Origin of the sequence: Vibrio cincinnatiensis DSM 19608, assembly GCF_900167345.1 — a bacterium.
GTDB lineage: Bacteria > Pseudomonadota > Gammaproteobacteria > Enterobacterales > Vibrionaceae > Vibrio > Vibrio cincinnatiensis.
The window spans coordinates 1-115343 of record NZ_FUXB01000012.1 but is presented as its reverse complement, the minus strand read 5'-3'; the positions used below and the strand labels follow the sequence as shown (position 1 = coordinate 115343).

At 44.7% G+C, this 115343-nt stretch carries 106 protein-coding genes, 1 rRNA gene and 3 riboswitches (1 of these 110 running past the window's edge); of the genes, 70 read left to right on the top strand and 37 right to left on the bottom strand.

Features of this window, described 5'->3' with window-relative positions:
- The 7 genes from mnmG to rpmH all read right to left on the bottom strand — a co-directional run.
- Window positions 1–1753 carry the 5' portion of a tRNA uridine-5-carboxymethylaminomethyl(34) synthesis enzyme MnmG gene (gene mnmG, locus B5D54_RS12310; protein WP_078926839.1) on the bottom strand. Its footprint begins 143 nt before the window's first position, so only the first 1753 of its 1896 coding nucleotides appear in the window; it begins with the start codon at window positions 1751–1753; its stop codon lies beyond the left edge, outside the window.
- Window positions 1754–2182: 429 nt separating this feature from the next.
- The gene (gene mioC / locus B5D54_RS12305; protein WP_078926838.1) at window positions 2183–2620 is read right to left on the bottom strand and encodes an FMN-binding protein MioC; all 438 of its coding nucleotides are present in this window, start codon (window positions 2618–2620) and stop codon (window positions 2183–2185) included.
- A gap of 10 nt (window positions 2621–2630) precedes the next feature.
- Entirely contained in the window at window positions 2631–3992 is a 1362-nt protein-coding gene (gene mnmE, locus B5D54_RS12300) for a tRNA uridine-5-carboxymethylaminomethyl(34) synthesis GTPase MnmE (RefSeq protein WP_199251526.1), read from the bottom strand.
- Between the two features lie 94 nt (window positions 3993–4086).
- Window positions 4087–5709 carry a membrane protein insertase YidC gene (gene yidC / locus B5D54_RS12295; protein WP_078926836.1) on the bottom strand — a complete coding sequence of 541 codons (1623 nt, stop codon included), beginning with the start codon at window positions 5707–5709 and terminating at the stop codon, window positions 4087–4089.
- A 2-nt stretch (window positions 5710–5711) separates the two neighbouring features.
- The gene (yidD, locus tag B5D54_RS12290) at window positions 5712–5969 is read right to left on the bottom strand and encodes a membrane protein insertion efficiency factor YidD (RefSeq protein WP_078926835.1); all 258 of its coding nucleotides are present in this window, start codon (window positions 5967–5969) and stop codon (window positions 5712–5714) included.
- Complete coding sequence (gene rnpA / locus B5D54_RS12285; RefSeq protein WP_229601126.1) at window positions 5936–6259, bottom strand: ribonuclease P protein component; 324 nt, start codon at window positions 6257–6259, stop codon at window positions 5936–5938. The genes yidD and rnpA overlap by 34 nt, the downstream gene beginning before the upstream one ends.
- 46 nt (window positions 6260–6305) lie before the next feature.
- Window positions 6306–6443, bottom strand: coding sequence for a 50S ribosomal protein L34 (gene rpmH, locus B5D54_RS12280; protein ID WP_072670256.1), 138 nt, complete (start codon window positions 6441–6443; stop codon window positions 6306–6308).
- Between the two features lie 583 nt (window positions 6444–7026).
- Here rpmH and dnaA point away from each other — a divergent pair.
- From dnaA to B5D54_RS12250, 6 genes are all read left to right on the top strand, one after another.
- The gene (gene dnaA / locus B5D54_RS12275) at window positions 7027–8430 is read left to right on the top strand and encodes a chromosomal replication initiator protein DnaA (RefSeq protein ID WP_078926833.1); all 1404 of its coding nucleotides are present in this window, start codon (window positions 7027–7029) and stop codon (window positions 8428–8430) included.
- Between the two features lie 76 nt (window positions 8431–8506).
- Window positions 8507–9607, top strand: a complete 1101-nt coding sequence (gene dnaN, locus B5D54_RS12270; protein ID WP_078926832.1) for a DNA polymerase III subunit beta — start codon at window positions 8507–8509, stop codon at window positions 9605–9607.
- Window positions 9608–9626: 19 nt separating this feature from the next.
- Window positions 9627–10706: a DNA replication/repair protein RecF gene (gene recF, locus B5D54_RS12265; RefSeq protein ID WP_078926831.1), complete on the top strand. Its 1080-nt coding sequence runs from the start codon at window positions 9627–9629 to the stop codon at window positions 10704–10706.
- Window positions 10707–10724: 18 nt separating this feature from the next.
- Window positions 10725–13142 carry a DNA topoisomerase (ATP-hydrolyzing) subunit B gene (gene gyrB / locus B5D54_RS12260; protein ID WP_078926830.1) on the top strand — a complete coding sequence of 806 codons (2418 nt, stop codon included), beginning with the start codon at window positions 10725–10727 and terminating at the stop codon, window positions 13140–13142.
- Window positions 13143–13479: 337 nt separating this feature from the next.
- The gene (locus B5D54_RS12255; protein ID WP_078926829.1) at window positions 13480–13905 is read left to right on the top strand and encodes a GreA/GreB family elongation factor; all 426 of its coding nucleotides are present in this window, start codon (window positions 13480–13482) and stop codon (window positions 13903–13905) included.
- Window positions 13906–14318: 413 nt separating this feature from the next.
- Complete coding sequence (locus B5D54_RS12250; RefSeq protein WP_078926828.1) at window positions 14319–14756, top strand: Hsp20 family protein; 438 nt, start codon at window positions 14319–14321, stop codon at window positions 14754–14756.
- Window positions 14757–14819: 63 nt separating this feature from the next.
- On the opposite strand, the gene B5D54_RS12245 is transcribed toward B5D54_RS12250, so the two are convergent.
- Both B5D54_RS12245 and B5D54_RS12240 read right to left on the bottom strand, forming a co-directional pair.
- Window positions 14820–16070, bottom strand: a complete 1251-nt coding sequence (locus B5D54_RS12245; RefSeq protein WP_078926827.1) for a valine--pyruvate transaminase — start codon at window positions 16068–16070, stop codon at window positions 14820–14822.
- Between the two features lie 221 nt (window positions 16071–16291).
- A complete protein-coding gene (locus B5D54_RS12240) occupies window positions 16292–18382 on the bottom strand; it encodes an alpha-amylase (protein WP_078926826.1) in 2091 nt (696 codons plus the stop codon).
- Window positions 18383–18615: 233 nt separating this feature from the next.
- A riboswitch (Fluoride riboswitch) is annotated at window positions 18616–18689 on the top strand.
- Window positions 18690–18795: 106 nt separating this feature from the next.
- On the opposite strand from B5D54_RS12240, the gene B5D54_RS12235 reads away from it, so the two are divergent.
- The 9 genes from B5D54_RS12235 to thiH all read left to right on the top strand — a co-directional run bounded on the left by B5D54_RS12235 (window position 18796) and on the right by thiH (window position 28524).
- A complete protein-coding gene (locus B5D54_RS12235) occupies window positions 18796–19488 on the top strand; it encodes an iron-sulfur cluster assembly scaffold protein (RefSeq protein ID WP_078926825.1) in 693 nt (230 codons plus the stop codon).
- A 45-nt stretch (window positions 19489–19533) separates the two neighbouring features.
- Window positions 19534–20529: a GGGtGRT protein gene (locus B5D54_RS12230; RefSeq protein WP_078926824.1), complete on the top strand. Its 996-nt coding sequence runs from the start codon at window positions 19534–19536 to the stop codon at window positions 20527–20529.
- 296 nt (window positions 20530–20825) lie between these two features.
- Window positions 20826–22175 (top strand): voltage-gated chloride channel family protein, encoded by a 1350-nt coding sequence (locus B5D54_RS12225; protein ID WP_115173945.1) that lies wholly within the window; start codon window positions 20826–20828, stop codon window positions 22173–22175.
- Between the two features lie 53 nt (window positions 22176–22228).
- A riboswitch (TPP riboswitch) is annotated at window positions 22229–22327 on the top strand.
- Window positions 22328–22432: 105 nt separating this feature from the next.
- Window positions 22433–24367 (top strand): phosphomethylpyrimidine synthase ThiC, encoded by a 1935-nt coding sequence (gene thiC / locus B5D54_RS12220; RefSeq protein WP_078926823.1) that lies wholly within the window; start codon window positions 22433–22435, stop codon window positions 24365–24367.
- A 4-nt stretch (window positions 24368–24371) separates the two neighbouring features.
- Entirely contained in the window at window positions 24372–25607 is a 1236-nt protein-coding gene (locus B5D54_RS12215; RefSeq protein ID WP_078926822.1) for a thiamine phosphate synthase, read from the top strand.
- The gene (locus tag B5D54_RS12210) at window positions 25594–26388 is read left to right on the top strand and encodes a HesA/MoeB/ThiF family protein (RefSeq protein ID WP_078926821.1); all 795 of its coding nucleotides are present in this window, start codon (window positions 25594–25596) and stop codon (window positions 26386–26388) included. The genes B5D54_RS12215 and B5D54_RS12210 overlap by 14 nt, the downstream gene beginning before the upstream one ends.
- Window positions 26385–26591, top strand: coding sequence for a sulfur carrier protein ThiS (gene thiS, locus B5D54_RS12205; RefSeq protein WP_078926820.1), 207 nt, complete (start codon window positions 26385–26387; stop codon window positions 26589–26591). Before B5D54_RS12210 ends, thiS begins: the two co-directional genes overlap by 4 nt.
- A gap of 2 nt (window positions 26592–26593) precedes the next feature.
- Window positions 26594–27361 carry a thiazole synthase gene (locus B5D54_RS12200; RefSeq protein WP_078926819.1) on the top strand — a complete coding sequence of 256 codons (768 nt, stop codon included), beginning with the start codon at window positions 26594–26596 and terminating at the stop codon, window positions 27359–27361.
- Entirely contained in the window at window positions 27361–28524 is a 1164-nt protein-coding gene (gene thiH, locus B5D54_RS12195; protein ID WP_078926872.1) for a 2-iminoacetate synthase ThiH, read from the top strand. The genes B5D54_RS12200 and thiH overlap by 1 nt, the downstream gene beginning before the upstream one ends.
- A 187-nt stretch (window positions 28525–28711) precedes the next feature.
- On the opposite strand, the gene B5D54_RS12190 is transcribed toward thiH, so the two are convergent.
- Together B5D54_RS12190 and B5D54_RS12180 are read right to left on the bottom strand one after the other, a co-directional pair.
- Entirely contained in the window at window positions 28712–30502 is a 1791-nt protein-coding gene (locus B5D54_RS12190) for an aminopeptidase P family protein (protein ID WP_078926818.1), read from the bottom strand.
- A gap of 290 nt (window positions 30503–30792) precedes the next feature.
- Entirely contained in the window at window positions 30793–31734 is a 942-nt protein-coding gene (locus tag B5D54_RS12180; protein WP_078926870.1) for a LysR family transcriptional regulator, read from the bottom strand.
- 150 nt (window positions 31735–31884) lie between these two features.
- On the opposite strand from B5D54_RS12180, the gene B5D54_RS12175 reads away from it, so the two are divergent.
- Together B5D54_RS12175 and tsrA are read left to right on the top strand one after the other, a co-directional pair.
- Complete coding sequence (locus tag B5D54_RS12175) at window positions 31885–33045, top strand: multidrug effflux MFS transporter (RefSeq protein ID WP_115174043.1); 1161 nt, start codon at window positions 31885–31887, stop codon at window positions 33043–33045.
- Window positions 33046–33148: 103 nt separating this feature from the next.
- On the top strand, window positions 33149–33442 hold the full coding sequence (tsrA, locus tag B5D54_RS12170; protein WP_078926815.1) for an H-NS-like global regulator TsrA: 294 nt from the start codon (window positions 33149–33151) through the stop codon (window positions 33440–33442).
- Between the two features lie 44 nt (window positions 33443–33486).
- Here the strand turns inward: tsrA and asnC are convergent, their stop codons facing one another.
- Window positions 33487–33951, bottom strand: a complete 465-nt coding sequence (gene asnC, locus B5D54_RS12165; protein WP_078926814.1) for a transcriptional regulator AsnC — start codon at window positions 33949–33951, stop codon at window positions 33487–33489.
- Window positions 33952–34172: 221 nt separating this feature from the next.
- Between asnC and B5D54_RS12160 the strand changes: the two genes are divergently transcribed.
- Together B5D54_RS12160 and B5D54_RS12155 are read left to right on the top strand one after the other, a co-directional pair.
- Window positions 34173–34949 carry a class I SAM-dependent methyltransferase gene (locus tag B5D54_RS12160; RefSeq protein WP_078926813.1) on the top strand — a complete coding sequence of 259 codons (777 nt, stop codon included), beginning with the start codon at window positions 34173–34175 and terminating at the stop codon, window positions 34947–34949.
- A 106-nt stretch (window positions 34950–35055) separates the two neighbouring features.
- Complete coding sequence (locus B5D54_RS12155) at window positions 35056–35448, top strand: hypothetical protein (RefSeq protein ID WP_078926812.1); 393 nt, start codon at window positions 35056–35058, stop codon at window positions 35446–35448.
- Between the two features lie 11 nt (window positions 35449–35459).
- Here the strand turns inward: B5D54_RS12155 and B5D54_RS12150 are convergent, their stop codons facing one another.
- Entirely contained in the window at window positions 35460–36353 is an 894-nt protein-coding gene (locus B5D54_RS12150; RefSeq protein WP_078926811.1) for a carboxylate/amino acid/amine transporter, read from the bottom strand.
- A 55-nt stretch (window positions 36354–36408) separates the two neighbouring features.
- A complete protein-coding gene (locus B5D54_RS12145; RefSeq protein ID WP_078926810.1) occupies window positions 36409–36834 on the bottom strand; it encodes a universal stress protein in 426 nt (141 codons plus the stop codon).
- A gap of 163 nt (window positions 36835–36997) precedes the next feature.
- On the opposite strand from B5D54_RS12145, the gene ftnA reads away from it, so the two are divergent.
- The 3 genes from ftnA (at window position 36998) to B5D54_RS12130 (ending at window position 39213) form a co-directional block, all read left to right on the top strand.
- The gene (gene ftnA, locus B5D54_RS12140) at window positions 36998–37525 is read left to right on the top strand and encodes a non-heme ferritin (RefSeq protein WP_078926809.1); all 528 of its coding nucleotides are present in this window, start codon (window positions 36998–37000) and stop codon (window positions 37523–37525) included.
- 74 nt (window positions 37526–37599) lie between these two features.
- Complete coding sequence (gene uspB, locus B5D54_RS12135) at window positions 37600–37923, top strand: universal stress protein UspB (RefSeq protein WP_078926808.1); 324 nt, start codon at window positions 37600–37602, stop codon at window positions 37921–37923.
- 102 nt (window positions 37924–38025) lie between these two features.
- A complete protein-coding gene (locus tag B5D54_RS12130) occupies window positions 38026–39213 on the top strand; it encodes a BaiN/RdsA family NAD(P)/FAD-dependent oxidoreductase (protein WP_078926807.1) in 1188 nt (395 codons plus the stop codon).
- 56 nt (window positions 39214–39269) lie between these two features.
- Here B5D54_RS12130 and B5D54_RS12125 read toward each other — a convergent pair whose 3' ends face one another.
- From B5D54_RS12125 to B5D54_RS12110, 4 genes are all read right to left on the bottom strand, one after another.
- On the bottom strand, window positions 39270–40868 hold the full coding sequence (locus B5D54_RS12125; RefSeq protein ID WP_078926806.1) for a methyl-accepting chemotaxis protein: 1599 nt from the start codon (window positions 40866–40868) through the stop codon (window positions 39270–39272).
- A gap of 418 nt (window positions 40869–41286) precedes the next feature.
- Window positions 41287–42273: an L-arabinose ABC transporter permease AraH gene (gene araH / locus B5D54_RS12120; RefSeq protein ID WP_078926805.1), complete on the bottom strand. Its 987-nt coding sequence runs from the start codon at window positions 42271–42273 to the stop codon at window positions 41287–41289.
- Between the two features lie 20 nt (window positions 42274–42293).
- Window positions 42294–43808, bottom strand: a complete 1515-nt coding sequence (gene araG, locus B5D54_RS12115; protein ID WP_078926804.1) for an L-arabinose ABC transporter ATP-binding protein AraG — start codon at window positions 43806–43808, stop codon at window positions 42294–42296.
- A 58-nt stretch (window positions 43809–43866) separates the two neighbouring features.
- A complete protein-coding gene (locus tag B5D54_RS12110) occupies window positions 43867–44865 on the bottom strand; it encodes an arabinose ABC transporter substrate-binding protein (protein WP_078926803.1) in 999 nt (332 codons plus the stop codon).
- A 357-nt stretch (window positions 44866–45222) separates the two neighbouring features.
- Here B5D54_RS12110 and B5D54_RS12105 point away from each other — a divergent pair, with 357 nt between their 5' ends.
- The 12 genes from B5D54_RS12105 to tatC all read left to right on the top strand — a co-directional run bounded on the left by B5D54_RS12105 (window position 45223) and on the right by tatC (window position 56988).
- Entirely contained in the window at window positions 45223–46917 is a 1695-nt protein-coding gene (locus B5D54_RS12105) for a ribulokinase (RefSeq protein ID WP_078926802.1), read from the top strand.
- 1 nt (window position 46918) lies between these two features.
- Window positions 46919–47698, top strand: a complete 780-nt coding sequence (locus tag B5D54_RS12100; RefSeq protein ID WP_078926801.1) for an L-ribulose-5-phosphate 4-epimerase — start codon at window positions 46919–46921, stop codon at window positions 47696–47698.
- Complete coding sequence (gene araA / locus B5D54_RS12095) at window positions 47682–49184, top strand: L-arabinose isomerase (protein WP_078926800.1); 1503 nt, start codon at window positions 47682–47684, stop codon at window positions 49182–49184. Before B5D54_RS12100 ends, araA begins: the two co-directional genes overlap by 17 nt.
- A gap of 54 nt (window positions 49185–49238) precedes the next feature.
- Complete coding sequence (locus B5D54_RS12090; RefSeq protein ID WP_078926799.1) at window positions 49239–49769, top strand: hypothetical protein; 531 nt, start codon at window positions 49239–49241, stop codon at window positions 49767–49769.
- Window positions 49766–50680 carry an arabinose operon transcriptional regulator AraC gene (gene araC / locus B5D54_RS12085; protein ID WP_238095891.1) on the top strand — a complete coding sequence of 305 codons (915 nt, stop codon included), beginning with the start codon at window positions 49766–49768 and terminating at the stop codon, window positions 50678–50680. The genes B5D54_RS12090 and araC overlap by 4 nt, the downstream gene beginning before the upstream one ends.
- 153 nt (window positions 50681–50833) lie before the next feature.
- The gene (rmuC, locus tag B5D54_RS12080; protein ID WP_078926868.1) at window positions 50834–52366 is read left to right on the top strand and encodes a DNA recombination protein RmuC; all 1533 of its coding nucleotides are present in this window, start codon (window positions 50834–50836) and stop codon (window positions 52364–52366) included.
- Between the two features lie 49 nt (window positions 52367–52415).
- Entirely contained in the window at window positions 52416–53198 is a 783-nt protein-coding gene (gene ubiE, locus B5D54_RS12075; protein ID WP_078926798.1) for a bifunctional demethylmenaquinone methyltransferase/2-methoxy-6-polyprenyl-1,4-benzoquinol methylase UbiE, read from the top strand.
- Window positions 53199–53207: 9 nt separating this feature from the next.
- Complete coding sequence (locus tag B5D54_RS12070; RefSeq protein WP_078926797.1) at window positions 53208–53813, top strand: ubiquinone biosynthesis accessory factor UbiJ; 606 nt, start codon at window positions 53208–53210, stop codon at window positions 53811–53813.
- Window positions 53810–55441 carry a ubiquinone biosynthesis regulatory protein kinase UbiB gene (gene ubiB / locus B5D54_RS12065; RefSeq protein WP_078926796.1) on the top strand — a complete coding sequence of 544 codons (1632 nt, stop codon included), beginning with the start codon at window positions 53810–53812 and terminating at the stop codon, window positions 55439–55441. Before B5D54_RS12070 ends, ubiB begins: the two co-directional genes overlap by 4 nt.
- A 56-nt stretch (window positions 55442–55497) precedes the next feature.
- Window positions 55498–55740 carry a Sec-independent protein translocase subunit TatA gene (gene tatA, locus B5D54_RS12060; RefSeq protein ID WP_078926795.1) on the top strand — a complete coding sequence of 81 codons (243 nt, stop codon included), beginning with the start codon at window positions 55498–55500 and terminating at the stop codon, window positions 55738–55740.
- A gap of 3 nt (window positions 55741–55743) precedes the next feature.
- The gene (gene tatB / locus B5D54_RS12055; protein ID WP_078926794.1) at window positions 55744–56166 is read left to right on the top strand and encodes a Sec-independent protein translocase protein TatB; all 423 of its coding nucleotides are present in this window, start codon (window positions 55744–55746) and stop codon (window positions 56164–56166) included.
- A gap of 72 nt (window positions 56167–56238) precedes the next feature.
- Window positions 56239–56988 (top strand): twin-arginine translocase subunit TatC, encoded by a 750-nt coding sequence (tatC, locus tag B5D54_RS12050; RefSeq protein ID WP_078926793.1) that lies wholly within the window; start codon window positions 56239–56241, stop codon window positions 56986–56988.
- Between the two features lie 27 nt (window positions 56989–57015).
- On the opposite strand, the gene B5D54_RS12045 is transcribed toward tatC, so the two are convergent.
- Window positions 57016–57777: a TatD family hydrolase gene (locus tag B5D54_RS12045; protein ID WP_078926792.1), complete on the bottom strand. Its 762-nt coding sequence runs from the start codon at window positions 57775–57777 to the stop codon at window positions 57016–57018.
- 196 nt (window positions 57778–57973) lie between these two features.
- On the opposite strand from B5D54_RS12045, the gene hemB reads away from it, so the two are divergent.
- The 3 genes from hemB to spfP all read left to right on the top strand — a co-directional run bounded on the left by hemB (window position 57974) and on the right by spfP (window position 62881).
- Entirely contained in the window at window positions 57974–59017 is a 1044-nt protein-coding gene (hemB, locus tag B5D54_RS12040) for a porphobilinogen synthase (protein WP_078926791.1), read from the top strand.
- An 826-nt stretch (window positions 59018–59843) separates the two neighbouring features.
- Window positions 59844–62639 carry a DNA polymerase I gene (gene polA, locus B5D54_RS12035; protein ID WP_078926790.1) on the top strand — a complete coding sequence of 932 codons (2796 nt, stop codon included), beginning with the start codon at window positions 59844–59846 and terminating at the stop codon, window positions 62637–62639.
- 194 nt (window positions 62640–62833) lie between these two features.
- Window positions 62834–62881: a small protein SpfP gene (spfP, locus tag B5D54_RS17555; protein WP_438356636.1), complete on the top strand. Its 48-nt coding sequence runs from the start codon at window positions 62834–62836 to the stop codon at window positions 62879–62881.
- 417 nt (window positions 62882–63298) lie between these two features.
- On the opposite strand, the gene yihA is transcribed toward spfP, so the two are convergent.
- Entirely contained in the window at window positions 63299–63955 is a 657-nt protein-coding gene (yihA, locus tag B5D54_RS12030; RefSeq protein WP_078926789.1) for a ribosome biogenesis GTP-binding protein YihA/YsxC, read from the bottom strand.
- A gap of 142 nt (window positions 63956–64097) precedes the next feature.
- Between yihA and B5D54_RS12025 the strand changes: the two genes are divergently transcribed.
- From B5D54_RS12025 to hemN, 5 genes are all read left to right on the top strand, one after another.
- The gene (locus B5D54_RS12025; protein ID WP_078926788.1) at window positions 64098–64715 is read left to right on the top strand and encodes a c-type cytochrome; all 618 of its coding nucleotides are present in this window, start codon (window positions 64098–64100) and stop codon (window positions 64713–64715) included.
- A 212-nt stretch (window positions 64716–64927) separates the two neighbouring features.
- On the top strand, window positions 64928–65566 hold the full coding sequence (locus B5D54_RS12020) for a class I SAM-dependent methyltransferase (protein WP_078926787.1): 639 nt from the start codon (window positions 64928–64930) through the stop codon (window positions 65564–65566).
- Complete coding sequence (yihI, locus tag B5D54_RS12015; RefSeq protein ID WP_078926786.1) at window positions 65566–66129, top strand: Der GTPase-activating protein YihI; 564 nt, start codon at window positions 65566–65568, stop codon at window positions 66127–66129. The genes B5D54_RS12020 and yihI overlap by 1 nt, the downstream gene beginning before the upstream one ends.
- Before the next feature lie 9 nt (window positions 66130–66138).
- The gene (locus B5D54_RS12010; RefSeq protein WP_078926785.1) at window positions 66139–66627 is read left to right on the top strand and encodes a DUF2489 domain-containing protein; all 489 of its coding nucleotides are present in this window, start codon (window positions 66139–66141) and stop codon (window positions 66625–66627) included.
- Between the two features lie 138 nt (window positions 66628–66765).
- Window positions 66766–68154, top strand: coding sequence for an oxygen-independent coproporphyrinogen III oxidase (gene hemN / locus B5D54_RS12005; RefSeq protein ID WP_078926784.1), 1389 nt, complete (start codon window positions 66766–66768; stop codon window positions 68152–68154).
- Window positions 68155–68234: 80 nt separating this feature from the next.
- On the opposite strand, the gene B5D54_RS12000 is transcribed toward hemN, so the two are convergent.
- Genes B5D54_RS12000 through hemC form a run of 4 tightly spaced genes read right to left on the bottom strand, consistent with a single transcriptional unit; the run spans window position 68235 to window position 72343 of the window.
- Complete coding sequence (locus B5D54_RS12000) at window positions 68235–69425, bottom strand: heme biosynthesis protein HemY (protein ID WP_078926783.1); 1191 nt, start codon at window positions 69423–69425, stop codon at window positions 68235–68237.
- Window positions 69422–70657, bottom strand: coding sequence for a uroporphyrinogen-III C-methyltransferase (locus tag B5D54_RS11995; protein ID WP_078926782.1), 1236 nt, complete (start codon window positions 70655–70657; stop codon window positions 69422–69424). The genes B5D54_RS12000 and B5D54_RS11995 overlap by 4 nt, the downstream gene beginning before the upstream one ends.
- Window positions 70658–70672: 15 nt before the next feature.
- Window positions 70673–71401, bottom strand: a complete 729-nt coding sequence (locus tag B5D54_RS11990; protein WP_078926781.1) for a uroporphyrinogen-III synthase — start codon at window positions 71399–71401, stop codon at window positions 70673–70675.
- Window positions 71402–71404: 3 nt separating this feature from the next.
- Window positions 71405–72343 (bottom strand): hydroxymethylbilane synthase, encoded by a 939-nt coding sequence (gene hemC, locus B5D54_RS11985; protein WP_078926780.1) that lies wholly within the window; start codon window positions 72341–72343, stop codon window positions 71405–71407.
- Window positions 72344–72774: 431 nt separating this feature from the next.
- Between hemC and B5D54_RS11980 the strand changes: the two genes are divergently transcribed.
- The gene (locus B5D54_RS11980; protein WP_078926779.1) at window positions 72775–75306 is read left to right on the top strand and encodes a class I adenylate cyclase; all 2532 of its coding nucleotides are present in this window, start codon (window positions 72775–72777) and stop codon (window positions 75304–75306) included.
- 65 nt (window positions 75307–75371) lie between these two features.
- On the opposite strand, the gene cyaY is transcribed toward B5D54_RS11980, so the two are convergent.
- Complete coding sequence (cyaY, locus tag B5D54_RS11975) at window positions 75372–75686, bottom strand: iron donor protein CyaY (protein WP_078926778.1); 315 nt, start codon at window positions 75684–75686, stop codon at window positions 75372–75374.
- Between the two features lie 75 nt (window positions 75687–75761).
- Here cyaY and lptM point away from each other — a divergent pair, with 75 nt between their 5' ends.
- The 7 genes from lptM (at window position 75762) to B5D54_RS11940 (ending at window position 82961) form a co-directional block, all read left to right on the top strand.
- Window positions 75762–75878 (top strand): LPS translocon maturation chaperone LptM, encoded by a 117-nt coding sequence (lptM, locus tag B5D54_RS17510; RefSeq protein ID WP_407834605.1) that lies wholly within the window; start codon window positions 75762–75764, stop codon window positions 75876–75878.
- 29 nt (window positions 75879–75907) lie between these two features.
- Entirely contained in the window at window positions 75908–77161 is a 1254-nt protein-coding gene (gene lysA, locus B5D54_RS11965; RefSeq protein WP_078926776.1) for a diaminopimelate decarboxylase, read from the top strand.
- 11 nt (window positions 77162–77172) lie between these two features.
- Window positions 77173–78003: a diaminopimelate epimerase gene (dapF, locus tag B5D54_RS11960; protein ID WP_078926775.1), complete on the top strand. Its 831-nt coding sequence runs from the start codon at window positions 77173–77175 to the stop codon at window positions 78001–78003.
- 14 nt (window positions 78004–78017) lie between these two features.
- Window positions 78018–78722 (top strand): DUF484 family protein, encoded by a 705-nt coding sequence (locus B5D54_RS11955; RefSeq protein WP_078926774.1) that lies wholly within the window; start codon window positions 78018–78020, stop codon window positions 78720–78722.
- Window positions 78694–79623, top strand: coding sequence for a tyrosine recombinase XerC (gene xerC, locus B5D54_RS11950; protein WP_078926773.1), 930 nt, complete (start codon window positions 78694–78696; stop codon window positions 79621–79623). The genes B5D54_RS11955 and xerC overlap by 29 nt, the downstream gene beginning before the upstream one ends.
- A gap of 2 nt (window positions 79624–79625) precedes the next feature.
- Window positions 79626–80345 (top strand): 5-amino-6-(5-phospho-D-ribitylamino)uracil phosphatase YigB, encoded by a 720-nt coding sequence (gene yigB / locus B5D54_RS11945; RefSeq protein WP_078926772.1) that lies wholly within the window; start codon window positions 79626–79628, stop codon window positions 80343–80345.
- A 102-nt stretch (window positions 80346–80447) separates the two neighbouring features.
- A complete protein-coding gene (locus tag B5D54_RS11940) occupies window positions 80448–82961 on the top strand; it encodes a bifunctional diguanylate cyclase/phosphodiesterase (protein ID WP_078926771.1) in 2514 nt (837 codons plus the stop codon).
- On the opposite strand, the gene B5D54_RS11935 is transcribed toward B5D54_RS11940, so the two are convergent.
- The 4 genes from B5D54_RS11935 to B5D54_RS11920 all read right to left on the bottom strand — a co-directional run bounded on the left by B5D54_RS11935 (window position 82949) and on the right by B5D54_RS11920 (window position 87259).
- Complete coding sequence (locus B5D54_RS11935; RefSeq protein WP_078926770.1) at window positions 82949–83548, bottom strand: tRNA-uridine aminocarboxypropyltransferase; 600 nt, start codon at window positions 83546–83548, stop codon at window positions 82949–82951. The two genes, B5D54_RS11940 and B5D54_RS11935, sit on opposite strands and share 13 nt — an antisense overlap.
- The gene (locus B5D54_RS11930) at window positions 83548–85077 is read right to left on the bottom strand and encodes a COG3650 family protein (protein ID WP_078926769.1); all 1530 of its coding nucleotides are present in this window, start codon (window positions 85075–85077) and stop codon (window positions 83548–83550) included. The genes B5D54_RS11935 and B5D54_RS11930 overlap by 1 nt, the downstream gene beginning before the upstream one ends.
- Before the next feature lie 246 nt (window positions 85078–85323).
- Entirely contained in the window at window positions 85324–86169 is an 846-nt protein-coding gene (locus tag B5D54_RS11925; RefSeq protein ID WP_078926768.1) for a Cof-type HAD-IIB family hydrolase, read from the bottom strand.
- Window positions 86170–86278: 109 nt separating this feature from the next.
- Window positions 86279–87259, bottom strand: a complete 981-nt coding sequence (locus B5D54_RS11920) for an alpha/beta fold hydrolase (RefSeq protein ID WP_078926767.1) — start codon at window positions 87257–87259, stop codon at window positions 86279–86281.
- A 255-nt stretch (window positions 87260–87514) separates the two neighbouring features.
- Here B5D54_RS11920 and B5D54_RS11915 point away from each other — a divergent pair, with 255 nt between their 5' ends.
- On the top strand, window positions 87515–88738 hold the full coding sequence (locus B5D54_RS11915; RefSeq protein ID WP_078926766.1) for an EAL and HDOD domain-containing protein: 1224 nt from the start codon (window positions 87515–87517) through the stop codon (window positions 88736–88738).
- Window positions 88739–88827: 89 nt separating this feature from the next.
- Here B5D54_RS11915 and B5D54_RS11910 read toward each other — a convergent pair whose 3' ends face one another.
- Window positions 88828–89298, bottom strand: a complete 471-nt coding sequence (locus B5D54_RS11910) for a Dps family protein (RefSeq protein WP_078926765.1) — start codon at window positions 89296–89298, stop codon at window positions 88828–88830.
- 227 nt (window positions 89299–89525) lie between these two features.
- Between B5D54_RS11910 and B5D54_RS11905 the strand changes: the two genes are divergently transcribed.
- Window positions 89526–90539, top strand: coding sequence for an acyltransferase (locus tag B5D54_RS11905; protein ID WP_078926764.1), 1014 nt, complete (start codon window positions 89526–89528; stop codon window positions 90537–90539).
- Here the strand turns inward: B5D54_RS11905 and B5D54_RS11900 are convergent.
- Window positions 90536–90871, bottom strand: a complete 336-nt coding sequence (locus B5D54_RS11900) for a DUF2500 domain-containing protein (protein ID WP_078926763.1) — start codon at window positions 90869–90871, stop codon at window positions 90536–90538. The two genes, B5D54_RS11905 and B5D54_RS11900, sit on opposite strands and share 4 nt — an antisense overlap.
- 219 nt (window positions 90872–91090) lie before the next feature.
- Between B5D54_RS11900 and B5D54_RS11895 the strand changes: the two genes are divergently transcribed.
- Window positions 91091–91468 carry a DUF4145 domain-containing protein gene (locus B5D54_RS11895; RefSeq protein WP_078926762.1) on the top strand — a complete coding sequence of 126 codons (378 nt, stop codon included), beginning with the start codon at window positions 91091–91093 and terminating at the stop codon, window positions 91466–91468.
- A gap of 913 nt (window positions 91469–92381) precedes the next feature.
- The gene (locus tag B5D54_RS11890) at window positions 92382–93002 is read left to right on the top strand and encodes a lysoplasmalogenase (RefSeq protein WP_078926761.1); all 621 of its coding nucleotides are present in this window, start codon (window positions 92382–92384) and stop codon (window positions 93000–93002) included.
- Between the two features lie 59 nt (window positions 93003–93061).
- On the opposite strand, the gene rsmD is transcribed toward B5D54_RS11890, so the two are convergent.
- Window positions 93062–93661: a 16S rRNA (guanine(966)-N(2))-methyltransferase RsmD gene (gene rsmD, locus B5D54_RS11885; protein WP_078926866.1), complete on the bottom strand. Its 600-nt coding sequence runs from the start codon at window positions 93659–93661 to the stop codon at window positions 93062–93064.
- Window positions 93662–93863: 202 nt separating this feature from the next.
- On the opposite strand from rsmD, the gene ftsY reads away from it, so the two are divergent.
- The 6 genes from ftsY to glpG all read left to right on the top strand — a co-directional run bounded on the left by ftsY (window position 93864) and on the right by glpG (window position 99436).
- The gene (gene ftsY, locus B5D54_RS11880) at window positions 93864–95069 is read left to right on the top strand and encodes a signal recognition particle-docking protein FtsY (RefSeq protein ID WP_115173947.1); all 1206 of its coding nucleotides are present in this window, start codon (window positions 93864–93866) and stop codon (window positions 95067–95069) included.
- Window positions 95070–95157: 88 nt separating this feature from the next.
- Complete coding sequence (gene ftsE / locus B5D54_RS11875; protein ID WP_078926759.1) at window positions 95158–95832, top strand: cell division ATP-binding protein FtsE; 675 nt, start codon at window positions 95158–95160, stop codon at window positions 95830–95832.
- Entirely contained in the window at window positions 95822–96787 is a 966-nt protein-coding gene (gene ftsX, locus B5D54_RS11870) for a permease-like cell division protein FtsX (protein WP_078926758.1), read from the top strand. The genes ftsE and ftsX overlap by 11 nt, the downstream gene beginning before the upstream one ends.
- Window positions 96788–97005: 218 nt before the next feature.
- Window positions 97006–97863 (top strand): RNA polymerase sigma factor RpoH, encoded by an 858-nt coding sequence (gene rpoH, locus B5D54_RS11865; protein ID WP_078926757.1) that lies wholly within the window; start codon window positions 97006–97008, stop codon window positions 97861–97863.
- Window positions 97864–98260: 397 nt separating this feature from the next.
- Window positions 98261–98581, top strand: a complete 321-nt coding sequence (gene glpE / locus B5D54_RS11860; protein ID WP_078926756.1) for a thiosulfate sulfurtransferase GlpE — start codon at window positions 98261–98263, stop codon at window positions 98579–98581.
- A 6-nt stretch (window positions 98582–98587) separates the two neighbouring features.
- A complete protein-coding gene (glpG, locus tag B5D54_RS11855; protein WP_078926755.1) occupies window positions 98588–99436 on the top strand; it encodes a rhomboid family intramembrane serine protease GlpG in 849 nt (282 codons plus the stop codon).
- Between the two features lie 30 nt (window positions 99437–99466).
- Here glpG and B5D54_RS11850 read toward each other — a convergent pair whose 3' ends face one another.
- A complete protein-coding gene (locus B5D54_RS11850) occupies window positions 99467–99874 on the bottom strand; it encodes a flagellar basal body-associated protein FliL (protein WP_078926754.1) in 408 nt (135 codons plus the stop codon).
- A 166-nt stretch (window positions 99875–100040) separates the two neighbouring features.
- Here B5D54_RS11850 and B5D54_RS11845 point away from each other — a divergent pair, with 166 nt between their 5' ends.
- Window positions 100041–100580 (top strand): chorismate lyase, encoded by a 540-nt coding sequence (locus B5D54_RS11845; RefSeq protein ID WP_078926753.1) that lies wholly within the window; start codon window positions 100041–100043, stop codon window positions 100578–100580.
- Window positions 100581–101435: a 4-hydroxybenzoate octaprenyltransferase gene (gene ubiA / locus B5D54_RS11840; RefSeq protein WP_078926752.1), complete on the top strand. Its 855-nt coding sequence runs from the start codon at window positions 100581–100583 to the stop codon at window positions 101433–101435.
- A 69-nt stretch (window positions 101436–101504) separates the two neighbouring features.
- On the opposite strand, the gene plsB is transcribed toward ubiA, so the two are convergent.
- The gene (gene plsB, locus B5D54_RS11835) at window positions 101505–103931 is read right to left on the bottom strand and encodes a glycerol-3-phosphate 1-O-acyltransferase PlsB (RefSeq protein ID WP_078926751.1); all 2427 of its coding nucleotides are present in this window, start codon (window positions 103929–103931) and stop codon (window positions 101505–101507) included.
- Between the two features lie 330 nt (window positions 103932–104261).
- Here plsB and lexA point away from each other — a divergent pair, with 330 nt between their 5' ends.
- From lexA to dinF, 3 genes are all read left to right on the top strand, one after another.
- Window positions 104262–104885, top strand: coding sequence for a transcriptional repressor LexA (lexA, locus tag B5D54_RS11830; protein WP_078926750.1), 624 nt, complete (start codon window positions 104262–104264; stop codon window positions 104883–104885).
- Between the two features lie 76 nt (window positions 104886–104961).
- A complete protein-coding gene (locus B5D54_RS11825; protein WP_167514878.1) occupies window positions 104962–105777 on the top strand; it encodes a class I SAM-dependent methyltransferase in 816 nt (271 codons plus the stop codon).
- Between the two features lie 65 nt (window positions 105778–105842).
- Window positions 105843–107189, top strand: a complete 1347-nt coding sequence (dinF, locus tag B5D54_RS11820; protein WP_078926748.1) for an MATE family efflux transporter DinF — start codon at window positions 105843–105845, stop codon at window positions 107187–107189.
- Between the two features lie 43 nt (window positions 107190–107232).
- Here the strand turns inward: dinF and sthA are convergent, their stop codons facing one another.
- Complete coding sequence (gene sthA, locus B5D54_RS11815) at window positions 107233–108633, bottom strand: Si-specific NAD(P)(+) transhydrogenase (RefSeq protein WP_078926747.1); 1401 nt, start codon at window positions 108631–108633, stop codon at window positions 107233–107235.
- 245 nt (window positions 108634–108878) lie between these two features.
- Here sthA and fabR point away from each other — a divergent pair, with 245 nt between their 5' ends.
- Both fabR and B5D54_RS11805 read left to right on the top strand, forming a co-directional pair.
- On the top strand, window positions 108879–109520 hold the full coding sequence (gene fabR, locus B5D54_RS11810; RefSeq protein WP_078926746.1) for an HTH-type transcriptional repressor FabR: 642 nt from the start codon (window positions 108879–108881) through the stop codon (window positions 109518–109520).
- Window positions 109520–109882 carry a YijD family membrane protein gene (locus tag B5D54_RS11805; protein WP_072670146.1) on the top strand — a complete coding sequence of 121 codons (363 nt, stop codon included), beginning with the start codon at window positions 109520–109522 and terminating at the stop codon, window positions 109880–109882. Before fabR ends, B5D54_RS11805 begins: the two co-directional genes overlap by 1 nt.
- 24 nt (window positions 109883–109906) lie before the next feature.
- Here B5D54_RS11805 and trmA read toward each other — a convergent pair whose 3' ends face one another.
- Window positions 109907–111016, bottom strand: coding sequence for a tRNA (uridine(54)-C5)-methyltransferase TrmA (trmA, locus tag B5D54_RS11800; protein ID WP_078926745.1), 1110 nt, complete (start codon window positions 111014–111016; stop codon window positions 109907–109909).
- Window positions 111017–111165: 149 nt separating this feature from the next.
- Window positions 111166–111364: riboswitch (cobalamin riboswitch) on the top strand.
- 45 nt (window positions 111365–111409) lie between these two features.
- Between trmA and B5D54_RS11795 the strand changes: the two genes are divergently transcribed.
- Both B5D54_RS11795 and murI read left to right on the top strand, forming a co-directional pair.
- Complete coding sequence (locus B5D54_RS11795; protein WP_078926744.1) at window positions 111410–113281, top strand: TonB-dependent receptor domain-containing protein; 1872 nt, start codon at window positions 111410–111412, stop codon at window positions 113279–113281.
- Between the two features lie 151 nt (window positions 113282–113432).
- Window positions 113433–114233: a glutamate racemase gene (gene murI / locus B5D54_RS11790; RefSeq protein WP_078926864.1), complete on the top strand. Its 801-nt coding sequence runs from the start codon at window positions 113433–113435 to the stop codon at window positions 114231–114233.
- Here murI and B5D54_RS11785 read toward each other — a convergent pair.
- On the bottom strand, window positions 114202–114666 hold the full coding sequence (locus B5D54_RS11785) for an RNA recognition motif domain-containing protein (RefSeq protein ID WP_078926743.1): 465 nt from the start codon (window positions 114664–114666) through the stop codon (window positions 114202–114204). The two genes, murI and B5D54_RS11785, sit on opposite strands and share 32 nt — an antisense overlap.
- A gap of 592 nt (window positions 114667–115258) precedes the next feature.
- Between B5D54_RS11785 and B5D54_RS11780 the strand changes: the two genes are divergently transcribed.
- Window positions 115259–115343, top strand: a 16S ribosomal RNA gene (locus B5D54_RS11780); the annotation flags it as partial.

The window sequence follows — 115343 nt, the reverse complement described above, 5'->3', positions numbered from 1 at the left end:
CATTGGATAAACCTTTAACGGTTTTATAATCCAGTTCCACCGGCAATTTAGTATGTTCATGACGTAAGGATTTTTCAATTTCATCTTGCTGACGTTGAATATACCCTTCGTATTTAACCTGTATTTCCACTTGCTCAGCCGCTTGAGGATCTTCTAACGCAGGAGCAAAGGCAGAAAGAGACGTTAACCGCTCATAAGTCATTTCTGGGCGACGCAGTAGATCTTCACCACTGGCTTCACGAGATATCGGTGTTTTCAATAACGCATTCAGCGCATCCACCTCTTTCGACTGAGGGTTCATCCATGTTTCGGTTAAACGCTGACGCTCTTTGTGCATATTGTCCACTTTCTGATTAAAGCGAACCCAACGCTCTTCGCTGATAAGCCCCAGTTCATGAGCTTTTTCGGTTAGACGTAAATCAGCGTTATCTTCGCGGAGCAGTAAGCGATATTCTGCACGAGAGGTGAACATACGGTAAGGTTCTTTTGTTCCCATAGTAGAAAGATCGTCGATTAACACGCCCATATAAGCTTGATCTCGGCGAGGGCTCCAACCTTCTTTCTCTTGACTGTACAGGCTGGCATTCAAGCCTGCCATTAAGCCTTGTGCTGCCGCTTCTTCATAACCAGTGGTACCGTTGATCTGCCCAGCAAAGAACAGACCATGCACAAATTTGGTTTCATAGGTCTGTTTTAAATCTCGAGGATCGAAGAAATCGTATTCAATCGCATACCCAGGGCGAACAATATGGGCATTTTCAAACCCTTTCATCGAACGAACAATTTGCACTTGAACATCAAAAGGCAAACTGGTTGAGATACCGTTTGGATACAATTCAGTGGTGGTTAACCCTTCAGGTTCGATAAAAATTTGATGGCTACTTTTATCAGCGAAACGCATTACTTTATCTTCGATTGAAGGGCAATAACGAGGGCCTATACCTTCAATGATCCCCGCATACATTGGGCTACGATCCAAGTTATTACGGATCACTTCGTGCGTTTTCTCGTTCGTGTGCGTGATAAAACAAGGGATCTGACGTGGGTGGTGTTCACGTTTGCCCATGAATGAAAATACAGGGGTAGGATTGTCACCGTGCTGTGTTTCCAACACTGAGAAATCAACACTATTGGCATCGATGCGTGGTGGCGTACCGGTTTTCAGACGATCCACTCGAAATGGCAGTTCTCGCAAACGCTGTGCTAATGCGATCGATGGAGGATCCCCAGCGCGTCCTCCGGAAAAGTTTTCTAATCCAATATGGATCTTGCCACCAAGGAAGGTACCAACCGTCAACACTACCGCTTTAGCGTGGAATTTGAGGCCCATTTGAGTGACCACACCACGTACATGATCGTTCTCGACGATAAGATCATCGGCGGCTTGCTGAAATAGCGTGAGGTTCGGGGTATTTTCCAATGTATGGCGAACATAAGCCTTGTAAAGCGCACGATCCGCCTGAGCTCGTGTGGCTCGAACCGCTGGACCTTTGGAAGCATTAAGTGTTCTAAATTGAATACCTGCATGGTCAATAGCTTCAGCCATTAATCCACCCATTGCATCCACTTCTTTCACTAAATGTCCTTTGCCAATTCCCCCAATTGCAGGGTTACAGGACATCTGCCCTAATGTATCAATATTATGGGTAAGAAGTAACGTACGCTGGCCTGTACGAGCGGCTGCGAGAGCGGCTTCCGTTCCTGCATGACCGCCACCAACCACAATGACGTCAAATGTTTCGTGATAAAGCATGAACGACCTCAGGTATTCATTGAGATAAACAAAAGAGCCGTATTCTACCTTCTTTCCAACAGCGAGAAAATCGCTTTTATGCTTTTTTCCAGAAAGCGGTAAATCAATTATATAAAGAAAGATCTTATATAGAGATCTTCTGTTAGATCTACTATTAGAGGGAAGGATCTCTGTGGATAAGTGATAAATGATCAATAAGATCATGTAACTGAATAGGATCAGAACATGTGATCATCAACTGATCAACCGGAGGATTAGCTGGGATCAAAAAGGGTACTTATACACAAATGAAATTATGATCAAAGTTATTCTATGAATAACTATAGGTTAATCACCGGATAAAAGAGTAGTTATATACAAGAGTTTAGGAGTCAAAAAAGAAAAAGCGGCCTAAGCCGCTTAAAAGAAAGGAGAGAAAAAGGCAAAGCGTTACTGAATACGCTCAATAAATGTATTAAGCCAGTTCTCTAAGGCTTCTTCAGGTACAGGATGTTGCTGAACATCAATGGTAAAACAATCAGTCAGTGGCATTGCACCAATATCAGCCAATAAATCGTGTGCGTGTTTACCTGCGGCACAAAAAGTATCATAGCTTGAGTCACCCAGAGCAATGACAGCATAACGAAGCTGTTGAGTATTTGGTGGTGTTTGTTGCAAAGCCGCAATAAAAGGCTGGATGTTATCTGGGTAATCACCGGCACCATGCGTGGAAGTGACAATAATCCAAATGCCTTGAGCTGGAATGTCCGACAACGTGGGGTGGTTATGGATATGGTTTTCAAGCTCAGCTTGCTGTAAAACATCACTGATGTGATCCCCTACATATTCAGCTCCGCCTAAGGTACTACCTGTAATTATATGGATCATATTGTTCACTTTACTTCCCAATACAAAATGAAGAAAAAATCCGCCCGAGTAGATCATCGGAACTGAATTCACCCGTAATTTCATTTAAGTGTTGCTGGGCAATGCGTAGCTCTTCCGCCAGAATTTCTCCGGCCATATAACCTTCCAGTTGCTGTTGCCCAATGGTAAGGTGCTTTGCGGCGCGCTCGAGTGCATCCAGATGGCGTCGACGAGCCATAAAGCCCCCTTCTTGATTTCCGGTAAAGCCCATGCATTCTTTTAGATGAGTTCGCAGAGCCTCGATACCTTGACCTGTTTTGGCTGAAAGACGAATCAAGGTGGGCTGATTTACGTGGCAAATCCCCAGTGGTTCACCCGTTTGATCCACTTTATTACGGATCACCGTCATGCCCATATGATCGGGAAGCTGATCAACAAAATCAGGCCAAATATCTTTGGGATCGGTGGCTGCTGTGGTGGTACCATCGACCATAAAGAGTACTCGATCGGCTTGTTTTATCTCTTCCCAAGCTCGCTCTATACCAATTCTTTCGACTTCATCCGAGGCTTCACGTAGACCAGCGGTATCGATAATATGCAGTGGCATCCCATCGATATGGATATGTTCACGCAGTACATCACGTGTCGTGCCTGCGATATCCGTCACTATGGCAGACTCTTTTCCCGATAACGCATTCAGTAGGCTAGATTTACCGGCATTGGGACGTCCTGCAATGACGACCTTCATTCCTTCTCGCATAATCGCGCCTTGATTGGCTTCTTTACGTACGGCATCTAGGTTATCAATAATGGCTTGTAAATCGGCAGAGACTTTTCCATCGGCAAGGAAATCGATTTCTTCTTCAGGAAAATCAATGGCGGCTTCGACATAAATGCGCAAATGAATCAGCGATTCGACGAGGGTATTAATTCGTTTTGAAAATTGCCCTTGCAGCGATTGAAGGGCTGACTTTGCTGCTTGTTCTGAGCTAGCATCTATCAAATCAGCAATGGCTTCAGCTTGGGTTAAATCCAACTTATCATTTAAGAATGCACGTTCAGAAAATTCACCTGGACGGGCAGGGCGAAGACCTGGGATGGAAAGAATACGTTTGATGAGCATATCCATGACAACTGGGCCTCCGTGGCCTTGTAGTTCAAGGACATCTTCACCAGTAAAGGAATGCGGATTCGGAAAATAGAGGGCAATGCCTTGGTCGAGCTCCACACCATTACTCTCTTTAAAGGACAAATATTCCGCGTAGCGAGGTTTGAGTTTTCTTCCTGTGACTTCTAAAGCGACTTGAGCGGCTTGGGGGCCAGAAACGCGAATAATGCCGACGCCGCCACGCCCTAAAGCGGTAGCTTGCGCGACAATCGTATCGGTAGCCATAACATTACCTATTTGATCGTTCATTGGCGATTATTGTAATCAGCCGATAATAAAAAGGCGACCTTTTGGTCGCCTTAAAGAATGAGATTTATGCTTACTTAGAGTGTAAGCCTCTCTTCTCCAATGACTTGTAAATCAGTGTTTGCTGAATTAGGGTCACAATATTCGACACCAACCAGTATAAAACTAGCCCAGAAGGGAAGAATAGGAAGAAGAACGTAAACATCACCGGCATGAAAGTCATGATCTTCTGTTGCATTGGATCTGTGACCGTATTCGGGCTCATCTTCTGAATTAAGAACATACTGGCACCCATCAACAGCGGTAAGATATAGTACGGATCTTGCGCTGATAAATCGTGGATCCAGCCGAAGAATGGCGAATGACGTAATTCAACCGACTCCATCAATGCCCAATACAAGGCAATAAAGATAGGCATTTGTAGAATAATGGGTAAACATCCACCTAGAGGGTTGACCTTCTCTTTCTTATACAGCTCCATCATCTCTTGGCTCATACGCTGACGGTCATCACCGATACGTTCACGCATGGCTTGCAATTTGGGTTGCAACATACGCATTTTAGCCATTGAGGTATATTGAGCTTTTGTGAGTGGATACATAGCTCCACGAACAATGAAAGTTAGGCAGATAATCGCTACCCCCCAGTTACTGACAAATCCTTGGATAAAGGAAAGTAGCATATGTAGAGGTTTTGCGATGAACCATAGCCAGCCGTAATCAACCACCAGATCAAGATTTGGTGCCGTAGCCGCCATTTCATTTTGCAGTTTTGGGCCGACCCACAAGCTGGTTTTAAATTGTGCGGCATTACCGTCAGCAATGGTTTTATTTGGAATACGAATACCAATATCGCCAAGGTTACCAATGACACGAGTGTAAAGATTGGTTCCTGGTTCATTACGGGGAATCCATGCGCTTGCAAAGTAGTGCTGAATCATCGCCGCCCATCCTTCTCCATTGGGAAGAGGAAGGGATAGGTTGCGTTCTTGCATATCTTTAAAGCTGTATTTCTTATATCGCGTATCTTCTGTAGAGTAAGCGCCGCCACGATAAGTTGGCATGGCAAGGCTACCCCCAGAATCAAGAAGGCTTTGACGAAGATGCGCATAGACACCCAGCGTGGCATTGCTACCTGAGTGGTTAATCACATCAAAGATGACATCAACAGCGTAGTTATTGCGTGTAACGACAAATGTTTTTTTGTATTCGATGCCATTGCTTTGGTAAGTCATCGGAATACGCAGCTCATCTTCACCATCGGCTAACTCAAAGCGATCACCATTCACGTGATAAGTTGGGCGGCTATTGCTGCTTAAATCAATTCCCTGAGGACCGATTAAACCACTTTGTGCAATAAACTGATGATTGGGTTCATTTTTTAATAGCACGAAAGGATTATCAGAATCCAACTCATCAGAATACTGGTTGAGTTTGGCACTGATGATATCCCCACCGACCGTATCGATAGACAGAGTCAGTACATCCGTGGTGACAGTAATCGTTTTAGCAGAAGCACTAGATTGCGAAGGTGCAGGATCGAACTCATCAGCAAAAGAGGGTGCAATTTGGTTACTGTTAGCTTGAGACTGTTCAATCGCTGGCTGAGCTGGGTTCTTTGCTGTTTGCCATTGCTGGAAAAGTAAGAAAGAAACGAGTGCTAAAGCGATTAACAGGATATTACGTTGAGAATCCATCGTTATTTATCTCTGTCTGGTTTTTTGACTGGTGGAACGGGGTCATATCCCCCTTCGTTCAAAGGGTGGCATTTTAATAGACGTTTGCCGGATAACCAACACCCTTTTACAAAACCGTGAGCTCGCAATGCTTCTAATGCATAAGTTGAGCAAGTCGGCGTAAATCGACAGCGAGGGCCGATGAGCGGACTGATAATCCATTGGTAGAGTTTAACTAACCCAATGGCTAACCACGTGAAGGGCGAGATAGGCGTTGCCATAATTTGTCGAACAAAGTAAACAATTCTTCATTGCTTAAATCTTGCGCGCTCTTTTTAGCGATCACAACAAAATCTTTGTTAGCAAGGCGATGTTGTGTGAGGCGAAAACTTTCACGAGCAAGACGTTTGAAGCGATTACGACCCACCGCCGTTTTAATTTGCTTTTTAGGGACAGCTAATCCTAAACGAGGATGTGAGAGGCAATTGTCGCGGGCAATGATAGTAAAATGAGGGGAGCCAGCACGATGCGCTTGCTGGAAGACGTTTTTATAATGCTCGGGAGTTAACAGACGTAACTCCCGATTGAACGCGTACGTATTCAAAATAATTCAGTCATTATTTTGATAGGCGCTTACGGCCTTTTGCACGACGTGCATTGATTACTTTACGACCGTTCGCTGTCGCCATGCGTGCACGGAAACCGTGAGTACGCTTGCGCTTTAGAACTGAAGGTTGAAAAGTGCGTTTAGACATTGTTATTACCTTTACTGATCAGTAGTTTTAGGTTCTTAAGTTAACCCGGCGTGGGTGTTTGTCTTCGAAAAGACGCCGACGCCTCTCAACAAAGAGGCGGAATTGTAATCACACTCACAAAAAGTGTCAATGACTAGGGTAGGGTAACGGATAGTTAATATCGTTATTAACTGGTCAGCACTACCTATTCTTTTTTCGGTCGGGCGATTATACGGAGTCTTGACTAAATCTCAAGGATCGTTCGTTGATCTCTTTATTAAACTTTTATTGGCGCGAGTTTTATCCCGAGCGATCCTGATTTAAGAACACAGCTTATACTGTGATATTCATAGTTTATAAACCGAGTAAAAGGATAAAAAAGAGCATGCCTTTTTTGGGGATAACTGACAATGATCATAGAATATGTGGATCATTATGTGGGTAAATAGGGAACTGAAGCGGTAGATCTTGGTAAGAACAGCAATTTAGTTGTGAATAACTTAGATCTTATTCAATGGTTTGTGGATCAATTACTGGCGATCTTACTTATCAACAGGTAGAATTGCCGGTCTTTATTAGCCATTAATTTTAGAGTGAGGGAACCGTGTCATCTTCGCTTTGGTTGCAGTGCTTGCAACAGCTTCAAGAAGAGCTACCAGCCGCAGAATTCAGCATGTGGGTTCGTCCGTTACAAGCGGAGCTCAATGACAATACTCTCACTTTATTTGCACCGAATCGGTTTGTGCTCGATTGGGTGCGAGATAAATACATCAACAATATCAACCGTTCGTTGACAGAATATTGTGGCCATAATGCACCGAGTTTGCGTTTTGAAATCGGCAGTCGTCGAATGGCTGCTCCAAAATCGGCACCGATTAGAACCGCGGCGGATGTTGCGGCGGAGTCTTCAGCGCCCGCTCAGCTTGCACAACGTAAGCCCGTGCATAAAACATGGGACGATGACGCTGTTACTGCGAATATTAACCACCGTTCAAACGTCAACCCTAAGCATAAATTTAATAATTTTGTAGAAGGTAAATCGAACCAGTTGGGATTAGCCGCTGCACGTCAAGTGGCCGATAATCCGGGGGCGGCGTATAACCCGCTCTTTTTATACGGCGGAACGGGGTTAGGTAAAACACACTTATTGCATGCGGTTGGGAATGCGATCGTTGATAACAAACCGAACGCTAAAGTGGTGTACATGCATTCAGAGCGTTTCGTGCAAGATATGGTGAAAGCCTTGCAAAATAACGCGATTGAAGAATTTAAACGTTACTATCGTAGCGTCGATGCGCTATTAATTGATGATATCCAATTCTTTGCCAATAAAGAGCGTTCCCAAGAAGAGTTTTTCCACACCTTTAATGCTTTGCTGGAAGGCAACCAACAGATCATTCTCACTTCAGATCGCTACCCGAAAGAGATCAACGGGGTTGAAGATCGTCTTAAATCTCGTTTTGGTTGGGGCCTAACGGTTGCCATTGAGCCGCCTGAATTAGAAACCCGTGTGGCAATCTTGATGAAAAAAGCGGAAGATCATCAAATTCACCTGCCCGATGAAGTGGCTTTTTTCATCGCAAAACGATTACGTTCCAATGTTCGTGAATTGGAAGGGGCGCTCAACCGCGTTATTGCGAATGCCAACTTTACTGGTCGCCCAATTACCATTGATTTTGTCCGTGAAGCGCTGCGCGATCTGCTTGCTTTGCAAGAAAAATTGGTCACCATTGATAATATTCAAAAAACGGTTGCTGAGTACTACAAAATCAAAGTGGCGGATCTCCTTTCTAAACGTCGTTCTCGTTCGGTAGCTCGTCCTCGGCAATTAGCGATGGCGTTATCCAAAGAGTTGACCAACCACAGCTTACCGGAAATTGGTGATGCTTTTGGGGGACGAGACCATACTACTGTACTGCACGCATGTCGGAAAATTGAACAGCTACGAGAAGAGAGCCATGATATTAAAGAAGATTACTCGAATTTGATTCGAACACTGTCTTCTTAATTTCTTCATCTGCTCGTATGATGTGATGTATGATTTTTACCCTGTTTACTCCCTATCGTTAGGTTAAGAGCACACTATGAAATTTACCATTGAACGCAGTCACTTTATTAAATCGTTACAACAGGTGTCTGGTACGCTGGGTGGGCGGGCTACCTTGCCGATTTTGGGAAATTTATTACTCAGTGTCGATAATAATCAGTTATCGATGACGGCGACGGATCTTGAGGTTGAGCTGATTAGTCGAGTTTCTCTGGAAGGGGATTTTGAAGCTGGGAGCATCACTGTTCCTGCCCGTAAATTCCTAGATATCTGTCGTGGTCTACCTGATGATGCCGTGATTACGGTATTACTGGAAGGGGATAGAGTTCAAGTCCGCTCAGGTCGTAGTCGCTTTTCTCTGGCAACCTTACCGGCCAGTGATTTTCCGAATATTGAAGATTGGCAGAGTGAAGTGGAAATTTCACTCACTCAAGCAGAATTGCGTGGCTTAGTGGAGAAAACCCAGTTTTCTATGGCGAATCAAGATGTTCGTTACTATTTAAATGGGATGTTGCTAGAAATTGATGGTCAGACTCTCCGTTCTGTTGCCACCGATGGTCACCGGATGGCTGTGTCACAAACCACGCTTGAGCAAGAATTTGCTAACAAACAGATTATTGTGCCTCGTAAAGGCATTTTAGAGTTAGTCAAGCTACTGGATGCACCAGAGCAGCCGGTGGTGTTGCAAATAGGCGCTTCCAACTTACGAGCTGAAGTGAATAACTTTGTCTTTACCTCTAAGTTAGTGGATGGCCGCTTCCCTGATTATCGCCGAGTCTTACCACAAAGCACCAATAAAACATTATTGGCGGGTTGTGATGAACTTCGTCAGGCTTTTTCTCGTGCGGCGATATTATCGAATGAAAAATTCCGAGGCGTTCGGGTGAATTTAGCGGATCAGCAAATGCGTATTACCGCCAATAACCCAGAGCAAGAAGAAGCGGAAGAAATGCTGGATGTTGATTTTACTGGTGAAGCCATTGAAATTGGCTTTAACGTCAGCTATGTGTTGGATGTTCTCAATACCTTGCGTTGTCATCAGGTGCGAATGTCAATGTCTGATGCTAATGCCAGTGCTTTAATCGAAAATGTCGATGATGACAGCGCCATGTATGTGGTGATGCCGATTCGTCTATAGAGAGCTTTTTGCCTTTATTATGCCTCTGACTCGCTTGGTTATTCAGCAATTTCGTAATATTAAAGCCTGTGATATCACCTTATCATCAGGCTTTAACTTTCTTATTGGCCCGAACGGCAGTGGCAAAACCAGCGTTCTTGAAGCAATTTATCTATTGGGACATGGGCGCTCATTTAAGAGTGCATTAACCGGACGAGTGATTCAGCACGACACCCCTGAACTGTTTGTGCATGGCCGTTTTTTGAACCCGGATCAATTTGAGCTACCCATTGGCATTAATAAGCAGCGTGATGGCTCAACAGAGGTTAAAATAGGCGGTCAGTCTGGACAAAAATTAGCACAACTGGCTCAGGTATTACCTTTGCAGTTGATACATCCAGAAGGGTTTGAATTATTAACCGATGGCCCTAAACAGCGGCGGGCCTTTATTGATTGGGGGGTTTTTCACTCCCAGCCGGCTTTTTTTGAGGCATGGGGGCGTTTTAAACGTCTGAATAAACAGCGTAATGCTTTATTGAAAACCGCCCGTAGCTATAAAGAGATCAGTTATTGGGATCAAGAGCTGGCTCAATTGGCTGAACATATTGATGCATGGCGTCAAACCTATGTCGACCAAATGAAAGTTGTGGCTGAAACCTTGTGCCAACATTTTTTGCCAGAGTTTGAGATAAGCCTGACTTATTATCGAGGCTGGGAAAAACAGACCGCCTATAAAGAGATTTTGCAAAATCACTTTGAACGCGATCAACTGCTTGGTTATACCTTCAGTGGTCCGAATAAAGCGGATTTAAAAATGAAAGTGAACGGAACGCCAGTAGAGGATGTTCTTTCACGTGGCCAGCTTAAGTTGATGGTTTGTGCACTGCGTGTCGCACAAGGTCAACATTTAACCGAGCTGACCGGGAAGCAATGCATCTACCTGATTGATGATTTTGCTTCCGAACTCGATAGCCAGCGTCGTAAGCGTCTTGCAGATTGCTTAAAAGCGACGGGGGCTCAAGTGTTTGTAAGTTCTATTACTGAAAGCCAAGTTGCTGACATGATCATGCCGAATAGCAAGATGTTTCATGTGGAACATGGCACAATAGGGCAAGGATAATTACTGAGAGAGTAACTCATGTCGAATAATTACGATTCATCGAGTATTAAGGTACTGAAGGGTCTAGACGCCGTGCGTAAGCGTCCAGGTATGTACATCGGCGACACAGATGATGGCACCGGTTTGCATCACATGGTTTTTGAGGTGGTGGATAACTCAATAGATGAAGCGTTAGCGGGTTACTGTAAAGATATCGTCGTTACCATACATGAAGATAACTCAGTATCGGTCAGTGATGATGGTCGTGGTATTCCTACCGAAATCCACACGGAAGAAAACGTTTCTGCAGCAGAAGTTATCATGACGGTTCTGCATGCTGGTGGTAAATTTGATGACAACTCTTATAAAGTCTCTGGTGGTTTACACGGCGTGGGGGTTTCGGTCGTCAACGCCCTTTCTGAAAAAGTACTTTTAACTATTCATCGTGGTGGAAAAACGCACACTCAAACGTACCGTCACGGGGTTCCTCAAGCTCCGTTAGCGGTGGTCGGAGAGACGGATCGCACCGGAACAACCTTACGTTTTTGGCCGAGTGCAGAAACTTTCACCAATATCGAATTCCACTATGAAATTCTGGCTAAGCGCTTACGCGAACTCTCTTTCTTAAACTCAGGGGTTTCGATTCGTCTGCAAGATGAGCGAGAAGCGGACAAACAAGATCACTTCATGTATGAAGGTGGTATTCAAGCATTTGTGACTCACCTTAACCGCAATAAAACGCCCATTCATGACAAAGTGTTCCACTTTAATCATGAGCGTGAAGATGGCATCTGTGTTGAAGTCGCCATGCAGTGGAACGATGGCTTCCAAGAAAACATCTACTGTTTTACCAACAATATCCCTCAACGCGATGGGGGAACACACTTAGCGGGGTTCCGTGCCGCGTTAACGCGTACTCTCAATACCTATATGGAAAAAGAAGGGTATAGCAAAAAAGCGAAAACCTCGACATCGGGTGATGATGCTCGTGAAGGCTTAACGGCGGTTGTCTCGGTCAAAGTGCCTGATCCTAAATTCTCTAGCCAAACCAAAGATAAATTGGTCTCTTCTGAAGTGAAAGCGGCGGTGGAATCGGCAATGGGTGAAAAACTTAACGATTTCCTAGCCGAGCATCCCTCTGAAGCTAAAACCGTGTGTAGTAAAATTATTGATGCAGCACGAGCCCGTGAAGCCGCCCGTAAAGCCCGTGAAATGACCCGTCGTAAAGGGGCGTTAGATCTGGCTGGTTTACCGGGTAAGCTGGCGGATTGCCAAGAAAAAGACCCTGCGCTCTCTGAACTGTATATTGTGGAAGGAGACTCAGCGGGCGGTTCAGCTAAACAAGGCCGTAACCGTAAGAATCAAGCGATTCTACCGCTGAAAGGTAAAATTCTGAACGTAGAGAAAGCGCGTTTCGATAAAATGCTCTCTTCTCAAGAGGTCGCCACGCTGATCACAGCATTAGGCTGTGGGATTGGTCGTGATGAATATAACCCAGACAAATTGCGTTATCACAACATCATCATCATGACCGATGCGGACGTCGATGGTTCTCACATCCGTACTTTGTTGTTGACTTTCTTCTATCGTCAAATGCCAGAGTTGATTGAACGGGGTTACATCTATATTGCTCAGCCTCCACTGTATAAAGTGAAAAAAGGTAAGCAAGAGCAGTATATTAAAGATGAAGATGCCATGACCCAGTATCAAATTGCTCTGGCGCTAGATAATGCTTCACTGCATGTTAATGATCATGCACCGGCCTTGGCGGGTGAGCCACTAGAGAAATTGGTTCAACAATACAATGCTGCAATCAAGCTCGTTGAGCGTATGAGTCGCCGCTATCCTTATGCCATGATTAACGAGTTTACCTATATGCCTCGTTTGATTGAGGAACAATGCCAAGATAAAGCTTTGGTTGAGGAATGGACTGAGCGTTTAGTGAATCAGCTTAATGCGAAAGAAGTTGGAGCGAGCCAATATCAGTTTGAAATTGAGCACAATGCTGAGCTTGGCGTTTACTCGCCTAAAATTATCGTGCGTACTCATGGCGTGACTTACGATTACTTAATTAGCATCGATCTGCTTAACTCAAGAGAATATAGCCGCTTGGCGGACCTCTTTGAAGCCTTAGATGGTTTATTGGAAGAAGGGGCCTATATTCAACGTGGTGAACGGACTCAATTGGTGTCTAGTTTCTCTTCTGCGCTAGAGTGGCTCATTAAAGAATCTCGCCGTGGCCTTGCAGTACAGCGCTACAAAGGGTTAGGTGAGATGAACCCTGATCAATTGTGGGAAACCACGATGGATCCTGACTCTCGTCGTATGATGCAAGTGACGATTGACGATGCTGTGGGAGCCGATGAGCTATTCACCACCCTGATGGGCGATCAAGTCGAACCTCGTCGTGCCTTTATTGAAAGTAATGCACTCAGAGTGGCAAACCTTGATATCTAGTTTTAGGTGATTAGCCGATGATTTAAGCAGCGCTTTAGCGCTGCTTTTTTTGTCATTAAAAACATTAAAATAAAGATTTTTATCTGATTTATCGACAAGATTGGCTTTAATGGCCAATATTATGTGGGATCTTGCGATTAACTGAGGTTTATCCATAAAAGACACCATTTCCTGTTGATCTGCCCTTTTGCTTTCTTTTTTTTAATCGCTATAGTCAACTGAGTTCATTTTTTAGAGGTGATGGTGGTGGTTACTTTCCTGGTTTAAACCGAGGGCTAGTGCTCTCGGGAAACGCTCAATATGAGTCCTTAATTTAGGGGAGGGAGTAGGAATCACTATGCTTTATCGTCTTTATCTATCATGGCTTCATGCGTTACGAATGTGGTGGCTCACCAGTGAGTTTGTTACTTATCAATCACCCATGATTTTACAGCAATTATTGGATCGGCAGGAGAAGTATAACCACGCTATTTGTTGCAATAGTGCACGTATTGGTTTGGGAGATACCGTTCATCTTATTGATTCAAAATATTATTATCCCTTTCAAGTCACCTTAGTTCCGGATCATCGCTGTGACCGTTCTGTGGGGTACATTGCGGTGGATTCGTATTTAGGTTCGGCGTTATTTGGCCGAGCCGAACAGGATTCGCTTGAGTTGATCATTTTAGGGCAACGACGCCGTTTTACTATCACTCAAGTGACCCGTAAATCTAATCTGTCAGCACGTGCCGATTTCACGTGTGGCTGTTTACTTTGTCAGTAGATAAGGAGAAACATTACATGAGTAAGAAAGACATGAAAAAACCGCAATTGAGCTTAAAGGAAAAGCGTAAATTGAAGCAGGAGAAAGTGGCCGATAATAGTGTAGAAAAAGCCCGTAAAAGCCGTAAATAAGCGTTCATGATCGAATTATAAAGTGCCTAAGCCTAATCGCAAGATTAGGCTTTTTGCGCTAAGGAAGCGAAAAAAAATATTTTTTCTCTTGAAAGTCATTTTATTGGCCTTATATCTGTTAATGAAGAGGATGCCGCTAGGGCCTCTGTTTTGAAATGACATACGCTTGATAAGAGGTTTGTCTTTCAGCCATTAACCATTTTGATGAGCTTAGTTCATAGGAATAAGTATCATCACTTAACGACCATCGTTAAGACTATTGCTTAAAATGAGGATAGGATCATGAGAACTGTAGACTTCACTCCTTTATACCGTAACGCGATTGGCTTTGACCGTTTATTGAATATGATGGAAGCGGGTAACGCGAAAAATGCTCAAGGGGGATACCCTCCTTATAACATTGAGCAACAAGAAGAAAATAAATACCGTATTACCATGGCGGTCGCTGGCTTTGCCGAACAAGAGCTTGAAATTACTCAGCAAGAAAACACCTTAATTGTCCGAGGTGAGCGTGCAGAGGAAGAGAATAAGAACTACATCTATCAAGGTATTGCTGAGCGCAATTTTGAACGCAAGTTCCAATTGGCCGATTATGTCAAAGTGATGGGCGCAGTATTAGAAAACGGTTTATTGCATGTTGATTTAGAACGAGAAATTCCGCAAGCCATGCAGCCTCGTAAAATCGAGATTAACAGAAATCACTTAATTGAAAATAATTAAGAAGGTTGGTTTACTCAGCCAATAATAGAGTGAAGAGAGCGCCATTGCGGCGCTCTTTTTTATTTATCCCTGCTGATAAGCACGTTCAATCTCTTCTGCAATGATCGCTATCCCTTTTTGCATCGCTTGATCTTCTTGTACATAATTCATGCGTAGGCATTGATGGGCATGTTGCCACTCTTGTTGCTGACCAATAAAGAAATATTCTCCCGGAACGATTAAAACGCCACGAGCTTTCAAACGTTGATACAACTCGAGCGTAGGAATTGGCAGTTCATCAAACCATAGCCACAAAAAGATAGCGCCTTCTGGTTTATGAATACGAAAACGAGGGTCGGTAATAGCTTGCCGCAGCAGTTCAACCGCTCTTTGAGATTTTTGCTGGTAGAAAGGTTGAATGACCTCTTGGCTTAGGCGCAGTAAATCCCCGTGTTCAATCATATGATGTGCTATTGCGGGGCCAAGGCTTCCCGGAGCTAAGCTAATAATACCATTCATATTGGTCAGAGCCTGAGTTATCGCTTCACTGGCAATAATGATTCCACAACGTACGCCCGGTAGGCCAAGTTTCGATAAGCTCATGCATAAAATCGTGTTTTCATTCCAAAATGGTTCAACATCGGTAAAGATGATGTTGGGAAAGGGGACGCCATAAGCATTATCAATGATCAGTGGAATTCCATTTTCTTGTGCCAATTGATCTAATTGACGAATTTCATCATCGGTCAGGACATTTCCGGTTGGGTTGGTTGGACGAGAGGCACAGATTGCAGCAATTGAATCATCCACCTTGAGCTGTTCAAAATCGATGTGGTACTTGAACATACCCTCTGCCAATGTCGTTATTTCTGGTCGATAAGAGATGAAAATATCTTCATCAATCCCCGCATCGCCATAACCAATGTATTCAGGAGCCAGTGGGAGCAGAATTTTCTTATGGGTACCATCCGGTTGTTGGCCAGCAAATAAGTTAAAAAGATAGAAAAAACCACTTTGGCTGCCGTTAGTCAGGCTGATGTTTTTTTCACTGATTGCCCATCCGTAGGTTTTTTTTAATAGTTTTGCTAGTGAGCGGATAAATTTATCTTTTCCCTGTGGACCATCATAGTTGGTTAGGGCGGAGAGTAACTCACCATTAGTGAGCATGGTGGCACTGGTTTGATGAAAGTAATCAAGCATGGCTGGAATCGCGGCCGGATTGCCGCCGCCTAGCATGATAGCCCCAGGAGTACGCAGGCCATCATTTAAATCATCCATGAGTTGGGTAATGCCTGAGTATTGATTAAATTTTTCACCAAATTTAGAGAATTCCATGTGCTGTAATACCTGATTGTGATTGCTATGATTATTTTTCTATCATTGACGAGCATGGCTACGTGAATGGGTGATATTGACCATACCGCAATGTACTGGTGAGGCAAAGAGTGAAATGTGAGGAATGAACAAAACGGGAATAAAAACAGGGTGGGAGCATGAGTTATAAATAAAAAAGGGAAGCATTTGGCTTCCCTTACGGTTTTTACGATGCAACGAAGTTATTCACCCGTATACACAATCAATACTTTGTCATCTTGGTATTGACGTTCAAAGGCATAATATCCCTCTTGTTGACGAGTGATATGCTTACCCTTTGCAACGGCTGGGTGGCGTTGGCGAAATTCACCCAGTTTTTGCCAGTGGTTGAGTAATTCTAGCCGTTCTCCTTCAATTGCCTCCCATGGCATCGATGAGCGAGTACCTTGGTGGGAGTCTGATCCTGTTGGTCCAAAATCACGAGCAATTTCATCACCGTAGTAGATCTGTACCGCGCCGGGTGCCAGCATTAATGCATTAGCGGCTCGTTTTTGATCATCAATGCTACGGCTCCGAGCGGCCCAGAATAGCGCGGTATCATGCGAAGAGAGGTAGCTGAGGACATTGAACTCAGGATCGTTGTTAATGCTCTCGGCATAGCGTTTATAGTCTCTATCAAGGTGAGCAAAGCATGTGAGTGCTTTAGGGGCCACTTCGGATTGGAACTCGAAGTTGATAATAGAATCGAACCCATGATCAAAATAAGGCGTTTTTACTACCCCATGAGCCCATACTTCTCCGGTCATCCAAAAAGGTAGATCATCTAAGGCTTTATCAGGATGGTTCTGTTTCCATTCAGCCAAAGCTTGGCTCGCACTTGTTTTGAGCTGATCCCATGCTTCCATTTCAACGTGTTTTGCGGTGTCGACTCTAAAGCCATCAATACCATACTCTCTTACCCAATCTGAGAGCCAAGTGATTAAATGTTCACGAGGCGTCTTTAATTCATCTTGTGCGCCAGTGTCTTTATTATGGAAAAAGTTGGGTAGCCCTGTTTTTTGGGTTGATTCCGTTTTGAGATCAGGCAGATAGTTTAATGACATGGTGATGTCGTTATACCCAGGGGTATCATAGTTACCGATATCGGTACGAATCCACGCTTTCCCCCACCATTTTTCCCAAGCTTGGCTATCTCGGTAGTTGATGTAATCATTAAAGCTGTGCCAGCTTTGCCCAGATTTAGGCTGCCAATCGGTCCATTTTTCACCCAAGATTTTCTTTGCTTCCTGATCATCTAGGTAAAGTTTACCAAACCCGAATGTTTGCATATCCGCCAGAGTGGCATAGCCAGTATGGTTCATCACCACATCCCAAATGATGCGAATACCTTTTTGGTGCGCAGTATCAACAAAGGTACGTAGCTCTTCTTCGGTGCCCATATTGGCATCAAGTTTGGTCCAGTCTTGATGATAATAACCGTGATAACCGTAATGTTTGAAATCGCCTTTATCACCACCGCCAACCCAACCGTGGATCTGCTCTAATGGTGAAGTAATCCAAATCGCGTTAACACCGAGTGATTCAATATAATCGAGTTTTTTTGTTAAACCGGCTAAATCACCGCCGTGGAAGGTTGCTATCTCTTGCTGATTATCTTTGCTACGTCCATAACTGTGGTCATTTTCTGGGTTGCCATTATAAAAACGGTCCGTCATGACAAAATAGACAATCGCATTATCCCAGCTAAAAGGCGCGAGTGGTGCCGCTTCTACCTCTTCCAGCAATAAGAGGCCTTGGCTCGTCGTTCCGGGTTGCAGCGTGATATGACCATCATTGACCGTAGTAGTTTGCCCTGTTAGTGCATCTCGTATTACGCTGCCATTGGCAAAGGTTTGACTCACATTGATCGTTTTTGGGGTGTCACTCGCCACTGGGCAAGTTGACATAAAGTTGGATGTTGCACTCGTTTGTGGCTTGATTTTAACCATCAGCTGATTGGTTTTCGGGTTCAGCTCAAATTGGTATGTGTTGGCTCTAAAAATTCTAAGAGGGATGGCGGATTCTTGTGCGCAATTGTCCATATTGAGCGGTTGGTTAAATTTAATTCGTTCCTCGTCACTTAATGCAAAGTGCGTTCCGCAGGTTTGTGCCGCATCCGAAATGGAAAGGGTATAGCTCCCTTTATCTATCTTTTGTTCGGCAATGAGTAAGCCTTGCGCGTTAGGCTTAAACGCGGTTTTTTGGTTATCGATGGTCAGCAACAGAGCCTCTTCTGGAAGCTGGCTACAAGCGCTGAGTACCCCGATAGAGAGTGCAAGAATGGTTTTTTTCATGATGTCCTTCTCCCGAATGAAATAGCTTATTTATAACAAAATAGGCCCTATACAATCCGAGCGGTTGACCACTTAGCAAGTGATTCTTGCCTCTACAAAAAGTAATCGTGTTCACAAAATTGCAATAAGAAAGAACTCGTATCGGAAAGAGCAATCCATCGAGGGCCTTTTCATTTTCAAAGATGATATACGCTCCCTATTTGGGGTTGATTTTTGGGCTCATCGAGCGTAGCCTCAATTATGGTGATGATGTTCCACCAAGCACGTTGTGCTAAACCGCTTTAAAGCTGATGACGTCTGTATATATGCAATAGTAATAAGAGTTTAACTCTTGTTGTGTGTATTTATGCAGCGCATCAACCGCTAAATTCTTTTACTCATTGCAGTCCTATACCTCAATTAGGAGTTAAGCAATGATCTACACCTCTGAAGTTCAGTCTATGTGCCCTATTGCTCAGGGACATGTTCACCCCTCTGCCCCTATTCCCGTTGAAGGTCAATGGGTATCACCGAAAGAGGTGATTATGCTTTCTGGTGTGAGCCATGGGGTTGGAACGTGTGCTCCGCAGCAAGGGGCAGCAAAACTTACCCTAAATGTTAAATCTGGCATTATTGAAGAAGCATTGATCGAAACGATTGGTTGCTCAGGCATGACACACTCAGCCGCGATGGCTTCTGAAATATTGGTGGGTAAAACGCTGTTAGAAGCGATGAATACCGATTTAGTGTGTGATGCCATTAATGTCGCAATGCGTGAAATTTTTTTGCAGTTTGCTTATGGGCGTACTCAAACCGCTTTTTCTGAAGGGGGATTACCCATTGGTGCTGGTTTAGAAGATCTGGGTAAAGGCTTGCGTAGTGCGGTAGGAACGCACTATGGCACAAAGCAAAAAGGGCCGAGATATTTGGAAATGGCCGAAGGGTATATTCAATCTTTAGCTCTTGACGAACAGGATGAAATTATCGGTTATCAATACGTTAACTTAGGAAAAATGATGCTTTTAATTCAAGAGGGAGAGGCTGCCGATAAGGCATTACAAGCCGCTTCAGGAACTTATGGTCGATTTGATGAAGCTCGGAAAATCATTAACCCACGTCAGCAATAGTGGTTGATCCTATTGATAAAGCGATAAATTATTGAGGAGGCGAAGATGCCTAAATTTGAAAATTATGATCGTCGTGAGAAGAAAATACAGCAAACGCTTAACCAGTATGGGTGGCATTCTCTTGAGGAAGCGGAGCAATTTTGTCTAGCACATCATGTTGACCCTAGGGCGATGGTTAGAGAAACCCAAACGATAGCTTTTGATAATGCTCAGTGGGCTTATGCACTGGGTGCGGCGATTGCTTTAAAAAAAGGGGCAAAAACAGCGAGTCTCGCTGCGGATGATATTGGTGAAGGTTTACAGGCGTTTTGTATTCCCGGCTCTGTTGCTGAGCAGCGACAAGTAGGTTTAGGGCATGGGCACCTTGCTGCTCGCTTGCTTAATGAGCAGACCCAGTGTTTCTGTTTTCTAGCGGGTCATGAATCCTTTGCGGCGGCAGAAGGGGCAATAAAAATTGCGTTGAATGCTAATAAAGTGCGAAAGCAGCCATTAAAAGTCATTTTAAATGGGTTAGGAAAAGATGCGGCGTATTTAATCTCTCGGGTGAATGGCTTTACCTATATTCAAACTCAGTTTGATTATACTTCAGGTGAATTACAAGAAGTGCTTCGTAAGCGGTTTTCTTCCTCTGCACGAGGGGAGATTCTTTGCTATGGCGCAGATGATGTTCGTGAAGGTGTCGCTATTATGCATCGAGAAAACGTGGATGTTTCTATTACTGGAAATTCGACCAACCCAACGCGTTTTCAGCATCCGGTCGCGGGGATTTATAAAAAAGAACGGATGGAGTGCAATCAACCGTATTTTTCTGTGGCTTCCGGGGGAGGAACCGGTCGAACCTTACACCCTGATAACGTCGGGGCTGGGCCTGCCTCTTATGGCATGACGGATACCATGGGAAGAATGCACAGTGATGCCCAGTTTGCTGGTTCTTCTTCAGTTCCTGCGCATGTGGAAATGATGGGGTTAATTGGCATGGGCAATAATCCTATGGTCGGAGCAACCGTAGCGATAGCCGTTGCGATTGAGCAATCTTACTGAGTGATGGTCACTGCACACATTGCGTTAACCAATGTGTGCAGCTTTATTTATGTTGAGTTGAGGCATTGAACGTAAGATTGCCGTTCATCACGATTGATGTGGATGGTTTTATAAAGGAAAGTGACTCCTGTAACCTTTTATTTTTATGGATAAAAGTAAGGGAAGTACCTGCTCAATTTTATCTGTCATCGTTATTTATCTTGACCGATGTAGATAAAAGAGCTTTCTTTCTCTTTAAGCATTCAGTGCTAAACTGAACCCACTTTTTGTATGCATAACTATTGAGAGTGTATCTTTTGTATTCGAGATCTTTAGAGCATTTACCGCACGTTTTATTCCAAACGTTGCGTTGGACATTACTTGTGACCCCAGTTGCCATTCTGGTTGGTCTGATGAATGCTTTTTTCTTATGGGCCTTAGAGGCTGCCACTCAGGCGAGAATTGAACATTCCTTTTTACTCTACCTCTTACCTTTTGCTGGGCTAGTACTGGTCTTTATCTATCGTCAGTGGGGAAGCGTCTCTGAACGTGGTAATAATTTGATTATTGAACAGGTACATAATTCAGATCAAAAAATTCCATTTCGTATGAGTGTTTTTGTCTTGCTGGCAACGGTCGTGACCCATCTATTTGGGGGCTCGGCAGGGAGGGAGGGAACCGCAGTACAAATCGGCGGGGCGGTTTCTGCTTGGTTTAGTCGCGTTTTTCATCTTGATGACTCAGATCATCGATCGATTCTTGTTGCTGGGATTGCGGCCGGATTTGGATCGGTTTTTGGTACCCCTTTTGCTGGTGCTATTTTTGCGGTAGAAGTGTTAGCGGTTGGCCGCATTAAATACCAAGCTTTATTACCCGCGCTGATCGCCGCCATTTTAGCGGATGTGGTTTGTAGTGCCGTTGGTGCCCATCATACGCATTACAATATTGGCTTCGCAGAATTTAATACCTTATTTCAAAATCCGATTTCTATTGATTTTATCCTCACAGGGAAAATTCTTGTGGCGGGAGTTCTCTTTGGGTTGGCTGGCTTATTGTTTAGTGAATTGACGGCTGGGCTAAAAATTTTCTTCACTCGATGGTTACGCAACCCTTATACGATAGTGTTTGTGGGGGGAGTCTTGATCATCCTCTTGGCGACGCTGATCGGTAATCATGATTACCTTGGATTGGGGGTTTACCCTAGCCGAGAAGGTGGTGTCAGTATTACTTCTGCATTTGAAGTGGGGGGGGCTGAGTGGAACAGTTGGATTATCAAACTTCTTTTAACGGCCATAACATTAGCGGCTGGATTTAAAGGGGGAGAGGTCACGCCATTATTTTTTATTGGGGCCACATTAGGTAATTTTCTTGCTTGGTTATTTGGTGCGCCGGTTGAATTATTTGCCGCTTTAGGATTTTTGGCGGTTTTTGCGGCGGCCGCCAACACCCCGTTAGCTTGTATTATTATGGGGGTTGAACTCTTTGGTGCCGATCATTTGATCTATTTTGCATTAGTTTGTTTTATTGCTTATTACGCGAGTGGCCATTCTGGTATTTATGGGTCACAGAAAATTGCGGTAGCAAAGCGGTTATACCCTTATCAACCAGAACGTATTGCTGAAACGCTTGGGCAAGTGATGAGCAGCAAAAAAAAGGATAAAGATTAACCATTTTAACGTTGAGTTCACATTGCTTAATTTGATGAATATTGTATCCTAAGCCTCACTTGTCGGAGTGCCATAAGGCTGAGACCGTTAATTCGGGATCCGTTGAACCTGATCAGGCTAGAACCTGCGAAGGGAACAAGAGAAGACAATCTGGATGTCTATCTATCCTTCTATTCATCCATCTCCTATTTGTCATCCCCTCTTGTCGCATCTTTCCGCCAAGCATTTATCCCTAATTGTTAACCAAGGAAAATGCTATGTCGATTCGTAAACAAGCGAGACTGGAAGCTAAACAGTTTATTGAAACCCTCTCTGTACAACCGTATCCCAATTCGAAAAAAGTGTATGTCACCGGTTCTCGGCAGGATATTCGTGTTCCCATACGTGAGATTTCACTGGCCGATAGCCTGATTGGTGGCACAAAACAAGCGCCGATTTTTTCCAGCAATGCCCCGATTCCTGTCTATGATACTTCTGGTGTATATACCGATCCCGATTATGTGATTGATTTACAAAAAGGTTTACCTAAGCTACGCGAAACATGGATTGAAGAACGGCAAGATACGGAAATCTTGCCTGAAATGAGTTCACACTTTGCTCGTGAACGTTTAGCCGATGAAACCCTTGATGAACTGCGTTATGGGAATTTACCCGAAATTCGCCGTGCGAAAACAGGGCAACGAGTGACTCAGCTTCACTATGCGCGGCAAGGGATCATTACGCCAGAGATGGAGTTTATCGCTTTACGTGAGAATATGGGGCGTCGTCACTATCAGGATGAGCAATTGAACCGCCAGCATCCTGGACAAAACTTTGGCGCCTATTTACCCAAAGAGATCACCCCTGAGTTTGTTCGTCAGGAAGTGGCTGAAGGGCGAGCCATCATTCCATGTAATATTAACCACCCAGAATCGGAGCCGATGATTATTGGCCGCAACTTTCTGGTGAAAGTGAACGCCAATATTGGTAACTCTTCCGTTAGCTCTTCGATTGAAGAAGAGGTAGAAAAGCTGGTGTGGTCGACTCGCTGGGGAGGCGATACGGTGATGGACCTCTCCACAGGGCGAAATATTCATGAAACTCGGGAGTGGATTTTACGCAATAGTCCGGTTCCAATTGGTACAGTGCCTATGTATCAAGCCTTAGAAAAAGTGAATGGGATTGCTGAAAATCTGACTTGGCAAGTCATGCGCGATACCTTGCTTGAGCAAGCCGAACAAGGAGTCGATTACTTTACCATTCATGCTGGGGTGTTATTACGCTATGTTCCCATGACCGCCAAACGAGTAACAGGAATTGTCTCTCGTGGTGGTTCTATCATCGCTAAATGGTGCTTAGCACACCATCAAGAAAACTTCCTCTATACCCATTTTCGAGAAATCTGTGAAATCTGTGCGCAATACGATGTGGCGTTATCGCTGGGAGATGGGCTGCGTCCCGGGTCGATTGCCGATGCCAATGATGAAGCACAATTTGCCGAGTTACATACCCTAGGTGAACTGACAAAAATTGCTTGGGAATATGATGTTCAGGTGATGATCGAAGGGCCGGGACATGTGCCGATGCATATGATTAAAGCCAATATGGATGAGCAGCTTGAGTATTGCCATGAAGCGCCATTTTATACCCTTGGTCCTTTAACCACGGATATTGCACCGGGCTATGACCACATTACTTCTGGTATTGGGGCGGCGATGATCGGTTGGTTTGGGTGTGCCATGCTCTGTTATGTAACCCCGAAAGAACACTTAGGCTTACCCAATAAAGAAGATGTTAAAACGGGTTTAATTACCTACAAACTTGCCGCCCATGCCGCTGATTTAGCAAAAGGTCACCCGGGTGCGCAGCTCCGTGATAATGCGTTATCGAAAGCTCGTTTTGAGTTCCGTTGGGAAGACCAGTTTAACTTGTCACTTGATCCCGTAACGGCCAAAGCTTTCCATGATGAAACTTTACCGCAAGAATCGGGCAAAGTGGCTCACTTTTGTTCTATGTGTGGCCCTAAATTTTGTTCAATGAAAATCTCTCAAGAGGTACGGGAATACGCCAATAATCCGCAGCAGGTTGCGGCTGATCAAGCCATTTCCGTCACCCTGTTGGATGATCCATTACAAGGCATGGCGAAAAAATCACAGGAATTTCGTGCGGCGGGATCAGAGTTATACCATCCTGCTGTTAGTACTGAGGAGTAAGCTTGTGAAGTTACTGATCCCCTCGCATTGTATTGCGCTGACGGGAGAGGTGCAGCAAGTTTTACGGCTTGCTCAGCAACAAGGATTTGCGATTGAATCGGTGGTGTTGGGTGTAAGCCCAACGCCATCGTTGCAGCTTGTTGCTGATACCACTTCCTCTTTCTCTTGCGATCTCTTTGCTCATATTGATCAACCCCAAGGTGCGAATGAGCGTGTGATACGTTATTTTTCATCCACTTCAAACCCAGAAGTGGACGAGAATAGCATTACTATTGGTGGCCATGTCCAAGGTAAAGTCGCTGATTTTTGGCAACAACAAGGGGTTCACTATGGGCTCACCTCTGTTTCGGTTTTGGAGCCGCCACAAGCGTGGCGACACCTTGCTTGGTTAATGGCGGCATTGAGTTTGGATTTCCCTCTGCATGATGCCTTGACACTTGCGCGAGCTGCATTAAAGGTTTCACGTGAAACATGGCCGACCGAGTATCAAGATTTTCCGGTTCCTTATTTATTTTCTGCCAATGCCTTTCGAACACTCGCATTTCCACCATTACAGAAGGAGAGTTTAGGGCTATACCCTGTGGTGGATGATGTTGGTTGGGTTGATAGATTACTGCAACTTGGGGTTAAAACCGTTCAGTTGAGAATTAAACATCCGCAGCAACTGAACTTAGAACCGCAAATTATCCAAGCCATTGCATTAGGGCGGCAGTATCAGGCGCAAGTGTTTATTAATGACTATTGGCAATTGGCGATAAAACATGGCGCATTTGGCGTCCATCTTGGGCAAGAGGATTTACAAACGGCCGATATTCAAGCGCTTGCCAAGGCTGATATTCGCTTAGGGTTATCCAGCCATGGCTACTTTGAATTGCTTTATGCTCAGCAGTTTCAGCCCAGCTATATTGCCCTTGGGCATATCTTTCCCACCACCACGAAACAAATGCCTTCTAAGCCGCAAGGCTTAGTTCGCTTGGCTTTGTATCAACAGTTACTCAACACCATGCCTTATGGAGAAAAGCAAGGCATGCCAAGTGTTGCTATTGGGGGAATTGATTTGAGTAATATCCAGTCCGTTGTGAATTGTGGTGTTACCAGTGTCGCTGTGGTGCGCGCGGTGACTCAAGCCGCTGATACCCAGTTAGCGGTTCAACAGTTACAAGCGAGTTTCTCCCAAAACTTAAATTTGACGCTTGGATCAGTGAGTCATCCATCGGAGGTCACGGATGTTATCGGATAAACAATTTTTGCGTTATCAGCGACAAATTTGCTTAAACGAAGTGGGTGAGCAAGGACAAGCATATTTGCTTAACCGCAGCGTATTACTGATTGGGTGTGGTGGATTAGGAAATGCCGCGGCACTGTATTTGGCTGCTGCGGGTGTGGGTAAATTAGTTCTTGCGGATGATGATCTTGTTGAAGAGTCAAATCTGGCTCGGCAAATCGGTTTTAGAACGCCGCAGATCGGAATGGCGAAAGTCTCAGCATTGGCAGAGTCTTTGGCACAATTAAATCCTGAATGCAAAATTCGCCCAGTGAATCGGCGGATGGATAAATCGTTATTAACCTTAGAGGCGGCGTTGGCTGATGTGGTGTTGGATTGCAGTGATAATTTTTTGACTCGTCATAGCATCAACCAAGTGTGCTATGAGCAAGGTGTCCCATTGATTTCAGGCTCTGCCATTGGTTGGCAAGGGCAGCTCATTGGCTTTGATTTTACTCAGCCAAATTCAGGCTGTTATGCCTGTTTTGCTCCACAAGAGCAGCAAATGAGTCAACGCTGTTCTGATAGCGGAGTGATGGGGCCTGTGGTGGGAACGATAGGTAACTTACAAGCGTTATTGGCATTACAGGCGTTAATGAAGATGGATAACGTTCCTTTTTCTCAGTTCCACCAGTTTGATGGACGGCATTTGAGTTGGCAGCAGTGGCTGCTCACGCCTGACCCCGATTGTTCCATTTGTTCATCACACCTAAATCATCGAGCATCCGCTCATGTTCAGCAAAAGGAGGGCTTATGACGGTGGTGATTACCATTAACCAGCAGCCACAGCAGGTGGCTCAAGGGCGAACGTTGCAGCAAATACAAGAGGAGTTGCAACTTCCCACCCTAGGCTGTGTTTTTGCCATTAATGACAACATTATTCCTAAAGGATTATGGGCAAAAACCTATTTGAATGACGGCGACCAAATCTCTCTTTTTCAAGCCATCGCAGGAGGCTAAACATGTTGAGTATAGCAGGAAAAACCTTTCAATCTCGCTTACTGACTGGTACGGGTAAGTTTGCAAATAGCCATGTTATGGCTCAAGCGATCCAAGCGAGTGAATCACAACTGGTGACGATGGCATTAAAAAGGGTCGATTTAAAAAGCCGTGAAGATGACATTCTTGCGCCGCTGATTCAGGCGGGGGTCAATTTACTGCCCAATACTTCAGGAGCGAAAACTGCACGTGAGGCGATTTATGCTGCGCAACTGGCTCGTGAAGCTTTGGAAACGAACTGGTTGAAATTAGAAATTCATCCCGATCCTAAATATCTGATGCCCGATCCCATCGAAACACTGCAAGCGGCAGAGCAACTGGTTAAGCAGGGGTTTACCGTGCTGCCGTATTGTCATGCTGACCCCGTGCTCTGTAAACGGTTAGAAGAAGTGGGGTGCGCAGCAGTAATGCCGCTTGCTGCTCCTATTGGCAGTAACCAAGGGTTAATCAGCAGACGATTTTTGGAAATCATCATCGAGCAAGCGCAAGTACCGGTCATTATTGATGCGGGAATTGGTGCGCCTTCGGACGCGCTATTAGCGATGGAAATGGGTGCGGATGCGGTGCTGGTCAATACGGCCATTGCTACTGCGGCAAATCCCGTCTTGATGGCAAAAGCGTTTAAACAAGCGGTTGAGACTGGGCGGTTAGCCTATCAAGCTGGGGTAGCTGGGCAAAAGTTACAGGCCGTGGCTTCCAGTCCGTTCACCGCTTTTTTGGATGAAGAATGATGAGCTTTATTGAACGATTTAACCAACTGGATTGGGATGACATCAAGCTCTCTGTACAGAGTAAAACCCGTGTAGATGTTGAACGTGCACTGTCAAAATCGGTCAGAAACTTAGCCGATTTTCAGGCATTAATTTCTCCTGCGGCAGAGCCTTATCTAGAGCAGATGGCACAGCTTTCTTACGCGGCTACACGTCAGCGTTTTGGTCATACCATGTCGTTGTATGTGCCGCTTTATCTCTCGAATTTGTGTTCTAACGCGTGTACCTATTGTGGATTTTCGATGGAAAATCGCATTAAACGTAAAACGTTGAACGAACAAGAAGTAACACAGGAGATAGCAGCGATTAAGTCCATGCGGTTTGATAGTGTTTTGCTGGTTACGGGGGAGCATGAAACCAAAGTTGGCATGCACTATTTCCGGCAAATGCTTCCGCTCATTAAGCCTCATTTTCATTATTTGGCCATGGAAGTGCAGCCGTTAGAGCAGCAAGACTATGCTGAACTCAAAACACTCGGTTTAGATGCGGTCATGGTGTATCAAGAGACCTACCATCCTTCGACTTACGCCGAGCATCATTTGCGTGGCAAGAAGATGGATTTTGAGTTTCGCTTAACCACACCGGATCGACTGGCCAAGGCGGGGATGGATAAAATTGGGTTAGGGGCATTGATTGGGTTAGAAGATTGGCGAACCGATGCATTTTATGTCGCGGCCCATCTCGACTACTTGGAGAAAACTTACTGGAAAAGTCGTTATTCGATTTCATTCCCTCGCTTACGCCCCTGTACGGGAGGTTTGCAGCCTAAATCGATTATGTCCGATAAGCAGTTAATCCAATTAATTTGTGCTTTCCGCTTATTCAGTCCGCAAGTGGAACTCTCTCTTTCCACCCGTGAATCGGCTAAGTTTCGTGATCATGCGGCATTATTGGGTATTACCAGTATGTCGGCGGCATCAAAAACTCAGCCCGGAGGGTATGCTGACCCTAAGGTTGAGCTAGAACAATTTGCGATCAGTGATGAGCGTAGCGCAGTAGAGGTCGAATCGGCGATTAAAGCGAATGGATTAGCTGCGGTGTGGCATGATTGGCATGAGGTCTATTCCGGTGTTTCACGTGAAACAAACGGCTCTGCATCATCTATTTCATCTTCATCGTCGTAGAGTCATTCCGCCATAGAGAGTAAAACGTTATCATCATCGACGAGAGACGATAGATAATAGATAAATGTGAGAAGAAAAAAACAGAGGGACGACAATGGCGTCGACCTCTGTTTTTATTTATATCGGTTTCACTTCGAGTCATTCCATTACCGATTCTCGCTCGATGACTTGTTGGCGGATTCGGAGACTAACGATGTGAAATGGGTTGTGTCGCTTTTTCTAACCAGGCTTTCACTTCTCCGGTAACCAGTGGGCCAACCTCTTGCCAAACTTGTTGATGATACTGATTTAACCAAGTGAGTTCTGGTTTAGTTAAGCGATTGACATCAATGGCTCGGGTATCAATTGGGCAGCGAGTGAGAGATTCAAATCCGAGCATAGGGTGGTCACCTTGCGTTGTTATCTCAACCACCAATTCAAGGTTTTCAATACGAATACCAAATTGCTCGGCGCGATAATATCCAGGCTCATTTGAGAGCACCATACCCGGACGCAGCGCAACAGGGTTATACACTTTACTGATCCGCTGTGGACCTTCATGAACGCTGAGGAAGTGACCAACACCGTGTCCGGTACCATGGTCGTAATCGTATCCTTCAGCCCATAAATATTGACGAGCCAGCACATCCAGTTGGTGGCCACAAGTCCCATGTGGAAAGCGAGCGCGAGCTAGGGCGATGTGTCCTTTGAGAACCAAGGTAAATTGACGCTTCATTTCTTCGCTTGGTTCGCCGATGGCGATCGTGCGAGTGATATCGGTGGTGCCATCTAAATACTGACCGCCAGAATCGACCAAGTATAAGCTGTTATTATTGAGCTGCCCCGGCTCGGGTTGATTTTGATGGTTATAGTGACACATGGCTGCATTACTACCCGCCGCTGAGATAGTGTCAAAACTGAGATCGACGAGAGTGGAGTCTTCTGCCCGAAACGCATGTAATTTCTCTGCCAGCTGTGCTTCGTTATGGAATTTTCCGGCCGAGACTTCGCTGTCTAACCAGCAAAGAAATTTTGCCATCGCAACACCATCTCTAATATGGCACGCTTTCATGCCCGCGATTTCGGTTGCATTTTTGGCCGCTTTACTCAGTAAGCAAGGGTCCGCTTCATTAATCAGCTCGGCGCCCGCATTTTGTAGTACAAGCGTAAACCAAGCATTACTGGTGCTAGGATCGAGCATCACTCGCTGTCCTACCAATGTTTCTAGTTTGGCTTGGAGCTGTTCTGGTGGTAAAACTCGAACACCGGTGCCGACATGTTCGGCAAATCCGCTGACGATTCGATTGCTTTCTAAGAAGAAATCGACACTGGCATCATCATAAATGATGGCATGTGAAAGCAGAACGGGCAGGCGTGCGACATCGAGCCCACGGATATTGAGTAACCAGCAGATAGAATCGAGCTCAGTCAGGATGGCACAGTTTGCTTTCTTTTCTCGCAAAATTTCAGCAATCGTCTGTCGTTTGGTTTGGCTATTGATTCCAACATATTCTTCATCCATTAAACGCATGTCCGAAACCATGGGAACGGGGCGATCTTGCCATAATTGATCAATGGGGTTTTCGGTCAGAGCGACTAGTTGTAACTCACCCGCTAAGGTTTGCTGGGCGCTTTGTAGCCAACTCGCTCGGTGCATGCGCGGGTCATAGCCGACTTTGCTGCCTGCAGGAAGGTGGCTAACGAGCCAGTGCAAATAAGGGGATTCAATGAAATGTTGATAGCTAAAGAGTTCGTTTGATACCTGTTTAGTGACTTGAACCGTATAGCGCCCATCAACAAAGATTGCGGCTTTATCGGCTGTCACGACAGCGGCACCAGCAGAGCCTGTAAAACCTGTTAGCCACTGTAATCGCTCATTATGAGCTGGGATGTACTCTCCCAAATATTCATCTTCGTGGGGGATAATGAGGGCATCTAAGTGTTGTTGCGCTAACCAATCACGAAGTTTGGCCATGCGTTGAGTGTAGGGGTGTGACATGGAGGTTTCCTTGTTAACGGTCCTTGATGATATTGCGATTTTATAAGCTACTCCTTTTCACTAAGGCGTGCAAATGTCCTCCTTTTTTATACCCTTCCTACTTAAAGCTGCAGGGGTGTTGGCTACGTTCGTTCACCCCAATCACATAGCCTGTCTATGCTCATGGGGATTCACTCACTTGCCGCCTACCTGCAACTCCAAGTTGTTTGGGTATAGGTGCTGCTGGCTGTTAACTTTCTGCGCAACGATAATGGCTGTTTTTCTTATTAAGATTAAGATCGGTGTTTAAATCAACGTAAATGCAGTGTTTTACGCTGAATGATCTGCCGTAGCCAAGTTAAGGCGGGATCATTTTCTCGGTCTCGATGCCAAAAAAGTGTGTAAGCCATCGGTGGAAATTGTAGTGGTAAGGGCAAGACCACCAAGTCCATTTGACGAGCGACTAAGTGGGTAAAGTGACTCGGCGCAGTAAACACAAAATCCGTATAAGTACAAAGGCTGGCTGCACTATTAAAATCAGGCACGGTAATAGCGATATCTCTCTCGTGGCCTAAATCGGCCAATCGGTAATCCAATAACCAGCGATCGTTACCATCACAACGAACTTGGACATGACGCAAAGCTAGGTAGCTCTCTAAGTTCCAAGTTTGGTTAAGGACGGGATGATTTTTTCGGACCACACACATCTGAGTATCTCGGTACACCTCCTGCTCACATATGTCACTCGGAGGCTGCATCGTCAGTTTTGCATCATGAATATCAATATCTTTTCCGGTGATGCCTAAATCAAGTTCTCCAAGCTGCAATTGTTTGAACGTTTGTTCACTCCATGTGTGAGTGCTGATATTGAGATTAGGCCCTTGACTAAAAATCGCGGGTAAGAAGTGCGGCAAAATCAGCGGATAGACACTTTCTACGGCTGCGATATGAAATCGGTATTCACTCGTTTGAGGGGAGAATTGTTCTGGTTGAGTAATCAGTTCTAATTGATTGACTAAGATATCGAGTTTAGGTTTGAGGAACAGCATTTTAGGCGTCGCTCTTAGGCCATGAGAGCTACGGATGAATAGGGGATCTGAAAATTGTTCGCGCAGTTTCGCTAGCGATTTGCTCACCGCCGACTGGCTTAAAAAAAGTCGTTGAGCGGTGCGGGTGACACTTAACTCCTCACTCAGGACTTTTAGGCACACCAATAAATTGAGATCAATACGTGCCAGTTTTTCTATATTCATGCTGTTTTTCCAATTAGGAATAATGAGCATGATTATATGCCATTTTTATTCATATCAAGATAGCCCTATGATTCAGGTATTCAACGTTGAAATAAAAAATGGGTAAAGAGAGTGAAGGTGAATACACAGGTGAGTGAGCGGCAGCAGCAAATGGGATTACTGATCTTATTAGTCTTATTTAGTCCGCTGGCGATTGATATTTATCTGCCTGCATTACCACAAATCGCTCAATCGTTTCACGTGGAACATGCGTTTGCCCAAGATACGATAACTTGGTTTTTGTTTGCGATGGGTATAGGGCAACTCTTTGCTGGCCCATTAGCTGACAAACTTGGACGTCGAACGGTTGCATTAGGAGGGATAGGTATCTATGCATTGAGCGCTTTATTGGCGTGGAGCGCTCAAAATATTGAATGGATGCTGATGGCTCGTCTGCTACAAGGCTTAGGTGCATGTGCAACATCGGTAGCAGCCTTTGCAACCGTTCGAGATCTTTTTGGCCCAGAACGTAGCGGCAAAATGATCAGCTATTTAAATGGTGCTATCTGTTTTATTCCTGCCTTAGCACCGATTCTGGGAAGTTGGCTAACACAGCAATTTGGTTGGCGAGCAAACTTTAGCTTTATGGCTGGCTTTGCCGCTATCGTCGGTTTGTTGATCTGGTTACGAATGAAAGAAACCAACCCGAGTACAGAAAAACAGGCGGTGTTTAAGCTCGCTCGTTACTGGTCGGTGCTGAAAACACCGTCTTTCTTATTTCATGCTGCTTTATGCTTGTTTGCTATGGCAGTGATTTTGGCTTATGTCACTTCAGCGCCTCTCGTCTTGATGGAACGCTTAGGGCTTACCATGAATCAGTTTACCTTCTGGTTTGGGTTGAATGCATTGGTAAATATTGTGGCTTGCCTCTCGGCTCCTCGTGTTATGGAAAGGGTTGGTACTCATCGTACATTAGTATTGGGCATTAGTTCTTTATTATTAGCCGGCTGTTTAATGATAGCGATTGCTCACATACAAACTGCTTGGGCCTTTATGTTACCGATTTTTGTTTCATCGATAGGGTTTGCTTGGATATTAGGGGCGGCGGCGGGTAAAGCGTTAGCACCATTTGGAGACAAAGCGGGCACGGCGGCGGCACTATTGGGATTGTTCCAAATGAGTGGTTCTGGTGCATTGGTGGGTACACTGCAACGATTGAGTTTTGAACCACAAATGTTGATTGCTTTACATATGTGGCTGGTGGCTCCCGGTCTACTTATTCTCTTTTCTAAAGCTGGTCGTCGTTGGCATCAGTGGGCACTCAACACCTAATAAACCGAATAAAATAGACGATGTTAGCTATTTTCTAATCGGTTTAAGGCGTGTATATTGTCCACTCTTACATTTTTGCATGATATTTTGGAATTACGATACGATGTCAATGACCACTTATGAAATGGCTCGCATTTGGGAACAGCTTGATGAGTCACCTGAAAAGGTGATGTTTGGCAAGTTACTTAATGAACTGGGCAACCAAAGTAGTGAACGTATTCGTAGTGCAGCCAAACAAGTGCCTGTGCCGGTGTTACGCGACTTGGTCTACCAGTTTCAACAAGTGATAGAGTCTCGAAAACATGAGCAAGTGGAACAAATGGCTCAAGATCTTGCCGCACAAGGCATCTCTGCTGAAGATTTATTGAGATTCCTCAATAAATCATCACACCTTTGATTTTGACCGGATGAAACCCCAACGTTAGTTTGGGGTTTACTTGTTTATGGATTGACATTGCGATTAATGGGATTTTGCAGCGAAATCAACGTTTCGGTTGATTGTACTTCATCAATGGCTTGCAGCTTATCAATCAACACGAACTGTAGCTCTTCAATGGATTTACACATCAACTTGACGAAAATATTGTATGCGCCAGTGGTGTAATAAGCTTCAACCACTTCTTCCAACGCGTTGAGTTTGGCGAGTGCTGAGTGGTAATCTCGCGCGGCATTAAGATTGATTCCGATAAAACAGCAAACGTCATACCCCAGCTTTTTGGTGTTTACCACGACTTCTGTGCGCTGAATAATATCGGCCGCTTTCATTTTCTCAATTCGCACATGTATGGTTGCGGGGCTGACGTTAAATTGCTTCGCCATTTCCGCATAGGGCGTTCGGGCGTCATCCATTAATATTTTTAATATGGCGCGATCCAGATCGTCCAATTTTGTTGAAGCTGCTTGCATGGTTAGTCCTGAGCGATAGGCTGATAAATAAAGTATTGAGACGAAACCTCATGCTCATTAGATAACATGAATACTTCCCTCTGCCAAGGCATCGTTCATGCCCATGGAAACTTCACTCAAATAACCGATCCCCGTGATTGTTCCGTGTGAAAATATCGCTGTTAGAATGAAAATCCGCTACACTAGCGCTCGTTTTTATATCCCTCTTTGGAGACTCTCTTTTGCAGCTACAGTTACTATGTGAAGCCCCTGAGCGTGCTGAACAATTGGCACTGATTGCCCAACGTTGGCAATTAACACACTGTGAAAGCAGTCTGTTTGCTTTAGTCTTGACCGCTGAACGGTTAGAGCTGCGTAAAGTTGACGAACCGAAATTAGGCGCGATTTATGTCGATTGGGTCAATGGCGCGGTGGCCCATCGACGAAAATTTGGTGGCGGTAAAGGCCAAGCGATAGCAAAGGCTGCTGGGCTGAATAAAGGAAAACTCCCTAGCGTGTTAGATGCCACGGCTGGGTTGGGGCGTGATGCGTTTGTGCTGGCTTCACTGGGGTGTCACGTACAGATGGTGGAGCGACACCCTGTGGTTGCTGCTCTGCTGGATGATGGTTTACAACGAGCCAAACAAGACAGTGAAATTGGTGTATGGGTGAGTGAACGAGTGACCTTACTGCATGCCTCAAGCCATGATGCTCTGCAAAAGTTAGCGGCTGATGAGCATTTCTGTCAGCCAGAGGTGGTATATCTTGACCCAATGTATCCCCACCCAGAAAATAAGAAAAAAACCGCCTTGGTGAAAAAAGAGATGCGGGTTTTTCAATCGTTAGTGGGTGCGGATAATGATGCCGATGGCTTACTTGCTCCTGCTTTACAGCTGGCCGGTAAACGTGTCGTAGTAAAACGGCCAGATTATGCACCATGGTTAGCAGAGCAAAAACCCAGTATGGCGATTGAAACTAAAAAAAACCGATTTGATGTTTATGTGATTGCAGCAATGTAAGAGCAAAACGCACCGTGGGGGAACGGAAATCTCACTTGCCATTCTCGTGCGCTTAAGTTATATCTAACTAAGAATTATTCTTATTGTTATTTATGGTTGCCTTTTTATGGTCAAGCGCTTATGTAAGCTCAATCGTCACGAGATTCGTACATCAATGGGAGAGATCCAACAATGGGTGATGGAACCGAACTATGTCTGTGGTGCTTGTGCTCGCAGTTCGGCTGATAAAAGTCACTTATGTAAACCACAAGCATTAAAAACGCAAAGCCCTCAGCGCCTGACGACGTCGTTATCAGCCACCACACCGGGGATAGAGGAGCCGTCATTCATCTTGACGAAAAAAATGCTGAAAAAGCAGAAGAAATATCAGAAAAAGCTAGCGAAGGTGTTAAAAAAACAACGCAAGCTAATGAAAAAGCAACAAGCATTACAAGGAAAGTTTACTGAACTCAATTTAGCCCTGCCAATAGAGGATCGCCATTTCGCTCAGTTTCACTAACCCTGTTCCGTTTAAGGTTGATGCTGGGTTTTATGACAAGAATGGCGCTCAACCAGCCGTTTAATCCAAGTTTCATTGAGCCAGAGTGATAACATGATAATTCCCCCACCCACAGACAAACGGAGTAAATCGACGTCTCGGTTCCAGATAACAATATTGATGATCAACCCAGCGGGAACCAGTGCATTATTCATAATGGCTAACGCTCCAGCGTTGACCTGACAAGCTCCTTTATTCCACGCAAAATAGCCCAAACCTGAAGCAATCAAACCAAGGTAGATTAATATTCCCCATTGTAAGGTACTGCTTGGTAGCTGCTGAGGATTGCCTAGTAAGAGAAAAGCGATGCTGGCCACCAGAAATGCACCAAGATAGAAATAGCCAAATAACGCATGTTGAGGGAGTGAGATGGGTTCTTTTTCCATCACGTATTTATAGCCAACCTGACCAATAGCAAAGCAAAGGTTCGCCCCTTGGACAACCATGAAACCAAGAAAAAAGTGCTCATTAATACCCGTAAACTTAATCCATATTGCGCCGATCACCGCAATGGCGGCCGTGACTAAGTACCAAGGTGAGAAATGCCCTTTGAGTAAGTCGTACAATAAAGTGACATAAATCGGTGTTAATACGGTAAACAGTAAAACCTCGGGAACCGATAGCAGCAAAAAAGATTGGTAATAGAAGCAATACATCAGCCCTAATTGAATACCGCCAATGGCCATGAGTTTGGCCATCAACGCTTTAGGAACTTGCTTAATTTGTAGAAAAGGTAAAAAGACGATGCAAGCAAGCGCGACTCGCATCCAAACCGCAAACCAAGCATCAACCTGACCCGCGAGATAAACGCCGATCAGGCTGAAGGAAAAAGCCCATAATAGAGTAACTGCAGATAAGTAAATCATAATACTGGTCAGTGAATGAAAACTTTCTGCAGTCTAGCGGACTTTTTGCTTATCGTCAGTCGTTGAGTGGTACAACCAACATATCAACAGGTGAGCAGTTAATCAGTTGGCGAGTGGATGAGAGAATCTTACTCCAAAAATCCTGATGGTGCCCACAGACCACAAGGTCGATATTAAACTCATTAATGGTTTCGCACAGCTCATTGCTAAAATCACCACTTCCCACGAGAGTATGATGGATGGGGTGATTAGCGTAATCGGCGAGTTCTTGTAACTGTTTTTGCGAACTTTCCATGGAATGATGTTGAGTTTCTGCCAAGTTAATATCAATAAGTCCGGTATACAGTTCTGCGTAGTTCACATCAATGTGGATGAAAGAAATTTCAGCATTGAGTGGTTTGGCAAGAGCCACCGCTTTATCGATCAAAATTTTGCTGTCTTCAGAAAGATCGACCGCAACTAAAATATGTTGATAACTCATTAGGCTACCTCCTTATCGATAACTGTCTATAAGATTAGCACTTCGTATGAATCTTTTTTGCCAGCGTGATCTCATATCCACAGAGCGTCGCTACGGTGGTCTCACAATAGTGAAGGATCGTGATATAGTGAAAATCGTCACTATGAATAATCAGGAGTTATGAATGCTTTCATCTGCAATGGTTGAACAATTGAATGATCAAATTAACCTCGAATTTTTCTCATCCAATCTATACTTACAAATGAGTGCTTGGTGTGAAGATAAAGGATTTGAAGGAGCGGCTGAGTTTCTACGTGCTCACGCAGTCGAAGAAATGCAACATATGCAGCGCTTATTTACCTATGTGAGCGAAACGGGTTCCATGCCTCTTATTGGTTCTATCGCTGCGCCAAAACACGATTTTGCAAGCTTAGGTGAAGTGTTTCGTGAAACGTATGAGCATGAGCAGATGATTACCCAACAGATTAATAAATTGGCTCATGTGGCATTCACATCACAAGATTACTCAACCTTTAACTTCCTTCAATGGTATGTCGCAGAACAGCACGAAGAAGAGAAGTTGTTTAAAGGGATTCTAGATAAGCTAGAACTGGTCGGTGAAGATGGAAAAGCGTTGTTCTTTATTGATAAAGATCTAGCGGCATTGGCAAAAGCAGGCTCATCTTCAGTAATGGATGCCCCCGCTGAATAATTTCAGCAGAAAGATGGACTAACACAAACGTCTTTTTCTCTGGGCAGACTTACCAAAGATGTAGGGAGGAAAAGATGATCAGTGGAGATACGATTCTTTTAGCACTTATGGTGGTGACGGGAATTAATATGGCTCGATATCTAACCGCACTTCGTTCACTTATCTACATTATGCGTGAAGCTCACCCCTTGCTTTATCAGCAAGTGGATGGCGGCGGTTTTTTTACCACTCATGGTAATGTCACCAAGCAAGTTCGCCTTTACCATTATTTAAAGAGCAAAGAATATCACCATCATCATGACCCAGTCTTTACTGGGAAATGTGACCGAGTCAGAGAGCTTTTTGTGCTTTGCTGCGCTTTGATTGCATTAACCTCTTTGGTTGCTTTTCTGCTTTGAAAGGTAGATTGGCAAGGTGATTGTTTGCCGTTAGAATATTGAACCTAGTGAGTAAGGATGTGCTGGTCGCACATCCTTTTTTATTGCAGTTGAGAGTCGGTCATGAATGAAAAAGTAGACGTAGTGGTGGTTGGAGCGGGGGCCGCGGGGCTAATGTGCGCAGCGCAAGCTGCTAAGCGTGGGCGTCGAGTGCTGCTGGTTGATCACGCCAAAAAGCCGGGCCGAAAAATTTTAATATCAGGGGGCGGTCGCTGCAATTTCACTAATTACGATGTCTCTGCGGCCAATTATTTATGCCGAAATCCTCATTTTGTAAAGTCAGCCTTATCGCAATACACCAACTGGGATTTTATATCCCTGGTCAGTAAATATGGTATTGAGTTTGAAGAGCGTGAACATGGGCAACTGTTCTGCCTCGATTCTGCTAAAGAGATCGTTCACTTGCTATTGGCTGAGTGCAACCACTCCAATTTGACTCAGCGCTATCAGGTGGAGATTCAAAAGATAGCAAAAACCGAGTCGGGTTTTTTCCTCAACACCTCGCAAGGCGACATTGAGTGTCAATCGCTGGTTGTCGCAACGGGGGGGCTTTCAATGCCAAAACTTGGGGCGACCCCTTTTGGCTATAAAATTGCAGAACAATTTTCATTACCGATATTACCAACCTGTGCCGGGTTGGTGCCTTTTACTTTACATGTCGCAGATAAAGAAGCTTTAGCTGAACTGTCTGGTATTGCGGTGCCGGTTGAGATTCAGGCTCAATGTGGCAAAAGTTTTAAAGAAGCGCTGTTATTTACGCATCGTGGTTTATCTGGGCCAGCGGTGTTGCAAATCTCGTCTTATTGGCAGCCCGGCCAAGCCATTACGATCAATTTATTGCCTAACATTGATGTCGACGCATGGCTGACAACAGCACGAGAAGAGCACCCTAACCAAACCCTGAAAACCACTTTAGCTCGGGTATTACCGAAACGGTTAGTAGAGGTGTTGTTAGAGCGTCAGCTCTTTGTCGATAAACCGCTGAAACAGTTTTCCACTAAAGCGCTGTTGAGTGTGGGAGAAGCGCTTGAGCAATGGACTCTTGTACCGAATGGCACAGAAGGTTATCGCACCGCAGAAGTGACACTCGGTGGGGTGGATACTGACGTTTTGTCATCGAAAACCATGGAATGCAAAATTGTCCCGGGTTTATTTTTTGTCGGCGAAGTGATGGATGTTACGGGCTGGCTCGGTGGCTATAACTTCCAATGGGCATGGTCGAGTGGTTTTGTGGCCGGGCAGTGGGTGTGAGTGAACCACAGTAAGGTCTCTTTTCCTTACTGTGGTATTTGACGTCATACGTGTATTTATAAACTGAATTTTTGTACCTGCTGTTGTAACGTTTCGGTATTAAGTTTCAACTGCTGGCTGACCGTATGGGAGTTTTGTAATGCGGTACGGATTTCTTCGGTCATATCTGCAATCATCTGCATATTTTGGTTAATTTCATCAGAGGTCAGCGATTGTTGCTCAGAAGCACAGGCAATTTGGGTACTCATATCGAAGATTTGATTGATGGCTTTCAATAAATCATTAATTTCTTCAACGGTTTCGTCTGCGTGTTGATTTAACATCGCCATCTCTTCTTGGCTTTCCCCCATCGCATGGCGGGCTAACTCTGAGTGATGGACGAGCTGATTGACGACGGATGTGATCTCTTCAGAACTTTCTGCTGAGCGAGAAGCTAAAGAACGAACCTCATCCGCAACGACTGCAAACCCTCTTCCTTGATCACCTGCTCGGGCGGCTTCAATTGAGGCATTCAGAGCAAGTAAATTCGTTTGCTCTGCAATGCCTTTAATTTCATTAATGATTTTGGTGATACCTTCACAATGGGTATTGAGATCTTCAACCACACGAGACGTTGTCGACATATTTTGAGCTAATTTATTTAATGTAATGACGGTGTTGGCCATACGTTCTTGGCTGCGAATGGCATTGGTTTGCCCTTGCTCCGCAGCGCTGTGTGTTTGAGACACTCGTTGAGCGACTTCATGTGAACTGGCATTCATCTCTGTCACTGCGGCTGCGACGGTCTCTGTTTTTTGGCTCTGTTGAACAATACGTTGAGTGGATTCATTCGTATGGTTAAACATCTCTTGAGTTATCGAACTGACGTGTGTGGCATTCTCGGTGACGGAGGTGACGAGCTCTTTTAGGCTTTGTTGCATTCGAGCCAGTGACGCGAGTAAGCTGGTTGCATGGGCTTGGCGTAAATCAATGGGTTGGGTTAAATCTCCGTTAGCAATGCGATTTGCTACATCAACCGCCTGTTTTAGCTCACCCCCTAATGCGTTCGCTAAGCGTTTGTAAAACTGCCAAGATACGAAGATTAGCAATGACATTGCGACGAAAATCATGGTTCCTGAGCCAGTAATAGCGGATTGTCTCACTTTTTCCGCTTCTTTAAAGGCATATTGTGCTAGCTGAGCTTGGTTATCAATGGCCTGTAGCCAAGGCATTCTAAAATCTTGCCATGCAGCGGCTTCACTTTCTCGAGTGATACGCATGGCTCCTTGAGCATCGCCAACAAGAGCCCGTTCCATCATGCGGTCGGCTTCGAGCATCCAGCGGTGTAGTTGCTGCAATATTTGATGGATTTCGGGGGAGCCTTCTTGTTCAAGACTAGGTAGGACGTCAAGTATCTCTTGTTTAGCTCTGTTATAGCTCAAGTGAGGTTGAGTGGCACTTGGGTTGGCAATTTTAGCTAAAATTGCCAAGCGTAACCCTAATCCTTCTTGAAATAACCTAACCATATTACGTTCTTCTGTGAGATCGGTTTCAATATGGTGAATTAATACCCCTGAACTTTTATTCATTAGGAAAAAAGTAATGCCGGATGTCGCTATCATTAATATTGCAACAGTAAGCATTTTTAATACGAGAGCTCGCTTCACATTCAGCATAACTTATCCTCCATGGAATTTAATATTTTCTTATTATCAGTAGATTAGCTTGAACATGAAGGAATGTATAGATGTCGATATTAAAAGTCACTTTCATAAGAGAGATACTATCTTATTGATTCGTTTTTATTATGGTGGCCTTAATTGTAATTGCTTTTTATAATGAATTTATCTTTTTGATTTTTAACTGATTGTTGAGTTAACGTTGGTGGGGTGTATTCAGTTTCTTTAATTTTACAGTGTTTTCTTTATGGTCTTTGAAAATAAATGGGTTGGTTGTGCTTTATTTTATATTTTACTGGGTGTCTTTTCTGGATGTTGTTTTTAAGAAACGATAATTAAATAGTATTTTGAATGTGAGTCGAGAGTTATTAATACATTCCCCTTTATTTAAAAATAAAGGGGAGAAATTAGTTGATTATTGATTTTTCTGTTTATAACGGTCAAAGATAACGGCGGCGAGTAAGATGACCCCTCGAACGACGTATTGAGCAAATGGCGACATGTTCAATAGGTTCATGGCGTTTTCCACTGTGCCTAAAATTAACACCCCAGCGATAACATAAGAGACTTTACCAATCCCACCTTTGAGCGATACCCCACCCAGTACACAAGCTGAAATCACCACTAACTCAAAACCGACGGAGGTCATGGGTTGGCCACTGGTCATCCGTGCGGCAAGAATGACACCGGCTAGGGCGGAGATAAAGCCAGAGATGGTGAAGATCAGCATTTTGGTTTTAACGACATTGACCCCTGCGAGACGTGCGGCTTCTTCATTCCCACCAATGGCCAGTGTGTTACGCCCATAAACGGTGCGGTTGAGTAAAAACGCAAATACAGCGAAGGTGATGAGGGTTAACCAAATCGGGGTTGGGATGCCAAAGATAGAGGAGTTACCTAGGGCGAAAAAGTGCTCTTCGGTAATGCCTACGGCTTTACCATCAGAAATGATATAACCTAATCCTCGGGCAATTTGCATGGTTGCTAAGGTGGTAATTAAGGCGTTAATTTGTAGTTTCGCAATCACGAATCCGTTGAGTAGCCCAAAGAAAATACCAGAGAGTAACCCTGCTCCAATGCCAAGGACGACGCTGCTGGTGGCGTTAATGGCAACGGCAGTGACAACGCCGGAACAAGCGATAACGGAGGCGACCGAAAGGTCGAGATCGCCACAGGCGAGGCAGAAGAGCATGGCACAGGCCACCATACCACTCATGGAAATGGCTAATCCTAATCCTTTCATATTGATGAAGGTGGCAAAGTAGGGGACAAAAAGGCTACAGAGTAAGAACAGCCCAGCAAAGACCATCAACATGCCAAATCGGTCCCAAATTTTGGCAAAATTCAATCCACTGGGTTTCTGTTCAGAATTGACCATTTTAGTCGAACTGGATAGAGACATAATGTTATTCCTTTAAGTATTTAAGCCGCCGCTTTATCTTTGCCTAACATGGCCAAACGAAGGGCTGTTTGCTCTTTAAATTCATCACGTTGTAATTCACCTGATACTGCGCCATCTTTCATCACCAGAAGGCGATCAGAGATTCCCAACACTTCGGGTAAATCGCTGGAAACGACTAAGACGGTAACGCCATTTTCAGCCAGCTTAAAAATCAGTTCATAAATTTCGGACTTGGCTCCTACGTCAATGCCACGGGTGGGTTCATCTAACAAAATCACACTCATATCGGTCGATAACCAACGACCAAGAATGACTTTTTGTTGGTTTCCTCCAGACAGTTTGCCAATAGGTTGGTCGAGTGAGGCGGATTTAACGTTCAGGGCTTGGTGTTGATATTGGGCATTTTTCGCTTCCCAACGAAAATCAATCAAACTACCCAGTTTGAGGTGCCAAGGGCGGGCACTGATGTTGGTATTTTCAGCAACCGACATAATGGGGATAATTCCATCGCTTTTACGATCTTCCGGACAAAGGGTGATACCCGCTCTGATGGCATCGCTGGGTTTGCGTACCTGAATTCGAATATCGTGTAGGTATAATTCACCCGCGGTGGTTTTTTCTGCGCCGAAAATCAGTCGAGTCAATTCGGTACGCCCGGCTCCGACCAGCCCAAACAAGCCGAGAATTTCCCCTTGGCGAATATCGAGTGAAACTGGGGCTGATAGGCCAGGGCCTTGAAAGTTTTCTATCCGTAAGCCACTTCTCCCCAGCTCTCGTGGGCGGTAGTTATAGATATCGTTAATTTCACGGCCTACCATCAGTTCGACTAATCGGTCATGAGTGAGTTGTGAGAGGTCGTCAAAGGTTTGTACATGGGTACCATCTTTAAAGATGGTGATGGCGTCGCACAGATCGAAGATCTCTTCCATACGGTGTGAGACGTAAAGAATGATTTTACCGTTATCACGCAATTCACGGATAACTTTAAATAAGTTTTGAATTTCCCGTTGCGAAAGGCTACTGGTTGGCTCATCAAAGGCAATGATTTGTGCATTACGGCTCAGTGCTTTTGCTATTTCCACCATTTGCCATTGGCCAATCGAAAACTCTTTGAGTGGGCGTGATGGGTCAAAATCTTCCCCTAGGCGTAATAACTGCGCTTTGGCTCGTTGGTTTAAGGTTTCGGTATCCACTCGGCCATTCTTGGTCGGTAGCTGGCCTAGATAAATGTTTTCCGCCACGCTTAATTCGGGGACCAGATTGAGCTCTTGGTAAATAATGGCAATCCCTTGTTCCAACGCCTCGTTGGTGGAGGAAAACGCGACATTTTCACCATTAATCACCATTCGACCATCGGTAGGTTGGTAGAGCCCGCTTAAGGTTTTGAGCAAGGTGGATTTACCTGCTCCATTTTCACCCATTAAAGCGTGGATGCTGCCAGCATTGGCGCGAAAGCTGATATTGTCGAGCGCTTTCACCCCAGGGAAGTGCTTGGAAATGTTGTGAAACTCTAGGTAAGAGGAGGTCATCGGCATCACATTTTCTCCGTGTCATTGAGAGGGTGACAGTGATCACCATCACCCTAAATGGGACTTACAATCCTTTTTTCTCGAGCTCTACTTTGAAGTTGTCACGTGTGATGAGTACCACATCAGTGACTTCAACAAACTTGCTAGGCTCAACCCCTTCTTTTACCCAATGGTAGAGAGAGGCAATACTCTTATAGCCGTGAACATCAGGGCTGGGCAGTAGCGATCCATAGAAACCGGTTGCCTGAGATTTTGCCAGTTCGTTGACGGCATCAACTCCGTTGATACCAATGCCGATGATGTTTTGAGCTGTGAATCCTTGCCCTTCAGTCGCTCGAACGCCACCTAATACCGTATTGTCATTCATGCCAACAATGAGCCACTGTTTCACCATAGGGTATTGGACCAGCAATGAGTTCGCGGCATCCAATGCACCAGGAATATCGTTGGTTTTGGTGGGAACTCGGTAAATTTGACCAGCAGGGAAGCCCGCTGCTTTGAGCGCAGAGATTGAACCATCAACACGGCGACGCGCGGTATCTAGCTCATCGGCGGTAATCGCCATCACGCCTGTGGTGGTAACATCCCAGCCCCGTTTTTGCATTTCGTTGTACAACTCTTGGCCTTGGCGTTCACCAATGGCGGTTGCTGCCATCATGACTAAAGGTACATCTGTCATGGGCTCGCCTTTCGCATTGAGGAATTGATCATCCACGGTAACGACTTTCAGATCGTAGCTTTTGGCTTTTGCCATAATGGCTGGTCCCAATTTCGGATCCGGAGTGCAGATGACAAACCCTTTCGCTCCTTGAGCGGCTAAAGTATCAATCGCATTGAGTGTTTTTTCACCATCCGGGACGGCCATTTTAACTAAGTCAAAGCCCAGATCTTTTGCGGCTTTTTCGGCAAAAGCCCATTCGGTTTGGAACCAAGGCTCTTCGGGTTGTTTAACCAGATAGCCCAATCGCATCTCATCTTTTGAACCAAAAAAAGCGTTAGCAGAAGCACTTAATAAAGTGAGTCCAGATAAGGCGATAGTAGAGAGTAAGGTTTTTAGTTTCATTGTTATTCCATCCGCTGGTAGGGGTTGTTTCGTTATCCATCTTTGTGCATCTCGATATAACTTGGAGTGACCCAAATCACACCAAAAAAATGTAGCTGTTTTGTCCATTTATTTGGCGAAACTGAACATGATGGGGATCCCAATTATTTCCGTTCTAATAATCACTTATCCAATTAAGCGTATTTTTTACCGATGAAAAGTCGATTTAATGAAAAATTTGCGGGTGAATTATATTTCTAACCGTAAGCACAAAATGAACGGTCTGACGTTTTTGTCCATATTTGTAGCAGGGTGGTTTATGGTTGAATGTCGGTGTGAGGGGTATAACAACATAACACTCATCGACATGGAGTTGTTATGAATCCTTTCATTACTCAACCTGCACATGTGATTGGTCTGGACTTTGGTTCAGATTCCGTGCGTGCTTTACTCGTGAACGCCATCAGTGGTGAAGAAGTCGCCTCTGGAGTCACTTATTATCCTCGTTGGATGCAAGGTTTGTATAACCAGCCGGAGCAATCCCAATTTCGTCATCACCCCAAAGATTATATTGAAGCCATGACTCAGGCGGTACGTGAGGCTCTGGCTGAGGTGCCGGATGATATCGCGCAGTCTGTCGTGGGTATTGGTGTTGATACCACTGGGTCTACTCCTGCACCTATTGACGCTGAGGGCAATGTATTAGCCTTGTTGCCCGAGTTCGAACACAACCCGCATGCCATGTTTATTTTGTGGAAAGACCACACCTCAGTCTCAAAAGCAGAACGAATTAATGAGCTCGCCCATAGCGGTGAATTTACAGATTACACCAAGTTTATTGGGGGTATTTACTCTTCTGAGTGGTTTTGGGCGAAAGCGGCTTGGGTGAGTGAGCAAGATGAAGCCATCGCGAACCATGCTTACAGTTGGGTCGAACTGTGTGACTGGATTCCAGCGCTGTTAAGTGGCAATCAGCATCCCAAAACGCTGCGCCGTGGTATTTGTGCCGCAGGCCATAAAGCAATGTGGCATGAAAGCTGGGGCGGATTGCCCGATCAAGCGTTTCTTTCTGCTATTTCTCCTACTTTAGATGGTATTCGTGAGCGGATGTTTGATGAGGTGTATACCGCTGAACAACGAGCGGGCAATTTATCTGCTGAGTGGGCGCAAAAATTAGGTTTGCCAGCAGGCATTGCCGTCGCCGTTGGAGAATTTGACTGCCATATGGGGGCGGTTGGCGCTGGTGCTGGGGCCCATGACTTGGTCAAAGTGATCGGTACTTCAACCTGCGACATTTTAATGGTGGATGCAGAAAAAGTGGGGGATCGCACCATTCATGGTATTTGCGGTCAGGTGAAGGGCAGTGCATTGCCTAACCTTATGGCGCTGGAAGCGGGGCAGTCGGCTTTTGGTGATATTTACGCTTGGTTTAAACGTGTCTTGCTTTGGCCTCTGGAAAGCTTAGCCAAAGAGTTACCGGAAGCAGAAACTACTCGGCAGATATTGGATAAAGCCTTGATTCCGCTACTAACTCAAGCTGCTGAAGGGTACGACTTTAACGCTCATTCACCTTTAGCGATGGATTGGCATAACGGTCGACGTACGCCTTATGCCAACCAGCGCCTCAAAGGTGCTTTGACGGATCTCAATTTAGGTTCGACGGCTCCAGCCCTGTTTGCGGCTTTAGTGGAGTCGACGGCTCATGGAGCAAAAGCGATTGTTGATTGCTTTGTTGACCAAGGTATGGAGGTGGAGCGAGTCATTGCGATTGGCGGCATTTCCCAAAAATCCCCCTATGTGATGCAGATGTGTGCCGATGTGATTGGGCGTGATATTGCCGTGGTTCATTCTGAGCAGTGTTGTGCGTTGGGCGCGGCTATTTTTGCCGCCGTGGCGGCGGGTATTTATGACGATGCACAGCAAGCCCAACAAGCCATGGCAAGCCCTATTCGTGAAGTGTATCAGCCAAATGATGCGGTGAAATCCATGCGTGCGAGCCGTTATCTCGGCTACCGTGAACTTGGCCAACATTTAGAACAAATGGCCGAATTCCATCAATCTCAGGAGCAATAATATGACAGCGCAAGCCGTAGGCAACTCGACCCATACACAGGCTCAGCGACTGCGTCAGCTACGTCATGAGGTGTGGAAAGCAAATTTAGATTTGCAGCGGCATAACCTGGTGACATTTACCTGGGGCAATGTCTCTGCCATTGACCGTGAGTCAGGGTTGGTGGTGATCAAGCCCAGTGGTGTCGCTTATGAAGATCTTTCGGCTGACAACATGGTAGTGGTTGATTTAGCCGGACAAGTGGTGGAGGGAGATTTGAATCCCTCTTCTGATACCGCCACCCATTTAGTGATGTATCACACCTATCCTGAGATTGGTGGCGTGGTTCATACCCATTCTCCGCATGCGACATCTTGGGCGCAAGCGGGTAAAGCTATTCCCGCTCTTGGCACCACGCATGCGGATTATTTTTACGGCAGTATTCCGTGTACCCGAGCGTTAACCAACGCTGAAATTGCCAGTGATTATGAACACAATACCGGTTTGGTTCTGGTCGAGACCATCGCAGAGCGCGATCCTATGACCATTCCCGGCATCATCGTCAAAGAACACGGCCCTTTTAGTTGGGGAAGGGATGCGCATCAGGCTGTACACAATGCCGTCGTGATGGAAGTGGTCGCCGCGATGGCGCTGCAAACACTACAAATTAATCCAGCGGTTCAATACATCAATCAAGCTCTGCTCGATAAGCACTATCTGCGCAAACATGGCGCAAATGCGTATTACGGGCAATCTGCAGCGAACAAAAAATCATTAAGGGAAAGCGATGAAAGTATTCAATGATAAACACGTATGGTTTGTAACGGGTTCTCAACACTTATACGGGCCAAAAGTTTTACAGCAAGTGGCGCAAGATAGTGCTCAGATCATCGCTGGGCTGAACAGCGCCAATGACATTTCTGTGCCGATGGTGGATAAAGGAACCGTAAAAACGGCGGATGAAATTCTTAACGTTTGTCGTGCGGCGAATAATGATCCGGACTGTTTGGGGCTTGTGTTGTGGATGCATACCTTCTCACCTGCAAAAATGTGGATCGCAGGTTTGTCACAGCTTAATAAACCTTTCTTACATTTACATACTCAGTTCAATGCGGCCCTACCGTGGGATTCGATCGATATGGACTTTATGAACCTCAACCAAAGTGCTCATGGTTGTCGTGAGTTTGGCTTTATCGGTACACGAATGGATATCGATCGCAAAGTGGTGGTTGGGCATTGGCAAAATCCACAAGTACATAAGCAAATAGACGATTGGTGCCGAGCCGCGGTGGGTGTAGCTGTTGGTCAACGTCTGAAAGTGGCTCGCTTTGGTGATAATATGCGCCAAGTTGCGGTAACGGAAGGGAATAAGGTTTCCGCACAAATCCAATTTGGCTACGAAGTGAATGCGTATGGCTTGGGTGAATTAACCGAAGCGGTTGAGTCAGTCTCTGATGCTGATGTGGCCTACCTGTTAGAGGAATACGCTTCACGGTATGAAATGAGTCCAATGCTGCTGAGTGATGCGACCACGTTAAAAATCATGCAGCGAGAAGCGCGTTTAGAAATGGGTATGGAGCGCTTTTTGACAGACGTTGGTGCCAGTGCTTTTACCAATACGTTTGAAAACTTGACGGGGCTAGGATCTTTACCTGGGTTGGCGACGCAACGCTTAATGGAAAAAGGCTTTGGTTATGGCGGTGAAGGTGACTGGAAAACCGCCGCGATGGTGCACATCATGAAGCAAATGGGCCAAGGTCGCCTAGGGGGAACGTCCTTTATGGAAGATTACACCTATCACTTCGACAGCACTGATCAGGTGCTGGGGGCGCATATGTTGGAAGTGTGTCCGAGTATTGCTGCAGCCAAGCCAAAGTTAGAAATTCATCAACATACCATTGGGTTACGCTGTGAGGTTCCTCGTTTGCTGTTTAGTGGTCAAAAAGGGCCATCGCTGAATGTTTCCGTGATTGATCTCGGTAATCGCTTTCGTATGTTGGTGAACTGTTTGAATACGGTTGAGCCACCACAAAGTCTGCCACACCTTCCTGTCGCCCATGCATTATGGGAACCCTTACCGAATTTGCAAACAGCGGCAGCGGCATGGATTCACGGTGGTGGCGCGCACCATAGTGCTTACAGTCAGTCTGTCAGTGTGGATATGCTAACGGATTACGCGGATATCTTAGGTATGGAAATGGTGCTGATTGACCAAGAAACGGAACTGCGTAAATTTAAATCGGACCTAAAAATGCAAAGTGTTTACTATCGCTTAGCTTCCGGCGTATAACAAGGGGATTGCCCTCTGTATGGCAGAGGGCATGACCAAAAGAGGGAAAGTATAGTGAAGGTAGAAGAGTCTTACTTGGCGGCAGGCTTCGATATTCATCATCAAGGGTGGACGCTGAAGGTGTCGGCTCACTCTCCCACCTCCTTTCAGCTACTGCATGGCCATGAATTATGTTATCAGGGCAAGCTGGAGTTGATTAATAATGGGGAGTTATTGGATGTTTCGCAGGCTGAGTGGAAATTTCGTCATCGCCCCGATCGCATCGAGCAGTGGTGTCAATGGCATCATGCCGATAAGCTGTCGCTCAATATGAATTACTATTTTCATCCGCAAGCGCTGGTTATTGAATACCTAGCACGCAACAGTATTCCCACTCGATTAGATATCCGACATGAAATTGAGCCATTTAACTCGGCTTTACAGGCTTTCCCTTCTCCTGCTTCATCCCAAACTGATGCTCAGACAATCGCTTGGTCGCGGTTACGTCATGGCCTTCCGAGTGACTTTATTCGTCAAGCAGCGAAAACCGATCTCTTTCGTGAAGCATTTTCCGCTACTCAGTGGATCGTATTAGGAAAAGTGTGAACTCAAAAATCGCAATACTGTCTGGCTCCCCTTACACTAATGCAAGAGAAAAACTGGTTAACTGTTGGTCTATGCAAAATACCGATCCTCTTAAACCGGGGTATAATTTTGACGCTCATTTGGTTGCGGGGCTAACACCGATCATTGAAGGTGATGAGCTGGATTACACCATTGATCGCCCCCACGGCATGAAAGGTTATATCATCAATATCACCAGTAAAGGTGAGGGCACGATTTTTTCTGGTGAGCAGATGTTTCATGTGAAACCTGGCGATTTATTGTTATTTCCGCCCAGTGCTGCGCACTTTTATCATCGCAAAACCGATTCTGCTTCTTGGTTTCATCGTTGGGTCTATTTCCGCCCCCGTGCTTTTTGGAATGACTGGCTCAGTTGGCAAGAAGAACGCAATGGCGTTTACTTAACGCGAGGTTTGGATAGCCAGATTGTTGAGCATATTGAAAACCTATTTGTGGATATTGAATATACCGCCAAGTCAGACCTCCCTTATCGTGACGATTTAGCCATTAACTTACTGGAACAGTTATTGATTCGTTGTAAAACCGTGCAGCCAGATGTCGTCAGTAAGCCGCTTGACCCGAGAATCATTCAAGCGATCAACTACATGACGCAAAATCTCAACCAAGATTTTACCCTAGAAGAGATTGCCGCTCATACTTGCCTTTCTCCATCGCGGCTTGGACATCTGTTTCGAGAGCAGATGAAAATGACCATTACTCAGTGGCGAGATGATCAGCGGATCAGCCGAGCTAAGCAACTGTTGGTCACCACACATTATTCCGTTAACCATATTGGGCGTATTGTTGGTTATTCTGATCCGCTCTATTTTTCCCGAGTGTTTAAGCGTAAGGCGGGCGTGAGCCCGAAACAGTATCGAGAACAGATCACCTGATCATCGAAATCATCCGGTTTCTAGAGTGGGCGTTGTTCCAACGAATCTTTTTTGATCTTGGTTTCGTGAGGAATAATGACGCGAAGAACTGGACATTTATCCAGTGTCACCCTACCATTTTCAGTCATGATCATCATCAGCGAATCTTTGACTATGCAATGGATTATTGAACACTCTTCCCTTCTTATTGGTATGTTAGCCGCTGCTGGGCTTTCTGGTGTTACGATCGCTGGGTGGATGAAGCAAAAAATGCGGCTACAGGTTGAATTGCTCCAGCAGCAATTAACCAGTGAAACGCATTGGCATGCTCAACAAACTGCTCAATTACAACACTCTTTGCAGCAAGCTCAACAAGAGCTGGATGAACTAGATCAGCAACGAGATAAAGCCGAATTCGAATTAAAACAAGCGCATGGCAAAGTGATGGCGGTGATGGAAAAGCTGCGTTATTTCGAAGCCATTAAGCAAGAACGCCAGCAGTATGCTGAGCAACTTAACCAGATGCGTGATTTGAAAACGCAACTTGAAGTGCAACTGCATGAGCAGCAGGCAAGGCATGAGCAACAACTGGCTGCAAGCCAAGACAAATTACAGTTATTAGAGCGGGCAGAAGAGCGGTTAAAGCAGCAGTTTGAGCAGCTCGCAAACCAAGTGTTTGAGCATAAGACGGCGAAAGTGGATGTGCAAAACAAACAGAGCTTGGAAGGTTTGCTTTCGCCGCTTAAAGAGCAGTTGGAAGGGTTTAAAAAACAAGTCAATGACAGCTTTAATCAGGAAGCCAAAGAACGTCACACCTTAGTGCATGAGTTGCGTAACTTGCAGCAGTTAAATGAACAGATGGCCAAAGAGGCATTGAACTTAACTCAAGCGTTGAAAGGGGACAATAAGCAGCAAGGGAACTGGGGCGAAGTAGTGCTTGCGCGAGTCTTGGCTGAATCGGGTTTACGAGAAGGGCATGAATATCAGACGCAAGTCAGCTTGCAAAATGAAGCGGGTAAGCGGTATCAACCCGATGTGATTGTTCATTTACCTCATGATAAACAGGTGGTGATTGACTCGAAAATGGCTTTAGTGGCTTATGAACGCTACTTTCATGCCGAGACTGACCCCGAACGAGATCAAGCATTGCGAGATCACTTGCTCGCTTTGCGTAACCACATCAAAGGGTTAAGCCAAAAAGATTATCATCAACTCAAGGGCTTACACTGTTTAGATTATGTACTGATGTTTATCCCAGTTGAACCTGCTTTTCAGGTCGCCATCCAAGCGGATCCAAGCTTAGTGAAAGATGCAATGGAACAGAATATTATTTTGGTTAGCCCAACCACTTTATTGGTTGCACTGCGCACCATTGATAATCTATGGCGTAATGAACGTCAGAACCAGAACGCTCAAATTATCGCGGAACGAGCCAGTAAGTTATACGATAAGCTGCGTTTATTTGTAGACGATATGCAAGGGTTGGGTGCGGCCTTAGATCGCGCAAATCAGAGTTATCAATCGGCGATGAATAAGTTCGCTACAGGGCGAGGCAATGCCATTCGTCAGGCTGAAAGTTTTAAACAGCTCGGGGTCGAAGTTAAGCGGTCGATAGCCAGTGAATGGATAGAAAAGTCACAGCGTGAGCCGGATACAGAATTTGCCTCTTTAGTAGAAAGACATCCCGCTGAGGATAAAGTAAACTAACCGCCCGCAGTTGCAGTTTTTGGTGTATGGCTGCCTAAGAGGAAAGAGAATGACGGATATCAGCGCACAAACAACCCCAGTAGTAGAAGACAACGAAACCACTCATTTTGGGTTTACCACGGTAGCTAAAGAGGAAAAGGTCACAAAAGTGGCTCAGGTTTTTCACTCTGTCGCAGCCAAATACGACATTATGAATGATTTAATGTCGGGAGGTATTCACCGCCTATGGAAGCGATTCACTATTGATTGTGCGGGCGCACGTCCCGGCCAGTGTATCCTTGATCTAGGCGGGGGAACGGGGGATCTTACCGCCAAGTTCTCTCGTATTGTCGGAGATAAAGGGCATGTCATTCTGGCGGATATTAACAACTCGATGCTGAATGTTGGGCGAGATAAATTGCGGGATCATGGCGTGGTTGGTAATGTTCATTATGTGCAAGCTAACGCAGAAGAACTGCCTTTCCCTGATAACTATTTCGACTGCATTACCATCAGTTTTTGCCTGCGCAATGTAACAGACAAAGATAAAGCCTTACGGTCGATGTTTCGTGTTTTAAAGCCGGGTGGACGTTTGTTGGTATTGGAATTTTCTAAACCCGTTTTAGACCCTCTCTCTAAAGTTTATGATGCTTATTCCTTCCATATCTTACCGAAAATGGGCCAATTGATTGCCAATGATGCGGACAGTTATCGCTATTTAGCCGAATCCATTCGTATGCATCCCGACCAAGAAACATTAAAAGGGATGATGGAAGAAGCAGGATTTGAGCAAACCCGTTATTACAACCTCACCGGTGGTATTGTTGCTCTGCATCGTGGTTATAAATTTTAAGGGTGACTTATGCCGTTTCAGCCACTGATCACTGCGGTAATGGAAACTGCACTGAATACCTTCATTCAGGACGATCCTGAACTGGGTCGTCGACTGGCCCGCTTGAAAGGGCAAGTGATTCAGGTCCATATCAAAGAACTTAATCAAACCTTCACCTTTGTGTTTAGCCAACAAATTGATGTGTTGGCGCAGTATGAAGGAGAAGCCGATTGCTACCTATCGGTTCACCTTTCGGTATTACCTGAGCTGCGTGAACAGGCCAATATTACTCAGTTGATTAAGCAAGATCGCCTAATGGTGCAAGGGGATATTCAGCTGGCGCAAAAATTTGCCCAATTGATTCAGGATTGTCAGCCAGATTTAGAAGAGTGGCTCTCTCGGGTCACAGGGGATGTGGTTGCCCATACTGTGGTACAAGGGGCTAAAAAGATGGGCCGCTTGGTGAATGATTGCGTGAATAGACAACAACATCATTGGGCCCAAATTTTAACGGAAGAGTGGCGTATTGCTCCTCCACCGTTAGAAGTGGCTTATTTTTGTGATCAAGTAGATGACGTAACCAGTCAGGCAGCGCGAGTGGAAGCCAGATTGAATCGGTTACTGGAAAAAATATGACTCTGGCAGAACTTAAACGCTTATACCGCATCATCAAAGTACAACTGGAATACGGTTTAGATGAGCTGTTACCTGTGCATCAGCTTACTAAAGCGCCGATTTTAGCTCGTAAATCTCTGTTTTGGATTCGCAATCAGCATGGTGATAAACCATTGGGGGAGCGATTACGGCTTGCCCTGCAAGAGTTGGGGCCAGTATGGATAAAGTTTGGGCAAATGATGTCTACGCGCCGCGATCTCTTTCCTCCTCATATCGCGGATCAATTAGCATTGCTGCAAGATAAGGTTGCCCCGTTTGATGGTAAGTTAGCCAAACAGCAGATGGAACAAGCGCTGGGTGGGCCACTTGAAACGTGGTTTGATGATTTTGATATTCAGCCGCTCGCCTCAGCCTCCATTGCGCAAGTGCATACGGCAAAGCTTAAGTCGAATGGGCGAGAAATCGTGTTGAAGGTGATTCGCCCAGATATTCGCCCGGTCATCGACGCGGATATTAAACTCATGTACCGTTTAGCCCGTATCATCGCCAAAGCGACGGAGGAGGCTCGCCGCCTAAAACCCGTTGAAGTGGTTCGTGAATATGAGAAAACCTTGCTCGATGAATTGGATCTTCGCCGTGAAGCGGCCAATGCCATTCAACTTAGACGTAACTTTGATCAGAGCGAAGAGCTCTATGTTCCAGAAGTGATCACAGACTTTAGTAATCAAACTGTCATGGTTTCTGAGCGAATATATGGCATTCAAGTTTCCGACCTAGCCACATTGCACGCCAATGGGACGAACATGAAATTATTGGCTGAACGCGGTGTCAGTGTTTTCTTTACGCAAGTGTTTCGAGACAGTTTTTTCCATGCAGACATGCACCCGGGGAATGTTTTTGTTAACCCCCAACATCCAGAAAACCCGCAATGGATTGGGTTAGATTGTGGCATTGTGGGCACCTTGAATGCTGAAGATAAGCGCTATTTGGCGGAAAACTTCTTAGCTTTCTTTAATCGAGATTATCGCAAAGTCGCCCAATTGCATGTGGATTCTGGTTGGGTGCCGTATGATACCAACATTGACGAATTTGAAGTGGCGATTCGTATTGTTTGTGAACCGATTTTTGCCAAACCTTTGTGTGAAATTTCTTTTGGTCACGTATTACTGAATCTGTTTAATACCGCAAGGCGTTTTCAGATGGAAGTTCAGCCGCAGTTGGTTTTATTACAGAAAACCTTGCTTTACGTAGAGGGCTTGGGTCGGCAACTTTATCCACAACTTGATTTGTGGAAAACGGCGAAACCGTTTTTAGAAAAGTGGATGATGCAACAGGTGGGGCCGCAAGCCGTCGTGAATGCGATTAAGCAGAAAGCACCACTTTGGGCTGAAAAATTGCCAGAGTTACCAGAGCTTCTCTATGATAGTTTAAAGCAAGGGAAAAACCTAAACATCCGAATGGAGCAGTTCTATCAAGGCTATCGGGCCTCGAAGCGACAGCAATCCATCGGGCAGTTTTTGTTTGGTGTTGGAGCAACTTTAGTCGTATGCTCAGCACTATTATTGACGGATTATCCATCATTCGCAGCAGGTAGCGCCTTTGCTGGTGCCGTCAGTTGGTGGTTAAGCTGGCGGGTCTACCGCCAATAAAGTAGATTGTTTTTGATAATCAATCATTGTGCAACATATAACCCGAGGTAAAAAGCATGGGTGGTATCAGTATTTGGCAACTTCTTATTATTGCCGTTATCGTCGTCCTATTGTTTGGTACGAAAAAGCTACGTGGTATAGGCAGCGATCTAGGCAGTGCAGTCAAAGGCTTTAAAAAAGCCATGGCAGAAGAAGAGGCAAGCAAACCCGAGCAAGATGCGGATTTTGAACCCAAAAACTTGCAACAAAAGAAAACTGAGCACTCAAGTGAGTCTCAGAAAGACAAAGAGCAGGCATAAATCGTGTTTGATATCGGTTTTTGGGAACTGATATTAATTTCGGTGGTAGCATTAGTGGTGCTTGGCCCTGAGCGGCTGCCTCATGCTATTCGGAGTGTTGCTAAATTTGTTGCTGCGGCGAAAGGGATGGCAAATAGCGTAAAAGATGAGCTGGCTCATGAGCTTAAAGTTCAGGAGTTGCAGGAACATTTACGTAAAGCTGAACAGTTAGGGATGAAAAACTTATCACCAGAGCTACAAGAATCTGTTGATCAGCTAAAGCAGGCAGCACAAGAGGTGCAGCGTCCTTATGCTTCGGCGACTGATACCGTAACGAAGAGCGATGCCTCTATAGGCTCATCAACGCTAGATAGTGATGAGCCACAGCCATCCTCCATCAAAATGGTCGAGTCTGAAGTCAAAGCGGCTAAACACCACACCGATTAATTCAGAGATTGTATTTATCAAGAGTGATGGTTTGAAACGGTCACTCTTTTTTCAACGCTTGTTGAGGTCACCATGTCATCCGTCGAACAGACTCAGCCGTTAATTAGCCATTTGCTCGAATTGCGTGATCGTCTTTTACGCAGTATTGCCGCGGTGATTCTAGTTTTTATCGGCTTAGTCTATTTTTCAAATCATATCTATGAGTTTGTCTCTCGGCCGTTGGTCGAGCGTTTACCCGAAGGGGCAACCATGATTGCCACCGATGTGGCGTCTCCCTTTTTTACCCCACTGAAATTGACGTTAATTGCGGCGGTGTTTTTATCGGTGCCCTACATTCTTTATCAAGTCTGGGCTTTTGTGGCTCCTGGTTTGTATAAGCATGAGCGTCGGCTCATCTTTCCGCTACTTATATCTAGCTCTCTGCTGTTTTATTGTGGGGTGGCTTTTGCCTATTTTGTGGTATTTCCACTGGTCTTTGGCTTTTTCACCGCCATTTCTTTAGGTGGTGTTGAGTTTGCAACCGATATTGCCAGCTATTTAGATTTTGTACTTGCATTATTTTTGGCCTTTGGGGTGGCGTTTGAAGTTCCAGTTGCGATTATTCTTCTGTGTTGGACAGGGGCGACCACCCCGAAAACCTTAGCGGCAAAACGTCCGTATATTGTGGTTGCAGCCTTTGTTGTCGGGATGTTACTCACCCCTCCAGATATCATTTCACAAACCTTGTTAGCGATTCCGATGTGTTTATTATTTGAAGTGGGGTTGTTTTTTGCTCGCTTCTACGGTCAAAGAGAGCGCACTGAAGAGCACGATGTGGAATAAGATAGGGTAAAGAAAGATCGGTTCAACCTATAGATTAAATAAATGTTTAGCATTTACGGTCGTCAGATCACTGACGTCTTGAAGCGAAAGCTCCCGTAATTCAGCAATACGTTGGGCCACCAAGCGCGTATAGGCGGGTTCGTTTCGTTTTCCTCTATGTGGTACTGGGGCGAGATAAGGGCAGTCCGTTTCTAGTATCACATAGTCGAGATCTAAATGTGGAATCACCTTATCCATACCGCTATTTTTAAAGGTACTCACGCCACCTAAACCAAGATGAAAGCCGAGGTCATTGATGGCTTGAGCTTGCATAATACTTCCACCAAAGCAATGAAAAACACCACGAAGTTGGCCATTTTGTTCTTGTTTGATCAGCGCTAATGTTTCTTCAGTCGAATCACGAGTATGGATAACCACAGGAAGGTTGAGATCTTTCGCCCAGTTTAACTGAGTAATCAAAGCCATTTCTTGCTCTGCACGGTAGGTTTTATCCCAGTAGAGATCAAGGCCAATTTCTCCCACAGCGATAAAGTCCCGCTGATTAAACCAGGCTTCAATAGAGGCAAGCGTTTGTTTGACTTCACTATTCACATAGCAGGGATGTAGCCCCATCATTGAACGGCATAACGTGGGATAGGCATCCTCTGTGGCGAGCATGGGAGCAATGGAGTCAAGATCGATATTGGGTAGCAATATCTGTTCAATCCCTTGCTCAATCGCACGTTGAATGACGAGATCTCTATCCTGATCAAATTCGCTGGCGTAGATATGGGCATGGGTATCAATCATGGTTTTTTCGCTTAATGAATAAAATTTAACTCTGGATAGGTAGTATACGCGAGCGTATGCAAGAGATCATTTCTGTATTTTCATCGATTGATCCTAGCGCAGAATAACCAGAGTGATATGATTTCATCCACATTTCCAATTATGTCCGTTATCGCAACATTTTTCGGAGCCGCGGGCCACCAATAAGGAGAGTCGAGTGTCAGTATCCATTCAAGGTCAATTTCCTGGACGTCGTTTACGTCGTGTACGTAAACATGATTTCAGCCGTCGTTTAGTGGCAGAAAATCAACTATCAGTAAACGATTTGATTTATCCGATGTTTATTCTTATGGGTAAAGATCGCCGAGAACCCGTTGAGTCAATGCCGGGGGTTGAACGCTTGTCTATCGACTTGCTACTGGAAGAGGCGCAGTATTTAGCCAAGTTAGGTATTCCTGCCATTGCGCTCTTTCCCGTGGTCACTCAGGATGCAAAAAGCCTCGATGCCTCAGAAGCTTATAATCCAGATGGGTTAGTGCAACGAGCGGTGAAGCTGCTGAAAGAGCATGTACCACAAATGGGGGTTATTACGGATGTGGCATTAGATCCGTTCACCACTCATGGTCAAGACGGCATTATTGATGAAACGGGTTATGTACTGAACGAAGAAACAACGGAAGTATTGATCAAACAAGCCCTATCCCATGCGGAAGCGGGCGCCGATGTGGTTGCCCCGTCTGATATGATGGACGGACGTATTGGTCGGATTCGTCAAGCATTAGAAGAAGCGGGATATATTCATACACAAATCATGGCCTATTCAGCAAAATACGCCTCTAGCTATTATGGGCCGTTTCGTGATGCGGTTGGCTCTGCCAATAATTTGAAAGGTGGCAACAAGAAAAATTACCAGATGGATCCCGCGAACAGTGATGAAGCTTTGCATGAAGTAGCAATGGACATCAATGAAGGGGCTGATATGGTAATGGTCAAGCCTGGAATGCCTTATTTGGATGTGGTTCGACGTGTCAAAACTGAGCTGAAAGTGCCAACATTTGCTTACCAAGTTTCTGGTGAATATGCGATGCATAGAGCAGCGATTGATCATGGCTGGCTAAAAGAGCGAGAAACGGTAATAGAGTCGTTGCTTTGTTTTAAACGTGCGGGCGCAGACGGTATTTTGACTTACTTTGCTAAGCAAGTGGCAGAGTGGTTACTGGAAGATCAAGCGCAAGCCGCACAACATTTACGCGAAAAGTAAATGGGGTCATTTAATGATTAAAGGCTGGCTGAATGTCAGCCTTTATTGATCCCGCCATTGCTTCCATCATTTTATATTTATCCAGTCATTGACCCCTTTTTAGATTGTCAACATGAATACCTTCTTTTACTAATATGCCTAATTTTAATCTTTTTCCTGATTAAATGATATTTCTTATCATTTACCTATTGACACTGAGATGATAATGATTATTATTAACCTTGTCTTAGGGGATAAACAACGTAACCCATCGGTTGCTTGCTCTTCTTGAGGAGGGCCTTCAGATTGTGGCTAGCAGCAGAGAGAAACGTTGATTTGTTCTTTTTGACACGACATTGCTCACATTGCTTCCAGTGTAATATTTAGCTTTATGGTAAGTTGATCATCTATTGAATTAGCTATGCCTGTTATTGCTAGGCGACATCTTAGGGTGTCGCTTTTTTTATGCTTGCAATTTATTGAACTAGATAGGGGAGGAATGAAGAGCCTCTTTATGAGTTAGAAGCTTTTCTTGTCAAAGTACGGTTGGGTAAAAGGCCAGCGAGTATCTTTTCCACAGCGCTCGATCGTAAAAGGATCATTGGTGTATTTGTCGATCTTGTTTAAATTACATTTAAAACAATAAGTTAAAAGTTGTTTTTTCCATTGGTGTGGTTTTTTTTAGCGCTGTGGATAAAATGTATAAACAGACTTATCCACAGAATGGTCGCTATTCAAATGGGGTTAAGAGAGCGCTCCATTGGATGAGTGAGAAAGGCTAGCATGGAAACCTGTCGGTAGTCGTGGCATCCTAAGCACTTATTGTTGCAGATCGGATAACAAAACTATGGCTCGTATCCCTGATAATCCTCTTATTTTGATTGATGGCTCTTCCTACTTATACCGCGCATTCCATGCCTATCCTGGCACAATGAGCAATGGTGAAATACCAACCAATGCCATTTATGGGGTAGTGAATATGGTACGAGCAATGATGCGTCAGTTTGCGTCTGATCGTATTGCCGTTATCTTTGATGCGAAAGGCAAAACTTTCCGCGATGAGATGTATGATCAATATAAAGCGAATCGCCCTCCCATGCCGGATGATCTCCGTTGCCAGATTGAACCCTTACACCAAATAATCCGAGCGATGGGGTTACCGCTGCTGTCGATTGAAGGGGTGGAAGCGGATGATGTGATAGGCACATTAGCTCATCAGGCCTCACAAGCGGGAATGCCGGTGCTGATTAGTACCGGTGATAAAGATATGGCTCAGCTGGTTGACGAGCATATTACTTTGATCAATACCATGACCAATGTGGTGATGGATCGTGAAGGAGTGATAGAAAAATTTGGTATTCCGCCAGAACTGATCATCGATTATCTCGCTTTAATGGGGGATAAAGTAGATAACATACCCGGTGTCCCTGGTGTGGGTGACAAAACGGCAACGGCTCTTTTGCAAGGTATCGGTGGTTTAAACGAGTTATATGATAACTTAGATAAAATTGCCGAATTAGGCTTCCGTGGCTCGAAAACCATGGCGAAAAAGCTAGAAGAGAATCGTGCTAATGCTCAGCTCTCTTATCAACTTGCGACAATTAAGCGCGATGTTGAACTGGTATACACGCCGGAGTCCTTACTCAAAACGACACCCGATCGGGATGCCTTAATGGCGCTGTATGGCAAACTTGCCTTTAAATCATGGCTGACGGAGCTATTAGAAGGGGGCTCTGGTGTCGTAGAAGCGGTAGAAAATAGAGGTTCGATGCCAGAGCGCTCTTCTTTAGCATCCAACACGATGAGTGAATCACCAGCAATAAAAATCGATCGCAGCCAGTACGAAACAATTTTAGATGAGCCGAGCTTTTATCGTTGGATGGAAAAACTGAAACAGGCCGAGGTTTTTGCTTTTGATACTGAAACCGATAGCCTTGATTATATGGTCGCTAATTTAGTCGGCTTATCCTTTGCGGTGGCAGAGGGTGAGGCGGCTTATGTACCTGTTGCGCATGATTATCTTGATGCGCCGCAGCAACTTGATCGTGATTGGGTTCTGGCTCAGTTAAAACCACTATTAGAAGATGCTCAGCAAGCAAAAGTGGGGCAAAACTTAAAATACGATGCGAGTGTATTAGCCCGTTATCGTATTACCATGCACGGTATTGCCCACGATACTATGTTGGCATCCTATGTGTATAACAGTGTGGGTGGCAAGCACGATATGGATAGCTTAGCTTTGCGTTTTCTACAGCACAGCTGCATTTCGTTTGAGCAAGTGGCGGGTAAAGGTAAAAATCAGCTGACCTTCAACCAAATAGAATTAGATCAAGCTTCTCCTTATGCGGCAGAGGATGCCGATGTCACTTTACGGTTGCATCATCGTTTACAAACATTATTAAGTGCAGATGAAAAACTCAACACAGTTTATCGTGAGATAGAAGTTCCATTGGTTCCGGTACTTTCTCGTATGGAACGGACAGGCGTGTTCATTGACGATCAATTACTCGGTATCCAGTCACAAGAAATTGCACAACGTTTGGTTGAGCTAGAACGTAAAGCGTATGATATTGCAGGGCAAGAGTTTAATTTAAGTTCTCCGAAGCAGCTACAAACCATTTTGTTTGAACAAATGAAGTTACCCGTGGTGAAAAAAACACCGTCAGGTACGCCTTCCACCAATGAAGAAGTGTTGCAAGAATTAGCGCTTGATTACCCGTTACCTGCTGTGATTCTCGAATATCGCGGCTTAGCGAAACTCAAATCCACTTATACCGATAAATTGCCAAAAATGATCAACCCTGAGACAGGGCGAGTTCATACCTCTTATCATCAAGCGGTCACGGCAACGGGGCGTTTATCCTCTACCGATCCAAACTTGCAGAACATCCCAATTCGTAATCAAGAAGGGCGTCGTATCCGTCAGGCTTTTATTGCACCATCAGGGTGGAAAATCATGGCGGTCGACTATTCACAGATTGAGTTGCGGATTATGGCGCATCTGTCGGACGACACCGCGTTGTTAGAAGCTTTCCAACAAGGTAAAGATATCCATGCTGCGACCGCTGCTGAAATATTGGGTATTGGTATTGAACAAGTAACGAGTGAGGAGCGTCGTCGAGCGAAAGCCGTCAACTTTGGGCTTATCTATGGTATGAGCGCTTTTGGATTAGCCAAACAGTTGGGGATTCCTCGTTTCGAAGCCCAACACTATATGGATAAATACTTTGAGCGTTATCCTGGCGTGATGCAATATATGGAAGAGACGCGTAGCACCGCTGCTGAGCAAGGGTATGTTGAAACCCTCTTTGGGCGTCGTCTCCATCTACCGGAGATTAAATCGCGCAATGGGATGCGACGTAAGGCGGCAGAGCGAGCTGCCATCAACGCACCCATGCAGGGCACGGCGGCTGACATCATTAAAAAAGCCATGCTATTGGTGGATAACTGGATCGAAACAGAAGGCCAAGGTCGAGTGAAATTACTAATGCAAGTGCATGATGAACTGGTATTTGAAGTGGAAGAGTCAGCTTTGTCCGAAATTGAAAGTAAAGTACAGGAATTGATGGAGTCAGCAGCAACGCTTAAGGTGCCTTTAGTGGCAGACTCAGGGCATGGAAATAACTGGGATGAGGCACATTAAACCTAAATAGTGCTTAAAACCCTCAAAAAGTATGAGCCAGCGCACGTTCGCTGGCTTTTTTTTACAAATAAAAAAGTAAACGCGTTTCAAATGGTTATGTTGTTTAACAAAAAATTAATGAAAAAAAACTACAAAAACAGTTTTCATTTCTGACCAATTGTTGTACATTTAATTCCGTAGGGTACAGAGGTAAGATGTTCTATCTTTCAGACCTTTTGTTTCACGTTATTGGATTAGGCTGATTCAGCCGCCCCAGTCACCTTTTGACTGGGGCGTTTTTTATTGGGCTCCATTTCGTTTTCCCTCATTTTCTTTTTCCAGTAGATCATCAAGATCGCTTCTTAATACTGTCCGTTTTTACCAAAATAAAATGGATGCTGCCGTCATTTCTGTAATTAAACATCAGTCACATTTCTCATTTTTTCTAGAAAAAAACTAAGTGATCTATTTGGTATTTCAAAGTTAACACTATGAATTTATTTGAAATATTACATTAATGGTAACCCGTGGAGAGATAAAGAGCATGGGCGAGGGTGGTTGTAATTTGGGCGCGTTTGAGGAATGCTAGGGGCATAATAATAATTACCTCCTATTTCTCTCCCGTTGCCCCACCAGGATGGTGGGGATTTTTATTTCTGATGGGGAATTTTTTCTGGCCTTTACTCAGAAGGAGCGTCTTGACTCTCTGCCTGTTGAGCGGCGAGTTGCTGTAACTGTGGCGCAAACCAATGATCGAGCTTTTGGCGTAGCGTATCCACACCAAGCCCGTTTAAGGATGAAAAAACATCAACAGAGACATCACCCCCAAACGTCATTGCTTGCTCTCTGACTTTCAGCAGTTGTGCTTTACGCGCTCCACTTTTTAATTTGTCGGCTTTGGTGAGCAGTACCTGCACCGGAATTGCGCACTCTACCGCCCAAATAACCAATTGTTGGTCGAGATCTTTCATCGGATGGCGAATATCCATCAAAACGACTAACCCTTTTAGGCAAGTACGCTGTTGCAAGTATTCTCCCAACGATTGCTGCCACTTTTTCTTCATTTCGAGTGGAACTTGAGCGAATCCATAACCGGGGAGGTCTACAATATGGCAGCCTTCGGTGACTTTAAATAGATTAATGAGCTGAGTTCGGCCGGGGGTTTTACTGGTTTTAGCTAAGCTCTTTTGGTTTGTTAACCGATTAAGAGAACTGGATTTTCCAGCATTGGAGCGTCCTGCAAACGCAATTTCGATACCTTCATCTTCAGGAAGATGGCGAATATCAGGTGCACTGGTAATGAAATGCGTGTTTTGGTAATGAATTTTTACGCTCACGGTTCTGTTAACTCCATCTCGACTTTTTTGTAGTCAATTGATTACTTTTTTGTGAATTTGTGTAAAATAAATGTGCTCTGAACGAGATTGCTCATTGTACCATGAGTGGTACTGGAAGCTTGATAATTATAAATGGAATGTCATGAAGAAATTAGCGCTAATCTTGAGTATTTTAGCCAGCGGCTCTGTATGGGCGCAAGGCAGTATTGAAGCGGGTAAGGCAAAGTCAGAAACCTGCGTTGCTTGCCACGGTGCCGATGGGAACGGAATAATCACCACTTATCCTAAGATTGCGGGCCAGCATGCAACTTACTTAGAGAAACAGTTGAAAGCTCTGAAATTGGGCATGGAGAGTGGTGGTAAGCAGGGGCGATATGATCCTGTCATGAGTGCGATGGCCATGCCATTGAGCGATCAGGATATGGCAGATCTGGCGGCATACTATGCCTCTTTACCGATTTCCGAGAATGCCACCCCCGAAGAGGTGGTTGATGCGGGAAGGGTGCTATATAGTGCTGGCGATCTCTCACGTGGTTTAACCGCCTGTATTGCTTGCCATGGTCCTCGTGGAAATGGAACCGAGCTTTCTGGTTTCCCCAAAATATCAGGTCAACATGCCGACTATATTAAGCTCCAATTGGAAAAGTTTCGTGATGATAGCCGCAATAACGATATGAATGCCATGATGCGTGATATTGCAAAAAAACTCACGGATGCTGATATTGATATTCTTTCGAAATATGTGGGTGGCTTGCATTAACGTTAGGTGACGCTTTCTTTCTGAGTAAAATATCCAGTTCTAACCCTTGCTCATCCGTTGCAGGGGTTTGTACTACTGCGGTTCTTTTCTTGTGACTATTTCATACTCATCACTCTATTTTTTTTCAATATTGTTGAAAATTTAACCTTATCCCCTCCACTCTATCGTTCATTTCTGGTATGTTGCGCATCCCCCAGTTGAGGAACGTTTGTATGCAGACTTGTACCTTGTGCCACAGTCATCATGTTGAGGCTTATTTTGAAGATAAGCATCGCAGCTATGTGCAATGTCAGGTGTGTCAATTGGTCTTTGTGCCTGCGGCTGAGCGCTTGAGTGCAGAGCGTGAAAAAGCGTTCTATGATTTACATGAAAATAATCCTAATGATTTAGGGTATCGACATTTTTTAGCACGGCTTTGTGAGCCAATGTTAGATAAACTCTCTTCTCAATCGGTTGGGTTAGATTTTGGTTGTGGTCCGGGGCCAACATTGTCGCTTATGTTGGCGGAATCGGGACACAGCGTTGCGTTGTATGATCACTTCTTCTATCCCCAGAAAGAGGTGCTCAATACTTGCTATGATTTTATGACTGCCAGCGAAGTGATTGAGCATTTGCATGATCCTTATACGGTTTGGCAGCAATGGCTGAATTTAGTTAAGCCCGGAGGCTGGATTGGTCTGATGACCAAGCTGGTAAAAAATGTGGATGCGTTTGCTGGATGGCACTACAAAAATGATCTCACTCATGTGAGCTTTTTTAGTCGTGAAACCTTTCAGTTTCTGGCCGAGCGGGATAAGCTCGAACTTGAATTTATCGGTAGTGATGTAATTTTACTGAGGAAACCCCAGTAATGTCTCGAGAAAATAAAACCAAAACAGGGATCAACGGTGACCTTGTTTTTGCTCGCAAACATAATCGTACAAATGCGGAAATTGAAGGTCGTGAACGCAAGAAACAGAAAAAGCGTAAAGGGCTAAAAAGTGGTAGTCGCCATTCAGAAGGCAGCACAGCGAGTGAACGTTTAGCGGCACAAATGCGTGATCCGCGGTTAGGCAGTAAGAAAAAAATTCCTCTTGTGGTCGAAACCAGTAAGAAAGCCAATAAGCAAGCTCGTCGCTTAGATGCAGAGCAAGAATTGAAGCAGTTGGAAAATGATGCTCAGTTGAATGTCCTGCTGGATCGGCTCGATAACGGTGAAAAGCTCGGTGCTGGTCTACAAAAATATGTGGATGAAAAACTGGATCGAATTGAGATCTTGATGAATCAACTGGGTTTATTGACTGATGAACAAGAGGATGAAGAGGAGGTTGAAGAAGCTCAAGCTCCCGTTAAGCCTACGCTGCGTAAATCGGCTTCGGATGACGAGTTATTAGCTCAGTTTGAAAAGTTGGATCTAGACGAGTACAAAGGATAAGACAAGCTCATGAATGTCACTTTATTCGCCGTTATGGGTGGTGCGATTATTCTTGCATTAGCAAGCTATGCCGCATACTTACTGTGGAAGTTGAGAAAGCAATCCCAATTACAACAGCAACATCAAGCGTTAGCCATAGAGAAACGTAACGCGAATATTTTTGATAGTGTCAATACACTTTGTCTAGCCGGTATTCAAGGCCAGTGCGATTTGTCAGAAATTGCAATTCGCGTTTACTGCATTATGGATTATGTACAGGGTACTCAGCGGGTTGACGTTGAACAAGCGTATCCCGCGCTGAGCGAATTGTATCATATTGTCAAAGATATGCCGCGAGGCGAAGCTCGTCAGCAAATGGCTAAGCAAGAGCGCATGCGGCAAAATCTTACCCGACAAAAAGCGGAAGTTCGCTTAAATGATGCCATTGTTTCTGAGCTTCAAATGCTCCAGAAACACGTTCAGCCATTGAGCCAGCAAATCCATATTCAAATGCTGTAATGGAGACCTACTCTAAAGGGGGAGTGATCCGGCTAGCAGTTTAGAATATTTTATCTGCAAATTGTCTTTTGCCACCCGACCTTATCGATGTCGTGTGGCAGAATAACGCGTTACAAATTCATAACGGAAAGAGTCACTATGTTGTCGCCAGTCGAACCCAGTCAGCAAATCGTGTGGGATCAAGCCATTCTAGACAAGTACAACTACTCAGGGCCTCGTTACACTTCCTATCCTACAGCGTTGGAATTTCATGAAGCATTTACCATTGCTGAATACGATATGGCTTGTGTTCGTTATCCTGAACGACCGCTTTCTCTCTATATTCATATCCCGTTTTGCCACAAGCTTTGTTACTACTGTGGCTGTAATAAAATTATTACCCGTCACTCTCACAAAGCCGATGAATATCTTGATGTTCTTGAGCATGAGATTCGCCAGCGAGCCTCACTATTACAAAACCGTCAGGTCTCTCAATTACATTTTGGTGGTGGTACGCCAACATTTTTGACCAATAAGCAAATCAGTCGCTTAATGAGCTTGCTGCGTGAAGAATTCCAGTTTCAGCCAGATGCGGAGATCAGCATTGAAGTTGATCCGCGTGAAATTGAACTGTCAGTGTTAGATCACCTCCATCATGAAGGCTTTAACCGGCTGAGTATTGGGGTTCAAGATTTTAATAAAGAAGTTCAGAAGCTGGTGAATCGTGAGCAAGATGAACAATTCATTCTTGATTTAGTTGCTCGAGCGAAAGAACTGGGTTTTCGTTCCACTAACCTTGATTTGATTTATGGCTTGCCTAAGCAAACGGTCGCCAGTTTTCATCAAACGTTAGAGCAAGTGGTACAAATGAAGCCCGGCCGCTTGTCGGTCTTTAACTATGCCCATATGCCGCAGTTGTTTGCTGCACAAGTAAAGATTAAGCAAGAAGAACTGCCTGCTGCTGAAGAAAAAATGGCGATTCTGCAAGACAGTATTCGCACATTAACCGCCGCAGGTTATCAATTTATAGGTATGGATCATTTTGCGCTACCTGATGATGAATTAGCGATGGCCCAACGCAAAGGTATTTTACATCGTAATTTTCAAGGTTATACCACACAAGGAAACTGTGATTTAGTGGGGTTTGGGGTGTCAGCGATTTCAATGGTTGGGGATGTGTATGCACAAAATCAGAAAGAGCTAAAACATTACTACCGCCAAGTGAATGAAATGCGACATGCTTTATGGAAGGGCGTCTCTCTTGATCGGGATGACTTACTGAGAAGGGAAGTTATCAAGCAGTTGATTTGTAATTTTAAACTCGATAAATCAGCGATTGAACAGCAGTTTTCGATTCAGTTTGATCACTATTTCCAACCGGATTTATCGCTGCTGAAAACGTTCATTGATGATCAACTGGTGGAAGTGGATAAGCACTCTATCCAAGTCACATTACGTGGCCGGTTGCTGATTCGTAATATCTGTATGTGCTTTGATAAGTACTTGCGCCAACGAGCTCGTCAGCAGCAGTTCTCTCGAGTTATATAGTCTAGTTTCTTTAAACCGCCTCCCATCGTATTAGGCGGGAGGCGATTAATTTCCTATCTTGGGTTAAAAAATTTAACCTGTTACTGTATTTTCGTCTCTTCCAGTAGGGATAACGCTTTTCGTGTTACATCATGCGCGGCTTGTGGGCGATGTTGTTTATCTAAAGCTTCCGCTAAATAAGCGTAATCCGATAAATCTGGACGAACCGATAAGGCTTTTTCTAGATGATGTTGTGCCTCTTCCCATTGTTGGTTACGTAGAAAAAGTTGGCCTAATGCACTGTGAATGTCAGCATTATTGCCGTCTTGGCGTAGTTGTTCTTGCAGTAAAACCATCACCGGATGGCGATCACTGAGGTTTAACTCGGGCAGTAGGGCATACAGCTCGGGTGCTGGGCGTTTTTTCAGCCCTTCTTTGATCAAGGTGAAGGCTTGATGATCAGCTTTACGTTTAATGAGCTGCTCGATGAGTGTCACCATGATAGCCGGTTCATGCTTAAGCTTTTTGGGCAGTCCAGACCAGTGCGCCAATACACCTTCGCTTCCTTTTTGGCTTGCCACCGTCACTAATTGGCCTTGCTGAGCTTTTAACGTGAGTTGTTCTGCTTCTGTGCGAGTGAGTTGTTGAGTTTTGACAAGCTTAGGAAGTAAATCAAGCAATGGCTGCCAGTGTTCAAGTTGCAGGTAAGCTTGTTTTAGCAGTTTAAGAATGATGAGATTGTCAGGGTAGTTAGTTTGCAATTGAGTGAGTGTTTGCAGAGCGGCAGACCAGTTTTGTTCACTTAACTGTTGCTTGGCTCGAGTTAATTCCACCACGAGGGTTGCGCCTTTTTGTTCAGCCGCTAAAGCCAAATAGTGATCGCGTTTCTGGGTATTTCCCATGCCGTGAGCGGCTTCTGCGGCGACCAGATAGCAAAGCTGTGGCATATCATGGTGGTTGGCCCAACGAGTGACCTTGCTTTCGGCTTGCTTCCAATCGCCTTCCAATAATTTCAGAATACCTTCATTGGTATAACGGCGTGAATGGCGCTGTTTACGAACACTGAACCAGTTCCAGGTCGTACTACTGGCTCGTAACAGTTTTTTGACCAGATATTCTAGGAAAAATAGCCCAGCGAGGGCCGCAATGATAAAGATAACTAACGTGGTTACACTCATTTCAAGGGTGGTGTTAGCAATAGAAATCAGTACATAGCCTTGTTGGCCAGCATATTGCGTTCCAGCAAATAACCCTAACCCTAAAACAAGAAAGAGAAACAAAAGACGAATCATTGGGCCTCCTCCTTCGTTGTCATGGTGGAGACAGAGCGGCGTAAACGTTCACGAATCACATCTGCCAAGGGTTGTTGGCTGGCAAGAGTCTGTGGGTAAATGACTTCAATCTTCTTGTCTGCCAGCGTGGTGAGGCTTTGATTAAAGGTTTTTACCTGATGGTCTTGTAAGTTAAAGAACATCTCTGACCATTGTTTTGCTGTGGTCAGAGTGGTGTGATACACCTCTTGTTGCTCACCATAAACCGCTTTGATAGCGGTTTCTAACTTCGCTTTGAGATTTTCTCGTAGGTAAAAGTGCTGTTGGGGAGAAAGTAAAGGAACCGCTTGTCCGTCTCGGACTCGGAAAGTAATAAAATTCTCACCAAATGCCTTTAATGAGGACATTAAATTACTTTGCCAATCGGCAATGTCTTTTGAAACAGAGACTTGCTCGGCTTGTGCTGTTTCAGGAAGAATGGCATTCGCTAGTGGTAGTTGGTCAACCCATTGTTGCAAGCTGATCAGTGTTAACACGAGCCCATCTTTATCAATGAAAGGAATCGCTTTCAGTTGGGTAATATCATGGGCCATGGCTTTGCGCAATGGCGTTAAGCTGGGGTCATTAAGTTCAGCAATGCGTTGATCGGCGCTTTCCATCAGTAAAGTGGCACTTTCCGCATCTTGTTCTAGGAATAATTTACGACCGGCTAATTTCACCAAATAATCCGCTTCAGCGAGGAGCCAATCGTTAGGGCGGCGTCCTGTGATATCCGCCACCGCTAATTGTAAACTTTCGATACTTTTGTGCTGTTGGCTAAGCTCCACTTCTGAGCGATTGGCTATTTCTGTGGCCGCATTGATCGCATCTTGTTTGGCTGTATCGAGATCGGTTCGCAAGCCTTGGCGAGCTTGATTAAGCTCTGTACGTAGTGCATCCAACTGAGCTTGATATAAGGTTTGTTGCTGTTGAAAATGCAAAGTAAGGCCACCGCTGAATAAAATCGTTAGCACGATGGCAATGGTGGCTAATTTTGTGCCTCGCTGAGTCGAAGATTTGGCCGACGTAGGCTGAGACGATGGCGGATTTTTGGGTTTCGATGGCGAAGTGGAAGAAGTGGAAGAAGTGGAAGAGGCCACTTTTTCCTGTTCCTGTTTTTTTTTCTCCGATTGGGGTGAGACATCAGAGGACGCCGAGAGGGCTGGTGCTATTTTTTCAGGTTCCTGCGGTGGATTATTTTTTTTATCTGTCATGGCTAGAGTCCTGTGTTAAGGCTGGAGAGCCGCCACGAGATCGTGGTTTGCTGCACTTCCTGTTATCACGATATGTTGAAAGCCTAAAGCGTGAGCTTCGCGGCCAATGCGTTCACTGGGTACCAGTAGACGCTGTTGATAGGCCCAATCTTTTGCATGGGCGGTCAATTGCGACATAAAAAACGTCAGTTGATGGAGGCTGGTGATCACCAAAGTATCCACCTTAGCTTGTTGCCAACGTGGTAAGGTCTCTTGTGCATGAAACGGCAGTTCAATACGACGATAGACTTCTCGACAACAGACCTGTGCTCCCCGCTGGGTAAGGGTTGTAGAAATTAGCTCCCGCCCACCATTGCCCCGCAGAATGACCATACGTTTTTGGCTAACTTCCTGCAAAACAGGCAGTTCCAAGAAATGCTCACTGTCGCTGATCTCTGGGTAGTGTACTGGTTGTTGGCATGCCTTGCTTAAAACTTGTGCGGTTTTTTGACCAATGGCAAGATAAATCGCACCCGTTGGCCAAGACAGCCCTTGTGATTGAAGGTATTGTTGGGTCAGATTCACCGCCGGTTGGCTCACCGCCATCATCATATCGTACTGAGCCAGTTCTGTACGGAGTTGTGTCAGTTCGTGGCCTTCAGCAATGGTAATTAATGGATGATGAAGTGCGTTATATCCCCGTTGAGTTAAGGCTTGGCAAAGTTCAATGCCGTCTTCACCGGGACGCGTGACCAATATTGCCATGGCTTACTCGTGTTCAGAATACAGCTTAGTTAAGATTTCCCGCGCTCCTTGGTCAAGCAGTTGATTGGCAAGTTCAATACCTAACTGTTCTGCTTGTTGACGAGGGCCGCGAATTTCACCACGGATAATGTGTGAACCGTCCGGTTCCCCCACTAAAGCTCGCAGCCAAATTTCTTCATTTTCTAAAACGGTATAACTACCAATGGGGACTTGGCACCCACCCTGTAAGGTTAAGTTCATGGCGCGTTCGCAGCGGACGCGATCAGCCGTATCGGCATGGTTGAGTGGCTCAAGCAGCGTTAGTAAGCGTTGATCGTCTAGACGGCACTCAATACCAACGGCTCCTTGCCCAACGGCAGGAAGCGATTGTTCGGGTTCTAGAAAGCGGGCAATGCGCTCTTCCAGTTTTAAGCGTTTGAGCCCAGCCGCAGCCAGTACGATAGCATCAAATTCTCCGGCATCCAGTTTTGCTAACCGAGTGCCGACATTACCGCGTAGATCTTTGATAAGAATGTCAGGCCGTGCTTCTTTGATCTGACATTGACGGCGCAAGCTGCACGTGCCCACAACGGCACCATGAGGAAGTTCATCAAGGGATGAATAGCGGTTAGAGACAAAAGCATCTCGAGGATCTTCACGTTCACAAATGGTGACTAAGCCTAATCCTTCCGGGAAATCGACGGGAACATCCTTCATTGAATGAACGGCTAAATCAGCACGATTTTCAAGCATGGCTAATTCCAGCTCTTTGACAAATAGGCCTTTGCCACCAACTTTTGCAAGAGGGGTATCGAGCAAGACATCTCCACGGGTGACCATAGTAACCAGCTCTACTTCAAGCCCAGGATGCGCTGCTTGTAAGGCGTCTTTGACAAAATGAGCTTGCCATAAGGCGAGTGGGCTTTGACGAGTAGCGATACGAATTGGCGTTGTGGTGGTCATAATCATCCCATAAAAACAGTCAACAGGATTAGTATCGTAACATTGTGGGAGAGAAAGTATTACTACTAGATTGTTCATAGACGATTTTGCCATTACATCAATGAATATTCGCTAAAATAATGTGATTGTCCTCTCGTTTGAAGAGTGGCTGAGTAAGAGCCTCTTTCACTTCAAAAGAAGCACTAGCGTCTTTGCTTTGCTTGAGTATATAGTTTGGTGGAATAGCCGGAAAATAAGACGGAATAACGCTATCATGGGGCGAAAGTTCGTTAACATGCTGATTTCTTCATGGCGATACAACTTTAGTCGACTGGCAAGGGCAGATAGCTTTACCAAACTCGATTAAAGTGTTAAATTGATCACGTTTTGTTGGCGCTTTCGCGTGAAACATAACCAAAGCGCGCATTAATGTTTCAACCAAGGAACCAACCTTGCAGGCTTACACAACGACCTTAATTCAACGATTAGACAATCTGAACCGGCAACGCACTGAGCGGGCGCTGGCGCTTATGGATTTACAAGGTCAGCGTGTTTTTCAGCTGATTCCTGCGCTTCTGCACTACAACCATCCGTTAATTCCTGGCTATTTAGATCAGCAAGTTCCCCATGGTATTCACTGTTTTGAGATGAATGCGGTTCAACAGCAATTAGTCGAAGATACCGAACTGGCGTTAGGTCAGCCGCTTCACTCCCCCAAACAGCCAATGATTTTAGGGCTCTACACCATGGGGAGTACATCATCCATCGGACAAAGCTCATCCAGTGATTTAGATATTTGGGTGTGTGTATCAGCCTCAATGGAGTGTGATGATCGAGAAAATTTAAGTAATAAGTGTTTGCTGATTACCGATTGGGCAAAAAGCCAAGGTATTGAAGCTAACTTCTTTATTATGGATGAGCAGCGTTTTCGGCATAACCGTTCCGATAAAATGACCGGTGAAAACTGTGGTTCCTCCCAGCATCTTCTATTGTTAGACGAGTTTTATCGCTCGGCGGTTCGTTTGGCCGGTAAGCGTTTACTATGGCAAATAGTGCCACCAGAGATGGAAGAGTGTTACGACGAGTATGTTGATCAGTTGTGTGCCAATCAATACATTGACTGCTCTCAGTGGATCGACTTTGGTCGTTTAAATCGTATTCCAGCCGAAGAGTATTTTGGTGCCAATTTATGGCAGTTATATAAGAGTATCGATTCACCCTATAAATCGGTACTTAAAGCCACCCTGTTAGAAGCCTATTCGTGGGAGTACCCACATACTCAACTATTAAGTATTGATACTAAACGCCGTTTTTTTGCCCATGAGCCGGATTTGTATGGGATGGACGCGTATTACTTGATGCTTAAAAAAGTGACTCGCTATCTGCTTCAGATTGGTGATCACGCTCGTCTGGATCTCGTGCGCCGCTGTTTTTATCTGAAAACCCATGAAAAATTATCACGTGAACCTCAAGCCGATTCAGTAGCGTGGCGACGCGAAGCATTAGGGCATATGGTGCATGAGTGGAAATGGGATTCGACGTTGTTGCAAGAATTAGATAACCGTCGCCATTGGAAAGTAGAGCAAGTCAAAATTGTGCATCATGCCTTACTTGATGCTTTAATGCTGAGTTATCGCAACCTGATTCAATTTGCCCGCCGTCATGATATTACCTCGGCTATCAGCCCGCAGGATATCTCGATATTAGCGCGTAAGCTGTATGCGGCGTTTGAGGTTCTGCCGGGTAAGGTCACCTTATTAAATCCCCAAATTTCACCGGATCTGCATGAAGCGGATTTAACCTTTATTGAGGTTCCGACTGGGCGTGTGAACCCTTCTGGCTGGTATCTCTATAAACAGCCTCCAGTTGCAAAACGAATGTTCAGTCAGCGTTATCTAGAGCGTAACGAATATTTGAGTAAATTGGTGGCTTGGGCTTTTTTTAATGGGTTGATCACCGAGTCGACGAATTTACATTCGGTGGTTCGCGGTGCGCACTTAGACATTGATAAGTTTTATCAGATGGTGAGTGATTTACGTAATACTTTCTCTCTTCATAAACGTCGCCCAACCATGATGGCGCTGGCCAGCCCTTGTGAAATTAGCCAACTAGCGATGTTTATTAACTTTGAAAATGATCCGACCGTGCAACTGGCCGGAAAATCGTTAAAAGTGGATTTAAAAACGCTGGATATTTTTAGTTTTGGCTGTGAGCAACAGTGTTTGGTTGGCAGTGTCGATCTGGTTTATCGTAATTCATGGCAAGAAGTGCGAACCCTGCATTTTAAAGGGGAAACCGCAATATTGGATGCGTTAAAGACCATCTTAGGCAAAATGCATCAAGACGCTTTACCACCAGAATCGGTGGATGTGTTTTGTTATAGCAAAAACTTACGCGGTGTTATGCGTAATCTGATCTATCAGCTCTTAGCCGAGTGCATTGATTTACGCCTTAAACCGGTTGAACAAGAAAAACGTCGTCGCTTTAAAGCATTACGAATCGGTAAACAGATGTACGGGCTGTTTTTTGAACGGCGAGGCGTTTCGGTACAGCGGTTAGAAAATTCGGTCGATTTTTATCGCAGCATCAGCAGTAATAAGCTGAAAGGCTCACCACTGCTGATGTTAGATAGAGAGCAGGATTACCAATTGCCAGAAGTGGTGGATGGGTTTGCCAGTGAAGGGCTTGTGCAGTTCTTTTTCGAAGACACCGAAAAAGGCTTTAATATTTATGTGTTGGATGAAGCAAACCGGATAGAGGTATATCACCAGTTTAGTGGTGAAAAAGATGAGATGATTGCCAGTGTAAATAGTTTTTACACCTCGGTGCGGGATGATAACCAAATCGCCTCTAAACTGATTAATTTTAACTTGCCACAGTATTATCAGATCATCCATCCAGAAGAGGGTGAAAGCTATGTGGTGCCTTACCGTAATGACTCCGCGCTGTATTCTCGCCCGTCTAAAGCGGTGAATGGCTATTAAGCTGATGGGCACTAAAAAGAGCACCGCTGTGCTCTTTTGGTGATCGTTGTGGGTTAAGGCCTTCGTTATTGCCAATCTATTATTTCATCGGCGTGTTTTTCGCATTCTTGCTTTACCATTTCCAGTAGCTCGACTCCAGTTTTAGAGCAAATCCACTGCTCCTCTTTCCACTGGAAATGAAACCCGCCAGATTTTGAGGCTAACCAAATCTCTTTCATGGGTTCTTGGCGGTTAATAATAATTTGGCTGCGGTCATCAAACTCTAACGTCATGACGTTACCGGATGTTTCATAATCAATATCGGCCCCAGCCTCATCAATGGCTTGTTCAATGCGTTGCATCTGACTATCCGCTTGTTGATGAAATTCAGTATCGTTCATCTTATCTATCCTATTGCTTTTCTTGATTGTGGTGCGATTATAGGAGGCATTGATTCAATAATCACGATATGCAAAATGAAAAAGTCCGTCACCGCACTGTTTTTGTTGTCTGTACTCGCTTTAGCAGGGTGTGGACAAACTGGCCCATTATACTTGCCTGATGATGCTCAGCAGAGTGAACAAAGTCAGTAGATTTAAGAATTAGATTAAGGGAAAGAATTTTGGATTACTTCAATTATCAGGAAGATGGTCAACTGTGGGCAGAAAACGTTGCTTTGTCCCATTTGGCTGAGCAATACGGCACCCCACTTTATGTCTATTCTAGAGCCACATTAGAACGACACTGGCATGCCTTTGACCGTTCTTTGGCTGGGCATCCTCATTTGGTTTGCTACGCCGTCAAAGCCAACTCTAACTTAGGTGTGCTCAATACCTTAGCCCGGTTAGGATCGGGATTTGATATTGTCTCTGGTGGTGAACTGGAGCGCGTTATCGCTGCGGGTGGCGATCCCAGTAAAGTGGTTTTCTCTGGGGTAGGTAAAACAGCCCAAGAGATGAAACGAGCATTAACACTGAACATTAAGTGTTTTAATGTTGAATCAGAGCCAGAGCTCGCGCGACTGAATGAAGTGGCGGGAGAGCTGGGTGTCAAAGCGCCCGTTTCTTTACGTATTAATCCTGATGTGGATGCAAAAACACACCCTTATATTTCTACTGGGTTACGTGATAATAAATTTGGTATTGCGTTTGAACGTGCGCCGGATGTTTACCGTTTAGCGCAAAGTTTACCCCATATTGATGTGCGTGGTATTGACTGCCATATCGGCTCACAATTGACGGAAATAACCCCTTTTATCGATGCGGCCGATCGTCTATTGGCTTTAATTGATTCATTGCAAGCCGAAGGCATTACGATTCAGCATCTTGATGTCGGCGGTGGGCTTGGCGTTGTTTACCGAGATGAGCAACCCCCTCAACCATCAGACTATGCTAAAGCACTGTTGGCGCGTTTAGAGAATCATCAGCACTTAGAGTTGATTTTTGAACCTGGGCGATCGATTGCCGCCAATGCGGGAGTGTTGCTCACACGGGTAGAGTTTCTTAAGCATACCGAACATAAAAACTTTGCCATTATTGATGCGGCGATGAATGATTTGATGCGCCCAGCTCTGTATCAAGCCTGGCAAAATATCGTGCCTGTTTCACCTCGTACAGGAGAGGCGGTTGCTTATGATTTGGTGGGGCCTGTGTGTGAAACGGGGGATTTCTTAGGGAAAGATCGTCGCTTAGTGTTAGAGCAAGGCGATCTGTTGGCGGTACGCTCGGCAGGTGCTTATGGCTTTGCGATGTCGTCTAACTACAATACCCGAACTCGCGCGGCAGAGGTGATGGTGGATGGTGACAAAACCTACCTCGTTCGTCAGCGTGAACCTCTTTCCAGCCTGTGGGCCTTGGAAAGTCTTTTGCCAGAGTAAAGTGATTCCTTATGCATTTCCATTTTTCTAAAATGCACGGTTTGGGTAATGATTTTATGGTCGTGGACTGCATTACCCAGAACGTTTTCTTCTCTCCAGAGCTGATTCGGCGTTTGGCGAATCGTCATACTGGCGTTGGCTTCGATCAACTGTTGGTGGTGGAAGCGCCTTATGATCCCGAAACGGATTTCCACTACCGCATTTTCAATGCGGATGGTAGTGAAGTTGAACAGTGCGGTAATGGGGCTCGTTGTTTTGCCCGTTTTGTGCGAATGAAAGGGTTGACCAATAAATATCAACTCAGTGTTAGCACTAAAAAAGGCAAAATTATTCTTTCCATTGAGGAAGATGATCAAATTACGGTCAATATGGGTGAGCCGGAGTTTGAACCGAGCAAGATTCCATTTCGCGCCAAACAGGCAGAAAAAACGTACATCATGCGTGTTGATGAGCAAACCTTATTTTGTGGGGCGGTCAGCATGGGGAACCCGCATGTTGTCACCGTCGTTGAAGATGTGACGACGGCAGATGTTCAAACGTTAGGGCCTTTACTGGAATCTCATGAGCGCTTTCCCGAGCGGGTTAATGCGGGTTTTATGCAAGTGATCGATCGCCAACACATTAAACTTCGTGTTTATGAACGAGGTTCGGGGGAAACTCAAGCATGCGGCAGTGGAGCTTGTGCGGCGGTTGCGGTTGGTATTGTTCAAGGTATTTTAGACCATACCGTAACCGTTCAACTGCCCGGTGGGCATTTAGAGATCCGCTGGCAAGGTCCGGGTAAACCTTTGTATATGACTGGGCCTGCTACTCATGTGTTTGATGGTCAATTATCTTGCTAAATTAAGGATGTGTTTTGTTACAACAACAGGCTGATGCTCTGACCGCTGAAGTGGTGGCCGAGTATTTACGAGATCACCCTGATTTTTTTCTCCACTACCCTCAGTTGGTTGAGTCATTGTCATTGCCTCGTTCCGATGCGGGAGCGGTTTCCCTTGTCCATATCCAGATGGCTCGACAACGGCAACGTATTGAGGAATTAGAAGAAGAAATCACGACGTTGATGTCGCTCGCGGCGAATAATGATCGAACCTTCCATGAATTTATGGCGTTGCAAGAAAAAGTGTTGCAGTGCAGTGGTTTGAGCGAGGTTTTCCGAGCCATTGAAGGCACAGCGCAACGGCTTGGGTTAACGGCCTATGTGCGTTTGATTGGCTCGCCGATGAGTGAGTATGCAATGACACAAGAGCAATGGCAGCGCTTTGCCACCAATCACTTCAATGGTAAGTCTGCTTATTTAGGGCGTTTGCGACAGGCCGATCGTCAACAACTGTTTGGTGAGCGTAGCTTGACGCCAGAAATGGGCTCTTATGTGATTCTGCCGCTAGGCGCTTCTCAGCCACAAGGGATTTTGGCCTTTGCGAGCCGTGATGGTGGGCATTTTCAACCTTGTATGGATACCTTATTTCTGCGTCATTTAGCTCTGGTGCTGTCTCATTTAATCGACTTACTCCCTTGGCAAGGTTATGAGCATGAACGAATCCATTCCCCCTCTGCCTAATGGGTTAACTCAGCCATTACTGCGTTTCTATGAATATTTACGCAGTGAGAAAGGGCTGAGTATCCACACTCAACGTAATTATCAGCAGCAGTTACAGGCAATGGCCGCGCATTTAAGCCAAATGGGGATCACTCAGTGGCAGCAAGTGGATGCCGCTTGGGTGCGTCAGCTTGCTAGTAAAGGCATGCGCGAGGGAATGAAAGCCAGTAGCCTGGCAACGCGTCTTTCTTCTCTGCGCAGTTTTTTCGATTTTCTGATTCTACGAGGTGAATTAGCCGCTAATCCTGCTAAAGGGGTCTCTGCACCCAGAAAGCAGCGCCCGTTACCGAAGAATTTGGATGTGGATGAAATGGCTCAGCTATTAGAGGTTGAGGCGGATGATCCACTCTCCATTCGTGATCGTGCCATTATGGAACTCATGTATGGTGCAGGGTTGCGGTTAGCAGAATTGGTGGCGATTAATGTTAAAGACATCAGTTTTAGCCGTGGCGAAATTCGGGTGATCGGTAAAGGGAACAAAGAGCGTAAAGCTCCGTTTTCAGGTCAGGCTAAAGAATGGGTCAGTCAATGGTTAACGGTGCGCCCGACGTTGTTAAAAGATGATGAACCCGCTCTGTTTATTTCCAAATTAGGTGGGCGTATCTCTCATCGTAATGTACAAAAACGATTGGCAGAATGGGGGCAGAAGCAGTCGGTGGCGAGCCATATCAGCCCGCATAAACTGCGTCACTCTTTTGCTACCCATATGCTGGAATCGAGCAATAATTTACGTGCCGTTCAGGAACTATTGGGGCATGAGAACATTTCGACGACACAAATCTATACCCATCTTGATTTTCAGCATCTTGCTCAGGTGTATGATCAAGCTCATCCACGAGCCAGAAAAAAAACCAAGGAGTAGGGATGCATTTTTATCGTCAGCTACAACCTATCCAAGCCATGACCTTTGATTTGGATGACACGTTATACGATAACCACCCAGTAATCCGGCATTTAGAGCAACAAATTGCTCAGTGGCTCTATCAGCATCACCCCGTGACAGCCACTCAATCCATGGCATGGTGGAACCAATTAAAGTGGCAGTTGGCTAGCGAAGATCCTTGGTTAAATCATGATGTAACACTATGGCGTTTTGAACAAATCAGACAAGGTTTACACCGGTTAGGTTATTCACCAAGTCAAGCTAAGCAAGCCGCCGAAGAGGCCATCGAAGAAGTCTTACGACTCAGAAATTTAGTCACCGTTCCGACATTAACTCACCAAGTGTTACGCTCGCTGGCACAGAAGAGGCCTTTGGTCGCAATAACCAACGGTAATGTGGATGTTGAGAAGATTGGTTTGAGTGACTATTTCCAACGGGTTTTGAAGGCGGGCCCGGATGGACGAGCTAAACCCTACCCCGATCTCTTTTGTAAGGCACGTCAGTTCCTGCAACTTCCTGCCTCAGCCATTTTGCATGTGGGCGATCATTTAGTGACGGATGTACAAGGAGCCAAAGAAAATGGGTTCCAAGCCTGTTGGTATAATGATCATGGTCACACATTACGTGCAAGTCGTGATGCAAAAGTTTTGCCGGATGTTGAGGTCAACAGTCTCTCACAACTAAGTGCACTGATTTATTGAATAAAGATTGTGATTTTTCAAGATAATCATTAACGTAGTTTTCAGATGGTATACGGTTTTATGCCGAGTGATGGCATAGTTGCAAGATGAGTTACAGGAAGTATGTTCACGACATCTTTATTCCTTTCTGAACATCAGTCGCTAAGTGACATAACATGGGATGTCGCCTCGTCTGATTCCGGCAATCAACTAATTCAACTGATTTCCAGTCAGCCGGTGGAAAACGTTCAGGTGTTAGCGGATCAGCTACTTACCCGATACCCTGATGCCCATCTGATTGGCTTTAGTGCTGACCAGATGATTCACCAAGGTGAAATTTGCCATGCGGGCACTTTGATTATGGTTAGTCATTTTGCTCATAGCCAGCTCACCACCGCCGTTCAAGTCAACACGGTGTCAGGCAAACAAGATACTGAACAGCTACTCGATAGCCTTTCTCTACAATCGAATACCCAATGTCTACTCTGTTTTGTTGCTCAAATGAAGATGGATGATCATGAGCGATTTCGTGCCTTTAATTATCTGGCTCCGGGGGTTCCGGTCGCGGGTGGGGCGGCAACTGAAACGCCTCATGGTGTCTGGGTATTGCACGGTCGGCAATTTTATGATGATGCGATGGTCTGTGTGGCGATGCATGGAGATAATCTGAATGTTCACACTGGCGCTTATACCGAATGGAATCCACTCGGACGTAGTTTCCGTGTCACGGCGGCCCAAGATAAAACGGTATGGAAGTTGGACGATACACCGATCCGTCAGGTATACAATCGCTACTTAGGGGATGGCCAGCATGTTCCATTAGAAATGCTGCATAATTTCCCGTTAATTAAAGGTGAGCTAGCGCTGCAAGATGTGTATGTTCCGCTGTATGAGGAGGAGAGCGGCTTAGTTTTTAATGAAGCTTTATCGGTGGGTGATGAAGTACGCTTCTGTTTTGACCATCCATCATTAACACTTGAGCAAGTTCAATTAGGCGCTGAACAACTGCGTCTTTTTCAGCCAGAACAGATCTTCGTGTATAACTGTACTTCTCGGCTAGATTTTATGGAAGACAATCAAGAGTTATTACCGTTTCAATCGGTGGCGTTGACCTCTGGGGGGTATTGTTCCGGGGAGCTATGGCACGATGGCCAGCTACAGCGAGTATTGCATCATAGCATGACCTATTTTGCCCTGCGTGAAGGAGAGCCAAACCCAGAGGTGCTTCCTCCCTTTCATTATGTTCGACATGATGAGTTAGCCCCACTATTTAGCTTGATTCGTAATGCGTTGGACGATTTGGACGAGATGAACCGCGATCTGTCACAAAAGATCCAAGATCAAGCTTCTTTGTTGACGGCGAGTTATCGAGTTGATCGTCGAACTGGGTTACCAAACCGCGTGGTTTTACGTGAAAAATTATTGCGTATGGCAAACCGTGAGCATTTGCTGGCATTAAAGTTAACCAACTTTAACCAAATCAATGAAAAGTATGGTTATCAAGTGGGCGATAAATTATTGCTCGATTTAACCGGCCATTTCCAAAGCTATCTTACTGAACACCTTCCTGAAAAAAGCGCTTTGTATGCGATTGGAGTTGGGGAGTGGGCTGCCATCTTAACTGTTGATGTTGGGGAAGAGATCATTCATCAAACTTTTTCCCAATTTGTTGAACAGCTTGAGCATGTCAATTTTGAGCCATTTGGATTGCCTGAAATTGATTATGTATCAGTTTCGCTTTGTGCGGGTTTAGTGAGCCGTAAAGAGTTTCCCGAGTTGGATGCTGATGATTTACTGCTCCGAGCCATCGAGGCGAGGCGCTATGCTTTTCATCGTAACCGTCATTTTTGTAGCGCGACACATTTGCGGACTCATGATCAACTCCGACAGCAGCGGCTTGGATGGTTATCATGTGTCAGTCGAGCGGTATTGGATGATAACGTATTGGTTTATGCGCAGCCGATTGTGCATGCGCACAGCCATCAACTCGCTTCTTACGAGTGCTTAGTTAGGATTGAAGATGAAGGAGAAATCATTTTACCCGGACGTTTTCTGCCCATCATTGAAGGGAGTCACCTCTATACGCGATTAAGTCGGCAGATGATTCATCGTACTTTTGAACTGATGCGAGATCGTCATGAAGATTTTTCCATTAATCTGTCACCACAAGATTTGATGAGTGAACGAACATTACAACGCCTTGAAACAGCGATTCAATCTTTGGCTCACCCTGCTCGAGTGGGGTTAGAAGTACTTGAGAATGAACAAATTAAAGACTATGGACGTATGATCGAGGTTTGTGACCATTTTCGCCGTTTAGGGGTGAGAATTATTGTGGATGATTTTGGCAGTGGTTATTCAAACATTGATGAGATCATCAAGTTGGAACCTCAGGTGATTAAACTCGATGGCAGCTTAATCCGAAATATCGACCAAGATAAGAAACAGCGAAAAATTGCTCAGCAACTGGTGAAATTATGTCAGGTGCTCAATGCCAAAACCGTGGCTGAATTTGTACACAATGAGGCGGTGTGCCAGATCAGTGAAGATATGGGGGTCGATTATTTGCAAGGCTTTTACCTAGGTCAGCCACAGAGTTTATGCTCTTTACTGAATATTCCACGTCAATCAAGGTAATTTACCAGTGCGTGGCCACTTTTATCCGCTTGCAGGGTATGCATGAAACGGTGGAGAAAAGTGTTTAACCGTTGTGCATTTTGGGGTTCATTTAGAGCGTTGAGTAAAGCGCTTCCCACTTCTAAGGTACATAAGTGTCCTACCTGTTGGTGACGTCTTAGCTGATAGCATGACTCACCTTGTGCGTTGATCTGCACATGAGGTATCGCTAACCAAGGGCTTTTACGCAACATCTTTTTAGCTTCCTGCCATGTACCATCGAGTACGATAAAATGCATTTTCTTGCCCATTCGTTGTGCATTTTGGTGTTCGAGCGTCACAGGAACACTTTGCTCACTGGGGTAGACCAAAACGGAATGATAATTTGGGCCGGCCATTCGCTGTAATAGGGCTTCGGGGGGTGACGTTCGTTGCCAAGTAAACACTGAGCAACTGGGCAGGGATTGAACTAGCCACCGCCCAGTGTTGGTCTCTCGTTGATATTCATTCTCATGGGTGAGTAGTGACAAAGACAACTCACTGGATAGCCGAGGGATAGCCGAGCATAAACATTGGTGGCGAAGGCCACACCCTGAACAAGCTTGCATTAAAGTTTGACCCCAGTTCGCGGTGATAACCCATCGGCAAACAACCGAACACCACTGATTTCATTGGCGTGAGCCGTCTTTGCTTTTTTAATACTGACTGGGTAGCTAATACCGTTATATTGCAGTTGGTGTGCCGTCACCGATTGCTCGGTATTGATAGGGAGCATCAGATCCTGCCAGCCATACTGTGAGCTTTTTCCTAACCGGAAGGGGGTCTGTACTCCATTGATACGGCTATTAAACTGCCACTCCCCATTTTTTTGCTCAAATATGAGCAAGGTGCATTGTGCTTCTTGGCACCAATCGAGCTGGACGAGCAGTTCGGGGTGTTGATTACCATTTAAATCATATTTTAACCAACGGTAATGTGTTTGGCTGGGGGTACTTTGATGCAGTGCAAAATATCGGCGTACAGCTTGGTCAACCTCTTCATCATACTCATCGCGGGAGTGAATGTGTTGGGTAGTTTCACTCAAGGTTATTTTTTCTGTTGCAGGGGGAGAACTTACTGGCTTAGCTTGGTAAAGGGTAATGCCACTATTGCTGATGGGGTACACCACATTGCCCACTTTTTCTTTGTCGGCATGGAGCTGATAACCATGACGAGTGAACACTCGCTCAGAGAGTAAATATTGCTGCTGATGTAAGGTCATGACCACTTGAACTTGATTTGGGTTGAGCTGTTGCCAGAACCCTTTTTCAACTAATTCTCGTTCATGGTTTAAATAACGGTAGCGAGTGGTCGCACTATGATCAGGGTTCAGTTCTAATGTCACTCCAAAGCCTTGCTGCTCGGTTGCGCTGGCAAAGTAGGTGCCTACCCACTCTTGTGTTGTATCGAGATTGCTGAGCACGGCGCAGCCTTGGTAGGTCTCACCGTTAAGCGTTAACGTTGAACGCCAACTGTATACATTCTGACTCATGCCATCGGTACAGGATTTTCTTTCCAACTTCAGATGACCTTGTTCAAACTGATACGTTCGGCGGTTGGCAGACAGTTGGCTACTTTGGATGGCCAGTACCTGTTTATTGCCACCGAATGGCTGAAATTCTAGCCCTTGTGGGGAAAACTGGATTGACCAAAACGGCTCATTGCCAAAGGCTCGAGTCGGTCTAGTAGGGTGTTGACACCCTTTATTATTCTCAGCACTTAATTGATTTACCTGCTGAACGACAAAACGGGCCATATAGTCGGCGTTAAATCCCGTTTGGCTTGGTGGCGTGAGATAACCAATCATTTCTCCATACAGTATTTGATAAGGGGATTGATTGAGCTTCAGAGCTTGTTGAGTCAGTTCGGGTGTCCAGTCTAACCAATATTGCTGGTTACTGCCGCAAGGGGTGAAAGAGCGAACTTCCGGTCCAACGACAACTTCCCCTCGCATAATAAAGGTTTGGGGAACGACCGTGGCTGGATTATCCAGCGTGGCATTGACTGGCACTATTTGGCTTTGGGTGGTCGGGGATGATGAACACGCTTGTAGAGCGAGTAGTGCGAGTATGGCTGCTGGGACGTTCAGCTGCTTCATGGTATCTCTTCCTCGTGACAAAAATGCAACGGACTTCGGGCATTATGGCATATCGTTGGTTTAAAACAGAACCAACGCCTGTTCTATTGACACTCTACGGACAGAAAAGGTTTCCTCTTGGGAAGGGGGCGCAATGATTAATTGGAAGAGACTGGACAGATCGAAGCAAGACGGTAATAGGGAGCAGTAAAGCGCCCGCAGGGAACCCCATCGCTCGGATGGGGGATAACAGGAAAGGGCCGCGGCTTATGCGTGACTGACTGACAGTTGTAGGTGATCTTGTAGATAGTGAGCGACCGCGTCATCAGCATTGCTACCAATGACTTCGTTATTGGGTAGCGCTCGTAGTACTTTTTCATGTGCCGTCTGCATGACTAAGCCTTTGCCAGCCATGGTGAGCATTTCAACATCATTCATTCCATCGCCAAATGCGATGCAATCAGCCAGTGACAATCCCAGTGACTCGGCGACAACCTGCAAAGCATCCCCTTTTGACACTCCCGCTCCCATCACTTCTAAACACCATGGTGTAGAAAAGGCGACGCTGACTTGTCCGGCAAAGCGTTGGTTGATCAGGGCTTCAATCTGTACGAGTTGTTCGTGATCTTTGCTTTCGTTGGTAAAGAAAATTTTTGCGACGCCGTCGGTGGGGGCATGATTCACATCGAAAACCTGATAGGTAAAGCCGGAATCTTTATGGAAGTTGCGAAGTACCTCATCTTCACGATTCAGTAACCATTCATCATTTCGGTACATATGAATGTAGATGGAATCATCGCCTTTGACTTGATCAATGATGGCCTGCACTTGTTCAGAAGGAACGTTCTTACTGTACATGACTTGGTTATGTTGATCGTGCACTCGTGCCCCGTTGGCGGTGATCATGTAGGCTGGAATCCCTGCGATTTCTCGAATTCCCGCAACATCGACATGATGACGGCCTGTCGCAAAAACGAAAGTAAAGCCTTGTTGATGAAGATCGTTGAGTGTCTGTTTGGAAAAGGCACTTAATTGATGATTGGGCGCTAACAGTGTGCCATCCAGATCGGAAGCCACAATACGAAATGGTACCGTTTTTTGTTCAGTGGTCATATAACCCTCGTTGTCGCAGGTAAGGTCGCCAAGTAAACGATCTTGGCCAAATAGTGTAAGGGATAATCCGTGAGAAAAAGAGGGTAAAAGTCTTAAGGTGCTTTTTCCCCTATTTCAATATTGGCGAATTAAAATGAGTGAATAGGGCATCTAATGCCTGATTTCGGTAGCGATCACTCTCAAACAGTAACTCATGTTTTGCACCATGAATAAGCTGAATCCGGCTATTAGGATTGGTTTTGGCGAGTTGAGCCATAAAACGAGTTTGAGAGGCATTGCTGACGATGGTATCGCATCCGGCCTGCATGAGTAAGGTCGGAATCGTTAACTGGTGGGTGTGTTTCAAGCAACGTCGGGCTGCTTTAAGCCCTTGCCACACCCAGCGAGTGCTTGGCCCACCCAATTTTAATGTTGGTTTTTGTTCATACAACTCACGAAACCACTGATAGCGAATCTCACTGTGGGTGAGTGGGTTAATGGCAAAGGGTTTTGCATAGTAAGGGCCATAACCGGGAGCATAGTGGGGAGTCCGATAGAGAAGTGTGAGTAAGCAAGAAATGGGTTCTACCATCGTCGATAGTGGCCAAGGAAGATGAATACCCAGCATCGGGGCGCTTAACGCAACCGCATCAAAAGGGTGTTCAGCATGGGTTTCTAGGTAACGGGTAGCAATGGTTCCCCCCATGGAGTGCGCCAATAAATAACGCTGTGCATAGCGCTGCAAAGGAAAATGAGGGACCAATTCTGCTAAATCACGGACATAATCGTCAAAGGTGTGAACATGGCCGATTTCTTTATCATTGAGCAGTCGATCCGATAGGCCCTGCCCTCGGTGATCAAAAGAGTAAATGTCATACCCTTGCTGAAAGAGATCATAAAACAGTTCCTGATATTTCCATACCGATTCGAGCCGTCCATTCACGACCACGATGGCTTTAGTATGTTGTGGTGCGGTCATTGAACACCAATATAATTGTGTGTTGTCTGATGTGTGGTAGTACGCCTGATGACTGTTCTGCTGCCACCATGGGGTAATCGTTTGTGATATCTGTTGTGGAAAATGGGTTTCTTGGCTGTATGTCTGTGGCATGAATTTATCTGATCTTTTTTACGGAGTTTGGCCCTCAGCGCCATGCTGAGCTTAGCTAGAATAAGCGAGTCGCTGAAAATTGCAACGAATAGAAAGCAGAGGCCGCGAGATCCCTAAATGGATATTGATTGAAGTTAAGAATTAGCGAAAAATAACCAGAGTTTGGTTTAGTGTTGAGCTATCGGTAAGGTATGATAGGCACTGCGTAAGATCTGAGAGTGATAGGGGTATAAAACAACCATGTTTGAGGGGGCGATGTATACCACCTATGTTGCAAGGCAACCGATTTTTAATGCTAAAAAGCATACACTCGGTTATGAGCTATTGTTTCGTGATGGGGAGCGAAATGCGTTTCCTAGCCAAATCGATTCTGACCGTGCAACGTATCGCTTAATTGTTGAGAACTTCCTCGCCGTGGGAACCAACCCTTCGATCGAATACTCCCGTTGTTTTATTAACTTCCCCTATAAAAGCTTGCTACGGCGCTTGCCTCTTACTTTGCCTAAAGAGCAAATTGTGGTGGAAGTGCTTGAAACTTGCCCTCCTAGTGATGAATTGTTTACCGTGATTCAAGAGTTAAGTTCGCGTGGTTACCTTATTGCGTTAGACGACTTTGTGTATAGCCCAGATTGGGAACGTTTCCTACCTTATGTGCATATTGTGAAACTCGACATTATTGAAATGGGAATTGAGCAAGCCTGCCATACTGTAGAGCAGCGACTGGCCTCGGGCAGTAAGCGACGATTTTTAGCCGAAAAGGTGGAAACACAAGAACAGTTTGATATGGCCCGCCGTGCGGGCTTTAGTTTCTTTCAAGGGTATTTTTTTAGTAAACCTCAACTCATTAAGCAGCGCTATCTCAGCCCTGAACAAGTAATTTCGATGCAGCTATTTCAAGAAGTGTGTCGGCCTAGTGTAGATTTTGAGCGAGTGGAACAGATCATAGCGCAAGATATTGCGTTATCTTATAAGTTGCTACGTTTTGTTAATCGACTTTCCCCTCGCTTGAGTGTACCTATTTCTTCCTTTCGTCAGGCTTTGGTCTATCTCGGACAAGATCAACTAAAAATCTTTGTTTCTTTGACCGTAGCCTCTTACATCTCGGTTAAAAAGCCACAAGAGCTTTATAATTTATCTCTACAGCGGGCGCAGTTCTGCCAGTTGATGGCTAAGCGCAGACCGTTTGATGAGCATAAAGAGCAGGCGTTCTTAATCGGACTATTTTCGGTACTGGATGCTTTATTAGATATGCCATTGGATAATCTGCTTGAGCAATTACCCGTCACTCAAGCGATCAAACAAGCTTTGAATAAGCGAGAGGGTCCATTTGGTGAGCTGCTAAGCTTAGAAGAGTGTTTTGAGAAGGCGGATTGGCAAGGGGTCGAAAAGCATTGTCAGGTATTGGGGCTTGCTGTGAGCGAGGTAACTCAAGAACTCAATGCGGCACAGGTTTGGAGCCAAGAGGTGAGGCGTGATTAATCGAAAAGCGGCTGACGGTAAGAGCCTGTCTTTGGGGAGCTTATACCGCCAGCCTAATCATTAATAATTATTCATTCATGGATATGGATTTATTGTAGCCAAGCATTCAGCATCCACACCAATTTTTCTTGTTCACGAATATAGTCACTCATTTGGGCACTTGTCCCTTCATCACCGACTTCAGCGGCTAGTGATAAAATAGTCCGTTGTTGAGCAATCAGTGAACTAAAACCATTCAATAAGCCTTGCATGGTGCTTTGAGCATCAGTGGCATTGGTATGTTCTTTAATCTCTGTTGTAGCGAGGTAATCACTAAAACTATGCAGAGGTTGCGCACCCAAGGTTAAGATACGTTCGGCCAATTCATCGATTTTGATTTGCAAATCAGTATAAATTTCTTCGAATTTAGCATGCAATTCAAAGAATTTTTTACCTTTAATGTTCCAGTGATAGCCACGAGTATTCATATAAAATACTTGATAGTTAGCCAATAAACGGTTCAACGATTGAGCGAGTTGTTGGCTTTGGTTGTTGTCTAGGCCGATCAGATTGGTTTTCATACACTCACCTCATTTAAGTTTTTTGAATTAAGTGGATTTCTTTGAAATCGTGTAAACATCATATGCCTCTCATGACCGACTTTAAAGGGGATTATGTGCATTGTTTCAATAGGTAATAACTATTAATCTTTGTCATAGAACAAGAGTTGACGTTGGGCTAGCGCTGTTTTTACACAAGCACCCATGAGATGGTTTATGGTCTCGGAAGATAAACAAGAGAAAGACTCATGACAAAGCGCGTAATTTTTTTTGATCTACTTCGCTGTGTGGCAGCGTTCGCGGTGATCACCATCCATGTTCTCGCACCTTATCGCTACGGATTAGGAGTGATTCCTGATGGCCAATGGATGACAGCGGTCACCCTCAATAGTGTGAGTCGCTGGGCTGTACCGGTATTCATTCTCATTTCTGGAGCCTTGATGCTCAGTGATCCTCGACCTTTTCAGTGGCGCTATTATCTACAGCGGCGGTTAGGTAAAGTTGTTATCCCTTTCTTAATTTGGTCGTTGTTCTATGCTTACCTTTCAGGTTGGAGTGCCCGAGGTTTTGACCTTGCAATGGTTTGGCGAAGCGTCGTGGCATTTCCTCAGCATGAAACCTATTACCACCTAGGGTTTTTCTATTACTTTATTCCCCTTTATTTCATTATTCCCGGTTTACATTGGTTGGTTCAACGAGTTGACGATGGGTTCTGGTATGTATGGGTGGGGGCATGGTTGCTAACCACATGGCTATATTTATGCGGTATTGAGGGGATTTGGAGCCAGCAGTGGTGGCTATTTAGTGGTTATTTACCTTTAGGTTACTTACTGTATCAAAAGTTACCCATGAATAAGCTCACGGTGTCTGTGGCCGTTGGGTTTGGCATTGCAGCGCTCGGGATAACTACGTATTCGGTTATCCATCTTAGTTTGCAAGAGGGCAGTTACACCGTCGGTCGTTGGTTATCCTATAAAACCGTGAATGTGGTTTGTGCGGCTGTGATGGTCTTTGTGGTTTGTCGAGCTTGGGCTGAAAAACTCCCGAATGCTTTGCAGACGTTTATTCGAGTCATCAGTCAGTACAGTTTAGGAATCTACTTACTGCACCCTATTTTTCTTTGGCCGATGAAAACCTATGGGTGGTATCAAGGCAATCCTCTTTGGGTTATCCCTCTGTGGGTTATGCTCAGTGGTGGTGGTGCATTAGCTGTCAGCTATTTACTCTCTCGCAGCGCTAAAACACGTTGGCTCCTTCCTTAGCGTGTTAATGCAAAATGGAGGAATTTGCGCCCTTGGTAGGTGAGTTCACCTTGATCTCCTGGGGTTAAGGCATGGAAATAGTGAGGGCCGACTTGGAACTCTCTTTTCGGGCCTAATGTCCCTTTTTGAACATAGATCCAGTATTCTTGATTTTCTTGGTCGGGTAATGGGTGTGATATTTCGATGATTTGTTTGTCTAAAATAGTGACCAAGGCGCGACGTTGTGGGGCATTTTCACCTTGCATATGGCGACGAAAAAATCGGCTAAATAGCCATAATCCAGCGATGAGTAAACTGATTAAGCTGAACAAGAGTAATAATAAAGGGGACATGGCTTACTCCAACGTAAAGGTTGTAGACAATCGTGAGTCGTATCTTATGAGCAGTTTGCTGCAATAATCGGTATAAGTTGTCATTATATAGCGATATTTTTCGGTTGATCTCACATTTCTCTATTGATATCAGGGTTTAATTGACAAGAGAGTAGCGCTTATCTTGATGAGTGGGTGAAAATACCCCAATAGCGTGAGTAGTTAAGCAAGGAGGCAGTAATGTCAGAGATAGAACAAGTTGTATTACGAACGCGAAGATTAGAAACCTTGCTTCGTCAGCAATATCATGCGCAAGGTAAGGGGTTACACCAACTGATTTCTAGTTGTGAAGAGCGTTTACCCCACAATATCATTAAAAAATTAAGATATGTTGCGACCATTCGCAATAAAATCGTGCATGAAGATCATTATCACTTAGAAGATAGGAACGCTTTTTTTAACCTTTGTCTGGAGTGTGAAAAAGAGCTGACGCCTCGTAGTGGCCGTTTTGTATGGCGAGTCGCACTCACTTTGGTGGCATTGATGACACTAGCAGCGATGCTTTTTTATTATATCCACTGGGATGAAGTATCAAAGTACCTTCCTAACTCTCTGTAAATTTACGGGCAAATGAATTTTTTTCGCAGGTAATTTCTAGTAGACAAATAAACAAAAAGGACGCGAATGCGTCCTTTTTGTTTATTTACAGATAGTTAGTAAAGTAACGGCAGTGTCATTAAGCCTACGATGACTGCAATCATTACCAATCCCTGTTTTTGAGATGAAGAAATCATAACACTGCTCCTCTGTTTGTTGTCTCATCCTGTGCTGTCAGAATAGCACTACTTTACAGCCTTGATCAAGGGGATCTATCTTAAGCTATTAAAAAAGACACTTTATGGTGACTTATCTTGATCTTTCATGAGAGTAAAGTATGAGTTATGGGCTGTTTGTTTCTTATTCTTTCTGTATTGTTTTAATTCGAATGTTTTTCAACTTGTTGATTTTTATTTGTATTTTTTAGTTAATTTAATGTTGGAATATTGTCCTTGTTATGGTTTTGGTGGGTGGTTGGCTTTGGTTGTCATTATTTGGTTAATTCTCATTTTTTAAGAAAGCCGACGTGGAGATTTGAGGGTGAATGTTTTTCTATTTCTGGTCAGAGGAGTATAATTTGGTCTTATTGTTATTTTTATAGGTGTTATTTTTATTAATCATTTACAGTTATTCATTTTTTAATAAATAATAAGTATTTTATTGTTTTTATTGGAATTTGATTTATTCGTTTTAAATTTATTTCTCTTGTATTACTTAATTATTTAGTGATTTAGTTGTTTAAAATGGTGTTTTTTATGATTTTTGCTCTCTATTGCTTCTGGGGAGGGGCGTGCATAAAGAACCGCTAACGTCTCGAATACCTTAGATTTGAAGTGAAGTTGATTCGCAATCCAGATCCAATTTTTGCAGTTCGTTTCTGGACTTCATTTCTGACAAGCCTACACTGGCGGCAGATTTCATAAGAGGTATCGGCATGTGGGGCTGGATTTCTGTCGCCTTATCGGGATTCATCAGCATTTCTGCGTTTGAAAACCATAAAGTTAAACAAGCATTGTTGTTTAAAAATATGACGCTAGCATTATTGTTTGCCATGCTCGTGGAGCAAGTCCCTGCTTGGTCTAGTGCGACAATTTGGGTGGCGTTGGGACTTATGGTGGCAATGTTGGCTGACAGTTTACATCTTCTCGATAAATGGCCGAAAGTTTGTTTTTTTGCGTTTTTAGCCGCGCAGCTTTGTTATAGCAAAGCATTTTGGATTCAGATTCCCGGAACCATTGTGTGGTGGCTACCTGCACTCTTGTTGGCAACGAGCATCGTGGCTTTTTTTCTTTTATTGCCTCAGCTTGATACTTTGATTTTTCCCGTGACCATCATGGGGGGGGTTCTTGTTCAATTGGCGTGGGCATCAGGGGAAGTGTGGCTTAAGTTACCTTCGTTGGCGTCGTTAGTGGGTTTTGTTGGTAGCCTGATTTTTATCTTATCGGCCTTATTATTGGCGATTCACGATTATCGGCACTCTTTGCCTTACGGCCAGTATTGGATTTCAGGTAGCTATCTACTTGCTCACGGACTTATTGTGGCTTCTGTACTTTAGCTATTATGGTTCACCCAATCACATCGTGTTTGAGTGATTGGGTTTTCGCGCTTTTGCTTCTACCTTAGGTGGCGAATAAACAGGCGGTAACAGACCTGTCCTGCTATCTTCTCTCGGTGTAATTGCCAAGATTCAGGGAAGGCCGTTAGTGCTAACTCTTTTTCACTTTCAACGTAAATCATCGCCTGTTCAGCCAACCAACCTTTCTCTTCCAGCAGATCGATGGTTTGTTTCAGTAATCCCTGACGAAAAGGGGGATCAATAAAGACAATGTCAAAAGGCTGTCCGTTTTGTTGAAGGTAGGCCACCGCATCGATATTGATGGCATGAATATTGGTTGCCTTTAAAGCCGCAATGTTTTGGTTGAGCTGAGCATAAGCGGTGGGATTTAATTCTAGCATGGTGACTTGCTCAGCTTGTCGAGAGGCGCATTCAAAGCCTAGCCCTCCAGAACCAGCAAAAACATCCAGACATTTTGCGTGAGCAATATCCTGCGCTAACCAATTAAATAAGGTTTCCTTTACCCTATCCGTGGTTGGACGGAGCCCTTGGGCATCATGAACCGGGAGTTTTCTCCCCCGCCAAAGGCCACTAATAATACGAACATGGCCGCTTGGTAAGCGTTTTTGTGATAGGGTTTGCTGGCGAGGTTTTCGCATAGATTTTTTGACCGCTAAATAAGTGTTATTATAGCCAATCTGCTGGTTTCTTAGCGAAAAGCAGAAAGCAGGATTAAATAGAGTGGCAAAGTGTACCAAGTGAAGCAAAAAATTTTCACTGCTTTGTCATTTTTCTTTCTCTGACCCGCAATAATTCGGTTAGAGAAACATTATCGCTTAGTCAGACTCAGGATATTCCCAAATGACGGAAAAAAAGAAGCGTGGCTTATTGTCATGGCTCGGTTTCGGTGATGAACAGCCGGATCAGAATGCATCAACCCCATTAGAAACAGAAGCGACACCGCCTAATGAATGGATCGAAGAGTCATTGCCCACTGAGGTTGAAAACCGTGAAGGGGAAGAACAGACTCTATTAGCCGAAGCCGAAGCCGAAGCCGAAGCCGAAGCCGAAGCCGAAGCCGAAGCCGAAGCCGAAGCCGAAGCCGAAGTGCCCGTTCCACGTATTCAAGAACAAGAAAAGCCCACAGAAAGTTTCTTTGTACGCTTAAAGCGTAGCCTTAGCCGTACCAAAGCTAATATCGGTTCTGGTTTCTTTGGGCTGTTTAAGGGCAAAAAAATTGATGATGATCTGTTTGAAGAGTTAGAAGAGCAACTCTTGATGGCCGATGTTGGGATGGAAACCACCCTAAAAATTATTGCCAATTTGACAGAAAAAGCAACGCGTCAGCAATTGCGCGATGGTGAAGCGCTTTATGCGCTACTTAAGCAAGAAATGGCCGAGATTCTGTCCCAAGTTGATCAACCTTTGGTGATCGATAAGCAAGTTGCGCCTTATGTCATTTTGATGGTTGGCGTGAATGGTGTTGGAAAAACCACCACCATTGGTAAACTGGCGAAACAGTTCCAAGCTCAAGGTAAGAAAGTGATGTTAGCCGCAGGCGATACTTTCCGAGCGGCAGCGGTGGAACAGCTGCAAGTGTGGGGGGAACGCAACCAAGTTCCTGTAATTGCGCAACATACAGGGGCAGACAGTGCCTCTGTCATTTATGATGCCATTGAAGCGGCAAAAGCTCGTGGTGTTGATGTGGTGATCGCAGATACTGCAGGGCGTTTGCAAAATAAAGCGAACTTGATGGAAGAGCTGAAAAAAATCGTCCGAGTTATGAAGAAAATCGATCCTCAAGCACCGCATGAAATCATGCTGACATTAGATGCAGGAACCGGACAAAATGCGATTAGCCAAGCGAAGCTCTTTAGTGACGCGGCACCGTTAACGGGTATTACTTTGACTAAATTGGATGGAACAGCAAAAGGGGGAGTGATCTTTGCGATTGCCGATCAATTCACGATTCCTATCCGTTATATCGGTGTTGGGGAGGGGATAGATGATTTACGTCCATTCTCAACCCAAGAATTTATTGATGCCTTATTTAGCCGAGACGAATAATACGCAGCGAGAGTTTCAGCAGTAACTTTAGCCTTAGCATGTGAGCAATCAAAATGATGTTCTCGTGTGTTTTATAGGGGAATAACGGGTGATTAAGTTTCAACAAGTCAGTAAAGCCTATCGCGGTGGTCGCCAAGCGCTTCAGAAAGTCGATTTTCATTTGCGTCGAGGAGAAATGGCTTTTTTAGGTGGGCATTCAGGAGCAGGGAAAAGTACCTTACTGAAATTGATTTGTGCCATTGAGCGGCCAACCGATGGTAAAGTCAGCTTCAATGGGCACGACATTACCCGTATTCCGAATAAAGACATTCCCTTCCTACGGCGTAATATCGGCATCGTTTTTCAAGATCATCGGCTGCTGATGGATCGCTCTGTTTTTGATAATGTCGCACTCCCGATGCGTATCGAGTCCATCTCTGAGCAAGAGGTAAAGCGGCGCGTCTCAGCGGCGTTAGATAAAACCGGTTTATTAGATAAAGCCCGTTGCTTACCCAGCCAGTTATCTGGTGGGGAACAGCAACGAGTAGGGATTGCTCGAGCCGTGGTTAACCGGCCGACGTTATTATTGGCCGATGAGCCGACTGGGAACTTAGACCCTGAATTGTCGAATCGTATTTTACGTTTGTTTGAGGAATTCAATCGAGCCGGCGTGACGATTTTACTCGCCACTCATGATATTAATTTGGTGCACTCTCGTCCCCAATATCGCCATATGGAACTCAACCAAGGTTTTTTGAGTGAGGTAGAAGAATATGGTCACTAAAATAAAATCAAACAAAGCCAAAGCCAGTAAACAGCGCGGGCAGCAGCGAGACTCATTTTTTGCTATTCATGTCAAACAGTCCAAAGCTGCCTTTGCGGCGCTATGGCAACGTCCACTTGGCAATATCCTTACTTTAGCGGTGATCTCGATGGCATTGGCACTGCCAGCCAGCTTGTATTTACTGACCAAAAATATCGCCTCGGTGGCGGTAAATGTAGCAAGCCCATCACAAATCAACCTGTATATTCAAGAGGGAACGCCTGAACCTCGAATTATGGTGTTGAAAGACCTGATTGAAAGCCGTCGTGAAGTGGCAACGGTTGAGTATATTTCGCCTCAACAAGGACTGGCTGAACTCAGCCAATATGCTGGCTTTGATCAAGCGATCAGCCTCTTGGATGAATACGCGTTACCTGCGGTATTGGTTATCTCGCCGAGTGTTGAAGATAACCAGATCATCAAGCAGCTTGCTCAGGCTTTGCGTCAAGAGGCGAACGTCACGGATGTTCGTTTAGATGAAGATTGGCTAGCTCGGTTGGATGCGATTCGACATCTCGCCGTCATTGTGGTGGTCAGCCTGTCATTATTAATGCTGTCATCAGTTTTTCTTATTGTGGGCAACACCTTACGTTTTAATGTCCAAGCCAATAAAGATGAAATTCAAACCATGAAGCTGATTGGGGCGACCGACAGTTATATTCTGCGACCTTATCTCTATTCTGGAATGTGGTTCGGTTTGTTAGGGGCATTATCGGCATGGTTAATGACGGCCTTGATTACCGTAGTGCTTAACGGCGCGGTTTCGACATTGGCTGCTTTGTACGATAGCCAGTTTCGACTGATTGGCCTTAACTGGGATGAATCGTTGCTGTTATTAATGCTGGGCACTTTTTTAGGTTGCATCGCCGCTCATCTTTCTGCTAAGCGGCATCTAAAAGAAATTGAACCTGTTTAAGTTTATTCGGTCTATTTATAGCAGGAAAATGACAGAGAAGATTTCTATTCACGGATCTTCAATTTTTCTTGAACAGAGATAAACTTATATAGAGTAAGAGGCTTTTTCTTGAGTCTTGCTGACAAATGATCGGCAATCAAGACTTGAAACCTGTTCATTTTGAGTTCAAGATTGATGGGTTAAAAATAACTCCAGATCAGAGATTGATGAGGATTTGAATGACTAACCAAGCGTATCCAATGGCTCTCGTTTCACAAGACAGCTTAGATAGCTATATCCGTTCAGTAAACAGCTATCCAATGCTGAGTGCTGAAGAGGAGCGTGAACTGGCTGAGCGATTACATTACTCAGGTGATTTAGAAGCGGCGAAAACTCTCATTTTATCGCATCTTCGATTTGTTGTTCATGTTGCTCGTGGTTACTCCGGTTATGGTTTGCCTATGGCTGACCTTGTCCAAGAGGGCAATATCGGCTTGATGAAAGCCGTAAAACGTTTCAATCCAGAAGTCGGTGTTCGGCTCGTTTCTTTCGCGGTTCACTGGATTAAAGCTGAAATCCATGAATATGTGTTACGTAACTGGCGTATTGTGAAAATTGCCACAACGAAAGCACAGCGTAAACTCTTCTTTAACCTACGTAAGTCGAAAAAACGCTTAGGTTGGTTTAACAATGGTGAAGTGGAAACCGTAGCCCGGGAACTGGGTGTTGAACCGTCAGAGGTTCGTGAAATGGAATCTCGTTTAGCCGCTCAAGATGCCACATTTGAGTTTTCAGCTGAAGATGATGATAACCCGAATGCCTATACAGCTCCGATGCTGTATTTAGAAGACAAACAGTCGGATATTGCTGAAAATATTGAAGCTCAAAACTGGGAAAACCACACAAACCAACGTTTGAGTTTTGCTCTGGCGAGCCTAGATGAACGAAGCCAACATATCGTCCGTTCTCGTTGGCTGGATGATCAAAAAGCCACCTTACAGGAGCTGGCTGATCAATACCAAGTGTCTGCTGAACGTATTCGTCAGCTAGAGAAAAATGCGATGAAAAAACTCAAAGAAGCGGTGGGTGAGTTTTAGGTTAACCTTTCTTCGCTGCGTCATATTCAGAAAGCCGGGATCGAGAGATCCCGGCTTTTTTATTGATCGATCTTAAATCCAGTTTCTGAGATGAGATTTTCTGTGGATAAGTCTGTGATAAATTTATTTACTAATTGTCATCAATAGGGGTAAATAAAGGGCTGAACGCTGTTTTTTATTTGGGGATATATTTTTGTTACTCACAGTAAAATAAAGATCATTACAAGATGTTGTGGATCTTATTTTTGTAATACCCTTTATCAACGCAATTCACAGAATTATCCACAGTTGATGGAAAAGCAGTCATCGGTGGATAACCTTAATCTCTCTGTGTACTTGTTCCATGTGAGTTAGGTTACAATGTGCGCTATAAAATAAAGGCTCAACGAGAAAAATTATGGACCAATTTCAGCATATTGATGTCATGGGAGCTCAACAATTACTGGAGCAGTTAACCGCAAGATTGGTGGATATCCGTGATCCGCAATCTTTTGCTCTCGCTCACCCCCCGCAGGCATTTCATTTGACTAACGATTCAATGATTACGTTTATGAATGAAACGGATTTTGAACAGCCTGTTTTAGTGCTTTGTTATCATGGCGTGAGTAGCCAAGGTGCTGCACAATACTTGATTAACCAAGGTTTCGAACAGGTGTATAGTATTGATGGCGGTTTTGAAGCTTGGCAACGGGCCGGTTTACCCATAGAGACGAGTTAATCCACAATGATAAAATTGATTACCCTAAATAATCCCCGCATGGCACAGTCTTTTATTGACTACATGGCTTCACGGCAGATCGATATACAGATGAATATCGAGGAGGGCGATCAATGTTCTTTATGGCTGGTGGATGAACAGCATTGGGTTGAAGCTGAAAGTGAATTGAAGCAGTTTTTACATTCCCCCCACGACAGAAAGTATCAAGCGGCTTCTTGGCACGTAGCAGAAACACGACGCCCTCAGTTTTCTTACGCCTCTCCCAGTCTGTTTTCATTAATCAAAGCCAAAGCAGGCCCTGTCACCTTATTCGTGATGCTGGTTTGTGGCGGTATTTTTGCCTTGCAGCTGTTTGGGTTCAATCAACAGGTTTTTTCGGCTTTGCATTTTCCAGCCTTGGCGGGACAGCAATGGCAGTTGTGGCGTTGGTTTAGTCACGCGTTACTGCATTTTTCTGTGTTACATATTGCCTTTAATTTACTGTGGTGGTGGCAGTTAGGGGGAGATATTGAAAGGCGATTGGGGAGTATGAAAGTGCTACAAATTTTTTTGATCTCCGCCGCTTTATCGGGTGCTGGACAATATTGGGTAGAAGGCGCAAATTTTGGCGGTTTGTCAGGCGTTGTGTATGCGTTAGTTGGCTATTTATGGATATTAGGTTGGCGCGCGCCAGAACTTGGATTAACGATGCCTAAATCCTTAATCGGTTTTATGCTGGTGTGGTTAATTTTGGGGTTCGTTCAGCCTTTCATGGCGATTGCTAATAGTGCCCATCTGGCTGGGCTGCTGAGTGGTTTACTGTTGGGAATGCTTGATATTGGGCGATTGAAAGCGTCTCATCAAAAGCATCAGTAGCCTGCTTTTGATGAGTGAGGCTGGGCGAATCTATTGATAGATATACTTAGTAAACAAGAGATCAGCGATGAGTGTACGCCCTGTTTCTGGCAATAGAATATTGTTTAATTGTTCAACTAAGGTTTTACGTAAGTTTTCTCTTCCAGCCAGAGATTTAATCGCATCCTCACTTTGTTTCCCGAGCAGTTCGACAACGGCATCTCGAATTAAGGGCTGATGTAGCTCGATCAAAGGAAGATCCATACTATTGGCGACCATGATATCAATTCTGACTTGGATATAGCCTAAGCGCTGGCCTTTAGTATAGAAGTTAGTGGTAAGATCGGGCTCAAGAGTAAAATAAGCCAATTGGGGTTTATTTTCTTCTGTTGCCTGAGTTGGGTAAGCCATTAGCAGGCCAAAGGCGAGCATTGTTGGGGCTAAATAACGTTTAAGCATATTTGTGCCTGTTCTTTATTCTGTTCACGATATTCGAATCGTCGGAGTCTTGTTACAATAGCGCATCTGATTGTAAATAAAATGCTTAATTAGAGCTTAAACACGAGTTGTGTCGCTGTATTCAAGCGTTATTGTATGATAGTTAAGCATGATATTGAATAATAGTATGAAGAGAATAACTCCACCCTATCTTTCTGCGTTACAGCAAGTAAATTGGATCATGCCGACAGCGTTTACTTATCCCAGTGACATTGCAAAATCTTGGCTATTAGAACAAGGCTCGTTATCTCACCTGATGGGGCTGTCTTGTCAAACATTGCAAGTGGATTTTTGTGAACATCATTGGGTGGATTCTGAGCAACTTGAGGTTGATGAATTTACATTATTATCCAAAGAATCTTGTTTACGACGACAAGTGATTTTATCAGGAGATGGTATTCCTTGGGTACTGGGTCGAACCTTAATCCCCCAATCTTCTTTGCAAGATCAATCTGTCGATTTGACTTTACAGGGGGAAATTCCTCTCGGGGTAACGGTTTTCAGTAGCGGTAATGTGTATCGTGATGCATTACAAGTGGGTTGGGCTCAGACTCCTCAAGGGCCACTTCTGGCTCGTCGTTCTCGTTTATGGATGAATAACAAACCAATGTTAGTGGCTGAATTATTTCTTCCGGATTGCCCGGTATACGCTAAGGAGAGTGTGTAAATGACCGTAGCAAAAGCTCACGCCTATTGGCAGCTAATGCGTATGAATCGGCCGATTGGCTCATTACTGTTATTATGGCCAACAGTATGGGCGCTGATTTTGGCAGCACAAGGGATACCAGACATGAAAGTGTTACTGGTTTTTATTGTCGGGGTTTTTTCCATGCGTTCGGCTGGCTGTGTGATTAATGACTTTGCGGATCGCCATGTGGATGGGCATGTCAAACGAACGGCTCAGCGTCCTCTTCCCGCGGGCATTGTGACCGCTCAAGAAGCGATTGTTCTTTTTGTTGGTTTGGTTTTACTGTCTTTTTTATTGGTTTTGACCATGAATCCACTGACGATCAAGCTCTCGTTCGCAGGGGTGGTGTTAGCGTTTATTTACCCTTTTATGAAGCGTTATACCCACCTTCCTCAGCTTTTTTTGGGTTTAGCGTTTAGCTGGTCTATTCCGATGGCTTGGGCTGCTCAAGCCAATGAATTACCTATGGTCGTTTGGTTTTTATTTGCCATTAATGTCATTTGGACCATTGCTTATGATACTCAATATGCGATGGTCGATCGGGATGATGACTTAGTGATTGGGGTGAAATCAACGGCTATCTTATTTGGTCGTTTTGATAAAATGATCATCGGTTTTTTACAACTTTTGACGGTCGTTTTGCTCATGATGCTCGGCTATTACTATCAATTAGGGCACAGTTATTACTGGGCGATTTTAATTGCCTGCGGCTTATTTGTTCATCAACAACACCTAATTCGGCACCGTGAGCGAATGCCTTGTTTTCAAGCCTTCCTGAATAATAACTACGTTGGTATGGTGGTTGCGGTGGGGCTATTCCTCTCTTTTTTATAATCTTATTTGCTTAAAATGATGAAGGCACCCTGACGGATGCCTTCATGTTTTCTTGGGCGTAGACTTTCGTTACCACTCAACTTGATAGATGCTTTCTTGAATGGTGAGTCGAACTTCTGGATACAGCATGGCATATAAAGCCTGCGCAAACTGCTCTGTTTGTTCTAAGTGGCAGTGTCCATCACTCTCAAGATAACCTTGCTGAGTTAATGTGATAAAGAGCGCGGTGAATACGCCTTTATCAAAAAACTCTGGCGCATTAATACCGTGTAACCGGCCTAGACGTTGAGCGATCTCTTGGCTTTTACTTTCTAAGTCGGTTTTATCTAAGTCAGGATTTGCCACCAGTAGGTTTAAAGCAATCGCATAACGCTGCAAGGTTTCTAGAATGGTTCTACCTAGCAGCATCAATACTTGCGTCTGTGCTTGATTAATCGTCACCACTCCGTCCTGTTGGCTGATCATTTGCTGAGATTCTAGTTCTGCAAGATAGTGTTCAACCACCTGACCGAGTTCCTCTTCTTGGTAACTTAAAAAAAGTTCTTGCTTAAGGAATGGGTAGACTTGTGCCACGTTATGTTGGATAGCCTCTACTGACATCTGCTGCTGACGGATCAGTATCTGCGCAATTAACGAAGGCAGAGCCAGCAGGTGAATAATATTGTTCCGATAGTAAGTCATCAGAATGGATTGATTGCGATCGAGGGAGATAATGTCTCCCATGGTATCGGTTTCCACTAAGAACTTATCCAACGATTCTGCATGTGAGACCAATTGTTCTGCACTTTCGTTCGGTACGGTGAAGGTCTTGGAATAAGGAACATGACGCAGAAGCGATAAATAGCACTCTATCTGCTTAACTAATTTATCTCTTGCCAACGCTCGTTGACGTGAAGCCAGCAAGGCTGTTGCACATAAGGTCATTGCATTTGTGGCGGCAGCATCGTTAATGTGAGTCATCATTTTAGTTGCCAGTTGATTAACCACAGGGTTCATCCATTGTGGTTTACTGGCTCCCATAGGGTCGATCGCCTGCGTCCACTCTGGTACTTGCTCATTCAGAAACTGATTGAGCGGAATGGGTTCACCAAAGTTGACGTAACCTTGCCCAAAGTTACGTAATTTACGCAAAGTGCGGAAAACTAATCCTGCATTCTCTTTTTCTTTACGCTTGCCCCGTAGCTCTTTTGCATAGGTGCTCACTTCCATGACGTGCTCATAACCGATATAGACTGGAACCAGAGTGACCGGTCGGTTAAGGCCACGTAGCATGGCCTGAATAGTCATAGCGAGCATACCGGTTTTTGCTTGGAGTAAACGCCCGGTTCTTGAACGTCCTCCTTCACTGAAATATTCCACGGAATACCCTTTTGCGAACAGTTCTGCCAAATATTCGCGGAAAATGGTGGAATAGAGCTTATTACCTTTAAAACTACGACGGATAAAAAAGGCACCACCACGGCGGAAAATAGGGCCCGCAGGGAAGAAGTTTAAGTTAATACCCGCTGCAATGTGAGGGGGAACCATACCTTCGTGATAAAGCACATACGAGAGTAACAGGTAGTCCATGTGGCTTCGATGGCAAGGTACATAAACAATTTCATGCCCATCTTGTGCCAGTTTTCGTACGGTGGCGGCGTTATTAATGTTTAAGCCTTGGTAGATGCGGTTCCACAGCCAGCCCAGAACTCGGTCACCTTTTTTGACTAAAGAATAGGAAAAGTCAGCCGCAATTTCATCGAGGATGCTATGGGCTTCTTTGCGTGCCTTTTCTATGGAAATTTTTTTACTGCTTGCTTCATCGGCAATGGCTTTCTCGATGGCAGGCGAATGCATTAACCGTGCAAATAATTGGTGGCGTTGTGGAAGATTTGGCCCTGAAGCCGCCAGTTTTTGTCGAGAAAAATGGATCCGAGCTACACGAGCTAATTTATGTGCAATGGAGCTATCGGTGCCATGGGCATCGGCCATATAGCGCAGAGAAACGACAGGGCTAAAGCGCACTAAGCAGTCTCGACCTGCCAGTACAACCGCTTTGGCTTTTTGTGGGCCATTTAACGCTTGCAAATAAGGTTTTTCACGCCCTTCTTTACCCGGTTTTCGTCCCCATAAGACACTGGCAGGAATCATCTGAACATCCAGCTCAGAATCGAGTTGATGTAGGCTAAGTAACTCGGTGAAAGTAGCGATGGATTCACTGGGAACATGATGATCATCTTGCAATAACGTCGGGCGAGATGAGATGAAAACATAGCGTTTTAGTGGGTGCCCATTGATCTCCAGCGGCTCTAAAGGATCCGGTAAGCCTGCTTGGAGAGCATGGGTCTGTAATGTGAGTAAATCAACATTAGAGCGAAATGGTAATGCATAGACGACAGGCTTATTAATGTCGATCGTCAAGTCATCAACGGGGTTTGATGGAATAGCGGTTCCCTTAACCAGTACCGAAAGCGGTAATTTCAGAAGGGAGCGTGAAAATGAGTGTCCAGAAGACATAAGAGTTCAAGGCCTCAAGAATACATACAAACACTTAAACGGTTCACTTTTATGCTGTTACTTGTGGGCAGCTCAAAAGGAAAGTGCTTAAGTCGGTGTCTTTTTTGAATCGCAAGAATACCAGAAACTGGTCAAACCTTTTAATAATATTGCTGAACATCAGGGCATTTTATCGAGGTTGCGATAATTTTTGTCGCTACTTTCTGAGAGAAAGAAGGCATTTTGGAGCAAAGGGAGGGTTGGAATGAATCAAAAAATCAGCAATCTGGATTGCTTTTCAATAATTACTGGATATACTCACAGTTAACTGTATAAAAAGACAGGTGAATTATGAAGCCGTTAACGCCACGCCAGCAACAAGTTTTTGATCTAATCAAAAGTAAAATTGAAGAAACCGGTATGCCTCCCACGCGAGCTGAAATTGCTCGAGAGCTGGGCTTTCGTTCTGCTAATGCGGCGGAAGAACACTTGAAAGCGCTTGCCCGCAAACAAGTGATTGAAATTATCCCAGGAGCATCACGTGGCCTTCGAATTTTGCTGGGAGCGAATGATGAGGCTCAGGAAGAAGGCTTGCCACTCATTGGCCGTGTCGCGGCCGGAGAGCCTATTCTAGCGCAAGAGCATGTTGAAGCACATTATCACGTTGATCCGAGCATGTTTCGCCCTCAAGCGGATTTTTTGCTACGTGTCCACGGTGAAAGTATGAAAAATATTGGAATTATGGATGGCGATCTTCTTGCTGTTCATAAAACTCAAGATGTTCGTAATGGGCAGGTGGTTGTCGCTCGGGTTGAGGATGATGTGACGGTCAAACGATTAGAACGTAAGGGCGCGAAAGTTTTTCTGCACGCAGAGAATGAAGCCTTTTCACCTATTGAGGTTGATCTCACTTGTCAGGAATTAGCCATTGAAGGGGTTGCTGTCGGTATTATTCGTAATACGGATTGGATGTAAGTGATTCCTCTATATAAATACGCTTGATAATCTAATTGATTTTCATTATCATCTTCTTTGTGGTGTCATAAGGAAGATGATCATGCCCTCTAAAAAGACAGATTCATCCGGTTATCAGGTTCCTCCTCGTTTGCTGCAACCACTTTGGTTACGTAGCCGAGAAAGCTTGGTTGATGATGGTTTGGTTTATGACCCCATGGCCACCAGTGCTTGTCAGCGTTGTCATTTAGCCCCTGAGTGTTTTGCGGGTGATATTCACCAAAAACAGCTGTTGCACGTCACCTTAACGCGCCTGTGTGATCAACAAGTTCACCACTTCCTTAAACATTACCCTGATGGTTGGATAGTCAATGTTGGTGCTGGGCTCGATACCCGTTTCTACCGCATTGATAACGGCCGTTGTCATTGGTTAGAAGTGGACGTGAGTGAGCATCTTCTCTGGCGGCAGAAGCTGTTTCATCGTAGTGAACGTTATCAGCATTGCTGCGGCAGTGTGGAGCGTATTGATTGGTTGGAATCTTTACCCGTTCCTGAAGCGACGCCTGTTTTTATTTTATGTGAGCAAGCGTTATTAGATTGCAATGCTCAGCAAGTCGCGTGTTTTATTCGTTCAATTGGGCTGCATTTTGCTCATGCGCAGGCTTGCATTATTTTAGCAGGCGATAAAACGGGTTCGCGCTTAGGGCAGAAAATGGGCTCGGGCATCTATCAACATGGGTTTGCTCATCCAGAACAAGCAGTATTACATTGTTTACCATGGGCCGACAAGGTTACCCTGTTTTCTCCTCTCGATCGTGATTGTGGCCGTTGGAAATTATGGCAACGTTTTATGAGTAAGATTGGTTACCTAAAACAGCGTTTTACCCCCGTCGCTGTCCTCATTCAATGGTAGTCCTTGCATAGCTGTCTCGGTTAATTTTCGTTACACTGTTGCCTTCCTTTATAGAGGGCTATGGTGTGCAATCTATCATTCAAACCTTGTCTAATCGTTCGCTTCATCGGCAGGTTTTACTGCTGTCTATTCCTATGGTGCTATCAAACATTACCATTCCGCTGCTAGGGCTGGTGGATGCTGCGGTGATCGGCCACTTACAGCATGCTTGGTATCTGGGTGGGGTAGCACTTGGTAGTACTTTGATTAGTGTCACGTTTTGGTTGTTGGGCTTTTTACGCATGTCAACGACGGGCTTAACGGCTCAGGCGTATGGTGCCGATAATTCTCAGTTATTAGCGCGAGTCTGGTTGCAGGGCGCTCTGATGGCATTGGGATTTGCAACGCTATTTTTACTTATTCATCGTGGGGTAGGCGAGGCTATTTTTTCTTTTAGCGATGCCAGTGAACAAGTCAAAACTTATGCACAGCAGTATTTTTTTATTCGAGCTTGGAGTGCACCAGCGGCACTCATGAATTTTGTTCTACTGGGGTGGTTGCTGGGAACGCAAAATGCTAAAGCTCCGATGTGGATGGTCATTATTACCAATCTCACCAATATTGGGTTGGATGTGTTGTTTGTGCTGGGATTTGGCTGGAAAGTACAAGGTGTCGCCGTTGCGTCTGTGATTGCCGACTATGTTGGAATGAGCTTTGGGCTGCTATGCGTTTGGCGATATTGGTGCGCGAAATCTTTGCCATCACCATGGTCTTTGTTGGCGAAAGCATCACAGGGGATGACCCGTTTTGTGCGCCTTAACCGTGATATTTTTCTTCGCTCGCTGTGTTTGCAAGCCGTGTTTAGCTTCATGACCTTCCAAGGGGCTGCATTTGGCGATCAAGTCGTGGCTGCCAATGCGGTATTAATGAGTTTTCTGATGATGATCTCTTATGGCATGGACGGTTTTGCTTATGCGATAGAAGCCATGGTCGGCAAGGCGATCGGAGCCAAGAGTCAGCAGCAACTTAAAGCGTCCATTATCGGTAGTACTTTCTGGAGCCTGCTGATTTGTTTTTTCTTAACTCTATTGTTTTGGGTTGCAGGGACATGGCTGATTAGCCTGATTACGAGTATTGAAGATGTACAGAAAACCGCTCAGATCTTCTTGCCTTGGTTAGTAGCGATGCCGTTAATTTCGATGTGGTGTTTTTTATTGGATGGTATTTTCATTGGGGCAACAAAAGGAAAGGAAATGCGTAATAGCATGTTCGTTGCTTCGCTTGGCTTTTTTCTCCTGTTCGCTCTACTTTCTGATTGGCAGAACCATGCTTTGTGGCTCTCAATGTTAGCTTTTATGGCGTTACGTGGAATGACATTAGGCTGGGCTTTGATGTGGCAGTGGCGACAAGGGCAGTTCTTTGCAAAAGGATAAACCACACTCCCCAAGCGATACTCGATCGTTTGGGGAGTTTTCGTTAAAAGAGCCGATTAAGGCCATTGAGCGCAGCAACGCGATACGCTTCTGCCATTGTGGGGTAGTTAAACGTAGTATTGACGAAATACTCAATGGTATTCGCTGCACCTTTTTGCTCCATTATCGCTTGTCCGATATGAATAATTTCTGCCGCTCGTTCGCCAAATACGTGAATACCTAAAATCTCCTTTGTTTCTCGATGAAATAAAATCTTTAAGCTTCCAATATCTTTACCTGAAATTTGCGCCCTAGCGAGGTGCTTAAAAGAGGAACGGCCAACTTCATAAGGAATTTTAGCGGCGGTGAGTTCTTGCTCGGTTTTTCCTACAGAGCTGATTTCCGGAATGGTATAAATTCCTGTTGGAATATCTTCAATCAGTTTATTACTGGCTTGCCCTTGCGTGATGGCTTGAGCGGTAAAGCGGCCTTGATCATAGGCTGCGCTGGCAAGGCTTGGATAACCGATCACATCACCAACAGCGTAGATATGTTCAATCTCCGTCTGGTAATTATGGTTAACGGCTAACTGGCCGCGTGAATCTGGGGTTAAGCCAACAGAAGAGAGATTCAGCAGGTCGGTATTTCCGGTTCGTCCATTGGCATACAATAGACAATCGGCTTTCATTTTTTTTCCAGACTGCAAGTACACAATGACGCCATCATCGGTACCTTCGATTTTTTGGTAGGTTTCATCGTTGCGAATCACGACGCCACTGTTCCAAAAATGATAAGAGAGTGCATCTGAAATCTCATTATCTAAAAACGCGAGTAATCGATCTCGCGTATTCACTAAATCCGTTTTCACCCCGAGACCTCGGAATATGGAAGCATATTCGCAGCCGATCACCCCTGCACCATAAATAATAATATGTTTGGGATCATGCTTGAGGTTGAGAATCGAATCACTGTCATAGATGCGAGGGTGGCCGAAGTCGACATCACTCGGTTGATAAGGGCGAGAACCTGTTGCAATCACAAATCTATCGGCTTGATACTGTTCCACACTGCCATCGTCTTTACTGACAGCGATAGTATGAGAATCAACAAATTGAGCGGTTCCAAAAATGAGTGTGCAGTGATTTCGGTCATAGAAGCCCTGGCGGAGCCGGGTCTGTTTATCGATCACCGATTTTGCATGGCTAAGAATGGAGGAAAAATTAGCAGAGAGGCTGGTGTTGTTTTTGCAAAAGAGTGGGTTATTGTTGAATTCAATAATTCGACTGACGGCATGACGTAATGCTTTTGATGGAATCGTTCCCCAATGTGTACATCCGCCGCCAACACTGCTCTCTTTCTCGATAATGGCGACATTCATCCCCGCTTTTGTTAAGCCCATGGCAGCCCCTTCTCCACCGGGGCCACTGCCGATTACGATAACGTCAAAGTGGTGATTCTGTGCCATAAGGGATCCTTGTTATCAATGATTAGCGATGCTGTAGCGAGATTGTAACGGATTGGTTCGCTAGGTAAATCTTATTACTTTCATAGAGTGCCAAGGATCACGTGCTTTAATTAAAAGGAGTCATCGATACCTATTCATTAAGTTAAGCCAGCCTATACCAAAGAAGAGGAGGGTGAGAGTCGACAAGACTTTGTCTTGCGTTATAGTATTGAGTCGACTTTTTCTTGATAGAGAACGGAACCAGTATGAAACCCACGGGAATTCGCGCACAACAAAAAGAAAAAACCCGCCGCTCGTTGATTGATGCTGCTTTTCGTCAATTGAGTGCAGATCGCAGCTTTTCCAATTTGAGCCTACGTGAGGTTGCCCGTGAAGCGGGAATCGCTCCTACTTCTTTTTATCGTCACTTCAAAGATATGGATGAGCTAGGATTAACTATGGTGGACGAAGGCGGTTTGTTATTACGTCAGTTAATGCGCCAAGCACGTCAGCGTATTGTCAAAGAAGGGAGCGTCATTCGTACGTCAGTTGAAACCTTTATGGAATTTATTGAAAGTAGCCCCAATGTTTTTCGTTTGTTACTGCGTGAACGCTCTGGGACCTCTTTTGAGTTTCGCGCCGCAGTGGTACGTGAAATTCAACATTTCTCAGCTGAATTGACTGAATATCTGATCAATACTGGCATGGGACGAGAGGAAGCGGCGATCCAAGCCGAAGCGTCAGTCACATTAGTTTTTAGTTCAGGTGCGCAAGCTCTGGATCTAGAACGACAAGCGCGTGATGAATTGTCAGAGCGACTGATTATGCAGTTGCGCATGATGGCAAAAGGAGCTCTTTGGTATCGCAAAGAGCGTGAACGTAATCGACTAAAAAATGGGATAGAGTAATGAGTAACGAAACATCACCTACTTCCAATAGTAAAACATTGCTACTTGCTCTGATTAGCGGCATGTGTGGCGATGCACTGTTATCATGGCTGACGATCAGCGAGGTCTCTTTTTCCATCTTTCCACTGATTGCTCTCGTGCTATCGGTACAAATGCTATACCAAGACTATTTACGCCATCCGGTAGCTGAAGATATTCCGTTGGTTGGTTTAGCCTGCTTTTTTGTTGGGGCTTTTGGTCACTCGGCGTTTATGAAGGCTCAATACCCCGACTCCGGATCAATCTTGTTCTCAGTGATTGTGGTACTAGGGCTTTTGTGGTGGATCGGTAAAAAGCTCGGCTTCATCGGACGCAAAAATTAACGAGCCTTACGGCTCGTTAATTTTTTATGCTTTACGCTCTAGCATTACACCCGCTTCCATGTGGTGGGTGTAAGGGAACTGATCAAACAGTGCAAAGCGAACCACGTTATGGGTTTGGCTTAGGACATCCAGATTTTCTTTTAATGTTTCTGGGTTACAAGAAATGTAGAGAATACGATCATAGCCTTGTACCATTTTGCAGGTATCTTTATCCATTCCTGATCGTGGTGGGTCGACAAAAATGGTGTTGCAATGATAGCTTTTTAGATCGACCCCAGCATCTTTCAAGCGGTTAAATTCACGTTTGCCTTCCATTGCTTGCGTAAACTCTTCGGCTGACATGCGGATAATTTGTACATTAGCTATTTTGTTTGCCGCAATATTGTACTGTGCTGATTCGACGGAAGGTTTGGCTAACTCTGTTGCTAAGACGCGGTCAAAGTTTTGTGCAAGCGCGAGAGAAAAATTACCATTACCACAGTAAAGTTCTAAGAGATCGCCTTGGCTGTCTTGAGTGCAGTCAACAGCCCATTCGAGCATCTTCTCGGCCACTTTTCCATTGGGCTGAGTAAAACTATTTTCGACTTGCTGATACAGGTAAGGTTGGCCGTTGACGTGCAGTTTTTCTATCACATACTCTCGGTCGAGTACGATTTTCATTTTGCGAGCGCGACCCATCAAATTAAGGTTGAACCCTTCATCATTCAATTGTTGCTTTAGCTTATTGGCTTCAATGGTCCATGCCTCGTCTAACTGACGGTGATAAAGCAGCGAAACTAACACTTCACCGCTGAGGGTGGAGAGGAAGTCCACTTGAAATAGTTTGCGACGTAAGGTGTCGTTTTTTTTCATTGCATCAAGCAGTAAGGGCATTAAATCATTAATGAGCCGACTGGCTGCGGGGAATTGGTCAACGCGATACTTTTCTCGTGTGGCTTGGTTAAACATAATGTAATACATCTCGTCGCCTTCATGCCAAACGCGAAATTCTGCACGCATACGGTAATGTTGCTGAGGTGATTCAAATACTTCCAGCTCAGGGACTTGGTAGGGCTGAAACATTTCAGTCAGACGGGTGATTTTCTCAGCCAGTTGTGCTGAATAGTGTTCCGGATTTACGTCAAGCGTCGCCATGGTATTACCTTTCAATGGGTGCATGTATTTCAAGAGCGCAGATTTTATTCAATCTACAACACATGTCCAGTTTTGTACGAAATAGAAAGAAAATACGGGTTAAATCATCCCTGGTTCACTTTCTGTACTAGACAATGGAGGCTTTGCTGAATACTATCCACGAAGCTGGTGATATTTGGCCGTCTAGGTTGCTAAATGTCTGAAAAGGGAATCTGGTGAAAATCCAGAACTGACGCGCAGCGGTAAGAGAGAACGAACACTCCATGAAGACACTGCTTTTAGTGGGAAGTCGAGTTAGTAGGTTTCATGCTCTTAAGTCCGAAGACCTGCCAGCAACTGAGTATAGCAGTGGTATCTCTGCTCAGTAGGATTTACGCGACTTAGGATAATATAATGAACAAATCTTTTCTTAGCGTGGCAATGATGTCACTGCTTCCTTATGCCTCTTTTTCCGTGGCGCAAACTCTCTCAGCCAATGAAACGATGGTCGTCACCGCTAACCGGTTTGAGCAAGTTCATGCTGATAATTTGTCACCTACGGTCGTGGTGACAAGAGAGGATATCACTCGGATGCAAGCCAAGAGTTTAGTGGATGTTTTTCGCACCTTACCAAGTATTGAAATTGCTCAATATGGAGGGCGTGGGCAAACCGCTTCGATTCATGTTCGAGGTGGAAGTTCCTCTCAGGTTTTAGTGTTGGTTGATGGTGTTCGTATGCCTAAAGCCATGATGGGAGAAGTTGACTTTAGCCAAGTACCGATAACGGGAATTGAACGTATAGAATATATTCGAGGTGCAAGAGCGACTATCTATGGCTCTGAGGCTATCTCTGGAGTGATCAATATTATCACTCGAGCTGATATCCGTGATTCAGCGATAAAAATTCATGCTGGGTTTGGTAGTCATCAATATCATGTTGCGGATCTCTCCCTTTCTCAGCCTGTGAGTGAAAATGGTCATATAAAGGCGGTGATAGGTTATGAAAAAACGGATGGCTTTAATGTTAAGCCAATGAGCGGTATTAATGATGGGGATGAGCATGGGTTTGAATCTTTTCATACTCAATTGGGCTATCAACATCATTGGCTGGAGTCCATTCAACTGTATCTAGGCGCTACGGCTTACAATAATGAATATGATTATGACCAGAGTAGTTATGCGAATGCAGGTTGGGGAATGCCTGATATTCACCTGAAAAAGACGGGGAGAGTCGAATATCGAGGCGTTAATGCTCATCTACGGATTAAAGAGCAACAGTGGGTTTCAGAATTTGGTGCAGCATATGGTAAGCAAGATAACTATGACTTTAATGCAAATTCGGCTAAGCGTTCTGGAGATTATGTTGAAATTGAACAAACTAACGCTTCATGGTTGAATTCCTATCAATTTATGTCTGGGTTTAGTTTGGGAGCTGGTGTCGATTTTCGTAGAGAAAAGCTCACGAAGGGTTATACCTATGGTTCTACCTATAATCCATCCGAGAATCCTCGTGATAATGTTGGAATAAGTATGCTTGCTCAATACCATCTCAATAATTGGACGGTTGAAGCGAGCGCGCGTTCTGATGATAACAGCCAGTATGGCCGATTTAATACTTGGCAAGCAGGAATCGGTTGGCAGTTTTTAACGGATTATAAATTGGTATTGAGTTATGGAACGGCTTTCCGAGCCCCTAGTTTTGTCGATTTATATTATCCAGGAGCAGAGGTTCCCACGTTAGAACCAGAAGAGTCGAAAAATATTGAAGTTTCTCTTACTTATGATTATGAGTGGTTTAATTGGGGGGTGGCGGCTTATCAAAACACGATTAACCATATGCTGATTTGGGATAATAATGCTGGAAGTTGGGGTGCGATGCAAAACATTGGTGAAGCTGAGATAAAAGGTCTTGAGTTTGCCTTAGGCCTTGAGTCTGGAGCGGTTCACCATCAATTTTATTTAGATTTTAAAGACCCGATAAATAAATCCGGAGAGGAAAATGAGCGGCTTGCTAACCGAGCCAAACGTAATTTTAAGTGGAATGCTTCTATCGATATAGAAGATTGGACGCTTGGCACACAGTATTTGTATCAAAGTGATCGACTTTCTAGTGGTACAACTTTAGGTGGGTATAGCTTGTGGAATTTAACGGCTGAGTATGCGTTCTCGTCTCAATTTCTTATTCAAGGAAAGGTTGATAACGTATTTAATAAAAAATATGAAATGTATTCAGGTTATGCTTCACCTGAAAGAGAATATACCCTTTCTTTGCGTTATCAGTTCTAATTTCAACACCGCCTACGGGCGGTTTTCTATTGAGGGTGACAGCTTTCATGGATGTGGCAATAAAGCAGTGTATACAATCTCATTAGCTGGAGAGTTGCCTAACGTGAAAGAGGGAGTATGATCGGTGCGTTTTGATTATTCGGTGTCCAGCATGTTGCAACAGTCTCAGCCCAATGTACTTATCTTTGATTCTGGTGTGGGGGGGTTATCTGTTTATCAAGAAATTCAAGCTAAACTTCCACAGCTGAACTATACCTACCTCTTTGATAATGCTGCCTATCCTTATGGAGAGTTAGCACAAGAGACATTACTACATCGTGTTGAAAGCTTGATTATCCCTTGGGCCGAGCAGCAAGCCTTTGATATTGTCGTTATCGCTTGTAATACCGCAAGTACTATAGTCTTGCCAAGTTTACGAGAAAAGCTTTCCATTCCCGTGGTTGGTGTCGTGCCTGCGATTAAACCCGCTTCCTCATTAGCAAATAAAGCCATTGGATTGATCGCTACACCGGCTACTGTCTCTCGTCAATATACCCATGATCTCATTCGTGATTTTTCTAGTAATAAAAGTGTCGAACTGCTGGGTTCAACCCGTTTGGTGGATATGGCCGAAGAAAAGTTACGAGGAAAACCGCTAAATTTAAATGAATTGGCCGCTATTCTAAGTCCACTAAAAGATAAAATAGATGTAGCTGTGCTTGGATGCACACACTTTCCCCTGATCAAAGAAGAAATTCAAAGCGTGCTCGGAAAGGATGTGATGCTGATTGATTCTGGGCAAGCCATTGCTCGTCGAGTTCAAAGCTTGCTGAGTATCAAAACAGGAGAAAAAACAGGTAAGGAATACGCTATATTTTCAAGTGCGCCTCCTTGGGAAGAAGGCGCGTTGAATGAAAAGTTGAGAGAATTAGGATTTTCCCCTATTCGTCCATTTCCTCTTCAGGATGTTTAGGATCATTGGCTATTCGAACTTTGAGTGTTCGCTGCATATAATCTGTCTCATTAAGCGCATCTATAGCGGTTTGGGCGTGAGGTGCTGAGATAACAACAAATCCAAACCCTCGTCGCTTACCTGTACGTTTATCTTTCATTAGGCGAACTGCAAAAACCTCACCGTATTTAGCAAAGAGATCTCGAACATGAGATTCATTCGCCTTATATGGTAGATTGCCCACGTACAAGGTTTTTGTTGCCTGTGATGAATCCTCTGAAGAAGAGGGGGTAGGTACTCCTTGCTCTGCATTATTTAGGCGTAACAAAATAATAGCCGAAAGCGCTACGCCTAGAACAAAACTCACAGATGAGTGAATCGTAAATAGAGAAAAAATGAATGCACCAAGAGCAGCCAGTGCAATGAGAGGTAATAATGATTTCTTTGAGTTCATATCAAAATACTACTTATCAGCATAAAAGTAAGAGGCGTATCTAACATTAACAAAATAGACACATGAATATTACGTATATGTGTCGTGTTTTTCCAATTTATTGCTGTGACTCCCCTCAAATGTTGGAATTTTATTCAAAATTTAAAAGTTTGATTGATTTTTAATCGGTCAAATAATTTATTTAAAAAAAGGCTTGTTATAATTAAATCTCACCCTATAATTCGCCCTCACTGACACGGCAGATGCCGCAAGGCTTCAGGTAGTGTTAGGAGAGGAAAAGCTTCTAAAAAAGAAAATTTGAAAAAGTGTTTGACTCTTTCAGTTATCTCGCTAGAATTCACCTCCGCTTCGAAGCTCTCATGAGTCTGGGAAGCACCGCTCTTTAACAATTTAAACCAATCAATCTGTGTGGGCACTCGTTGATGATAATCAAAAAGATTTATCGATGAACTGAGTGACCAATCAGAATCAAGTTTACTTGATTTTGGCACAGTCAATTCATTATCGTTCTGTTGGAACGATAATAGCTTTAATTTACTAAGGTAAGTTGAAGTCAGTATTCATTGAGCCGGTCGCAAGACCAAAAAAACTTTAATTGAAGAGTTTGATCATGGCTCAGATTGAACGCTGGCGGCAGGCCTAACACATGCAAGTCGAGCGGTAACAGAGAGAAGCTT

What these genes read in the sequence shown, in the direction of transcription:
- B5D54_RS12145 (WP_078926810.1), bottom strand. Translation starts at nt 36,834, where the DNA reads ATGAGTTATCAACATATTTTAGTTGCGGTCGATCTTTCTGAAGACAGC.
- yidD (WP_078926835.1), bottom strand. Translation starts at nt 5,969, where the DNA reads ATGGCAACGCCTATCTCGCCCTTCACGTGGTTAGCCATTGGGTTAGTT.
- tsrA (WP_078926815.1), top strand. Translation starts at nt 33,149, where the DNA reads ATGTCAATGACCACTTATGAAATGGCTCGCATTTGGGAACAGCTTGAT.
- B5D54_RS11940 (WP_078926771.1), top strand. Translation starts at nt 80,448, where the DNA reads ATGTTCACGACATCTTTATTCCTTTCTGAACATCAGTCGCTAAGTGAC.
- B5D54_RS12240 (WP_078926826.1), bottom strand. Translation starts at nt 18,382, where the DNA reads ATGAAAAAAACCATTCTTGCACTCTCTATCGGGGTACTCAGCGCTTGT.
- B5D54_RS11915 (WP_078926766.1), top strand. Translation starts at nt 87,515, where the DNA reads ATGTATACCACCTATGTTGCAAGGCAACCGATTTTTAATGCTAAAAAG.
- ftsX (WP_078926758.1), top strand. Translation starts at nt 95,822, where the DNA reads ATGGTCACTAAAATAAAATCAAACAAAGCCAAAGCCAGTAAACAGCGC.
- B5D54_RS11895 (WP_078926762.1), top strand. Translation starts at nt 91,091, where the DNA reads ATGTCAGAGATAGAACAAGTTGTATTACGAACGCGAAGATTAGAAACC.
- mnmE (WP_199251526.1), bottom strand. Translation starts at nt 3,992, where the DNA reads ATGGCTACCGATACGATTGTCGCGCAAGCTACCGCTTTAGGGCGTGGC.
- yihI (WP_078926786.1), top strand. Translation starts at nt 65,566, where the DNA reads ATGTCTCGAGAAAATAAAACCAAAACAGGGATCAACGGTGACCTTGTT.
- B5D54_RS12245 (WP_078926827.1), bottom strand. Translation starts at nt 16,070, where the DNA reads ATGGAATTCTCTAAATTTGGTGAAAAATTTAATCAATACTCAGGCATT.
- B5D54_RS11795 (WP_078926744.1), top strand. Translation starts at nt 111,410, where the DNA reads ATGAACAAATCTTTTCTTAGCGTGGCAATGATGTCACTGCTTCCTTAT.
- rpmH (WP_072670256.1), bottom strand. Translation starts at nt 6,443, where the DNA reads ATGTCTAAACGCACTTTTCAACCTTCAGTTCTAAAGCGCAAGCGTACT.
- araA (WP_078926800.1), top strand. Translation starts at nt 47,682, where the DNA reads ATGAAAGTATTCAATGATAAACACGTATGGTTTGTAACGGGTTCTCAA.
- lptM (WP_407834605.1), top strand. Translation starts at nt 75,762, where the DNA reads ATGAAAAAGTCCGTCACCGCACTGTTTTTGTTGTCTGTACTCGCTTTA.
- B5D54_RS12070 (WP_078926797.1), top strand. Translation starts at nt 53,208, where the DNA reads ATGCCGTTTCAGCCACTGATCACTGCGGTAATGGAAACTGCACTGAAT.
- polA (WP_078926790.1), top strand. Translation starts at nt 59,844, where the DNA reads ATGGCTCGTATCCCTGATAATCCTCTTATTTTGATTGATGGCTCTTCC.
- B5D54_RS11990 (WP_078926781.1), bottom strand. Translation starts at nt 71,401, where the DNA reads ATGGCAATATTGGTCACGCGTCCCGGTGAAGACGGCATTGAACTTTGC.
- sthA (WP_078926747.1), bottom strand. Translation starts at nt 108,633, where the DNA reads ATGGCACAGAATCACCACTTTGACGTTATCGTAATCGGCAGTGGCCCC.
- B5D54_RS11850 (WP_078926754.1), bottom strand. Translation starts at nt 99,874, where the DNA reads ATGCTTAAACGTTATTTAGCCCCAACAATGCTCGCCTTTGGCCTGCTA.
- ftnA (WP_078926809.1), top strand. Translation starts at nt 36,998, where the DNA reads ATGCTTTCATCTGCAATGGTTGAACAATTGAATGATCAAATTAACCTC.
- B5D54_RS11905 (WP_078926764.1), top strand. Translation starts at nt 89,526, where the DNA reads ATGACAAAGCGCGTAATTTTTTTTGATCTACTTCGCTGTGTGGCAGCG.
- B5D54_RS11910 (WP_078926765.1), bottom strand. Translation starts at nt 89,298, where the DNA reads ATGAAAACCAATCTGATCGGCCTAGACAACAACCAAAGCCAACAACTC.
- B5D54_RS12010 (WP_078926785.1), top strand. Translation starts at nt 66,139, where the DNA reads ATGAATGTCACTTTATTCGCCGTTATGGGTGGTGCGATTATTCTTGCA.
- B5D54_RS12155 (WP_078926812.1), top strand. Translation starts at nt 35,056, where the DNA reads ATGGTCAAGCGCTTATGTAAGCTCAATCGTCACGAGATTCGTACATCA.
- mioC (WP_078926838.1), bottom strand. Translation starts at nt 2,620, where the DNA reads ATGATCCATATAATTACAGGTAGTACCTTAGGCGGAGCTGAATATGTA.
- gyrB (WP_078926830.1), top strand. Translation starts at nt 10,725, where the DNA reads ATGTCGAATAATTACGATTCATCGAGTATTAAGGTACTGAAGGGTCTA.
- araG (WP_078926804.1), bottom strand. Translation starts at nt 43,808, where the DNA reads ATGCCGATGACCTCCTCTTACCTAGAGTTTCACAACATTTCCAAGCAC.
- B5D54_RS11925 (WP_078926768.1), bottom strand. Translation starts at nt 86,169, where the DNA reads ATGACCACTGAACAAAAAACGGTACCATTTCGTATTGTGGCTTCCGAT.
- B5D54_RS11900 (WP_078926763.1), bottom strand. Translation starts at nt 90,871, where the DNA reads ATGTCCCCTTTATTATTACTCTTGTTCAGCTTAATCAGTTTACTCATC.
- B5D54_RS11825 (WP_167514878.1), top strand. Translation starts at nt 104,962, where the DNA reads ATGATCATGCCCTCTAAAAAGACAGATTCATCCGGTTATCAGGTTCCT.
- plsB (WP_078926751.1), bottom strand. Translation starts at nt 103,931, where the DNA reads ATGTCTTCTGGACACTCATTTTCACGCTCCCTTCTGAAATTACCGCTT.
- yigB (WP_078926772.1), top strand. Translation starts at nt 79,626, where the DNA reads ATGCATTTTTATCGTCAGCTACAACCTATCCAAGCCATGACCTTTGAT.
- B5D54_RS11845 (WP_078926753.1), top strand. Translation starts at nt 100,041, where the DNA reads ATGAAGAGAATAACTCCACCCTATCTTTCTGCGTTACAGCAAGTAAAT.
- cyaY (WP_078926778.1), bottom strand. Translation starts at nt 75,686, where the DNA reads ATGAACGATACTGAATTTCATCAACAAGCGGATAGTCAGATGCAACGC.
- recF (WP_078926831.1), top strand. Translation starts at nt 9,627, where the DNA reads ATGCCTCTGACTCGCTTGGTTATTCAGCAATTTCGTAATATTAAAGCC.
- B5D54_RS12255 (WP_078926829.1), top strand. Translation starts at nt 13,480, where the DNA reads ATGCTTTATCGTCTTTATCTATCATGGCTTCATGCGTTACGAATGTGG.
- B5D54_RS11920 (WP_078926767.1), bottom strand. Translation starts at nt 87,259, where the DNA reads ATGCCACAGACATACAGCCAAGAAACCCATTTTCCACAACAGATATCA.
- ftsY (WP_115173947.1), top strand. Translation starts at nt 93,864, where the DNA reads ATGACGGAAAAAAAGAAGCGTGGCTTATTGTCATGGCTCGGTTTCGGT.
- B5D54_RS12190 (WP_078926818.1), bottom strand. Translation starts at nt 30,502, where the DNA reads ATGTCACACCCCTACACTCAACGCATGGCCAAACTTCGTGATTGGTTA.
- thiH (WP_078926872.1), top strand. Translation starts at nt 27,361, where the DNA reads ATGAGCTTTATTGAACGATTTAACCAACTGGATTGGGATGACATCAAG.
- tatA (WP_078926795.1), top strand. Translation starts at nt 55,498, where the DNA reads ATGGGTGGTATCAGTATTTGGCAACTTCTTATTATTGCCGTTATCGTC.
- dnaN (WP_078926832.1), top strand. Translation starts at nt 8,507, where the DNA reads ATGAAATTTACCATTGAACGCAGTCACTTTATTAAATCGTTACAACAG.
- B5D54_RS12125 (WP_078926806.1), bottom strand. Translation starts at nt 40,868, where the DNA reads ATGCTGAATGTGAAGCGAGCTCTCGTATTAAAAATGCTTACTGTTGCA.
- glpG (WP_078926755.1), top strand. Translation starts at nt 98,588, where the DNA reads ATGATAAAATTGATTACCCTAAATAATCCCCGCATGGCACAGTCTTTT.
- B5D54_RS12200 (WP_078926819.1), top strand. Translation starts at nt 26,594, where the DNA reads ATGTTGAGTATAGCAGGAAAAACCTTTCAATCTCGCTTACTGACTGGT.
- B5D54_RS12130 (WP_078926807.1), top strand. Translation starts at nt 38,026, where the DNA reads ATGAATGAAAAAGTAGACGTAGTGGTGGTTGGAGCGGGGGCCGCGGGG.
- B5D54_RS12150 (WP_078926811.1), bottom strand. Translation starts at nt 36,353, where the DNA reads ATGATTTACTTATCTGCAGTTACTCTATTATGGGCTTTTTCCTTCAGC.
- B5D54_RS12100 (WP_078926801.1), top strand. Translation starts at nt 46,919, where the DNA reads ATGACAGCGCAAGCCGTAGGCAACTCGACCCATACACAGGCTCAGCGA.
- thiC (WP_078926823.1), top strand. Translation starts at nt 22,433, where the DNA reads ATGTCGATTCGTAAACAAGCGAGACTGGAAGCTAAACAGTTTATTGAA.
- B5D54_RS11805 (WP_072670146.1), top strand. Translation starts at nt 109,520, where the DNA reads ATGAGTAACGAAACATCACCTACTTCCAATAGTAAAACATTGCTACTT.
- B5D54_RS12025 (WP_078926788.1), top strand. Translation starts at nt 64,098, where the DNA reads ATGAAGAAATTAGCGCTAATCTTGAGTATTTTAGCCAGCGGCTCTGTA.
- hemN (WP_078926784.1), top strand. Translation starts at nt 66,766, where the DNA reads ATGTTGTCGCCAGTCGAACCCAGTCAGCAAATCGTGTGGGATCAAGCC.
- B5D54_RS12250 (WP_078926828.1), top strand. Translation starts at nt 14,319, where the DNA reads ATGAGAACTGTAGACTTCACTCCTTTATACCGTAACGCGATTGGCTTT.
- tatC (WP_078926793.1), top strand. Translation starts at nt 56,239, where the DNA reads ATGTCATCCGTCGAACAGACTCAGCCGTTAATTAGCCATTTGCTCGAA.
- B5D54_RS12020 (WP_078926787.1), top strand. Translation starts at nt 64,928, where the DNA reads ATGCAGACTTGTACCTTGTGCCACAGTCATCATGTTGAGGCTTATTTT.
- xerC (WP_078926773.1), top strand. Translation starts at nt 78,694, where the DNA reads ATGAACGAATCCATTCCCCCTCTGCCTAATGGGTTAACTCAGCCATTA.
- B5D54_RS12180 (WP_078926870.1), bottom strand. Translation starts at nt 31,734, where the DNA reads ATGAATATAGAAAAACTGGCACGTATTGATCTCAATTTATTGGTGTGC.
- yidC (WP_078926836.1), bottom strand. Translation starts at nt 5,709, where the DNA reads ATGGATTCTCAACGTAATATCCTGTTAATCGCTTTAGCACTCGTTTCT.
- asnC (WP_078926814.1), bottom strand. Translation starts at nt 33,951, where the DNA reads ATGCAAGCAGCTTCAACAAAATTGGACGATCTGGATCGCGCCATATTA.
- ubiA (WP_078926752.1), top strand. Translation starts at nt 100,581, where the DNA reads ATGACCGTAGCAAAAGCTCACGCCTATTGGCAGCTAATGCGTATGAAT.
- rmuC (WP_078926868.1), top strand. Translation starts at nt 50,834, where the DNA reads ATGCAATGGATTATTGAACACTCTTCCCTTCTTATTGGTATGTTAGCC.
- murI (WP_078926864.1), top strand. Translation starts at nt 113,433, where the DNA reads ATGTTGCAACAGTCTCAGCCCAATGTACTTATCTTTGATTCTGGTGTG.
- B5D54_RS11785 (WP_078926743.1), bottom strand. Translation starts at nt 114,666, where the DNA reads ATGAACTCAAAGAAATCATTATTACCTCTCATTGCACTGGCTGCTCTT.
- hemC (WP_078926780.1), bottom strand. Translation starts at nt 72,343, where the DNA reads ATGACCACCACAACGCCAATTCGTATCGCTACTCGTCAAAGCCCACTC.
- ubiB (WP_078926796.1), top strand. Translation starts at nt 53,810, where the DNA reads ATGACTCTGGCAGAACTTAAACGCTTATACCGCATCATCAAAGTACAA.
- B5D54_RS11995 (WP_078926782.1), bottom strand. Translation starts at nt 70,657, where the DNA reads ATGACAGATAAAAAAAATAATCCACCGCAGGAACCTGAAAAAATAGCA.
- rpoH (WP_078926757.1), top strand. Translation starts at nt 97,006, where the DNA reads ATGACTAACCAAGCGTATCCAATGGCTCTCGTTTCACAAGACAGCTTA.
- B5D54_RS12235 (WP_078926825.1), top strand. Translation starts at nt 18,796, where the DNA reads ATGATCTACACCTCTGAAGTTCAGTCTATGTGCCCTATTGCTCAGGGA.
- rsmD (WP_078926866.1), bottom strand. Translation starts at nt 93,661, where the DNA reads ATGCGAAAACCTCGCCAGCAAACCCTATCACAAAAACGCTTACCAAGC.
- araH (WP_078926805.1), bottom strand. Translation starts at nt 42,273, where the DNA reads ATGTCTCTATCCAGTTCGACTAAAATGGTCAATTCTGAACAGAAACCC.
- B5D54_RS12210 (WP_078926821.1), top strand. Translation starts at nt 25,594, where the DNA reads ATGTTATCGGATAAACAATTTTTGCGTTATCAGCGACAAATTTGCTTA.
- B5D54_RS12045 (WP_078926792.1), bottom strand. Translation starts at nt 57,777, where the DNA reads ATGATTGATACCCATGCCCATATCTACGCCAGCGAATTTGATCAGGAT.
- B5D54_RS12110 (WP_078926803.1), bottom strand. Translation starts at nt 44,865, where the DNA reads ATGAAACTAAAAACCTTACTCTCTACTATCGCCTTATCTGGACTCACT.
- glpE (WP_078926756.1), top strand. Translation starts at nt 98,261, where the DNA reads ATGGACCAATTTCAGCATATTGATGTCATGGGAGCTCAACAATTACTG.
- B5D54_RS12230 (WP_078926824.1), top strand. Translation starts at nt 19,534, where the DNA reads ATGCCTAAATTTGAAAATTATGATCGTCGTGAGAAGAAAATACAGCAA.
- B5D54_RS11890 (WP_078926761.1), top strand. Translation starts at nt 92,382, where the DNA reads ATGTGGGGCTGGATTTCTGTCGCCTTATCGGGATTCATCAGCATTTCT.
- B5D54_RS11935 (WP_078926770.1), bottom strand. Translation starts at nt 83,548, where the DNA reads ATGCAAGCTTGTTCAGGGTGTGGCCTTCGCCACCAATGTTTATGCTCG.
- ubiE (WP_078926798.1), top strand. Translation starts at nt 52,416, where the DNA reads ATGACGGATATCAGCGCACAAACAACCCCAGTAGTAGAAGACAACGAA.
- dapF (WP_078926775.1), top strand. Translation starts at nt 77,173, where the DNA reads ATGCATTTCCATTTTTCTAAAATGCACGGTTTGGGTAATGATTTTATG.
- fabR (WP_078926746.1), top strand. Translation starts at nt 108,879, where the DNA reads ATGAAACCCACGGGAATTCGCGCACAACAAAAAGAAAAAACCCGCCGC.
- uspB (WP_078926808.1), top strand. Translation starts at nt 37,600, where the DNA reads ATGATCAGTGGAGATACGATTCTTTTAGCACTTATGGTGGTGACGGGA.
- trmA (WP_078926745.1), bottom strand. Translation starts at nt 111,016, where the DNA reads ATGGCGACGCTTGACGTAAATCCGGAACACTATTCAGCACAACTGGCT.
- lexA (WP_078926750.1), top strand. Translation starts at nt 104,262, where the DNA reads ATGAAGCCGTTAACGCCACGCCAGCAACAAGTTTTTGATCTAATCAAA.
- thiS (WP_078926820.1), top strand. Translation starts at nt 26,385, where the DNA reads ATGACGGTGGTGATTACCATTAACCAGCAGCCACAGCAGGTGGCTCAA.
- B5D54_RS11930 (WP_078926769.1), bottom strand. Translation starts at nt 85,077, where the DNA reads ATGAAGCAGCTGAACGTCCCAGCAGCCATACTCGCACTACTCGCTCTA.
- B5D54_RS12000 (WP_078926783.1), bottom strand. Translation starts at nt 69,425, where the DNA reads ATGATTCGTCTTTTGTTTCTCTTTCTTGTTTTAGGGTTAGGGTTATTT.
- B5D54_RS12105 (WP_078926802.1), top strand. Translation starts at nt 45,223, where the DNA reads ATGAATCCTTTCATTACTCAACCTGCACATGTGATTGGTCTGGACTTT.
- B5D54_RS12175 (WP_115174043.1), top strand. Translation starts at nt 31,885, where the DNA reads ATGGGATTACTGATCTTATTAGTCTTATTTAGTCCGCTGGCGATTGAT.